This is a genomic window from Bradyrhizobium sp. (genome assembly GCF_016219575.1).
In the GTDB taxonomy this organism is placed as follows: domain Bacteria; phylum Pseudomonadota; class Alphaproteobacteria; order Rhizobiales; family Xanthobacteraceae; genus Bradyrhizobium.
Window position 1 is genome coordinate 1,127,989 of the sequence record NZ_JACRMG010000009.1, and the last position, 112,332, is coordinate 1,240,320.

The 112,332-nt window shown below is 64.4% G+C and carries 106 protein-coding genes and 4 tRNA genes (2 of these 110 cut by a window edge); 30 read left to right on the forward strand and 80 right to left on the reverse strand.

Going from position 1 to position 112,332, the window contains the following annotated elements; genetic code table 11:
- The 20 genes from HZB49_RS10445 to HZB49_RS10540 form a co-directional block, all read right to left on the reverse strand.
- Window positions 1-325, reverse strand: the 5' portion of a protein-coding gene (locus HZB49_RS10445) for a ribonuclease J (protein ID WP_291610799.1). It extends 1,346 nt beyond the left edge of the window; the window shows 325 of its 1,671 coding nt (coding positions 1-325); it begins with the start codon at window positions 323-325; its stop codon lies beyond the left edge, outside the window.
- Entirely contained in the window at window positions 325-1,134 is an 810-nt protein-coding gene (locus HZB49_RS10450) for a biotin--[acetyl-CoA-carboxylase] ligase (RefSeq protein WP_291610801.1), read from the reverse strand. The genes HZB49_RS10445 and HZB49_RS10450 overlap by 1 nt, the downstream gene beginning before the upstream one ends.
- 61 nt (window positions 1,135-1,195) lie before the next feature.
- A complete protein-coding gene (gene nuoN, locus HZB49_RS10455) occupies window positions 1,196-2,632 on the reverse strand; it encodes an NADH-quinone oxidoreductase subunit NuoN (protein WP_291610803.1) in 1,437 nt (478 codons plus the stop codon).
- A 25-nt stretch (window positions 2,633-2,657) separates the two neighbouring features.
- Window positions 2,658-4,166: an NADH-quinone oxidoreductase subunit M gene (locus HZB49_RS10460; RefSeq protein WP_291610805.1), complete on the reverse strand. Its 1,509-nt coding sequence runs from the start codon at window positions 4,164-4,166 to the stop codon at window positions 2,658-2,660.
- Complete coding sequence (gene nuoL / locus HZB49_RS10465; protein ID WP_291610806.1) at window positions 4,166-6,235, reverse strand: NADH-quinone oxidoreductase subunit L; 2,070 nt, start codon at window positions 6,233-6,235, stop codon at window positions 4,166-4,168. Before nuoL ends, HZB49_RS10460 begins: the two co-directional genes overlap by 1 nt.
- Window positions 6,236-6,243: 8 nt before the next feature.
- Window positions 6,244-6,552: an NADH-quinone oxidoreductase subunit NuoK gene (gene nuoK / locus HZB49_RS10470; RefSeq protein ID WP_291610809.1), complete on the reverse strand. Its 309-nt coding sequence runs from the start codon at window positions 6,550-6,552 to the stop codon at window positions 6,244-6,246.
- Window positions 6,549-7,187: an NADH-quinone oxidoreductase subunit J gene (locus HZB49_RS10475; RefSeq protein WP_291610811.1), complete on the reverse strand. Its 639-nt coding sequence runs from the start codon at window positions 7,185-7,187 to the stop codon at window positions 6,549-6,551. The genes nuoK and HZB49_RS10475 overlap by 4 nt, the downstream gene beginning before the upstream one ends.
- 9 nt (window positions 7,188-7,196) lie before the next feature.
- Complete coding sequence (gene nuoI / locus HZB49_RS10480; protein ID WP_291610813.1) at window positions 7,197-7,691, reverse strand: NADH-quinone oxidoreductase subunit NuoI; 495 nt, start codon at window positions 7,689-7,691, stop codon at window positions 7,197-7,199.
- A gap of 7 nt (window positions 7,692-7,698) precedes the next feature.
- On the reverse strand, window positions 7,699-8,769 hold the full coding sequence (nuoH, locus tag HZB49_RS10485) for an NADH-quinone oxidoreductase subunit NuoH (RefSeq protein WP_291610815.1): 1,071 nt from the start codon (window positions 8,767-8,769) through the stop codon (window positions 7,699-7,701).
- 10 nt (window positions 8,770-8,779) lie between these two features.
- A complete protein-coding gene (gene nuoG, locus HZB49_RS10490) occupies window positions 8,780-10,855 on the reverse strand; it encodes an NADH-quinone oxidoreductase subunit NuoG (protein ID WP_291610817.1) in 2,076 nt (691 codons plus the stop codon).
- A gap of 5 nt (window positions 10,856-10,860) precedes the next feature.
- Window positions 10,861-11,349 carry a hypothetical protein gene (locus tag HZB49_RS10495; protein ID WP_291610819.1) on the reverse strand — a complete coding sequence of 163 codons (489 nt, stop codon included), beginning with the start codon at window positions 11,347-11,349 and terminating at the stop codon, window positions 10,861-10,863.
- 7 nt (window positions 11,350-11,356) lie between these two features.
- Window positions 11,357-12,682 (reverse strand): NADH-quinone oxidoreductase subunit NuoF, encoded by a 1,326-nt coding sequence (gene nuoF / locus HZB49_RS10500; protein ID WP_291610821.1) that lies wholly within the window; start codon window positions 12,680-12,682, stop codon window positions 11,357-11,359.
- Window positions 12,683-12,701: 19 nt separating this feature from the next.
- A complete protein-coding gene (locus HZB49_RS10505; RefSeq protein ID WP_291610823.1) occupies window positions 12,702-12,917 on the reverse strand; it encodes a hypothetical protein in 216 nt (71 codons plus the stop codon).
- Window positions 12,914-13,525: an NADH-quinone oxidoreductase subunit NuoE gene (nuoE, locus tag HZB49_RS10510; protein WP_291610825.1), complete on the reverse strand. Its 612-nt coding sequence runs from the start codon at window positions 13,523-13,525 to the stop codon at window positions 12,914-12,916. The genes HZB49_RS10505 and nuoE overlap by 4 nt, the downstream gene beginning before the upstream one ends.
- A gap of 11 nt (window positions 13,526-13,536) precedes the next feature.
- Window positions 13,537-14,484 carry an FkbM family methyltransferase gene (locus tag HZB49_RS10515; RefSeq protein ID WP_291610827.1) on the reverse strand — a complete coding sequence of 316 codons (948 nt, stop codon included), beginning with the start codon at window positions 14,482-14,484 and terminating at the stop codon, window positions 13,537-13,539.
- Window positions 14,484-15,680, reverse strand: a complete 1,197-nt coding sequence (locus HZB49_RS10520; RefSeq protein ID WP_291610829.1) for an NADH-quinone oxidoreductase subunit D — start codon at window positions 15,678-15,680, stop codon at window positions 14,484-14,486. Before HZB49_RS10520 ends, HZB49_RS10515 begins: the two co-directional genes overlap by 1 nt.
- A gap of 2 nt (window positions 15,681-15,682) precedes the next feature.
- Window positions 15,683-16,294, reverse strand: a complete 612-nt coding sequence (locus HZB49_RS10525; protein ID WP_291610830.1) for an NADH-quinone oxidoreductase subunit C — start codon at window positions 16,292-16,294, stop codon at window positions 15,683-15,685.
- A gap of 12 nt (window positions 16,295-16,306) precedes the next feature.
- Window positions 16,307-16,909, reverse strand: coding sequence for an NADH-quinone oxidoreductase subunit B (locus HZB49_RS10530; protein ID WP_291610833.1), 603 nt, complete (start codon window positions 16,907-16,909; stop codon window positions 16,307-16,309).
- Window positions 16,900-17,265 carry an NADH-quinone oxidoreductase subunit A gene (locus HZB49_RS10535; RefSeq protein WP_291610835.1) on the reverse strand — a complete coding sequence of 122 codons (366 nt, stop codon included), beginning with the start codon at window positions 17,263-17,265 and terminating at the stop codon, window positions 16,900-16,902. Before HZB49_RS10535 ends, HZB49_RS10530 begins: the two co-directional genes overlap by 10 nt.
- A gap of 162 nt (window positions 17,266-17,427) precedes the next feature.
- Window positions 17,428-17,943 carry a MarR family transcriptional regulator gene (locus tag HZB49_RS10540; RefSeq protein ID WP_291610837.1) on the reverse strand — a complete coding sequence of 172 codons (516 nt, stop codon included), beginning with the start codon at window positions 17,941-17,943 and terminating at the stop codon, window positions 17,428-17,430.
- A gap of 154 nt (window positions 17,944-18,097) precedes the next feature.
- Between HZB49_RS10540 and HZB49_RS10545 the strand changes: the two genes are divergently transcribed.
- From HZB49_RS10545 to HZB49_RS10560, 4 genes are all read left to right on the forward strand, one after another.
- Window positions 18,098-19,288 carry an aromatic ring-hydroxylating dioxygenase subunit alpha gene (locus tag HZB49_RS10545; protein ID WP_291610839.1) on the forward strand — a complete coding sequence of 397 codons (1,191 nt, stop codon included), beginning with the start codon at window positions 18,098-18,100 and terminating at the stop codon, window positions 19,286-19,288.
- A 47-nt stretch (window positions 19,289-19,335) separates the two neighbouring features.
- Window positions 19,336-20,628 (forward strand): MFS transporter, encoded by a 1,293-nt coding sequence (locus HZB49_RS10550; RefSeq protein ID WP_291610841.1) that lies wholly within the window; start codon window positions 19,336-19,338, stop codon window positions 20,626-20,628.
- A gap of 175 nt (window positions 20,629-20,803) precedes the next feature.
- Window positions 20,804-20,998, forward strand: coding sequence for a hypothetical protein (locus HZB49_RS10555; RefSeq protein ID WP_291610843.1), 195 nt, complete (start codon window positions 20,804-20,806; stop codon window positions 20,996-20,998).
- A gap of 134 nt (window positions 20,999-21,132) precedes the next feature.
- Window positions 21,133-21,903: an outer membrane beta-barrel protein gene (locus tag HZB49_RS10560; RefSeq protein ID WP_291610845.1), complete on the forward strand. Its 771-nt coding sequence runs from the start codon at window positions 21,133-21,135 to the stop codon at window positions 21,901-21,903.
- Between the two features lie 101 nt (window positions 21,904-22,004).
- Here HZB49_RS10560 and HZB49_RS10565 read toward each other — a convergent pair.
- Window positions 22,005-22,081: transfer RNA gene (locus HZB49_RS10565), tRNA-Asp, on the reverse strand.
- A gap of 248 nt (window positions 22,082-22,329) precedes the next feature.
- Between HZB49_RS10565 and HZB49_RS10570 the strand changes: the two genes are divergently transcribed.
- Window positions 22,330-22,629, forward strand: coding sequence for an HU family DNA-binding protein (locus HZB49_RS10570; RefSeq protein WP_291610847.1), 300 nt, complete (start codon window positions 22,330-22,332; stop codon window positions 22,627-22,629).
- A 114-nt stretch (window positions 22,630-22,743) separates the two neighbouring features.
- Window positions 22,744-23,991, forward strand: coding sequence for a peptidase T (gene pepT / locus HZB49_RS10575; RefSeq protein ID WP_291610849.1), 1,248 nt, complete (start codon window positions 22,744-22,746; stop codon window positions 23,989-23,991).
- A 152-nt stretch (window positions 23,992-24,143) separates the two neighbouring features.
- On the opposite strand, the gene HZB49_RS10580 is transcribed toward pepT, so the two are convergent.
- The 3 genes from HZB49_RS10580 to HZB49_RS10590 all read right to left on the reverse strand — a co-directional run bounded on the left by HZB49_RS10580 (window position 24,144) and on the right by HZB49_RS10590 (window position 25,517).
- Complete coding sequence (locus HZB49_RS10580) at window positions 24,144-25,004, reverse strand: methyltransferase domain-containing protein (protein ID WP_291610851.1); 861 nt, start codon at window positions 25,002-25,004, stop codon at window positions 24,144-24,146.
- A 5-nt stretch (window positions 25,005-25,009) separates the two neighbouring features.
- Window positions 25,010-25,291 carry a hypothetical protein gene (locus tag HZB49_RS10585; RefSeq protein ID WP_291610853.1) on the reverse strand — a complete coding sequence of 94 codons (282 nt, stop codon included), beginning with the start codon at window positions 25,289-25,291 and terminating at the stop codon, window positions 25,010-25,012.
- A gap of 149 nt (window positions 25,292-25,440) precedes the next feature.
- A tRNA-Val gene (locus tag HZB49_RS10590) sits at window positions 25,441-25,517 on the reverse strand.
- A gap of 142 nt (window positions 25,518-25,659) precedes the next feature.
- Between HZB49_RS10590 and HZB49_RS10595 the strand changes: the two genes are divergently transcribed.
- Complete coding sequence (locus HZB49_RS10595; protein ID WP_291610855.1) at window positions 25,660-25,920, forward strand: hypothetical protein; 261 nt, start codon at window positions 25,660-25,662, stop codon at window positions 25,918-25,920.
- On the opposite strand, the gene HZB49_RS10600 is transcribed toward HZB49_RS10595, so the two are convergent.
- From HZB49_RS10600 to HZB49_RS10650, 11 genes are all read right to left on the reverse strand, one after another.
- Complete coding sequence (locus tag HZB49_RS10600; protein WP_291610857.1) at window positions 25,884-27,707, reverse strand: caspase family protein; 1,824 nt, start codon at window positions 27,705-27,707, stop codon at window positions 25,884-25,886. The genes HZB49_RS10595 and HZB49_RS10600 overlap by 37 nt on opposite strands.
- A gap of 418 nt (window positions 27,708-28,125) precedes the next feature.
- A complete protein-coding gene (locus tag HZB49_RS10605) occupies window positions 28,126-28,647 on the reverse strand; it encodes a hypothetical protein (RefSeq protein ID WP_291610859.1) in 522 nt (173 codons plus the stop codon).
- A gap of 770 nt (window positions 28,648-29,417) precedes the next feature.
- The gene (gene lon / locus HZB49_RS10610) at window positions 29,418-31,844 is read right to left on the reverse strand and encodes an endopeptidase La (protein ID WP_291610861.1); all 2,427 of its coding nucleotides are present in this window, start codon (window positions 31,842-31,844) and stop codon (window positions 29,418-29,420) included.
- 311 nt (window positions 31,845-32,155) lie between these two features.
- Window positions 32,156-33,430 (reverse strand): ATP-dependent Clp protease ATP-binding subunit ClpX, encoded by a 1,275-nt coding sequence (gene clpX, locus HZB49_RS10615; protein ID WP_291610863.1) that lies wholly within the window; start codon window positions 33,428-33,430, stop codon window positions 32,156-32,158.
- Window positions 33,431-33,768: 338 nt separating this feature from the next.
- Window positions 33,769-34,536 (reverse strand): hypothetical protein, encoded by a 768-nt coding sequence (locus tag HZB49_RS10620; RefSeq protein WP_291610864.1) that lies wholly within the window; start codon window positions 34,534-34,536, stop codon window positions 33,769-33,771.
- Between the two features lie 211 nt (window positions 34,537-34,747).
- Window positions 34,748-35,197: a hypothetical protein gene (locus tag HZB49_RS10625; RefSeq protein WP_291610866.1), complete on the reverse strand. Its 450-nt coding sequence runs from the start codon at window positions 35,195-35,197 to the stop codon at window positions 34,748-34,750.
- A 47-nt stretch (window positions 35,198-35,244) separates the two neighbouring features.
- Entirely contained in the window at window positions 35,245-38,670 is a 3,426-nt protein-coding gene (locus tag HZB49_RS10630; RefSeq protein WP_291610867.1) for a CHAT domain-containing protein, read from the reverse strand.
- Window positions 38,671-38,694: 24 nt separating this feature from the next.
- A complete protein-coding gene (locus HZB49_RS10635; protein WP_291610868.1) occupies window positions 38,695-42,015 on the reverse strand; it encodes a CHAT domain-containing tetratricopeptide repeat protein in 3,321 nt (1,106 codons plus the stop codon).
- A gap of 173 nt (window positions 42,016-42,188) precedes the next feature.
- Window positions 42,189-42,824 (reverse strand): ATP-dependent Clp protease proteolytic subunit, encoded by a 636-nt coding sequence (locus HZB49_RS10640; protein WP_291610870.1) that lies wholly within the window; start codon window positions 42,822-42,824, stop codon window positions 42,189-42,191.
- Window positions 42,825-43,100: 276 nt separating this feature from the next.
- A complete protein-coding gene (tig, locus tag HZB49_RS10645) occupies window positions 43,101-44,462 on the reverse strand; it encodes a trigger factor (RefSeq protein ID WP_291610872.1) in 1,362 nt (453 codons plus the stop codon).
- Between the two features lie 159 nt (window positions 44,463-44,621).
- Window positions 44,622-44,706: transfer RNA gene (locus HZB49_RS10650), tRNA-Leu, on the reverse strand.
- Window positions 44,707-44,858: 152 nt separating this feature from the next.
- Here HZB49_RS10650 and HZB49_RS10655 point away from each other — a divergent pair.
- Together HZB49_RS10655 and HZB49_RS10660 are read left to right on the forward strand one after the other, a co-directional pair.
- Window positions 44,859-46,163 (forward strand): multicopper oxidase domain-containing protein, encoded by a 1,305-nt coding sequence (locus HZB49_RS10655; RefSeq protein ID WP_291610874.1) that lies wholly within the window; start codon window positions 44,859-44,861, stop codon window positions 46,161-46,163.
- A gap of 10 nt (window positions 46,164-46,173) precedes the next feature.
- Entirely contained in the window at window positions 46,174-47,259 is a 1,086-nt protein-coding gene (locus HZB49_RS10660; RefSeq protein WP_291610876.1) for an enolase C-terminal domain-like protein, read from the forward strand.
- Window positions 47,260-47,340: 81 nt separating this feature from the next.
- On the opposite strand, the gene HZB49_RS10665 is transcribed toward HZB49_RS10660, so the two are convergent.
- Window positions 47,341-48,840, reverse strand: a complete 1,500-nt coding sequence (locus tag HZB49_RS10665) for an NAD(P)H-hydrate dehydratase (protein WP_291610877.1) — start codon at window positions 48,838-48,840, stop codon at window positions 47,341-47,343.
- A 379-nt stretch (window positions 48,841-49,219) separates the two neighbouring features.
- On the opposite strand from HZB49_RS10665, the gene HZB49_RS10670 reads away from it, so the two are divergent.
- Window positions 49,220-49,558, forward strand: a complete 339-nt coding sequence (locus HZB49_RS10670; protein WP_011441447.1) for a P-II family nitrogen regulator — start codon at window positions 49,220-49,222, stop codon at window positions 49,556-49,558.
- A 127-nt stretch (window positions 49,559-49,685) separates the two neighbouring features.
- The gene (gene glnA / locus HZB49_RS10675; protein WP_291610880.1) at window positions 49,686-51,095 is read left to right on the forward strand and encodes a type I glutamate--ammonia ligase; all 1,410 of its coding nucleotides are present in this window, start codon (window positions 49,686-49,688) and stop codon (window positions 51,093-51,095) included.
- A gap of 107 nt (window positions 51,096-51,202) precedes the next feature.
- Here the strand turns inward: glnA and HZB49_RS10680 are convergent, their stop codons facing one another.
- The 3 genes from HZB49_RS10680 to HZB49_RS10690 all read right to left on the reverse strand — a co-directional run bounded on the left by HZB49_RS10680 (window position 51,203) and on the right by HZB49_RS10690 (window position 54,866).
- The gene (locus tag HZB49_RS10680; protein WP_291610882.1) at window positions 51,203-53,035 is read right to left on the reverse strand and encodes a PAS domain S-box protein; all 1,833 of its coding nucleotides are present in this window, start codon (window positions 53,033-53,035) and stop codon (window positions 51,203-51,205) included.
- Between the two features lie 206 nt (window positions 53,036-53,241).
- Window positions 53,242-54,012, reverse strand: coding sequence for a gamma-glutamyl-gamma-aminobutyrate hydrolase family protein (locus HZB49_RS10685; RefSeq protein WP_291610883.1), 771 nt, complete (start codon window positions 54,010-54,012; stop codon window positions 53,242-53,244).
- 155 nt (window positions 54,013-54,167) lie between these two features.
- Window positions 54,168-54,866: a hypothetical protein gene (locus HZB49_RS10690; RefSeq protein WP_291610885.1), complete on the reverse strand. Its 699-nt coding sequence runs from the start codon at window positions 54,864-54,866 to the stop codon at window positions 54,168-54,170.
- Between the two features lie 148 nt (window positions 54,867-55,014).
- On the opposite strand from HZB49_RS10690, the gene HZB49_RS10695 reads away from it, so the two are divergent.
- Window positions 55,015-56,139, forward strand: a complete 1,125-nt coding sequence (locus HZB49_RS10695) for an AI-2E family transporter (RefSeq protein ID WP_291610887.1) — start codon at window positions 55,015-55,017, stop codon at window positions 56,137-56,139.
- Window positions 56,140-56,348: 209 nt separating this feature from the next.
- On the opposite strand, the gene HZB49_RS10700 is transcribed toward HZB49_RS10695, so the two are convergent.
- The 6 genes from HZB49_RS10700 to HZB49_RS10725 form a co-directional block, all read right to left on the reverse strand.
- On the reverse strand, window positions 56,349-56,645 hold the full coding sequence (locus HZB49_RS10700) for an antibiotic biosynthesis monooxygenase family protein (protein WP_291610889.1): 297 nt from the start codon (window positions 56,643-56,645) through the stop codon (window positions 56,349-56,351).
- Between the two features lie 159 nt (window positions 56,646-56,804).
- Window positions 56,805-57,041, reverse strand: a complete 237-nt coding sequence (locus tag HZB49_RS10705; protein WP_291610891.1) for a hypothetical protein — start codon at window positions 57,039-57,041, stop codon at window positions 56,805-56,807.
- Window positions 57,042-57,113: 72 nt separating this feature from the next.
- Entirely contained in the window at window positions 57,114-58,331 is a 1,218-nt protein-coding gene (locus HZB49_RS10710) for a GGDEF domain-containing protein (RefSeq protein ID WP_291610893.1), read from the reverse strand.
- 223 nt (window positions 58,332-58,554) lie between these two features.
- The gene (gene rpsI, locus HZB49_RS10715; protein ID WP_291610895.1) at window positions 58,555-59,031 is read right to left on the reverse strand and encodes a 30S ribosomal protein S9; all 477 of its coding nucleotides are present in this window, start codon (window positions 59,029-59,031) and stop codon (window positions 58,555-58,557) included.
- Window positions 59,032-59,033: 2 nt separating this feature from the next.
- Window positions 59,034-59,498 carry a 50S ribosomal protein L13 gene (gene rplM / locus HZB49_RS10720; protein ID WP_291610897.1) on the reverse strand — a complete coding sequence of 155 codons (465 nt, stop codon included), beginning with the start codon at window positions 59,496-59,498 and terminating at the stop codon, window positions 59,034-59,036.
- Window positions 59,499-59,652: 154 nt separating this feature from the next.
- Window positions 59,653-60,084, reverse strand: coding sequence for a PaaI family thioesterase (locus HZB49_RS10725; protein WP_291610899.1), 432 nt, complete (start codon window positions 60,082-60,084; stop codon window positions 59,653-59,655).
- Window positions 60,085-60,166: 82 nt separating this feature from the next.
- Here HZB49_RS10725 and HZB49_RS10730 point away from each other — a divergent pair, with 82 nt between their 5' ends.
- The 4 genes from HZB49_RS10730 (at window position 60,167) to HZB49_RS10745 (ending at window position 63,779) form a co-directional block, all read left to right on the forward strand.
- A complete protein-coding gene (locus HZB49_RS10730) occupies window positions 60,167-60,988 on the forward strand; it encodes an enoyl-CoA hydratase (RefSeq protein ID WP_291610901.1) in 822 nt (273 codons plus the stop codon).
- Between the two features lie 120 nt (window positions 60,989-61,108).
- A complete protein-coding gene (locus HZB49_RS10735) occupies window positions 61,109-61,693 on the forward strand; it encodes a CoA-binding protein (protein WP_291610903.1) in 585 nt (194 codons plus the stop codon).
- A 146-nt stretch (window positions 61,694-61,839) separates the two neighbouring features.
- The gene (locus HZB49_RS10740; protein WP_291610905.1) at window positions 61,840-63,120 is read left to right on the forward strand and encodes an O-acetylhomoserine aminocarboxypropyltransferase; all 1,281 of its coding nucleotides are present in this window, start codon (window positions 61,840-61,842) and stop codon (window positions 63,118-63,120) included.
- 371 nt (window positions 63,121-63,491) lie between these two features.
- Window positions 63,492-63,779, forward strand: a complete 288-nt coding sequence (locus HZB49_RS10745; protein WP_291611181.1) for a hypothetical protein — start codon at window positions 63,492-63,494, stop codon at window positions 63,777-63,779.
- On the opposite strand, the gene HZB49_RS10750 is transcribed toward HZB49_RS10745, so the two are convergent.
- Window positions 63,776-64,858, reverse strand: coding sequence for a COX15/CtaA family protein (locus HZB49_RS10750; RefSeq protein WP_291610907.1), 1,083 nt, complete (start codon window positions 64,856-64,858; stop codon window positions 63,776-63,778). The two genes, HZB49_RS10745 and HZB49_RS10750, sit on opposite strands and share 4 nt — an antisense overlap.
- 91 nt (window positions 64,859-64,949) lie before the next feature.
- Here HZB49_RS10750 and HZB49_RS10755 point away from each other — a divergent pair, with 91 nt between their 5' ends.
- A complete protein-coding gene (locus tag HZB49_RS10755) occupies window positions 64,950-65,156 on the forward strand; it encodes a DUF2842 domain-containing protein (protein ID WP_291610909.1) in 207 nt (68 codons plus the stop codon).
- Here HZB49_RS10755 and HZB49_RS10760 read toward each other — a convergent pair.
- On the reverse strand, window positions 65,128-66,204 hold the full coding sequence (locus HZB49_RS10760; protein ID WP_291610911.1) for a polysaccharide deacetylase family protein: 1,077 nt from the start codon (window positions 66,202-66,204) through the stop codon (window positions 65,128-65,130). The genes HZB49_RS10755 and HZB49_RS10760 overlap by 29 nt on opposite strands.
- A 119-nt stretch (window positions 66,205-66,323) precedes the next feature.
- Between HZB49_RS10760 and HZB49_RS10765 the strand changes: the two genes are divergently transcribed.
- Together HZB49_RS10765 and mgtA are read left to right on the forward strand one after the other, a co-directional pair.
- Window positions 66,324-67,508, forward strand: a complete 1,185-nt coding sequence (locus tag HZB49_RS10765; protein ID WP_291610913.1) for a GNAT family N-acetyltransferase — start codon at window positions 66,324-66,326, stop codon at window positions 67,506-67,508.
- A 92-nt stretch (window positions 67,509-67,600) separates the two neighbouring features.
- Window positions 67,601-70,192, forward strand: a complete 2,592-nt coding sequence (gene mgtA, locus HZB49_RS10770; protein ID WP_291610915.1) for a magnesium-translocating P-type ATPase — start codon at window positions 67,601-67,603, stop codon at window positions 70,190-70,192.
- Between the two features lie 49 nt (window positions 70,193-70,241).
- On the opposite strand, the gene HZB49_RS10775 is transcribed toward mgtA, so the two are convergent.
- The 3 genes from HZB49_RS10775 to HZB49_RS10785 form a co-directional block, all read right to left on the reverse strand.
- On the reverse strand, window positions 70,242-71,411 hold the full coding sequence (locus HZB49_RS10775) for a Gfo/Idh/MocA family oxidoreductase (protein ID WP_291610918.1): 1,170 nt from the start codon (window positions 71,409-71,411) through the stop codon (window positions 70,242-70,244).
- Window positions 71,412-71,468: 57 nt separating this feature from the next.
- The gene (locus tag HZB49_RS10780; protein ID WP_291610920.1) at window positions 71,469-71,783 is read right to left on the reverse strand and encodes a hypothetical protein; all 315 of its coding nucleotides are present in this window, start codon (window positions 71,781-71,783) and stop codon (window positions 71,469-71,471) included.
- A 127-nt stretch (window positions 71,784-71,910) separates the two neighbouring features.
- Window positions 71,911-74,208, reverse strand: a complete 2,298-nt coding sequence (locus tag HZB49_RS10785; protein WP_291610922.1) for an exopolysaccharide transport family protein — start codon at window positions 74,206-74,208, stop codon at window positions 71,911-71,913.
- A 337-nt stretch (window positions 74,209-74,545) separates the two neighbouring features.
- On the opposite strand from HZB49_RS10785, the gene HZB49_RS10790 reads away from it, so the two are divergent.
- From HZB49_RS10790 to HZB49_RS10800, 3 genes are all read left to right on the forward strand, one after another.
- Window positions 74,546-75,682 carry a glycosyltransferase family 4 protein gene (locus HZB49_RS10790; protein WP_291610924.1) on the forward strand — a complete coding sequence of 379 codons (1,137 nt, stop codon included), beginning with the start codon at window positions 74,546-74,548 and terminating at the stop codon, window positions 75,680-75,682.
- Window positions 75,683-75,797: 115 nt separating this feature from the next.
- A complete protein-coding gene (locus HZB49_RS10795) occupies window positions 75,798-77,354 on the forward strand; it encodes an undecaprenyl-phosphate glucose phosphotransferase (protein WP_291610925.1) in 1,557 nt (518 codons plus the stop codon).
- Window positions 77,355-77,495: 141 nt separating this feature from the next.
- Complete coding sequence (locus HZB49_RS10800; protein ID WP_291610927.1) at window positions 77,496-78,755, forward strand: O-antigen ligase family protein; 1,260 nt, start codon at window positions 77,496-77,498, stop codon at window positions 78,753-78,755.
- Window positions 78,756-78,759: 4 nt separating this feature from the next.
- Here the strand turns inward: HZB49_RS10800 and HZB49_RS10805 are convergent, their stop codons facing one another.
- The 3 genes from HZB49_RS10805 to HZB49_RS10815 all read right to left on the reverse strand — a co-directional run bounded on the left by HZB49_RS10805 (window position 78,760) and on the right by HZB49_RS10815 (window position 81,692).
- Window positions 78,760-79,938 (reverse strand): saccharopine dehydrogenase NADP-binding domain-containing protein, encoded by a 1,179-nt coding sequence (locus HZB49_RS10805; RefSeq protein WP_291610929.1) that lies wholly within the window; start codon window positions 79,936-79,938, stop codon window positions 78,760-78,762.
- 110 nt (window positions 79,939-80,048) lie between these two features.
- A complete protein-coding gene (locus HZB49_RS10810) occupies window positions 80,049-80,837 on the reverse strand; it encodes a DUF169 domain-containing protein (RefSeq protein WP_291610931.1) in 789 nt (262 codons plus the stop codon).
- Between the two features lie 57 nt (window positions 80,838-80,894).
- Window positions 80,895-81,692 carry a YdcF family protein gene (locus tag HZB49_RS10815; protein ID WP_291610933.1) on the reverse strand — a complete coding sequence of 266 codons (798 nt, stop codon included), beginning with the start codon at window positions 81,690-81,692 and terminating at the stop codon, window positions 80,895-80,897.
- Window positions 81,693-81,758: 66 nt separating this feature from the next.
- Between HZB49_RS10815 and HZB49_RS10820 the strand changes: the two genes are divergently transcribed.
- Window positions 81,759-82,700 (forward strand): acetamidase/formamidase family protein, encoded by a 942-nt coding sequence (locus HZB49_RS10820; RefSeq protein WP_291610935.1) that lies wholly within the window; start codon window positions 81,759-81,761, stop codon window positions 82,698-82,700.
- A gap of 495 nt (window positions 82,701-83,195) precedes the next feature.
- Here HZB49_RS10820 and HZB49_RS10825 read toward each other — a convergent pair whose 3' ends face one another.
- From HZB49_RS10825 to HZB49_RS10835, 3 genes are all read right to left on the reverse strand, one after another.
- Entirely contained in the window at window positions 83,196-84,509 is a 1,314-nt protein-coding gene (locus tag HZB49_RS10825) for a methyl-accepting chemotaxis protein (RefSeq protein WP_291610937.1), read from the reverse strand.
- The gene (locus HZB49_RS10830) at window positions 84,484-85,005 is read right to left on the reverse strand and encodes a PAS domain-containing protein (RefSeq protein ID WP_291610939.1); all 522 of its coding nucleotides are present in this window, start codon (window positions 85,003-85,005) and stop codon (window positions 84,484-84,486) included. Before HZB49_RS10830 ends, HZB49_RS10825 begins: the two co-directional genes overlap by 26 nt.
- Before the next feature lie 226 nt (window positions 85,006-85,231).
- Entirely contained in the window at window positions 85,232-85,708 is a 477-nt protein-coding gene (locus HZB49_RS10835) for a hypothetical protein (protein WP_291610940.1), read from the reverse strand.
- 95 nt (window positions 85,709-85,803) lie between these two features.
- On the opposite strand from HZB49_RS10835, the gene HZB49_RS10840 reads away from it, so the two are divergent.
- A complete protein-coding gene (locus HZB49_RS10840) occupies window positions 85,804-86,334 on the forward strand; it encodes a Crp/Fnr family transcriptional regulator (RefSeq protein WP_291610942.1) in 531 nt (176 codons plus the stop codon).
- A 216-nt stretch (window positions 86,335-86,550) separates the two neighbouring features.
- On the opposite strand, the gene HZB49_RS10845 is transcribed toward HZB49_RS10840, so the two are convergent.
- The gene (locus HZB49_RS10845) at window positions 86,551-86,901 is read right to left on the reverse strand and encodes a GrlR family regulatory protein (protein WP_291610944.1); all 351 of its coding nucleotides are present in this window, start codon (window positions 86,899-86,901) and stop codon (window positions 86,551-86,553) included.
- A 263-nt stretch (window positions 86,902-87,164) separates the two neighbouring features.
- On the opposite strand from HZB49_RS10845, the gene HZB49_RS10850 reads away from it, so the two are divergent.
- Complete coding sequence (locus HZB49_RS10850) at window positions 87,165-87,362, forward strand: hypothetical protein (RefSeq protein WP_291610945.1); 198 nt, start codon at window positions 87,165-87,167, stop codon at window positions 87,360-87,362.
- Between the two features lie 53 nt (window positions 87,363-87,415).
- Window positions 87,416-87,868, forward strand: coding sequence for a GcrA family cell cycle regulator (locus HZB49_RS10855; RefSeq protein WP_291610947.1), 453 nt, complete (start codon window positions 87,416-87,418; stop codon window positions 87,866-87,868).
- Between the two features lie 164 nt (window positions 87,869-88,032).
- On the opposite strand, the gene HZB49_RS10860 is transcribed toward HZB49_RS10855, so the two are convergent.
- From HZB49_RS10860 to HZB49_RS10925, 14 genes are all read right to left on the reverse strand, one after another.
- Window positions 88,033-88,995, reverse strand: a complete 963-nt coding sequence (locus HZB49_RS10860) for an SDR family NAD(P)-dependent oxidoreductase (RefSeq protein WP_291610949.1) — start codon at window positions 88,993-88,995, stop codon at window positions 88,033-88,035.
- A 30-nt stretch (window positions 88,996-89,025) separates the two neighbouring features.
- A complete protein-coding gene (locus HZB49_RS10865) occupies window positions 89,026-89,931 on the reverse strand; it encodes a dihydrodipicolinate synthase family protein (protein ID WP_291610951.1) in 906 nt (301 codons plus the stop codon).
- A gap of 146 nt (window positions 89,932-90,077) precedes the next feature.
- Complete coding sequence (locus tag HZB49_RS10870; RefSeq protein ID WP_291610953.1) at window positions 90,078-92,048, reverse strand: HAD-IIIC family phosphatase; 1,971 nt, start codon at window positions 92,046-92,048, stop codon at window positions 90,078-90,080.
- Entirely contained in the window at window positions 92,045-92,305 is a 261-nt protein-coding gene (locus tag HZB49_RS10875) for an acyl carrier protein (RefSeq protein WP_291610955.1), read from the reverse strand. Before HZB49_RS10875 ends, HZB49_RS10870 begins: the two co-directional genes overlap by 4 nt.
- Window positions 92,305-93,213: an AAC(3) family N-acetyltransferase gene (locus tag HZB49_RS10880; RefSeq protein WP_291610957.1), complete on the reverse strand. Its 909-nt coding sequence runs from the start codon at window positions 93,211-93,213 to the stop codon at window positions 92,305-92,307. Before HZB49_RS10880 ends, HZB49_RS10875 begins: the two co-directional genes overlap by 1 nt.
- 6 nt (window positions 93,214-93,219) lie before the next feature.
- Window positions 93,220-94,677, reverse strand: a complete 1,458-nt coding sequence (locus HZB49_RS10885) for an SDR family NAD(P)-dependent oxidoreductase (RefSeq protein ID WP_291610959.1) — start codon at window positions 94,675-94,677, stop codon at window positions 93,220-93,222.
- Window positions 94,667-95,917, reverse strand: a complete 1,251-nt coding sequence (locus HZB49_RS10890) for a hypothetical protein (protein ID WP_291610960.1) — start codon at window positions 95,915-95,917, stop codon at window positions 94,667-94,669. The genes HZB49_RS10885 and HZB49_RS10890 overlap by 11 nt, the downstream gene beginning before the upstream one ends.
- A gap of 187 nt (window positions 95,918-96,104) precedes the next feature.
- Window positions 96,105-96,182 (reverse strand) — tRNA-Pro (locus tag HZB49_RS10895).
- A 100-nt stretch (window positions 96,183-96,282) separates the two neighbouring features.
- A complete protein-coding gene (locus HZB49_RS10900; protein ID WP_291610963.1) occupies window positions 96,283-96,843 on the reverse strand; it encodes a MerR family transcriptional regulator in 561 nt (186 codons plus the stop codon).
- A gap of 35 nt (window positions 96,844-96,878) precedes the next feature.
- The gene (locus tag HZB49_RS10905) at window positions 96,879-97,211 is read right to left on the reverse strand and encodes an integration host factor subunit alpha (RefSeq protein ID WP_291611185.1); all 333 of its coding nucleotides are present in this window, start codon (window positions 97,209-97,211) and stop codon (window positions 96,879-96,881) included.
- 133 nt (window positions 97,212-97,344) lie between these two features.
- A complete protein-coding gene (locus HZB49_RS10910; RefSeq protein ID WP_291610965.1) occupies window positions 97,345-98,322 on the reverse strand; it encodes a beta-ketoacyl-ACP synthase III in 978 nt (325 codons plus the stop codon).
- Window positions 98,319-99,380 (reverse strand): phosphate acyltransferase PlsX, encoded by a 1,062-nt coding sequence (plsX, locus tag HZB49_RS10915; protein ID WP_291610967.1) that lies wholly within the window; start codon window positions 99,378-99,380, stop codon window positions 98,319-98,321. Before plsX ends, HZB49_RS10910 begins: the two co-directional genes overlap by 4 nt.
- 292 nt (window positions 99,381-99,672) lie before the next feature.
- Window positions 99,673-100,242 (reverse strand): DUF177 domain-containing protein, encoded by a 570-nt coding sequence (locus HZB49_RS10920; protein ID WP_291610969.1) that lies wholly within the window; start codon window positions 100,240-100,242, stop codon window positions 99,673-99,675.
- Window positions 100,239-100,787 carry a ubiquinol-cytochrome C chaperone family protein gene (locus tag HZB49_RS10925; RefSeq protein WP_291610971.1) on the reverse strand — a complete coding sequence of 183 codons (549 nt, stop codon included), beginning with the start codon at window positions 100,785-100,787 and terminating at the stop codon, window positions 100,239-100,241. The genes HZB49_RS10920 and HZB49_RS10925 overlap by 4 nt, the downstream gene beginning before the upstream one ends.
- A 104-nt stretch (window positions 100,788-100,891) precedes the next feature.
- On the opposite strand from HZB49_RS10925, the gene bamE reads away from it, so the two are divergent.
- Window positions 100,892-101,365, forward strand: coding sequence for an outer membrane protein assembly factor BamE (gene bamE / locus HZB49_RS10930; protein ID WP_291610973.1), 474 nt, complete (start codon window positions 100,892-100,894; stop codon window positions 101,363-101,365).
- 121 nt (window positions 101,366-101,486) lie between these two features.
- Window positions 101,487-102,494 (forward strand): tripartite tricarboxylate transporter substrate binding protein, encoded by a 1,008-nt coding sequence (locus HZB49_RS10935; protein WP_291610975.1) that lies wholly within the window; start codon window positions 101,487-101,489, stop codon window positions 102,492-102,494.
- A gap of 79 nt (window positions 102,495-102,573) precedes the next feature.
- Here HZB49_RS10935 and HZB49_RS10940 read toward each other — a convergent pair whose 3' ends face one another.
- On the reverse strand, window positions 102,574-104,688 hold the full coding sequence (locus HZB49_RS10940; protein ID WP_291610977.1) for a sodium-translocating pyrophosphatase: 2,115 nt from the start codon (window positions 104,686-104,688) through the stop codon (window positions 102,574-102,576).
- A gap of 262 nt (window positions 104,689-104,950) precedes the next feature.
- Window positions 104,951-105,937: a thiamine-phosphate kinase gene (gene thiL, locus HZB49_RS10945; RefSeq protein WP_291610978.1), complete on the reverse strand. Its 987-nt coding sequence runs from the start codon at window positions 105,935-105,937 to the stop codon at window positions 104,951-104,953.
- An 84-nt stretch (window positions 105,938-106,021) separates the two neighbouring features.
- Here thiL and HZB49_RS10950 point away from each other — a divergent pair, with 84 nt between their 5' ends.
- On the forward strand, window positions 106,022-106,387 hold the full coding sequence (locus HZB49_RS10950) for a hypothetical protein (RefSeq protein WP_291610980.1): 366 nt from the start codon (window positions 106,022-106,024) through the stop codon (window positions 106,385-106,387).
- Here the strand turns inward: HZB49_RS10950 and nusB are convergent, their stop codons facing one another.
- The 6 genes from nusB to glyA all read right to left on the reverse strand — a co-directional run bounded on the left by nusB (window position 106,388) and on the right by glyA (window position 111,232).
- On the reverse strand, window positions 106,388-106,885 hold the full coding sequence (nusB, locus tag HZB49_RS10955; protein ID WP_291610982.1) for a transcription antitermination factor NusB: 498 nt from the start codon (window positions 106,883-106,885) through the stop codon (window positions 106,388-106,390). It abuts the gene before it with no gap.
- A 1-nt stretch (window position 106,886) separates the two neighbouring features.
- Window positions 106,887-107,378 (reverse strand): 6,7-dimethyl-8-ribityllumazine synthase, encoded by a 492-nt coding sequence (gene ribH, locus HZB49_RS10960; RefSeq protein ID WP_291610983.1) that lies wholly within the window; start codon window positions 107,376-107,378, stop codon window positions 106,887-106,889.
- Window positions 107,379-107,550: 172 nt separating this feature from the next.
- On the reverse strand, window positions 107,551-108,174 hold the full coding sequence (locus HZB49_RS10965) for a riboflavin synthase (protein ID WP_291610985.1): 624 nt from the start codon (window positions 108,172-108,174) through the stop codon (window positions 107,551-107,553).
- Window positions 108,175-108,286: 112 nt separating this feature from the next.
- Window positions 108,287-109,438 carry a bifunctional diaminohydroxyphosphoribosylaminopyrimidine deaminase/5-amino-6-(5-phosphoribosylamino)uracil reductase RibD gene (ribD, locus tag HZB49_RS10970; protein WP_291610987.1) on the reverse strand — a complete coding sequence of 384 codons (1,152 nt, stop codon included), beginning with the start codon at window positions 109,436-109,438 and terminating at the stop codon, window positions 108,287-108,289.
- Complete coding sequence (gene nrdR / locus HZB49_RS10975) at window positions 109,435-109,917, reverse strand: transcriptional regulator NrdR (protein ID WP_291610990.1); 483 nt, start codon at window positions 109,915-109,917, stop codon at window positions 109,435-109,437. The genes ribD and nrdR overlap by 4 nt, the downstream gene beginning before the upstream one ends.
- A 10-nt stretch (window positions 109,918-109,927) precedes the next feature.
- Entirely contained in the window at window positions 109,928-111,232 is a 1,305-nt protein-coding gene (gene glyA, locus HZB49_RS10980) for a serine hydroxymethyltransferase (RefSeq protein ID WP_291610992.1), read from the reverse strand.
- Between the two features lie 361 nt (window positions 111,233-111,593).
- Here glyA and HZB49_RS10985 point away from each other — a divergent pair, with 361 nt between their 5' ends.
- Window positions 111,594-111,770 carry a hypothetical protein gene (locus HZB49_RS10985; protein WP_291610994.1) on the forward strand — a complete coding sequence of 59 codons (177 nt, stop codon included), beginning with the start codon at window positions 111,594-111,596 and terminating at the stop codon, window positions 111,768-111,770.
- Window positions 111,771-111,774: 4 nt separating this feature from the next.
- On the opposite strand, the gene HZB49_RS10990 is transcribed toward HZB49_RS10985, so the two are convergent.
- A protein-coding gene (locus tag HZB49_RS10990; RefSeq protein ID WP_291610997.1) for a glutathione S-transferase crosses the window boundary here: on the reverse strand, window positions 111,775-112,332 show its 3' portion. It continues 69 nt past the right edge of the window; 558 of the gene's 627 nt are visible here — the last part of the coding sequence; its start codon lies off the right edge, out of view — the gene reads right to left on this strand; its stop codon occupies window positions 111,775-111,777.

A 112,332-nucleotide genomic window follows, 5' to 3' on the forward strand; every position in this document is an offset into this window, starting at 1 on the left:
CCTGGAACAGCGCCGCGCTGAACCGAGTGGCGTAGATCGGACATTTCAGCCTGGGCCAGAGGTCGATGAGCGCGCCGAAATGATCCTCGTGGGCATGCGTCAGCACGATGCCCATCAGGTTCTTGCGTTCCTTCTCCAGGAACGTGATGTCGGGCATGATCAGATCGATGCCCGGCAGGTGTTCCTCGTCGCCGAAGGAGACGCCGAGATCGACCGCGAGCCATGAGCGCTGATGCCGGTTGCCGAGGCCGTAGATCGACAGGTTCATGCCGATCTCGCCGACGCCGCCCAGCGGTGCAAAGGTGAGTTCGTCGGACCGAGCCATCAGGACGCCCTCACGGATGCGGCCGTGCCGAAATAGACCTCTCCCGCGGCGACGGGCAGGCGCCTGCCCTCGGGTGTGCGGACGATCAGGCAGCCCGTCTCATCGATGGTGTCGAAGATGCCCTCGATGGTGGCCGCGCCGGTATTGATCGCAACCTTCTCGCCGAGCCCCACGGCGCGCTCGAGCCAGAGTTTTCGGATGTCGGAAAAGCCGCGGCCCTCGTCCCAGATGCCGCGGAACTCGACCCAGGCGTCCGACAGCGCCCGGAACAGCTCATCGGCGCTGATCTGGATGCCCAGTGCATGCAACGACGTCGCCGGCGTCGGCGTGCCCTCAGGTGCCGCGACGACATTTGTGCCGATCCCGACCACGACCGCCAAGCCCGCGGAAACCGCCTCGGCCTCCAGCAGGATGCCCGTGAGCTTTTGCCGCCCGGCCAGCACGTCATTGGGCCATTTAAGTCCGAACTTGAACGGGTCCATACCACCAGAGCGAAGGGTGGCCTCGACACTTACCGCCCGCACCGCTGCCTCCAGCGACAGCCCAGCCGCGAAACCAAGGGTGGCCGCCACCGCGGGCGTCACGTCCATGACTTCGAGAATGCTGCTGGCGAGATTGCCGCGCGGCGCGATCCAGGCGCGCTGCCGCCGTCCCCGCCCCGCGGTCTGCTCGGTCGTGACGAACCACATCGGTCCCCGCTCGCCGTCGCGGGCGCGGGCCATCGCCTCCGCATTGGTCGAGCCGATCTGATCGAACGCGGCGAGCCTGTAGCCCACGGATGCAGCTCGGGAGCCGAGCGATATGCTCATCTTATTTTTTTGCACATGATCTTCTCCGAAAACCGGTGCCCACTTTTCGGGGTCATGCGCCCTAGAAAAGCGATTTCGCGGCAGCCGTTGCGACACTGACCAGCGGCCCCGGATAGATGAAGAAGAAGATGTTGAAGAGACCCGCGACCGCCACCACCGTGCGCAGCTCCACGCGGACTGGGTCAAGCTTGCCGGCGGGCTCGTCGAAATACATCACCTTGATGATCGAAAGGTAATAGAACGCGCCCACGACGCTGGTCAGCACCCCGACCACGGCGAGCGTGAACAGGCCCGCCTTGATCGCCGCGACGAAAACGTACCATTTGGCGAAGAATCCCGCGAGCGGCGGGATGCCGGCGAGCGAGAACAGCAGCATTGCAAAGAAGAAGGCGAGCAGCGGATTGGTGCGCGACAGGCCGGCAAAATCCTTGATCTCCTCGACCGCCTGGCCGTTGCGCTTCATGGCCAGGATGATGGCGAAGGAGCCGAGCGTCATCGCTACATAGATCGCGATATAGACCAGCACGCCCTGCGCGCCCTCTACCGTGCCGGAGGCAAGACCGACCAGCGCAAAGCCCATATGGCCGATCGAGGAATAAGCCATCAGCCGCTTGATGTTGGTCTGCCCGATCGCGGCAAAGGCGCCCAGCGCCATCGAGGCGATCGAAACGAACACCAGGATCTGCTGCCATTGCGGCACGATTCCCGGAAACGCGGTCAACGTGACGCGCGTGAACACGGCGAGCGCGGCAACCTTGGGCGCGGAGGCAAAAAACGCCGTCACCGGCGTCGGCGCACCCTCATAGACGTCGGGTGTCCACATGTGGAAGGGGACGGCGGAGACCTTGAAGCAGAGGCCGGCGAGCAGGAAGACGAGCCCGAACACGATGCCGGTGCTGCCGGTCTTGACGGCGGCCGCAATGCCGGCAAAGCCGACCGTGCCGGTGAAGCCGTAGATCAGCGAGGCGCCATAGAGCAGCATGCCCGAGGACAGCGCACCCAGCACGAAATACTTCAGGCCCGCTTCGGTGGACTTGGCGTTGTCGCGGTTGCTGGCGGCGACCACGTAGAGCGCGAGGCTCATCAACTCCAGCCCGAGGTAGAGCATGATGAGATCGCCGGCCGAGATCAGCACCATCATGCCGAGCGTAGAGAGCAGCACCAGGATCGCATACTCGAAGATGCGCCCTGACGGAGTGGACAGGAATTCCGCCGACAGGATCAGGGTCGCCGCCGAACCGATCAGGGCCAGAATCTTCAGGAAGCGCGCAAAATCGTCGACGATGAAGCTGCCGCCGAAGGTCGTGAGCTTGCCGGCCGGCAGCATCAGCTCCAGCACGCCGGTGACGACCAGCAGCGCGATCGACAGCCAGGTGATCGCCCGCGTCGTTCCCTCGCCGCGATAGGCGCCGAGCACCAAGAGCAGCATGGCGCCGACGGCCAGCACCAGCTCCGGCAGCACCGGCAGCAACTGATAACCTGCACTCTGGAAATTCATGGCGCTTGTCCTTCGGCTGCCGCGGTCAGTGCAGCAGCGCGGCTGCCTTCACGGCAGTCACTGCAGTGTTGTAGTTGTTGACGAGTTGCTGGACCGAGGCCGCCGACATGTCGAGCACCGGCTTCGGATAGACGCCGAACAGGATGGTCAGCGCCACCAGCGGGAACAGGGTCAGGCCTTCGCGGAAGGTCAGATCCTTGATCGAGGCGAGCGACGGCTTGGTCATCGCACCGAACACCACCTTGCGGTAGAGCCACAGTGCGTAGGCCGCCGACAGGATCACACCGAAGGTGGCGAAGAACGCGGTCGGTATCGAGACCTTGAACGTGCCGAGCAACACCATGAATTCGCCGACGAAACCGGACGTGCCGGGCAGGCCGACATTGGCCATGGTGAAGACCATGAACACGAAGGCATAGAGCGGCATGCGGTTGACGAGGCCGCCATAGGCCGCGATCTCGCGGGTGTGCATGCGGTCGTAGACGATGCCGACGCAGAGGAACAGCGCGCCCGAGACGATGCCGTGCGAGATCATCTGGAACACGCCGCCGGCGACACCCTGCATGGTGCCGGCAAAGATGCCCATGGTGACGAAGCCCATGTGCGCCACCGACGAATACGCTATCAGCTTCTTCACGTCCTCCTGCATCAGCGCCACCAGCGAGGTGTAGACGATGGCAATCACCGAGAGCGTGAAGATCAGCGGCGCGAAGTCGTGCGAGGCCAGCGGGAACATCGGCAGCGAGAAGCGCAGGAAGCCGTAGCCGCCCATCTTCAGGAGGATCGCCGCCAAGATCACCGAGCCCGCGGTCGGCGCCTCGACATGCGCGTCAGGCAGCCAGGTGTGCACCGGCCACATCGGCATCTTCACCGCGAACGAGGCGAAGAAGGCGAGCCACGCCCAGGTCTGCATGCCGCGCGGCACCGCCGTGCGCATCAAGGTCGGGATGTCGGTGGTGCCGGCATTCCAGTACAGCGCCATGATGGCGAGCAGCATCAGCACCGAGCCGAGCAGCGTGTAGAGGAAGAACTTGAAGGAGGCGTAGACCCGGCGCGGGCCGCCCCAGACGCCGATGATCAGGAACATCGGGATCAGGCCGCCCTCGAAGAACAGGTAGAACAGCACGAGGTCGAGCGCCGAGAAGGTGCCGACCATCAGCGTTTCCAGGAACAGGAACGCCATCATGTATTCGCGCACGCGGTTCGTGATCGATTTCCAGCTCGCGATGATGCAGAACGGCATCAAGGCGGTGGTCAGGATGACGAACGGCAGCGAGATGCCGTCCACGCCCATGTGGTAGGTGATGCCGGTGGCAAGCCAGGATGTCTTCTCGACGAACTGGAAGTCGGCGCTGGAGGCATCGAAGCGCCAGACCAGGATCAGCGATACCGCAAAGGTGACCAGCGTGGTCCACAGCGCGATCCAGCGCGCATTGCGCGCAGCCGCCTCGTCCTCGCCGCGGATGAGGTAGATCAGCAGCGCGCCGACGACCGGCAGGAAGGTGACGACGGAAAGGATTGGCCAGGTTGTCATTACTGGCCTCCCAAGCCGAACATGAACCAGGTGATCAGGCCGGCCACGCCAATCAGCATCGCGAAGGCGTAGTGATAGAGATAGCCGGTCTGGATTTTCACGACATTGCGGGTGACGTCGATCACGCGGGCAGAGACGCCGTCGGGACCGAAGCCGTCGATGACGAAGCCGTCGCCCTTCTTCCAGAGCTGGTAGCCGATCCACTTCGCCGGACGGACGAAGATGAGATCGTAGAGCTCGTCAAAGTACCATTTGTTGAGCAGGAACTGGTAGAGCAGCGGCTGCTGGCTGGCGAGTTCGACCGGCAGATACGGCCGGCGGACGTAGAACAGCCACGACACCAGGAAGCCGCCGACCATCATCACCGTCGGCAGGAATGCGATCACCGGCGAGATATGGTGCATCTCTTCGATGATGTGCGGCTTCATCTTCAGCGACTCGCGGAAGAAATCGTCCACGGCATGGCCCGCGAACAGCTCCTTGAACGGAAAGCCGGCCAGGATCGAGCCGACCGCGAGAATGCCGATCGGCACCAGCATCCAGATCGGGGCCTCATGCGCGGCCTCGTAGTGCTCCTGGTCGTGCGGCTCGCCATGGAAGGTCTTGAAGATCAGCCGCCAGGAATAGAACGAGGTCAGGCCGGCTGCGACCACCGTCATCAGGAAAGCATAGAGGGCGAACGGATTGTGCGCGACGTAGGCGGACTCGATGATCGCGTCCTTGGAGAAATAGCCGGCAGTCAGCGGGAATCCGGTCAACGCCAGCGTGCCGACCAGCATGACGAAATAGGTATAGGGGATGCGATCCTTCAGGCCGCCCATGTTGCGGATGTCCTGCTCGTGATGCATCGCGTAGATCACCGAGCCGGAGCCGAGGAACAACAGCGCCTTGAAGAAGGCGTGTGTGAACAGGTGGAACATGCCGACCGAATAGGCCCCTGCTCCCATGGCCACGAACATGTAGCCGAGCTGCGAGCAGGTGGAGTACGCGACAATGCGCTTTATGTCGTTCTGTACGAGGCCGACGGTGGCGGCAAAGAATGCGGTGGTAGCGCCGAAGAACATCACGACGGCCTGCGCGTTCGGCGCAAGCTCGAACAGCGGCGACAACCGCGCCACCATGAACACGCCGGCGGTCACCATGGTCGCGGCATGGATCAGCGCTGAGACCGGCGTCGGGCCCTCCATCGCGTCCGGCAGCCAGGTGTGCAGCAGGAACTGCGCCGACTTGCCCATCGCCCCCATGAACAGGAGCACACAGGTCAGCGTCAGCGCATCGGCTTGCCAGCCCAGGAAGTTGATGGTCTTGCCGGTCAGGCCGGGAGCAGCGTGGAAGATGGTCTCGAAGTCGGTCGAGCCGACCAGCATGTAGATGGCGAAGATGCCGAGCGCGAAGCCGAAATCGCCGACGCGGTTGACCACGAAGGCCTTGATCGCCGCCGCATTGGCCGAGGGCTTCTGATACCAGAAGCCGATCAGGAGATAGCTCGCCAGGCCCACGCCCTCCCAGCCGAAGAACAGCTGCACGAGGTTGTCGGCGGTCACCAGCATCAGCATCGCGAAGGTGAACAGCGACAAGTAAGCGAAGAAGCGCGGCCGGTACGGATCCTCGTCCATGTAGCCGATGGAATAGAGGTGCACGAGCGAGGAAACGGTGTTGACCACGACCAGCATCACCGCGGTCAGGGTGTCGATGCGCAGCGCCCAGGCCACCTGCAGGTCGCCGGAATTGATCCATGGCAGGAGCGCGATGCGGGCGTCATGCTTGAGGAAGCCGACATCGACCAGCGCGAACCAGGACAGGCCCGCGGAAACGAACAAGAGGCCGGTGGTGATCAGTTCGGCCGCACGTGAGCCCTGCGCCGGCGGCTCGGAGACGTGGTGGTCGTCGTGGCCGTGATCGTCATGGCCATGGTCGTCATGGGCGATCGAAGCATGGGCATGGGCGTGGCCATGATCGTGGTGTTCGACGGTATCCCCGCTCGGATTGCGCGCATGCGCGCCGAAGATCGCGATCAACCCCGCGAGGATGGCGCCGAGCAGCGGCAGGAAGACGATTGCCTGATACATGCCCCGCCCTAACCCTTCATCAGATTGACGTCTTCAACCGCGATCGAGCCGCGGTTGCGGAAATAGACCACCAGCACCGCAAGGCCGATGGCAGCTTCCGCAGCGGCGACCGTCAGCACCAGCAGTGCAAACACCTGGCCGACGATGTCGCCGAGGAAGGTCGAGAACGCCACCAGGTTGATGTTGACCGCAAGCAGGATCAGCTCGATCGACATCAGGATGACGATGATGTTCTTGCGGTTGAGGAAGATGCCGAGAATCCCGAGCGTGAACAGGATCGCGGCGACCGAGAGATAATGTCCGAGCCCGATGGTCATTTCACCCACTCCGCGGCGTCCGCGTCCTGCAGGCCCTGACCGGAAGCCACCTTGCGCACGCTCATGGCAAGCTCCGGCGTGCGCGCGTTCTGCACGTTGATGTCCTGCCGCTTGACCGCCGCCTTGTGACGCAGCGTCAGCACGATGGCGCCGATCATGGCGACGAGGAGCACCATGCCGGCCAGCTGGAAGTAATGGATGTACTTGGTGTAGAGCACGAGCCCCAGCGCTTCGGTGTTGCTGACATTGGCCGGGATTGCCGCCGTGATCGCCTTGGTCGTGCCGGGCTGGATCAGCCAGGAGCCGACGACCAGTAGCAGCTCGAACATGAAGATGCCGCCGATGACGAGGCCGACCGGCAGATATTCGATGAAGCCCTCGCGCAGCTGCACGAAATCGACGTCGAGCATCATGATCACGAACAGGAACAGCACCGCGACCGCGCCGACATAGACAACGATCAGCATCATCGCCAGGAATTCTGCGCCCATCAGCACGAACAGGCCGGACGCGTTGACGAAGGCGAGGATCAGGTACAGCACGGAGTGCACGGGATTGCGCGAGACAATCACCATCACCGCCGATGCCACGCAGACGCCGGCGAAGAGATAGAAGAACAGCGCGGGAAGGATCATGCCCTCACCTCACCGGTACGGCGCGTCGAGCTCGATCGCCTTGGCGATCTCGCGTTCCCAGCGGTCGCCATTGGCGAGCAGCCTGGCCTTGTCATAGTAGAGTTCCTCGCGCGTCTCGGTGGCGAATTCGAAGTTCGGTCCCTCGACGATGGCATCCACCGGGCAGGCCTCCTGGCACAGCCCGCAATAGATGCATTTCACCATGTCGATGTCGTAGCGAACGGTGCGCCGGGTGCCGTCGTTGCGGCGCGGACCGGCCTCGATCGTGATGGCCTGCGCCGGGCAGATCGCCTCGCACAGCTTGCAAGCGATGCAGCGCTCCTCGCCGTTGGGGTAGCGGCGCAGCGCGTGCTCGCCGCGGAAACGCGGCGAGATCGGCCCCTTCTCGAAGGGATAATTCAGGGTCGGCTTCGGCTTGAAGAAATAGCGCATGGCGAGAAAGAACGCCGATACGAATTCGGAGAGCAGGAGCGAGCGGGCCGTTGCGTTGATGTTGACACTCATGGCGACCTCACTTCGGCGCGATGCCGGCGAATTGCAGCACACCCGCCACAATCACCACCATTGCCAGCGACAGCGGAAGGAACACCTTCCAGCCGAGCCGCATCAGTTGATCGTAGCGGTAGCGCGGCACGATCGCCTTCGCCATCGCGAACAGGAAGAACATGAAGAACAGCTTGAGCGAGAACCAGATCACGCCGGGGACCCAGGTGAACGGCGGCAGGTTGACCGGCGGGAGCCAGCCGCCGAGGAACAGGATCGTCGCCATCGCGCACATCGTGGTGATGGCGACGTACTCGCCGAGCATGAACAGCAGGTACGGCGTCGAGCCGTATTCGACCATGAAGCCCGCCACCAACTCCGATTCCGCTTCCACGAGGTCGAACGGCGGGCGGTTGGTCTCCGCCAAGGCCGAGACGTAGAACACCACGAACATCGGGAACAGCGGCCAGACATACCAGTTCAGGATGGTGAGCTGCGGCAAGCCGATCAGGCTGGCAAGCCCGCGCGTGTTCTGCGCTTCCACGACGGCGGAGAGATTGAGCGAACCCGCGCAAAGCAGCACGGTGATGATCACGAAGCCGATGGAAACCTCGTAAGACACCATCTGCGCCGCCGAGCGGAGCGCGGCGAGGAACGGATATTTCGAGTTCGACGACCAGCCGGCCATGATGATGCCGTAGATCGACAGCGACGAGATCGCGAAGATGTAGAGGATGCCGACATTGATGTCGGAGATCACCCAGCCCAGATTCATGGGGATCACGGCCCAGGCGGCGAGCGCCAGGACGCAGGACACCAGCGGCGCCAGCAGGAACACGCCCTTGTTGGCGCCGGACGGGATGATCGGCTCCTTGAGCACGAACTTCAAGAGGTCCGCGAAGGACTGCAGCAAGCCCCACGGGCCGACCACGTTGGGGCCGCGGCGGATCTGCACCGCCGCCCAGATCTTGCGGTCGGCGAGCAGGATGTAGGCGATCGCGACCAGCAGCACGACGAGCAGCAGCACACTCTGCGCCACCATGATGATGAGCGGCCAGAGGAAGCCGGTCCAGAAGTCGCTTGCGAAGAATTCAGCCATCATCGCACGCTCACTCCGCTGCCGTCAGCATCTGGCCGGAGGCGAGGCGCGAACATTCCGCCATCACCGCCGATGCCCGCGCGATCGGGTTGGTCATATAGAAATCCTCGATAGCCGGCTTGAACGCCGCCTTGTCGACGCTGCCGCCTTTGCCGGCGAGCGCCTTGACGTCGTCAGCCTTGCCGGGCTCGATCTGGTCGATCCGCATCAAGTGCGGCGCTGCCTTGAAGATCGCCTGACGCAGCTGCGCCAGCGAGTCATAGGGCAGCTTCCTGCCCAGCACGTCCGACAGCGCGCGGACGATCGCCCAGTCCTCGCGCGCCTCGCCCGGCGGGAAGCCGGCGCGGTTGGCCATCTGCGCCCTGCCCTCGGTGTTGACGTAGATGCCGGACTTTTCGGTGTAGGCCGCGCCCGGCAGGATCACGTCGGCGCGATGCGCGCCGCGGTCGCCGTGGGTGCCGATATAGACCACGAATGTACCGTCCGGCACCTTGGTTTCGTCCGCGCCGAGCAGGAACAACACGTCGATGGCGCCGAACGTCGTCATCTGCGCGATCGACAGCCCGCCGCCAGTGGCCGCGAAGCCGATATCGAGCGCGCCGACGCGGGATGCCGTATCCTGCAGCACGCCAAAACCGTTCCAGCCATCCTTGAGCGCCCCGATGTCGAGCGCGAGCTTTGCGGCGAGCGACAGCACGGCGGCGCCGTCGGAACGCACAAGGCCCGCAGCGCCGACCAGCACGATCGGATGCTTCGCGTTCTTCAGCACCTCGGCGAACGAATGCTTGCCCGCGGCGAGATCGTTCAGCGAGTCCGTGCCCGCGCCGATATGGTCGTAGTCATAGGTGAGGTCGGCCTTCGGGCCGATCACGCCGACCTTGAGCTGGCCGGTGCGCCAGCGCTTGCGGATGCGCGCATTGAGCAGCGTGCCTTCACGGCGCGGATTGGAGCCGACGATCAGCAGCGCATCGGCCTGCTCGATGCCCGCAATGGTCGGATTGAAGATGTAGGAGCCGCGGCCGGCCTTGGCGTCGAACGCTTCGCCGCCCTGCACGGCCAGATTGGTCGAGCCGAATTTCGCCAGCAGCTCCTTCAGCGCGAACATTTCTTCCACCGCCGCGAGGTCACCGGCGATGGCGCCGATGCGGTTGCCATGGATGTGTCCGGCCTTGGCCGTGATCGCCGCAAAGGCTTCCTGCCAGGAGGCCGGGCGGAGCTTGCCGTTCTCGCGAATATAGGGCCGGTCGAGGCGCTGCGTGCGCAGGCCGTCGACGACGTGGCGGGTCTTGTCGGAGATCCACTCCTCGTTCACGGCCTCGTTGATGCGCGGCAGGATGCGCATCACCTCGCGGCCGCGGGTGTCGACCCGGATCGCCGAGCCGACGCCGTCCATGACGTCCACCGACTGCGTCTTGCCGAGCTCCCACGGACGCGCCGCGAACGCATAGGGCTTCGAGGTAAGCGCACCGACCGGACAGATGTCCACGAGATTGCCTTGCAGCTCCGAGGTCAGCGCCTGCTCGAGATAGGTGGTGATCTCCATGTCTTCGCCGCGGCCGGTGGCGCCCATTTCCGGGGTACCGCAGACTTCCGCCGAGAAGCGGACGCAGCGCGTGCACTGGATGCAGCGGTTCATCGAGGTCTTGACCAGCGCACCGAGGTATTTGTCCTCGACCGCGCGCTTGTTCTCGGCGAAGCGGCTGGTGTCCACGCCATAGCCCATCGCCTGGTCCTGCAAGTCGCACTCGCCGCCCTGGTCGCAGATCGGGCAGTCCAGCGGATGGTTGATCAGCAGGAACTCCATCACGCCTTCGCGCGCCTTCTTCACCATCGGCGAGCGGGTCGAGATTTCCGGCGGCTCGCCCTTGGGACCGGGACGGCAGTCGCGCACGCCCCAGGCGCAGCTTGCGACGGGCTTCGGGCCGCCCTTCACCTCGACGAGGCACATCCGGCAGTTGCCGGCGATCGACAGCCGCTCGTGGTAGCAGAAGCGCGGGATTTCGGCGCCCGCGGCCTCGCACGCCTGCAACAGCGTGTACTCAGCGGGAACGTCGATCTCTTTGCCGTCGATGATGAGTTTGGTCATCGGCTTTACGTCTTTCGCAGCTTGCAATCGGGCGGCGCAACGGCCGCGGTCTTCATTGCGCTCCTGACCCATTGCTGGGTGTCGGCGCCGTAGGTCGAGAGATAAGCGGGCTCCGCACTGTTCTTCTCGCAGAGGAACGGCAGATGCGGCCGCAGATCGTAGTCGCACGAGGCCTGCCATTCACCGCGGCTGGCGAAGGCGGAAATGGCTTCCTCGCAGGCGTAGAGGAAATAGGTCACGAAGGTCTCGTACTGCACGCGCTCGTCGCGGCTCGCCGTCTTGATCGCGTCGAAATCGGGCTGGGCAAATTTCGGGTTCTTGAACGCGAGATCGGTATAGCCAAGGAATGCCTGCCGCGCGCTGGCGGCGCGGTTGTTGAAACGGATCTCGTTGATCTGGAAAAGGATCGCAACAAAGCCGAGCAGCGCCACGGCCGCCTGCGCCATCTGCGCGAGCGTCCCGTATTTCTGCCAGAAAGTGGCCGGTTGCGACATCTTGGCCCTACTCCGCCGCAACCATGTTGACGGGATCACGCACTCCGATGTCGTCGATATCGGCCTTGTGCGAATACTCTGCGATGCGTTCCTCAATTTCGTGACGGAAATGCGCGATCAGGCCCTGGATCGGCCAGGCCGCGGCGTCGCCGAGCGCGCAGATGGTGTGGCCCTCGACCTGCCTAGTCACTTCGAGCAGCATGTCGATCTCGCGCTTGTGCGCGCGGCCTTCGGCCATGCGGGTGAGCACGCGCCACATCCATCCCGTGCCCTCGCGGCACGGCGTGCACTGGCCGCAGCTCTCGTGCTTGTAGAAATAGGAGATGCGCGCGATCGCCCGGATCAGGTCGGTCGACTTGTCCATCACGATCACGGCCGCGGTGCCGAGGCCGGAGCGCAGCTTGCCGAGACTGTCGAAATCCATCGGCGTGTCGATGATCTGCTCGGCCGGCACCATGCGCACCGACGAGCCGCCGGGGATCACGGCCTTGAGGTTGTCCCAGCCGCCGCGGATGCCGCCGCAGTGCCGCTCGATCAGCTCGCGGAACGGCAGCCCCATCGCCTCCTCGACGTTGCAGGGGCGCTCGACATGGCCGGAGATGCAGAACAGCTTCGTGCCGACATTGTTGGGCCGGCCGATCGAGGCGAACCACGCCGCACCGCGCCGCAGGATGTCGGGCGCAACCGCAATCGACTCGACATTGTTGACGGTGGTCGGGCAGCCATAGAGGCCGACATTGGCCGGGAACGGCGGCTTCAGCCGCGGCTGGCCCTTCTTGCCTTCGAGGCTTTCCAGCAGCGCGGTTTCCTCGCCGCAGATATAGGCGCCGGCGCCGTGGGCGACATAGATGTCGAACGGCCAGCCGTTGACATTGTCCTTGCCGACCAGCCTGGCGTCATAGGCCTGATCGATTGCGGCCTGCAGGCGCTCGCGCTCGCGGATGAACTCGCCGCGAACATAGATGTAGCAGGCATGAGCGCCCATCGCGAAGCTCGCGAGCAGGCAGCCCTCGACCAGGAGATGCGGATCGTGCCGCATGATCTCGCGATCCTTGCAGGTGCCGGGCTCGGACTCGTCGGCATTGACGACGAGGTAGCTCGGGCGCCCGTCGGTCGATTCCTTGGGCATGAACGACCATTTCAGCCCGGTCGGGAAACCGGCGCCGCCGCGGCCGCGCAACCCGGAGGCCTTCATCTCGTTGATGATCCAGTCGCGGCCTTTGTCGATGATCCCCTTGGTGCCGTCCCAGGCGCCGCGGCGCCGCGCGCCCTCGAGCCCCCAGTCGTGGAGGCCGTAGAGATTCTTGAAGATGCGGTCCTTGTCGTCGAGCATGCCTACAGCTTTCCGAACATCAACGGTTGACCTGGGAGTAAGCGAGCCCCGCGGCGCATCCGCCGAAGGTCAAGGCCCACAACAGGCTCGATTCCAGCGTGGCGCTGAGAGCGTAGCGCTGCAGCAGGAAGATGAATGCCGCGGCCACCACGGCATGCAGGCCGATGTAGCGCCAGTTCTTCATCGCAGCGACCTCCCCAGTCCTTGCAATCGCGATTGCGCGCGCCCGCTTCATGTCACTTCCTTCAGCGTGGTCGGTCCGCCCACCGGCGCCGAGAGCTGACGGTCGATCTGCGGCCCGGGCTTTGGCGGATTGCCCGACGCAAAGCCGTCCAGCACCTTGCCGAAGCTTTCCTTCGTCAGGTCCTCGTAGGTATCCTTCCAGATCAACACCATCGGCGCATTCACGCAGGCGCCCAGGCATTCCACTTCCTCCCAGCTGAAATTGCCGTCCTTGGAGAGGTGGAAGGGCTCATGATGGATACGATGCTGGCAGACCTCGATGATCTCGCCCGCGCCGCGCAGCCGGCACGGGGTGGTGCCGCAAACCTGCACATGCGCCTTCTTGCCCACGGGTGCCAGCTGGAACATCGTGTAGAAGGTCGCCACCTCGAGCACGCGGATATAGGGCATCTCCAGGAGGTCGGCGACTGCGCGGATCGCAGCTTCCGACACCCAACCCTCGTGCTGTTCCTGGACGCGCCAGAGAATGGCGATCACGGCCGAGGCCTGCCGGCCCGGCGGATACTTCGCGATCTGTTGCTTCGCCCAGGCGAGATTCTCGTCCGTAAACGCAAAGCTCGCGGGTTGCAGTTCCTTCGGGGCAAGACGGCGGACGGACATTGTTCAGTCTTTCATTGCAAGCGTGCATTCAGCGCGTGGATGCGGTCCTGCCAGAACGCACTTGCGGTGCCGAACACGTTGTAGCCGACGTGGGAAGAAACCTTGATGCGGTCGAGAATCGACAGCTCGGTCACGGTCTCCATGCGATTGCTGCTGGGATCATAGACGATCAGCTTGAGAGGAGTTTGCTCCAGAATAAATCGCGAGACGGTATGTTTGGGGTCGTTGCCGTGCTCCTCCGCGAGAAGCACGCTGTCCTCCTTCAGGAGCCGGGTGCCGCCCTTGATCGCCTCGATCTCGACGCCCTCGACGTCGAGCTTGATCAGGAACTTGCCGCCGGAAGCAACCTTGCCGTCGTCGAGGAGATTGTCGAGCGCGATGACGGGCACCTCCTCGCCCTCCTCCTGGCCGCCCGCGATGCTCAGCGCCTCGTGCTTGGTGCCGGAGAGACGCGCCGTGCCGCGCGCGGCGCCGATCGCGCACTTCATCGCGTCGAAGCGGTTGTTGTTGATCCCGGCATTGTTGGCAAGCTTGGCGAAATTCGCCGAGGACGGCTCGATCGCGATCGCCCGGTGCGAGCCGTACGGCTTGCTCGAGACCAGCACCGACCAGTAGCCGTAATTGGCACCGCAATCGAGCAGCGTGTAATCGACGTCGGCGGACGCGCGGAACAGCAGGTCGAGTTCGTCCTCGTAGGAAAAGGTGCGGTTGAGCAGCTTGCTCCAGTAGCCGTCGCCATAGGGAAAGGCGAAGGTGGCATCCTCGTTCAACCTGATCGCGATGTCGCGCTCGGGAAGCGTCCTGCGCAGCAGATTGGCGCAGCTGTTGTAGCCGCGATGCGAGAAGTTCGACGAAATCTTGGATCCCAGCGTGAGCGCCACCGCCGCAAGGCGCTCCCACGCGTTCGCGCCTTCCAGCACGCCCGAAGCCCGATCAAACTGGATGGGCGGGATCGCCATCACCGATCGACCTCTCCGAACACGATATCGAGCGAGCCGAGGATGGCGGAGACGTCGGCTAGCAGATGGCCCCTGCAGATGTGGTCCATCGCCTGCAGATGCGCGAAGCCCGGTGCGCGGATCTTGCACTTGTAGGGCTTGTTGGTGCCGTCGGAGACCAGATAGACGCCGAACTCTCCCTTCGGCGCCTCCACCGCGGCATAGACCTCGCCGGCCGGCACGTGGACGCCTTCGGTATAGAGCTTGAAGTGATGGATCAGCGCTTCCATCGAGCGCTTCATATCGCCGCGGCGGGGCGGCGCGATCTTGTTGTCCTCGACGACGACCGGCCCCTGCCCTTCGGGCTCGCGGAGTTTCCGGATGCACTGCCTCATGATGCGCACGGACTGGCGCATCTCTTCCATGCGGATGCAGTAGCGATCGTAGCAATCGCCGTTCTTGCCGATCGGGATGTCGAAATCCATCTCGTCGTAGCATTCGTAGGGCTGCGCCTTGCGCAGGTCCCACGCCGCGCCCGAGCCGCGCACCATGACGCCCGAAAAGCCCCACTCCCAGGCTTCCTTCAGCGTGACGACGCCGATGTCGACGTTGCGCTGCTTGAAAATGCGGTTTCCCGTCAGCAGCGTCTCGAGGTCGGCAACCACCTGCAGGAACGGTTCGCACCATGCCTCGATGTCGTCGATCAGTTTCGGCGGCAGATCCTGATGCACGCCGCCGACGCGGAAGAACGCCGCATGCATGCGCGAGCCGGAGGCGCGCTCGTAGAACACCATCAGCTTCTCGCGCTCTTCGAAACCCCACAGCGGCGGGGTCAGCGCGCCGACGTCCATCGCCTGCGTCGTGACGTTAAGCAGATGCGACAGGATGCGCCCGATCTCGGAATAGAGCACGCGGATCAACTGGCCGCGGCGCGGCACCTTGATGCCAAGCAGCTTTTCCGCCGCAAGGCAGAAAGCGTGCTCCTGGTTCATCGGCGCGACGTAGTCGAGCCGGTCGAAATAGGGGATCGCCTGCAGATAGGTCTTCTGCTCGATCAGCTTTTCAGTGCCGCGATGAAGCAGGCCGATATGGGGGTCGACGCGGGCAACGACTTCGCCATCGAGCTCCAGCACGAGACGCAAAACGCCATGGGCTGCAGGATGTTGAGGCCCAAAGTTGATGGTGAAGTTACGCAGATTCTGAGGCTGTTCATTCATGGTCAGGCCTTCGGCTCCGCCTTCTCGTCGCCGGGCAGCGGATAGTCGGCACCTTCCCAGGGCGAGAGGAAATCGAACTTGCGGAATTCCTGGTTGAGCCGCACCGGCTCGTACAGCACCCGCTTTTCCTGGTCGTCGTAACGCACCTCGACAAAGCCGGTGAGCGGAAAGTCCTTGCGCAGCGGATGGCCGTCGAAACCGTAATCGGTCAGCAGGCGGCGCATGTCGGGATGGCCGGTGAAGATCACGCCGTAGAGGTCGTAGGTCTCGCGCTCGAACCAGTCGGCGCCCGGAAAGACGTCGATGATCGACGGCACCTGCGTGGTCTCGTCGGCTTCCGCACGCAGGCGAATACGCGCGTTCAGCGTCGGCGACAGCAGATGGTAGACGACGTCGAAGCGCTTCCCGCGGCCGGGATAGTCCACCGCGGTGACGTCGGTGATGTTGACGAAGCGGCAGGCCGGATCGTCGCGCAGATATTTCACGACCTCGACGATCTTCTCCGCTTTCACGTCGATGGTGAGCTGGCCGAACGCCATCGAATGGCCGGTGGCGGCGCCGCCGAGCGCGCTAACAATCGTCTGCCCAAGGGCGTCGAGCTTGCCGTCGTCCATGATCAAAAAACCTTAGCGTTCGATGGTGCCGATGCGCCGGATCTTCTTCTGCAGCAGCAGCACGCCGTAGAGCAGCGCTTCCGCGGTGGGCGGACAGCCGGGCACGTAGACGTCGACGGGCACGATGCGGTCGCAGCCGCGCACCACCGAGTAGGAGTAGTGATAGTAGCCGCCGCCATTGGCGCAGGAGCCCATCGAGATGACGTAGCGCGGCTCCGGCATCTGGTCGTAGACCTTGCGCAGCGCAGGGGCCATCTTGTTGGTCAGCGTGCCCGCGACGATCATCACGTCGGACTGCCGGGGCGAGGCGCGCGGGGCGAAGCCGAAGCGCTCGACGTCATAGCGCGGCATCGACACCTGCATCATCTCGACCGCGCAGCAGGCCAGACCGAAGGTCATCCACATCAGCGAGCCCGTGCGCGCCCAGGTGATCAGATCGTCGGCGGCGGCGACGAAGAAGCCCTTGTCGGAGAGTTCGTGATTGACCTCGAGAAAAAACGGATCGCTCGCACCGACCGGCTTGCCGGTGGCGGGATCGAGAATGCCCTTCGGCGCCGGCGCAATCGCCGGAGAGGAGGTTACCAGAGAGGACTCGGCGGTCGGGCTCAATCCCATTCGAGCGCGCCTTTCTTCCATTCATAGGCAAAGCCGACGGTGAGGACGGCGAGGAATACGAACATCGACCAGAAGCCGGTCGCACCCAGCTTTCCGAACGCCACCGCCCACGGGAACAGGAAGGCCACTTCGAGGTCGAAGATGATGAAGAGGATCGCCACCAGATAGAAGCGGACGTCGAACTTCATGCGCGCGTCGTCAAAAGCGTTGAATCCGCATTCATAGGCGGAGAGCTTTTCCGGGTCGGGCTGCTGATAGGCGACCAGGAACGGGGCGATCAGAAGCGCCAGCCCGATCAGGCTCGCGACCCCGATGAATACGACAAGGGGTAGATAATTCTGCAGGATGCCGGTCATCGGCCACGCCTTTTCCCGCGGCCTCGCGCCTTGGCCACAGATTCGTTGATTGGAATTGTTCTTGAGGCTTAGCGCAGCGCAACAGGGCGCGCAAGGCAAGCAATTTTGACGCTTTTTCCCGCCTCGCCGCGGTCAACCCGGCCCCCAAAAGCTGCGTCCGTGTCAGCCGAGGTCACGCTCGTCGGCGAGCATGCGGACGGCCTTCTCGGTCAGCCGATCGATATGGTCGAGCAGCATCGCCACCTCGGCTTCACTGAGTTCCGCAAGGAGCCGCCGGTTGCGCTCCTGCCCACCGGCCACGATGGCGTCATGGGCGGCGAGACCGGCCTTGGTCAGCGATATCAGCACCTCCCTGTTATCCCGAGGATTGACCGCCTTGGCGACGAGCTTGCGAGACACCAGGTCGGCGAGCGCACGACTGATCTGCCCCTTGTCGAGGCCGACCGCCTCGGCAAGCCGGACCACGCTCATCGGCGGGTGTCGGCCCAGATTGGCGACAAGGCCATATTCCACCGAGGAAAGTCCGGCCGTGCGCTTGTAGCGCAACATCGCCCCGCGCTTGAGCAGGTTGGCGAGCACCATCAGCCGCGACGACATCATCGCGGTGATCGGGGCGAGTTCCCCACCCTGCTCCGCCCCACCCTTCGGCAGATCGGTCTGTTTCGGCTTCCGGCCCATGGCAAAGCTCTGCCAACAAAGCCTGCTTCTGCCAAGCCTCCAGGTTCTGCCGAGCCTCAAGGAGGAGATCGTTGACTTTGTCATCAATATGACATTTAGTGCCGAAAGCAAAGCAACGACTGCGGCAGAAAAGACCGCGGCGGGGAGGAACGCCATGACTATCACCCAGCGTGATCGCGACCTCGGCACGGCCTACGCCCTGCGCGAGCCCTCGACCCGGACCGAGCTGACATCGGTCGGCCGCGGTACCCCGATGGGTGAGTTGATGCGGCGCTACTGGCACCCCGTTGGGCTCGTGGGTGACGCCACCGATATCCCCAGAAAAGTGCGGGTGCTCGGCGAGGATCTGATCCTTTTCCGCGATGGCAAGGGCAATCCCGGCCTCCTGCACGCGCGCTGCTGCCACCGCGGCACCACGCTGTATTACGGCAAGGTCGAGGACGACGGTATCCGCTGCTGCTACCACGGCTGGAAATTCGACATCGAAGGCAACTGCCTCGAGCAGCCCTGCGAGCCCGACGGCGGCCTGTTCAAGGACAAGGTCCGCCAGCCCTGGTACCCCGTCGAGGAGCGCTACGGGTTGATCTTCGCCTATATGGGCCCGGCCGATAAGAAGCCTGTGCTGCCGCGCTACGACTGCCTGGAGACGATGGACGAGGACGAGTTCGTCGAGGCGGACGACTCGTCGATCGGCGGCGGCGGACCCGCGATCATCCCCTGCAACTGGCTGCAGCATTTCGAGAACGTGGTCGATCCCTACCACGTGCCGGTGCTGCACGGCTCGTTCAGCGGACCGCAGTTCACCAACATAATGGCCTCGATGCCCGAGGTGAGATTCGAGATGTCGCCGCGCGGCGTCACCGTGCGCTCGATCCGCAATCAGGACAACGGAACGGTCTTCTATCGCGTCACCGAGGCGGCCCTCCCCACGCTCCGCGTCGTGCCCAATCCGCGGGTGGCGCAATTCGCCCGTGTCGAATCCATCGGCTGGACCCTGCCGATCGACGATACCTCGTTCCGCATCTATGTCGCCGGCCGCGTGCGCAATGCCGGCGACATCTCCCGCATGCGCTCGAAGTTCAACGGAAAATTCTGGTGGGACATGACCGAAGTCGAACACCAGCAATTTCCCGGCGACTACGAGGCGCAGGTCGGCCAGGGCATGGTGACCATCCATTCGGAAGAGCATTTTAGTCAGAGTGACCGCGGCATCGTGATGATCCGCCGCATGCTGAAGGACCAGCTGGAAGCGCTGGCCGCGGGGCGCGACCCCATCGGCGTGTCGTTCGATCCGAACGTGCCGCCGGTCGAATTCGAGGCGGGGAATTTCATACGCGAGGCGTAACGGCGCCCGCAAAAGCCAGAAAACAAGAATCGTTTGGGGGAAGAACCATGGTCGATGTCGCGCCGCAGGCTGTCACCCGATCCGACGCTGCCGCAAAACCCTCGCCCACGCGCTATTACGTGCTTGGGCTACTCACGATCGTCTACGCCCTCAACTTTCTCGACCGCACCATTTTCAACGTTCTGATCGAGCCGATCAAAAAGGAGTTCGCGCTGAGCGACACCATGATGGGCCTGCTCGCGGGCTTCGGCTTCGTGCTGTTCTACTCGATCTGCGGCATTCCGATCGCGCGCATCGCCGACCGCATCAACCGCCTCAACATCGTCGCGATCGCCTTTGCGTTCTGGAGCGCGATGACGTGCTTCTGCGGCATGGCACAGAACGTCACCATGATGACGCTGGCCAGGATCGGCGTCGGCATCGGCGAGTCCGCAGGCACGCCCGCCTCGCAGTCGATGATCGCCGATCTCTTCAACAAGAACGAACGCCCGCGTGCGCTCGGCATCTACGCCATCGGCACCTATCTCGGCGTCTTCCTCGGCTATTTCATCGGCGGCTACGTCAACCAGCACTATGGCTGGCGAACGGCCTTCTTCGCGGCAGGCCTGCCCGGCATCGCGCTCGCCGCGGTGTTGTGGCTGACGGTGTCGGAGCCGAGGCGCGGCGCGCAGGCCGAGACCTTCACGCCGGAAACGCTTGGTCCCACGCTGCGCTTTCTCGTCACGTCGCGCACCTTTCTCATCGTGCTGATCGGCTTTTGGCTGACCACCTTCACCAACTACGCGACGGCGGTGTGGATCCCGCCCTTCCTCGCCCGCGTGCATCATCTGAGCAGCGCGGAGATCGGCACCTATGCCGGCACCTTCAAGGGTTTGTGCGGCATGGCCGGCACCTTGATCGGCGGCCTCGTGGTTGCGCAGATCAGCCAACGCGATGACCGCTGGAAATTGTGGGCGCCGGCGACCATGTCGGGCCTTGCCGGTCCGGTGTTCGCGGTCTGCTTCATGACGAACAGCTTCGCCGCGATGGTCGCGGCACTGGCGCTGGGCTCGTTCCTGGTCGGCTTCCATCTCGGGCCGATCTTTGCGATCGCCCAGACGGTGGCACGTCCCAGCATGCGGGCGCTGGCGTCCGCCATCATCCTGCTTTCTGCGACCTGCTTCGGCCAGGGCGTCGGCCCGCTGGTGGTGGGCGCGCTGAACGATGTCCTGAAGGCCGACTTCGGCGCCCAGGCGGTGCGCTATTCGCTGCTGTCGACGGCAGTGACGACCATGCTGGGGGCGCTACTTTTCGTGGTCGCGGCGCGCTGGATCCGGAGCGACATCAAGCGGGCGGATTGAGCCGGTAACGGTATCCAGACGCCGGCAAGCGGCCGACCCCTAGCGAAAACCCGGCGAAACGGCCCGAAAAACCGGCCGGATGAAACCATTTTGCCGGAATCGCGAAACGATCCTGAAACAGAGGGGGAGTACGTGTTTGAGCCATAGAGGCGGCACAGTCCGTCGGGAGGCTTAGATGAACCACTCCATTCATTCAGCGGACAAGGCGACCCACCTGAAGATTGTGGTCGTCGCGCTCGTGGCCGGTATTGCGGTGGCCGCGCTCGGTATTTCCGCCCGTACCAATGCTGATTATTCCCAGACCGCTCACGTCGTGAAGGCCGGCAAGCCGGTGGTCGTCACCAGCTCGGACATTTCCAAGGTCCAGTAAGACCAACGCCTTCTCACGCAACGAAAACGGCCGCCTTCGGGCGGCTTTTTTGTTGGCGGCTGAAGCGTTTCAGCCACAGCGGAACCTCGCGCCCGACGGTATGCTGCTGCAAATTTTGATCCGAGGGCCGGTTGATGAGGAAGATAGTTCTTGGACTCAGCGCGGCGGTGTTGGGTGCAACGTCCGCTTCGGCAGCCGATTTGGCCGCGAGGCCCTACACCAAGGTGCCGGCGCCTGTGATCTCCGTCTACAACTGGACCGGCTTCTATGTCGGTATCAATGGCGGTGGCGGCTCCTCCCGCAAGTGCTGGGATTTGGTGGAATTTTTCGGCGCGGCCGTTAATCCGATCCAGGCAGAAGGCTGTCACAACGCAACCGGCGGCACTGCCGGCGGACAGGTCGGCTATCGCTGGCAGGCGACCAACTGGGTATTCGGCGTGGAAGCGCAGGGTAACTGGGCGAACTTCAGGGGCAGCAACGCCAATACCTCGGCGTTTGGCGGCGGCGTCACCGATGTCAGCAAGATCGATGCGTTCGGCCTGTTTACCGGCCAGATCGGTTATGCCGTGAATTCCGTCCTGTTTTATGTGAAAGGCGGCGCGGCCGTCGTCCGCGACAAGTATGACATTCAGGTCACTGCGACCGGCGTGTCGACTTTTGCCGGCTCCGAAACCCGGTGGGGTGGCGCGGTCGGCGCAGGCGTCGAATTTGGCTTCGCACCAAACTGGTCGGTTGCCCTCGAATACGATCATCTGTTCATGGGGCGAAGCGATGTTCGGTTGAACTCAACCCCGGCGTTTGCCCCGATTGCAGCGACCAGCACGCATCGCATTGGCCAAGATGTCGATATCGGAACGGTTCGGGTGAACTACCGGTTCGGCGGGCCGGTCGTGGCGAAGTACTGACCGCATCCGGTTCCGACCAAAGCGACTTCAAAGCCCCGTATAATCGGGGCTTTTTCGTTGCCGGTGCCTTGATGAATGTCGATGCCGGGCTCTGATCGGAATGGCGCGAGAGACGGGACTCGAACCCGCGGCCTCCGCCGTGACAGGGCGGCGCTCTAACCAACTGAGCTACTCCCGCGAATTGCCGAATTCAGCTCGATCCGCGCAGGATCGAGGGCATAAAGGCGTCCCCCCGCTTAGTCAAGGCAAGTTGCAAACCCCTGCACCGGAAGGGTGATCTGGGCGGCGGGCGCGGCACAAAGTCCGGCCTTTTCAGGCCGAAACAGCATGGTCAGCCCTGCCCCGAATCAAATAAGGCCTGATTTGGCTCGATCGCCGCAAGCCTGTTCCGGCCGGCGCTACAGGCCGTCCCGAGGGAACGCCGACATGGCGAAAAAAGCAGCTAGCCCAACCACCGTCACGCTGAAGCACCTGGCAGCGGAGATTGCCGACGGCCAGGACATGTCGAAGAAGCAGGCCGAGGCCATTCTCACCGACCTGGTCAGCCGGATCACACGGCATCTCAAGAAGGGCGAGCGCGTCCGCATCGTCGGCCTCGGCATCCTGCGCGTGCGCCGGCGCGCCGCCCGCATGGGCCGCAACCCCGCCACCGGCGAACCCGTTCCCATCAAGGCGAGCAAGAAGGTCGCGTTCCGCCCCTCCAAGGAACTGCAGGAAGCCATCTGACCGGCTCGCTGCAATCATCAAGACAGCGTCATTCCGGCTCGCGATTGCGGCCCCCGGAATGGCGCTGTCTTGCTATACAGGCCCGCCCTCACTCCCACGCGCCAAGCGGATTTCATGGCCCTCGATTTCAAGCACAACGTCACCGAACGTTTCCTGCGCTATGTCGTGATCGACACCCAGTCGGATCCGGCATCCGCCACCTGCCCTTCGACCGAGAAGCAGAAAAACCTCGGCCGCCTGCTTGCCGCCGAGCTGAAGGCCATGGGGCTCGCCGACGCCCATCTCGACGAGCACGGTTATGTCTATGCGACCATTCCGGCGAACACGTCGAAGAAGGTCCCGGTGATCTGCTTCTGCTCGCACATGGACACCTCCCCCGACTGCAGCGGCGCCAACGTCAAGCCGCAGATGGTGAAGAACTACCGCGGCGGCGACATCGTGCTGCCGGCGGATCCGACGCAGGTGATCCGCGTCGCCGAGCATCCGGAATTGGCCAACCAGATCGGCCATGACATCGTCACCACCGACGGCACGACGCTGCTCGGCGCCGACAACAAGGCCGGCATTGCCGAGATCATGGATGCGGCCGAGTTCCTGATCCGGAACCCCGGCATCCGGCACGGCACGATCAAGATCCTGTTCACGCCGGACGAGGAGATCGGCCGCGGCGTCGACAAGGCCGATCTGAAGAAGCTCGGCGCCGACTTCGCCTATACGATGGACGGCGAGACCGCCGGCACCATCGAGGACGAGACCTTTTCCGCCGACGGCGCCAGGATCACCATCCAGGGCGTCAGCGCCCATCCCGGCTTCGCCAAGGGCCGGATGGAGCATGCGATCAAGATTGCCTCCGCCATCGTCGACCGCCTGCCGAAGGACACCTGCTCGCCGGAAACCACCGAAGGCCGCGAAGGCTTTCTGCATCCGACCGGCATCGACGGCGCGCTGGAGAGCGCAACTATCGATCTCATCGTGCGCGACTTCACCGAGCAGGGCCTGAAGCAGAAGGAAGCGCTGCTTCAATCCATCGTCCAGGACGTGATGAAGGACTATCCGCGCTCCACGTACCGGATCGAGGTCAAGCCGCAATACCGCAACATGAAGGGGGTGATCGACCGTCACCCCGAGATCGTCGACTACGCGATCGAGGCGATCCGCCGCGCCGGGCTGACGCCGGTGAAATCCTCGATCCGCGGCGGCACCGACGGCTCGCGGCTGTCGGCCCTGGGCCTGCCCTGCCCCAACATCTTCGCCGGCGAGCACGCCTTCCACTCGCGCCTGGAATGGGTGAGCCGGCAGGACATGGAGAAGGCGGCAGAGACCATCGTGCATCTGGCGATGATCTGGGAAGAGCGGGCATAAGGGGCCAAACGCAAAATCGCGAAAACAACCCCATGCAAAGTAGAATGGGGCCTAAAGCGCGATGATATTGGGACGAAACGTCATCGCGCTCTAGGTTATTGTTTGCGCATGATCTTTTCGGAAAACCGCTTCACACTTTTCCGGATCATGCGCTAGGAAGCGCGCGCAGTGACGATCCAGATCGCGCCCGGGAGCAGCACCGCGTCCCCCTTGGCGAAGGGCGCGAGCGCATCGCGGATCGACTGGATGGCGGCGGCAACCACCTCGGGCGGGTGCCCCTCCAGGGCACGGCTGGCCGGCCCGATCTCGAGCGCGCCCTGCACGGCGGCTTCCAGCCCCCGGCCGGCGGCGATGTCGAAGGTGAGCGGACAGGCTTCCATCGCAATGTCGGTGAAGCCGGCCTCGCCAAGGATTCGCTTCACCCGCGCTTCATCGGCGAATGCGAACGGTCCGGGATCTTCCGGTCCGAGCTGCGGCATCTTCGGCACGTGCCTGTAGACCGCCATCAGCGGCGCCATCATCCAGCCATTCTCGCGCGGCTCGCGCCAGCACGCGAAGGCGAGCCTTCCATTCGGCCGCAGCGCCGTGCGCAGGTTCCGGAACGACAGCACGGGATCGGCGAAGAACATCACGCCGAAGCGCGACACCGCCTGATCGAAGCTCTGGGGATCGAAGGGATAGACGGTAGCGTCGGCCAGCACGTAATCGGCCGGCGCCTCCCTGGGCGTCAGCTGGCGCGCGCGCTCCAGCATCGGCACGGAAATATCGATGCCGAGCACATGGCCGGACGGCCCGACCTGTCGGGCCAGCTCGATGGCGATGGCGCCGGTGCCGCAGCCGATGTCGAGGATGCGCTGGCCGGCCTGCGCGCCGATGCGCGCGATCAGCCGCTCCGTGACCGGCGCGAGCAGCACGTCCTGCACGGACTGGCGCTCGGTCCAGTGCCGGCCGGCAACCCCGTTCCAGAATGCGATCTGATCGGCGTTGCGGTCATGGCCTTCAGGCAAGCTCATCGCGCTCAATTCGAACTCGTCCCCGTCCTGGTCTTCTTGGCGGCCGGCGCCTTGGCTTCCGGCTTCGCCGAATTGTCGCTGCGCACATTGCCCCAGGGATCGACGTCTTTTTGCGCCGGAATGTTGCCGAGCGAACGCTTGTATCTGTCCTCGGCTTCCCTTTCCTGGCGTTTTTCTTCCAGCGTCTTGTCCTTGGGCACTTCGCCGTATTTGGGAATGGGTTTTTCCTGCGCGAATGCCGGACCGGCCAGGAAGACGGCGATCACTGCAGCGGCGACAACTCTCATGCGCATGCTCCCGATCATTTTCGTCGCGCTCGGCTCAGAAAATCCAAACGCTACGGTAACGGTCCGTCTTCGTCGCTACGCGACTTCGGCGCGACAGCCCTCGCCCTGCGATCTCCGGCTCGCCGAGCCGTAGCCCGAAGGGCAAAGGCTGGTGGGCGGCTACGGATTCGAACCGCAGACCCTCTCGGTGTAAACGAGATGCTCTAACCAGCTGAGCTAGCCGCCCTCGCCTTCCTGTTTAGCGCTGCCGTGCGGGCCAGCGCAAGCGCGGCAAACAACGCAAGAACGGCACCCCGAGGGACGCCGTTTTCGTCATATTTGCGTCGCTTTGCCGCCGCCGGGCATCAGCCACGGGTCCTCTCGTAGGCGTGCAGACTGCACCGGGCAGCTACCAGAAGCGGCGCGTCGATACCTGCCTGCGCCGCCCGGTCGGCGAGGTCGCCGATGGTGTGTTCGCCTTCGGTGGGGCGGCCGAGCACGGCGTCTCGCCGGGCACCAGCGGGGTGCCCATCGCCGCCTACCAGTTCACGCTGAACACGCAGTCGAGCGCTGGCGAAAAGATGACATTCGTGACGATGCAGTCCGGGATCGGTCAGTCGCAGACTTCCCGGTTCATGGGAGGGACGTAGCCGGCGTTGCCGCCGTACTTGCCGTCGTAAACCAGGCGACATCCTTTTTGGACCGGTCTGCAACCTCCTTGGCCGCAGACATACTGCGTAGCCGCTTGCGGTTTGGGCGGAGCCGCATTCGGCCGCTCCGCTTGCTGCCGGGCAGCGTTCGGCTCCTCGCGCTTCGCCGTGGGTTTCTTCACCTCTATCTTCTCGCAGGTGTTGTCATCGCCGACCTCGTAGCCTCTGCGGCAGGTGATCTTTGAGCAGCGGTCGCCGTCGGCCTTGAAGCCATGATCGCAGATCAGCGGGCAGATGCGCCCCGCCTTGCCCTTCACGGCGTCCAGCGCGTCAATGCTCGCTATCTTGACGTCCAGCTTCATACCTGAGTGCTTGATGAAGAGGTCGAGGGCCTTCTGCGACGCCGCGTTCCAGTTACCATCCACCGTGCCGGTGCTGCAGCCGACCCGGCGCAGTTCGATCTGTAGCGCGCGCGGGAGATCGACAGCAGGCTTATCCTGCGGGTCTGCCGGTGCCACGGCCGCGACCTGCTTCTTCTCTTCTGCAGGCTTCCCGGCTGCCAACCGCGCCAGATCGAGGGCGGCCTGCGCCTCCTCGGCCTGCCTGGCTTTGTCCGCCAGAATTCGTGCCTTCTCCTGTTCGGCGACTCTCGCCTTCTCGGCAGCAGCAGCCTTTTCCTGTTCGACCTGCTTCGCCTTCTCCGCCGCGATGCGGGCCTCTTCGGCCGCCTTCGCAGCAGCGGCGGCCTTGGCCTGCTCCGCTTGCCTTGCGCCTTCGGCCGCCAGGCGTGCCTTCTCCTGTTCGGCGAGACGAGCTTTCTCTACGGCTGCGACCCTTGTCTCTTCGGCCGCGATCCGTGCCAACTGTCCCTTCGCTAGGCTCGCGTAGAAGCCCTCGGGATACTGCGCGAGGAACGCGGTCCAAACGTCCCTCGTGCCGATCTGGAGCGCCAGCTCGTAGTCGCGCCGAACTGATGACTGAGGATCAGCTTGCGGCCCCGTGGCAGCGGGCTTCGCCGCAACCAGCGGAACGTCATCGCCGCCCAGAGAGCCGTAAACGTAGGGCTCCTGCTTGTTTCCGGTGTTCTTCAGGACGTCGTCGCGGACGTAGCCGAAGGCTCGACGCAGGTCGAGACCTGGTTTGACGACATGGTTCACCAGCGCCTTCGTGAACGGGCTGTTCTTGCCGTCGCCATCAGATGCAGTCGAGCCCGCCTTCGAGGCAAACGCAATCAGGGTGTTCGGGCTGGTCGGCTCGACCTTGGCCAGGCCTCGACCGATGGCGCGAGCGGCAAGCGTACGCTTCATCGACCTTGTGAAGGGGCTGTCCCGGCACGCATCGAGGATCACCAGCCGCAGCTTCTTGGCGGGCTCGACCGACACCAGGACGCGCTCTAACGACATCGCCTCGTCGTAGATGTCGATGTCTCGCTCCAGGACGGCGTCGACCGGAACAAGGTAGTTCACGCCGTCGACCTCGATGCCATGACCTGCATAGTAGATGACAGCAACGTCGGCATCGCGGGACTTGTCTACGAAGTCGCGCAGAGCCCGTCGCATGTCAGCGATCTTGAGGTCGCGGCGGAGACTGACATCGTCGAAGCCCGCCGTCTTCAGGGTCTCGGCCACCAGGGCCGCGTCATTGGCGGGGTTGGGAAGCCGGGCCACCTTGTCATAAGAGGAATTGCCGATGATCAGGGCAACCCGCTTCTCTGCGAGCGCCGGACTTCCCATGAAGCACCAGATCGCCAGCAGCAGCCCCAACCCGATGTTGCGAAGCACGCCCATTGCAGTCCCAAGATCGCACCCAGAGCAGGGTCATTTCAAGCGCCGGCGGCGGTCTTTTCTGTGAGGTTGGTCACGTCCCATGGCGCAGTTTCGCGACTGCACCATAGGCGGTGATTGGGATGACGATGACCGGAAGCGTGCGCTGCCGGCAGGCGATCCTGCAGGCAAGATCGGGTGACGAGCCCATGATCGCAGCGACGTCCGCTTTAGGTCGACGAGCCGACGTCGGTGATGCCAGAGATCAGGTCAGCTAAGGGCCACAAGGCGACATGAAATGATTGCGACGACAGGCTGGGACGTTGAGGTCCTCGACGCCTAGAACCCCTCCGCCTGCGACGCGCTCGTTTCGATATGGAATCGTGGGCGCCCGGAATCGGTCGCGGCCGGGGGCAATGGGTCCTTCCACAGAGCTGTCCTGTTATTGCAATGGATTGCCCGCCGTTACCCTGCACGACACGCTCGATGCTTGCAGCGAGGTGAGCTGACGGACTTCCCCGTTGACTCGCCGATAGATGGCCTTGCCTCCCTCGCTCCCAAACCTTACCGATCCTTCGCAAGTCGAGAAGGCCGGGTCAAAACGGATGGTCATCTGCCCCGCGCCGGATGCATAAGCAACGTGAGCGACAAGCTCGTTCCCGCGGAATGACATCCCCCGCGCCTCGCCTGCTTTATTGGTCGCTGCATCCGGAGCGTTTTCGGAAACGGTGGTGCCGCCTGGCTGTCCCGAGACGGTGCCGCGTTCGAAAAGCCGTCCGGTACTGCTGACATAGATCGTACGACTAACCTTCGAACTTCCGCTGCGAGGGCCTCGCGGAGTTTCCATCGTCGCTGTCACGCTGTACTGGATCTCAATTCCCTTGCCGTAGAGCTGACGAGGGGCTGCGCTTGCGCCTGTCATACTCAAAAGAACTACCATGATTACGGCAATGAATACTGGCAAGGGCTTCCTCCTGCTGACACACGACCACGATAGCATTCACGGTCGCAAGCTCAACTTTCTTGTTCCCTCGGCGCCAATGCGAAGGGCCTTGGGCAATGTCAGCTTCGGGTCTTGGCCGTGTAAAAACAGTCCGACGGGAGGCCGGCTCTGAGAGCCAGGAGCCACCCCTTGTGCCGCTGTCAATGTCCCCGGCGACTGCAACGCCAGAGCAGCCCTGTGACTGCAGCCTTCGGAACGGCGCGTTTGCAAAGCAAGTCAAGTTGGTTTGACGTGGTCTCGTCCCGCCGGCATGCTGACGGCCGACCGTAGCGGAGACATAGCCCCGTCAGGGGGTGTGCGAATGTCCGCTCAGGGTCAACAGCGGTCCTCCTCGGCCCGGAAGTGCGACTTCCGCACTACGCCCGAAACCGGACACCAGGAAGGTCACGGCATGCTGAAAGCGTAGGGCCACACCCGGACGATGCCCGCATGCTGCACCCTCAACGCAATCGGCCTGGTGCTGCCCTCAGTCAGCGGCACCAACGCGCCATCGGCACCGTGACGACTCCTCGATGGCGTTGGCGAGGATGCGCTCGCCTTCGCCGCTCGCTTCGCCTGCCACAGCGGCGGGTCAAAGCACGTGATCGCGCTTTGGATTGTTGCTTGAGCATGATCTTTCGGAAAACCGCTTCACACTTTGCGCTAACGAGGCACTTCGGGTCCGGATCATGCTCAAATAGAAACGGCGCCCGAGGGGCGCCGCTTCCGTCAGATTTGCATCGCCTTGCCGCTCAGTGCGCGGTCAGGCCGCCGGAGGCTTCGTCGCCGCCGTCGGGCTTGACGGCGACCTTGGTGTCCTCTTCCCAGACGATCGGCGCGGGCACGCGGACCAGCGCCTTGGCAACCACCTCGTCGAGGCGCGCGACCGGGATGATCTCGAGGCCGCCCTTGATCGCATCGGAAATCTCCGTGAGATCCTTGGCATTGTCCTCGGGGATCAGCACCGTCTTGATGCCGCCGCGGGCAGCCGCCAGCAGCTTCTCCTTGAGGCCGCCGATCGGCAGCACGCGGCCGCGCAGCGTGATCTCGCCGGTCATCGCGACATCGTGGCGGACCGGAATGCCGGTCATGACCGAGATGATCGCGGTGGCCATGGCGACGCCGGCCGACGGGCCGTCCTTCGGGGTCGCCCCCTCGGGCACGTGGACGTGGATGTCGCGCCGGTCGAACATCGGCGGCTCGATGCCATAGGTGATCGCCCGGGAGCGGACAAAGGATGCCGCCGCCGAGATCGATTCCTTCATGACGTCGCGCAGGTTGCCGGTGACCGTCATCTTGCCCTTGCCGGGCATCATGACGCCTTCGATCGTCAGCAGCTCGCCGCCGACATCGGTCCAGGCCAGGCCCGTGACGATGCCGACCTGGTCGTCGGTTTCGATCTCGCCATAGCGGTACTTCGGCACGCCGAGGAACTCTTCCAGAGTCTTCCCGGTCACCTTCACCGACTTCTTCTTGGAGATCATCAGCTCCTTCACCGCCTTGCGGGCGAGTGTGGAGAGCTCACGCTCCAGGTTACGCACGCCCGCCTCGCGGGTGTAGCGGCGGATCATCAGCAGCAGCGCGTCGTCGTCGATCGAGAACTCCTTCGAGTCCAGACCGTGCTTGGAGACGGCGTTCGGGATCAGGTGCTTGCGCGCGATCTCGACCTTCTCGTTCTCGGTGTAGCCGGCGATGCGGATGATCTCCATGCGGTCCATCAGCGGGCCCGGAATATTCAGCGTATTCGCGGTCGTGATGAACATGACGTTGGAGAGATCATAGTCGACCTCGAGATAGTGGTCGTTGAAGGTCGAGTTCTGCTCGGGGTCCAGCACCTCGAGCAGCGCCGAGGACGGATCGCCGCGGAAATCGGCGCCCATCTTGTCGATCTCGTCCAGCAGGAACAGCGGGTTCGAGGTCTTGGCCTTGCGCATCGACTGGATGACCTTGCCGGGCATCGAGCCGATATAGGTGCGGCGGTGACCGCGGATCTCGGCCTCGTCGCGCACGCCGCCGAGCGAGACGCGCACGAACTCGCGCCCCGTCGCCTTCGCGATCGACTTGCCGAGCGAGGTTTTGCCGACGCCGGGAGGCCCGACCAGGCACAGGATCGGTCCGGTCAGCTTGTTGGCGCGCGTCTGCACCGCGAGATACTCGACGATGCGGTCCTTGACCTTCTCGAGCCCATAGTGATCGGCGTCCAGAACGGACTGCGCCTGCTCCAGATCCTTCTTGACCTTGGACTTCTTGTTCCACGGGATCGACAGCAGCCAGTCGAGATAGTTGCGCACCACGGTCGCTTCCGCGGACATCGGCGACATCTGGCGCAGCTTCTTCAGCTCATGCTGTGCCTTCTCGCGCGCTTCCTTCGACAGCTTGGTCTTGGCGATCTTCTCCTCGAGATCGGCGAGCTCGTCCCGGCCCTCGTCGTCGCCGAGTTCCTTCTGGATCGCCTTCATCTGCTCATTGAGGTAATACTCGCGCTGGGTCTTCTCCATCTGGCGCTTGACGCGCGAGCGGATGCGCTTCTCGACCTGCAGCACCGAGATCTCGCTCTCCATCAGCCCGAGCACCTTCTCGAGGCGCTGGGTGACCGACAGCGTCTCCAGGATACCCTGGCGATCGGCGATCTTCACTGCGAGGTGCGAGGCGACGGTGTCGCCCAGCTTGCCGAAATCGGTGATCGACTGCACCACGCCGACGACTTCGGCGGAGATCTTCTTGTTGAGCTTCACATAGCTCTCGAAATCGGACACCACCGAGCGGGCCAGCGCTTCCGCCTCGACGGACTCGGCGTCGGTGTCGGCGAGCGCGACCGCAGTCGCCTCGTAGTATTCGGAGCGGTCGGTGTATTTCTCGACGCGGGCGCGCGCGAGCCCTTCGACCAGCACCTTCACGGTACCATCGGGAAGCTTCAGCAGCTGCAACACGCTGGCAAGCGTTCCGGTCTCGTAAATCGCATCAGGCGCCGGATCGTCGTCGGACGCATTCTTCTGCGTCGCGAGCATCACCAGCGCATCGTTCTTCATCACCTCTTCGAGCGCGCGGATCGATTTTTCGCGGCCGACGAAGAGCGGGACGATGTTGTGCGGGAAAACGACGATGTCGCGCAGCGGCAGCACGGGATAGGCGTGCGTTTCGCCGGGGACGATAGTTGGCCGGGGTTTGGAGGTCGTCATGGCCTTACTTCCTTTTGTTGTGCCCCCTTGCACGCAGTCCGCCGTCAGCGCAACCGCCACAAGGTGCCGGATTGCCGGTGCATTTGATCCCTAGAGAACCTCATGTCCGGGTCGTAGTAGATGACGAATCTCAAGGTATGAGCTTCGCCACCGTTAACATTAGGTGGCTATCGGGTACGGGGGTGTCAAGTCACTGAAAAAAGCCCGCAAATCGGGCCTAACGCGCAGCAACGCTTACGCTGTTACCGGCTGCGGGAAGCGCCCGCAGCACCCGGTTTTGAGGCTGGAAGAGGCTTTCAGCGGCGCCGCGATCAGGCGCTCTGCGAGCTTTCCACCGCGCGGTCGGAACGGTCCGCGTAGATGTAGAGCGGACGCGCGGTTCCCTCGACCACTTCGCGCGAGATGACGACTTCCTCGACGCCTTCCAGGCCCGGGAGGTCGAACATGGTCTCGAGCAAGATGCTCTCCAGGATCGAACGCAGGCCCCGCGCGCCGGTCTTGCGCTCGATCGCCTTGCGGGCGACCGCGCCAAGCGCCTCGTCGGCGAAGGTCAGGTCGATGTTCTCCATCTCGAACAGCCGCTGGTACTGCTTGACCAGCGCGTTCTTGGGATCGGTGAGGATCTTCTTCAGCGAGGCCTCGTCGAGGTCTTCCAGCGTAGCGACGACGGGCAGACGGCCGACGAATTCCGGGATCAGGCCGTACTTGAGCAGATCCTCCGGCTCGACATGGCGGAAGATTTCGCCGGTGCGACGGTCTTCCGGCGCCAGCACCTGCGCCGCAAAGCCGATCGAGGTCGAACGGCCGCGCGCGGAGATGATCTTCTCCAGGCCCGAGAACGCGCCGCCGCAGATGAACAGGATGTTCGTGGTGTCCACCTGCAGGAATTCCTGCTGCGGATGCTTGCGGCCGCCCTGCGGGGGCACCGAAGCCACCGTGCCTTCCATGATCTTCAGAAGGGCCTGCTGCACACCCTCGCCCGACACGTCGCGGGTGATCGAGGGGTTGTCGGACTTGCGGCTGATCTTGTCGATTTCGTCGATATAGACGATGCCGCGCTGCGCGCGCTCGACATTGTAGTCGGCGGCCTGCAACAGCTTCAAAATGATGTTCTCGACGTCCTCGCCGACATAGCCGGCTTCGGTCAGCGTCGTCGCATCCGCCATCGTGAAGGGCACGTCGAGGATGCGCGCCAGCGTCTGCGCCAGCAGCGTCTTGCCCGAACCGGTCGGACCGATCAGCAGGATGTTGGACTTCGCCAGCTCCACGTCGTTGTGCTTGGTCTGGTGGTTGAGCCGCTTGTAGTGGTTGTGAACGGCGACCGAGAGCACCTTCTTGGCATGGCCCTGGCCGATCACGTAATCGTCCAGCACCTTGCAGATTTCCTTCGGGGTCGGAATTCCGTCGCGCGACTTGACCAGCGAGGACTTGTTCTCCTCGCGGATGATGTCCATGCAGAGTTCGACGCATTCGTCGCAGATGAAGACCGTGGGACCTGCAATCAGTTTGCGGACTTCGTGCTGGCTCTTGCCGCAGAACGAGCAATACAGCGTGTTCTTCGAGTCGCTCGTGCCGACCTTACTCATTCCTGTCTCCGTCCGCCGTTCGAACACTTGCTCGATCGGCCCGTTCCGGCACATGCCGGGCTTCTGGGCTTAGATAGAGCAAATCCCGTACCAAAAAAGGCCTCACGCAGTACATCCCGTGCGAATCACGGTTTATTCGATTCTCCTGCGATCATAACTGATCCCATACAGCCAACCATGCTGACACCCGACTATCAAGAATTCGCTAACCGAGCCCGTTCCGGACACCGTGACAATACCGTGATTTGCACCCGGTTTTCGGGCGGTTTTGTCGAAATCGGATAAGCGTTGCGCGTTTACCACGAAAATGGGACCGAAACCGGAACTTTCCGCACATTTCAGGGACCAAGCATCCCCTTCAGGCCGGTATAGATCGATCCCGCAGCGGTCGCGACGACGCCGGCAAGCGGACCGACGGTCTGCATCAGGTCCTGGATGCGGCGCGCCCGTCTGCGCATGGTGTCTTCGCCGACATGCTGTCCCAACATGCGTGCCGCACGGTACGCCGCAGCGGACGGTTTTCCGCCTGACGCAATGGTGTTCGGCAGCAGCCACAGCACCAGAATCACGAGAATGTTGCCGGTGAGGAAGCTGAGCGCGATGCTCAACCCGTATTCCACGGTTTCCCGCCACTCGCGAAAGTTCGCCGGCAAGATCGGCGTTCCATCCACATAGGACACGACCGACAACATGCCCAACACGCTCAGCGCCGCCGTCAGCGCGCCGAGCCCGAATGCGCCGCGAAATCCGATTCTGCTGAGCGCATAAGCCGCCATGCCGAACGGCAGCGGGATGAGGAACGATGCGATCCGCAGATAGAGCAACGGCCAGTCGAACTTCATCACCACAAGGTAGTGCGCGGCAATCAGCAGCAAAGCCGGCAGCACTACGTAGATGCCGCCGTTGAGGAACAGGAACCGCACCGGGCGGTCGAACATCGCCAGCGACGTGTTGACCTGGTCGAGCCGCCGCTGCAGCCGGTCGAGCTCGGCGACGACGTCCTGGATTTCATGGATGACGGGAATGACGACCCGCAGATCGCGGCTGCAATGCTTGCAGACGGTGGCTTCGTCCTTGATGGTCTCGGCGCAGAACGGGCATTCCATCGCGGCTACGCCGGACGGGAGCGGGACAGCCGCCCGCCTTTTGTTGCAAGCCGTGCCTGTGCACGTTCCAGTTCGACCCGAAGCTTATCGCGCTTCTGCAGGAGCTCCGCCCGCTCGGCGAGTAGCGCCTCCGGCACCGCCGTATCGCGGCCGCAGTTCGCGCAGACCGGGGCCTGTTCGTCCTTTTCCGAGAGGCAGAACGGACATTGCATCAGGGCGCGATCTTGAGCATGAAGCTGGTGGTCGACACCCGCCCCTCCGAATCCTTGACGTCGACCCGCACCAGGTGATCCCCGGGCGGCAGTTGCGCATCCGGCATGTCGATGCCTGTCGGCTGCACGAACGGCTTCACGCGCGGCGTGAGATCGACGTTGGGCTGCTTCAGATAGATGACCTTCACACCGTCGACGTCGATGTTCGAGCCGCCCAGCGGCTGAAATTTGACCTGGAAGCGTATCGGCGACTTGGCCGCAGCGTCCTCCGTCACCGTGATCTTCGGGCCGCGGGTGATGCCGCGGTTTGAAGTCGCCACCGCGCCCTTCATGACGGGCAGCGCCGCCTCCTCTGCCGTGATCAGCGCCGCTGCCTGTGCCGACACCGGCAGGGCGACGGCGGTTGAAAGGAGTGCGCTCTGGAGAAATCTCGCCGATTTGCTAAACATCGAAATGCTCTCTGATCATTGCAATTATGGTTCGATTCCGTTGGAGGTCAACGACGTCCTCCGTCGCCGATGATCGTGTAGGGCGCCCAGAACAGCGGATGGGCGTAGGCGAACTCGGTTTTGCCGGATGCGTCCGTGTAGCCCGGACCTTCCTGCATCGCCATCATGGCCTGACGCAGCGCCTCGCCGCGGGCGACATTCTTGTCGGCAGACTGGCGCCTGAACAGGTCGGTGACGAGTTCGCGGGCCGACTGCGAATGCACCGACCAGTTGGTGACCAGAAGCGCCCGCGTGCCCGCATAGAAGAAGGCGCGGCCAAGTCCGGACGCCGCCTCTGCCCCCGCTCCCGATCCGGCGCCGGTGTTGCAGGCCGACAGAACCACCCAATCCGCATCGAGCTTCAGCGCCAGGATTTCCTCCATGGTCAGGAGGCCATCGCCCTCCGCGCCCGACACCGCCGGCGCCGACAGCGCCAGCGCCGGCTGGGTCAACCCGTTGAGCTCGCCCGGCACCAGGCCATGGGTGGCGAATGCCAGCACCTTGAAGCCCGAGAGATCGGTGGTTTTGACATTCCGCTCATTGGCGTCCTTGCCGAGGTGGAGCACCTTGCTGGGATCGGCCTGCAGCGCCAGCGCGATCGACTTCAATTCATCCGCGGTATCCGGCAGTCGCGGCAGCAGCGCCAGCTCGGCGCTGTCCACGCCGTCCAGCTTCGGCGAGTTGCGCCGCAGGAGCGGAACGCCGCGAGTCGTGGCAGCCAGCTGCGGACTGGCGGAGGCGTCCGCTACCTTCAGCTGCTTGATCGCCTCGTCCTGCTGCTCCGGCGAGAAGTAGGGATCACCGAAGGCGATCAGCTCGCTGCGCTCCGGCTTGCCGGGCGGCAGGCCCCGCAGGGTGCGCAGCGCCGCCGAGGACGGCACCATCGTCACCGCATGGCTGCGCGCCAGCCATGGCACCTTGCGGTAGCTGGCGAACAAGACGTCCTCATTGGTCTCGAGTTGCGCGGGCGCCGTCGGCAATAGCGACAGCGGCAACAGGCCGAGCCCGCCATTGGTCACCACGATCAGGCTCTTCGACTGCTTCCAGCCGGACTCGACCGGCTTCAGTAGCAGCGAATAGAGCTCGTGCCCGAGTTCCACATCGAACGCCGGAATGTCGGCGATCATCGCCGCATTCGGCTCCAGCGCCTCACGCAACTTGCGCACCTTGCTCTCGATATCGCCGGAGGAGGCGTCGATCGCCGCAAATGCCACCTGCCCGTCCTTCGGCACCGCCCAGACAAAGCTGCCGGAGCGGCCGAAATAGAACGACAGCATGGCTTCGCCGGAAGTGAGCGCCTCCCTGATTTGCTCCACCGTCGGCGGCTTCGGATCGATCAGCTCGGCATAGCTCGGGAAGCGCTTGGCGATGTCCTCGCGCACCTTCACGCGGTCGACGCGCAGCTTGTCGATCGAGGCCTTGGTCGCGCCGACCACGCTCTCGTCGCGCGTGTTCGAGGCGAGCGCATTGTTCAGCGCGCCGAGCTGGGCGTTGATCTGCTTGCCAAGATCCTGCTCCTTGCGCACGAGCTCCGCCAGCGCCGGGTCCTTCGCCACGCTGCGGGCGCTGGAAGCCGACAGCGCCTTCTGCACCGACCGGCCGCGGATCGCATCGGCCAGCGCAAACGCTTCGAGTGAAGCGTGCGCGTCGCCGGATTTGGCGAGCAGGCCGATATAGGCCTCCACGATCGCCTGCAGCCGCTGGCTGCGCGCCGCGCTCACCGTTTCGTCGTCATCGTCGGCGTTCTCGCGCTGCGCCGCCATCAGGATCGGGATCGCCGCCTTGAACTCCCGGATCGCTTCTGAATCCTTGCCTGCGAAGGCGTAACCAATTGCCAGCGTGCCGCGGGCGGCCGCTGTATCAAAGTGCCGCTCGCCGACGCGGCTGAGTTCGCGCTTCAACAGATCTTGCGCGGCTGAAAGTCCGGCCCCGATCTGGCCCGACGCGTAGAGGGCCGCGATCCGCGATCCGTTCAATTCCAGCACCTGTTTGCGTCCGGGCTCCCAATTGGCAATCGCCTTGTCCAGTTCCGCGTAAATTCGCGCCGCATCCGCCTGCTTGCCCTGAAAACTCAACACGCCGCCGAGCTGCGACAGGATCTGCGCACTGTACTGGCTGTCGTCACCGATCCCGACAGTACGTTGGATGTCGAGCGCCGAGCGGATCAACGTTTCTGCATCGCGATAGCGGCCCTGCTCGATCAAGATGCCGGCAAGGCCCATGACAAACTGGGGCGTCAGCGGATTGTACTTGCCCTGCGCCTTCAGGCGCGTCAGCAGCACGGCCCGCGCATCCACTTCGGCCTCGGCAAGCCGCCCCTGCTTGGCCTTCATCCGAGCGACATTCAGCAGCTGTCGATCCGCGATCAAACGGAGCTGCGATTCGGGCGCGTTGTAGTCGAGCTTCTTCAGGTCCGGGATCGCCGCGACGCGATAATCGGCCGACCTCTTGTAGGTAGCTTCCGCCTCACGATACTGGCCGCGCGCTTCGAGGATGATCGCACGTCCACTCTCGAAGTGCCCCTCCCAGCTTCGCCCTCTTTGTGCATAGGCTTGACGCTTGCCTGGGTGACCACTTGTCCGTACCTCGACGAGGTAGGCCTGCATTCGCCGCAGATACCCCTCGGCCTGCTGGATATCTCCGCTCAGGATCAGCGCCTGCATGACGTTCTCGCTGGCCGTGAATATCCAGCCACCCTGCCCCTGCAGGTTCTGCGTCTCGCGAATCATCTGCTGGAGAATCGCGATCGCTTCCTTGAGATTCCCGGTCGTCTGGTGCTGAACGGCGATAAATTGCCTGATCGTGTTGAACTGTTGGGCCTCGACGCCCTTGCGCGCCACGCTCAGGGCTTTCTCGCCATCGGCCATTGCGTCGGCACGTCCCAGCAGCCTGCGCGCCTGACCTCGGTCGTAGTAGAACTCGGCAAGGTCGGCGACCGACAATCCGGCTTCCGGTTCGGCGTCGGCTTCCTCCTTGAGTCTTGCGAGCGTCGCCGGATCCGGTTTCTCGTTGTCGAGAATCGCCGCAATGTCGGCGATCGATCGCGGCGGCGGCACGAAGCCTGCCGGCAGCGCGTTGCTGAGGTTGACCGCTTCCTTCTTGGCCTTGCCGTCATCGATCGAGACCGCCACATTGGCGCGGCCATGGGCCTTGTTCATTGCCGCCATCACGCAAGCCCTGACGGTGGGCGAAGCCTTTGCGCGACAGGCCTCGAGCGCCGGCCCGTCGCCTTTTTGTCCTCCCATGCACGCCTGCACGATCGGCCGGCCGACCGTGTTGCGGCAATTTTCCCGGGCCTCATCCACCGTCAGCGCAAGGGCGGCATTCGGCGCGGAGAGCGATGCAAACACCAGAAGGCCGGCTGCGGGTCCGAGGCCGGCCACCAGGCGCGACTTCAACGCCGAAGTTGCGGAAGCTTGACGTGTTGTGCTCATGATACCCCCCCTGCTCTTGCACGCCTATCGCCTCCCGCCGTCGCCGATAATCGTGTACGGCGCCCAGAACAGCGGATGGGCGTAGGTGAACTCGGTATTGCCCGACGCGTCAACAAAACCCTTGCCGTCCATCAGCGCTACCATCGCCTGGCGCAGCGCCTCACCCCGCGTCAGCCTGGGATCGTCGGCCTGCCGCTTGAACAGGTCGGTGATCAAATCCTTCGCGGACTGCGAATGCACCGACCAGTTGGTGACCAGCAGCGCACGCGTTCCCGCGTAGAAGAAGGCGCGGCCGAGGCCTGATGCGGCCTCCGCGCCCGCGCCGGCTCCGGCGCCGGTGTTGCACGCCGAGAGCACGACCCAATCGGCATCGAGCTTGAGCGACAGGATTTCCTCCATCGTCAGGAGCCCGTCGCCCTCGCCTCCGGACACCGATGGCGCCGACAGCGCCAGCGCCGGCTGGGTCAGACCGTCGAGTTCGCCGGGCACCAGGCCGTGGGTGGCGAAGGCAACGATCTTGAAGCCGGACAGGTCGGCCGACTTCACCGCCTTCTCGTTGGCGTCCTTGCCGAGGTTGAGCACCTTGGTCGGATCGGCCTGCAGCGCCAGCGCAATCGAACGCAGCTCGTCCGCGGTGTCGGGCAGCCGCGGCAGCATGCCGATATCGGCCTTGTCGGCATCGTCGAGCTGCGGGCTGTTGCGCCGCTTCAACGGCTTGCCGCGCATGGCGGCGGAGGTATCCGCGACCTGCACCGGCTTTTCCGGCTTGCCTGCCTCCTCGGCCTGATCCTTGTTGAACCAGGGATCGCCGAACGCGATCAGTTCCTGCCGCGTCGTCTTGCCTGCCGGCAGCTTGCGCAGGGTTTGCAGCGCGGAGACCGAAGGCACCACGGTGACCGCGTGCGTGCGGGCCAGCCACGGCACGTTGCGGTAGCTCGAGAACAGCGGATCGTCGTCCTTCTTGATCTCCGCCGGCGCCGTCGGCAGCAGCGACAGCGGCAGCAGGCCGAGCGCACCATTGGTCACGACGATCAGGTTCTTCGCCGGCTTCCAGTCGGCCTCGGTTCCCTTGAGCAGCGATCCGTAGAGTTCGGAAGCCAACCCTACATCGAACGGCGGGATGTCCGAGATCATCGCCGCCTTCGGCTCCAGCGCCTCGCGCAGCTTGGTGACCTTGGAATTGAGATCGCCGAGCGTGATCCCGAGGCGGGAGAACTTGACGGGGCCATCTCTTCTCGTAACCCACACAAAGCTGTCGAAGCGGCCGAAATAGAACGACAGCATCGCCTCGTCGTCTGCGAGTTGCTTCTGCAGGTCGGCGACCGCCGGCGGCGGCGGGTTCACGAGGTTGCCGTATTGCGGGAACTTTTGCGCGATGTTCTTGAGCGCCTGCGCGCGGGCATTCTGCAGCGAATTGATCTCTGCCTGGATCGCCTTGACGGCCTTCTCGTCGCGCTCTTCCGGCGGCAACGACAACATATTGTTCAGCGCGGCCACCGCGGCGCCGATCTTCTTTTCGCCGTCCTGCGAGGCGCGGATCAGATTGGCGAGTTCCGGATTGTCGGTCGCCGAGCGCGCCGATGAAGCCTGCAGCGCCCGCTGCACCGCCTGCCCGCGCAGCAGGTCGGCAAAGCCGAAGGTCTCCTCCGCCACGTTCGGACCCGCCAGCGCCGGATTGACCGCAAGTACGCGCAGATACCCTTCGAGAACGAACCGCGTTCGCCCCTCGCGCGCCGCCGCGGTGGCGCCGCTGTCATCGTCACCGCCCCCTGTCGGGGTCAGCAGAACGGGCAATGACTCCTTGAAGGCCTGCAGCGCTTCCGCGGGTTTGGACGCCCGCGCCAGGGCAATCGCATAAAAGCCGCGCGCCACCGCCGTAATGTGGCTCTTGTCGCCCGACCGGCTGCGTTCGCGCTCATACGTGCGCTGCGCGATCTCGAGCGCGTTGGCGGCGTCGCCCTGGGTCAACAAGACCGAGACCCGCGACAGACCGCTCGTGATCGCCTCGCGCCGCTTCGGCTCCCACTTGGCGGTCCAGACGTCGATCTGGTCGTAGAGCTTGCTGGCCTCGTCATAGCGCCGTTGCAGACTGATGATCTGCGCAAGGTAGGATTGGGCGCTGACCATGACACCGGATTCGGCGGGATAGCCGAGCCCCGTGTAGATGTCGATCACCTGGCGCTGCAACTGTTCGGCGTCCTGGTAGCGGCCCTGCTCCTGCACGACAAAGACCAGGACGCTGAGAACGCCGGCGGTATCGACGTGGTACTTGCCGGACTTGCCGAGACGGTTCAGCAGTGCGCGGCGAACGTCGGCTTCGCCCTCGCCGACACGGCCCTGCCTCACCTTGACCCGGCCCTCCAGCGCAAGCGCCCAATCGGCCGCTCGCTCGATTTCGCCTTCCGGCGGCTTGCTCTCCCATTGGGCGAGATATTTCAGCGACTCGAGATAGGACGCTGCGGCCTTCCGGTAGTTCGCTTCGGCCTCGGCGTATTGGCCGCGCGCTTCCGCCACGCGCGCGTCGCCGTCGTGGACATAGGCCTGCCAGTTCGCGCCGTAGATCGGGAAGTTCGGCCGGCGTCTGTCCTCCGCGAGCATGGTGCGATTGCGCGCGGCATAGCCCTCCGCAGCGTTGATGTCGCCGTTGCGGATCGCACCGGAGAGGAAGCCGAAATTCAGACCGTACAACCTGCCCTTGCCCTTGGTGGAGAAGGCCGCCACTTGGCTCGTGACGATCTCGTTGGCGCGCTTGTGCTGGCCGGCGTCGCGGAGCCGGCGCATGAGGAACTGCTCGTAGCGGCTGAGGACGGCGTGATAGTCGGCCCCCTTGCCGTTGCTGACGGCGAGTTCCGCATCGGCCAGCGCTTCTTCGTTGCGGCCGAGCTGCGCCCTCGCCTGCCCGCGCTTGTAATGGAAATCGGCGAGTTGAAGCCCCTTCAGATTGTCAGGCACGGCCGCATCCGCGGTCGCCCGCAATTGCTCCGTGCGCGCGGCATCGGGCTTCTGCTGATCGAGGATGGCCGTAATGTCGGAGACCGTGCGCGGCGGCGCGACCAGGCTCACCGGTGCGACCTTGGCGATATCGGCTGCGGTAGGCGCCTCCTCAGGCTTTGCAGCCGCCTTCGGCAACGATTTCTCCATCGCCGCCTGGACGCAGGCCTGCACCTTTGGCTTGGCCTTCTCGAAGCAGGCTTCGCGGCTGCCGCCGCCGCGCATGCACGCCACCACGATGGGCCTGCCGACGCTCTCGCGACAGCCTTCGATCACCTGCTTGGGATTGGCGGCCGAGGCAGGAGCCACGGCAAGCAGGAAAACAGCTACTGCGGCAATTCGTCCAGCATCCATAATGACCCCCGCGATGAAATGATCGCGCACTTCAAAGCGGGTAATTGAGGACAAAGAATCCAGCGCGGTCAAGCAGCGCGCTGGATCACATCTTGATCACATCACACAGGATGGAACCGCAGGTTCCACGTCAGGCTCGCTGACGCTTCGCCAAAGGGCAACCATGCGTTGTGTTACGCCGCTTTTGCTGAAGCGGGGTCTTCAGGGCGCTTGTCGATCACCTTGTCGACGAGACCGAACGCCTTGGCGTCATCGGCGGTGAGGAACTTGTCGCGCTCCAGCGCATCCTCGATCGCCTTGTAGGTCTGGCCGGTGTGCTTCACGTAGATCTCGTTGAGACGCTTCTTGAGATTCAGGATCTCCTGGGCGTGCAGCATGATGTCGGTGGCCTGGCCCTGGAAGCCGCCGGAGGGCTGGTGCACCATGATGCGGGAGTTCGGCAGCGAGAAGCGCATGTCCTTTTCACCGGCCGCGAGCAAGAGCGAGCCCATCGAGGCCGCCTGCCCCGTGCACAGCGTCGACACCGGCGGGCGGATGAACTGCATGGTGTCGTAGATCGCAAGGCCCGACGTCACCACGCCGCCCGGCGAGTTGATGTACATCGAGATTTCCTTCTTCGGGTTGTCGGCCTCCAGGAACAGCAGCTGGGCGACGACCAGCGTCGACATGCCGTCCTCGACCGGACCGGTCACGAAGATGATGCGCTCCTTCAGGAGGCGCGAGAAAATGTCGTAGGCGCGTTCACCGCGATTGGTCTGCTCGACCACCATCGGCACGAGGTTCATGTAGGTTTCAACGGGATCGCGCATGAGTCACCTTGAGTGATGCCAGAGAAGGACTGTTCGAAGAGATATGGCCGAAATTCCGGCCGGCAAGGCCGGGCCGCCGGCCGGATACGCGTACCAGTTCAAGCTGATTCGGAACCGAAGGCCTAGCGACGGATGCCGCCGCCGGGCCGGTTTCGCCGTTCATCCTTAACTGCCAGAGCTTCGGTTCTGATCGAATCAGAACCGAAGCCCTAGATTCTTGATTTGACGCGCTTTCTTCACGCGAACCGGTATCCACTTCGCTTGAAAACGCTGCAATCAGGCGGCAGTCTTCTCGTCTTCCTCTTCCTTGAAGAGCTCCTCGCGGCTGAGCTTCTTCTCGGTCACATTGGCGAGCTCGAGCAGGAAGTCGACAACCTTGTCCTCATAGATCGGTGCACGAAGCTGGGCGAGCGCATTGGCATTGTTGCGATAATAGTCCCAGACTTCCTTTTCGCGGCCCGGCATCGAGCGGGCGCGCTCGATCACGGCGCGGCTGACCTCGTCTTCGGTGACGGTGATCTTGTTCTTCTCGCCGATCTCCGAGAGCACGAGCCCGAGGCGGACGCGGCGGTCGGCAATCTTCTGGTACTCTTCCTTAGCCGCCTCTTCGGTGGTGTTCTCGTCGGCAAAGCTCTTGCCGCTCGATTCCATCTCGGCCTTGATCGAATTCCACATCAGATTGAATTCCTCGGCGACCAGCGACGGCGGCGCCTCGAATCTGTGGCTCTCGTCGAGGCGGTCGAGCAGCGCGCGCTTGACGCGCTGGCGGATCGCGCCGGCGAATTCGGCCTTCAGGCGGTCGCGGGCGGCTTCCTTCAGCTTGTCGAGCGATTCGAGGCCAAGCGACTTGGCGAATTCGTCGTCGATCACGGTCTCGCCCGGCGCTTCGATCGCCGTCGCCGTAGTCTCGAACTCGGCCGGCTGGCCGGCGAGCTTTTCGCTCGCATAGTTCTTGGGGAAGGACACCTTGATCGTGCGGGTCTCGCCGACGCCGATGCCGATCATCTGGTCCTCGAAGCCCGGGATGAACTGACCCGAACCGATCACGAGCTGGATGCCCTCGCCGGTGCCGCCGTCGAAGGCGACGCCGTCGATGGTGCCCTTGAAATTGATGGTGACGCGGTCGCCGCTCTCGGCCTTGGCGCCCTCGGCCCTCGCCGCAAAGGGACGGCTCTGATCGGCGATGCGCTTGATCGCGTCATCGACGTCGCCATCCAGCACGTCGACCACGGGCTTTTCGACAGTGAAGCTCTTGAAGTCGGCGAGCACGATCGGCGGCACCACCTCGATCGCAACCGTGTAGGTCAGATCGCTCTTGCCCGACAGGAGCTCTTCGACTTCCTTTGCTTCGGTCGGCATCGTCACCTTGGGCTCGGAAGCCAGGCGGAAGCCACGCTCGTTGAAAATCTTGTTGTTGGCGTCGCGGATGGTCTCGTCGATGGTCTCGGCCATGACCGAGCGGCCATAGATCTTCTTCAGATGCGCCACCGGCACCTTGCCCGGACGGAAGCCGTTGAGGCGGACCTTGTCCTTGAGATCGACGAGGCGCGCGTCCGCCTTGGCGTCGAGATCGGTCGCGGGAACGCTGACCTTGAATTCGTGCTTCAGTCCCTCGGAAAGGGTTTCAGTGACCTGCATCGTCGTCTTCTTCCGCGTTCGTCCGGCTCTTGCGAGCCGAGATTGTCAAAATGTTCGGCGCCCGGCCGTCTTGGCCTGCGCCAGTGGTTTGGCGAACCAATATCCCCGTTCGGGAAAAGAGGTCCGCCGGAAATCGTCGGGCAAACGCCTGAAAGCGCTTGGTGCGGGCGGAGGGACTCGAACCCCCACAACTTTCGTCACTGGAACCTAAATCCAGCGCGTCTACCAGTTCCGCCACGCCCGCTGATAACATCAGTGGTCCGGCCGCGATGCCGCGGGCGGCGGCTTATAGCATGCAGCCGCAGCTTCGCAGCAAAAAAATGGCCCGTCCCGGCCGCATTGGGCCAATGCGCCGCAACTGGACATTCCAGCTCAAAAATGGTCCGGATCGGGCTCATGGCAAGGCAGATTTCGCGGATGGACCGGCGCGAGCTGATGGCGGGGATCGGGGCGACCTCGCTCGGCCTGCTGCTGCCCGGCGGAAGCGTCGCGCAGGGAAGCCCAGCCGTCGCCATCAGGGCTCGCCAGGGAAGCCTGAACCTCCGTTCCGGAGGTCCGGAAACGCCGGTCTGGTTGCTCGACGCCCCGGAGCTGCGCTTTCGCCGCGGCGACAATCTGCAGCTGGAGTTCGCCAATGACCTGACGGTCCCTGCGGGTCTCGATTGGCGCGGGATCGACGGGGTTCCGGCCATCGAGCCGCTCATCGGCCGCCGGCTGCTGGCAGCGGCAGGCTGGGAAAAAGTCCGGATTCCATTGCGTCACGCCGGGACCTTCCTGTGCGACATGAGCCTGCTGGAGGTTAAGGATGCGCTGCCGGCGCGAGGCAAGCCCGTGGTGGTCGCCGAAAGCGAGCCCGTCAGCGTCGATCGCGACGAGGTGCTCCTGGTCGAGGAATGGCGGTTACGGGCAGACGGGAGGGCGGCCGTGCCGGGCACGGACGCAACCGAAACCATGGTCTCCTACACACTTAACGGGAAGCCCTCACCGGACTTTTCAGCCCGGTCCAATGAGCGCCTCCGACTTCGCTTCATCAACGGCAGCCGGCGCAGCGTCATCGCGCTGAAACTGGAATCGGTCGACGTCACGGTCATGGCGATCGACAGCCAGCCGGCCGAGCCATTCCTGGCCCGCAACGGCGCGCTGGTACTGGCTCCGGGCAGCCGGGTCGACGCCTTTGTCGACGTGACCGCCCCGCCGGGCTCGAACCTCAAGATCCTGCTTCATGAAGGCAAGCAGGCCCGGACAATCGGTTTCATCATCGTCTCGCGCGACCCGCCCGCGCGTGCGGCACCGCTGCCGCCTCCTCCTCCGTTGCCGTCCAACGGGCTGCCGGCGCGGCTTGATCTCAAGAATGCGCTCCGCGCCGATCTCGCGTTGAACGGGCCTGAGTGGATTGCAACCGCAAGCATTGCCATCTCGCTACAGCCGGCCTTCCGCGCCAAGGCCGGGCGCACCGTCGTGCTCGCCCTGACCAACCGCACCGAGGTCGCCACCGTCTTTCGTCTGCACGGCCACCATTTCCGCCTGCTCGACCGGCTTGACGACGGCTGGAAGCCGTTCTGGCTCGATACGCTGGCGATCGAGCCCGGTCAGACCCAGCGCATCGCCTTTTCCGCCGAACATGCCGGGCACTGGCTGATCGAATCCGTCGCGACCGATTGGGCGGCACCGCGCTTCGTGCGATGGTACGCGGTTGAGTAAGGAAACCAACATGAGCAAATCGACTCCCGCGATCCGCAGCGTCAGGGCACGAGCCGTGGTGGTGCCGCTCAAGCGTCCCGTGAAGAATGCGTTCGGCATATTCACCACCGGGCCGCTGGTGCTGATCGACGTCGAGACCGATCAGGGCGTCACCGGCCGCGCCTACATTTTTGCGTACGCCAACGTCACGCTGAAGCCGCTGGTGCATCTGGTCGAGGAGATCGGCCGCGAACTCGTCGGCAAGCCGATCGTGCCGTTCGAGCTGATGGCGGCGATGGACGCCAAATTCCGCCTGCTCGGCTGGCAGGGCCTGGTCGGCATGGCCGTGTGCGGCCTCGACATGGCCTATTGGGATGCGCTCGGCCAGTGCGCCGGCAAGACGGTGGCCGAACTGCTCGGCGGATCGCCGAAGCCGATTCCTGCCTATGACAGCTATGGCGCCGTCGATCCCGTCAAGGACGAGAAGGACCTGCGCCGCTCGCTCGACCAGGGTTTTCGCGGCATCAAGATCAAGGGCGGCGACGGCGATGCCGACAACGACGAGCGCGTGGTCAGCGGCGTGCGCACCCTGCTCGGCCCCGACATCGCGCTGATGATCGACTTCAACCAGTCGCTCGATCCGGCCGAGGCCACGCGCCGCATCGAGCGGCTCGCGCCGTATGACCTGCACTGGATCGAGGAGCCGGTGGCGCAGGAGAACCTGCTCGGGCATGCCAAGGTGCGCGCGACCTCGCCGACGCCGATCCAGGCCGGCGAGAACTGGTGGTTCCCGCGCGGCTTCGCCGAGGCGATCTCGGCCGGCGCAAGCGACCTCATCATGCCGGACCTGATGAAGTGCGGCGGCATCACCGGCTGGATGCGCATCGCGGGGCAAGCCGAAGCCGCATCGATTCCGCAATCGAGCCATCTCTTTGCGGAGGCGAGCGCCCATGTGCTGGCGGTAACGCCAACCGCGCACTGGCTGGAGTTTTTGGATTTTGCGGGCTCGATCCTCGCAAGGCCTGCCGAGATCGTCGACGGCACGCTCACCGCAAGCGGCCCCGGCCTCGGCCTCGAGTGGAACGAGGCGGCCGTGAAGAAGTATGTGATCGCGTAGGATGGGTGGAGCGAAGCGATACCCATCATCTCTCCGCGCCGGAGTTGATGGGTATCGCTTCGCTCAACCCATCCTACGGATCTAATACTCGATGCCGAACTGGTCATAGAGCCGGCGGAACACCGCCGGCATCACCTCCGGCAGATCCTCCGCGATCAGGCCGGGACCCGCCTCGCGCGCGGCCTCGCCATGCATCCATACGCCGATGCTGGCGGCCTCGAAGGCCGGCACGCCCTGTGCCAGCAGGCCTGCGATGATGCCGGCCAGCACGTCGCCGGCGCCGGCGGTGGCCAGCCACGGCGGCGCGTTGGCGGCAATGGTGGCGCGGCCGCCGGGCGCGGCCACCACCGTGTCGGCGCCCTTGAGCAGCACGACGGCGCCGGCGCGCTGCGCGGCGTCGCGCGCGCGTTCGAGCTTGGAACGGCCGGGATTCTTGTTGCTGATGTCGGAAAACAGCCGCGGAAACTCGCCTTCATGCGGGGTCAGCACGACATGGGTATCGGCCGATGTCCGTATGGACTCGAACAGGCGATCCGGCGCCTCGGCAAAACTCGTCAGCGCATCGGCATCCAGCACCAGATGCTTTTGCGCCGACAGCGCCGTGTGCACGAAGTCGCGGGTGCGCTCGCCGATCCCGGCACCCGGCCCGATCACGCAGGCATTGAAACGCCGGTCGTGAAGGAATTCCGCGAACTCCATCGGCGTGTCCACGGGGCGCACCATCACGGCCGTCAACACTGCCGCGTTCACCGCCAGCGCCTCGCGCGGCGAGGCCACCGTCACCAGTCCCGCGCCCGCACGCAACGCGCCGCGCGCTGCAAGGCGCGCTGCGCCGGTGGACGCCATCTCGCCCGACACGACCACCGCATGGCCGCGGGCATATTTGTGCCCGTCCATCCGCGGCACCGGAAACGACGCCTGCCAGGTGTCGGGGGCATTCTCCGATGTTTGCGGCTTGATCTCGTCCAGCACCGACCTCGCGATGCCGATATCGGCGACGTGAACGCGCCCGCAATGCATGCGACCCGGCAGCAGCAGATGCGCCGGCTTCCTGCGGAAGAAGGTCACGGTCTCGGTGGCACGGACGGCGGCGCCCATCACCAGACCCGTGGTCCCGTTGATGCCGCTCGGCAGGTCGACCGCCAGCACCGGCGCGCCATTGGCGTTGATGGCCTCGATCATCTCCTGCGGCTCGCCCTTGATGGGACGGTTGAGCCCGGCACCGAACAAGGCATCGATGATCAGCGCCGGCTTGCCGAGCGCCTGCGGATTGAACGGCAGCACCGGGTACTTCCAGCCGCGCGCAGCGGAGGCCGCATCGCCCTGCAGGCTGTCCCGTTCGCACAGCAGCACCACGGAAACCTCGCGCCCGCGGGCGGCGAGCTCGGCCGCCGCCACGAAGCCGTCCCCGCCATTGTTGCCGCGGCCCGCAACCACGACGATCGGGCCTTCCTCGGCAAGGTCCATCGCGGCTTCCGCCACCGCCTGACCGGCGCTCAGCATCAACGCGAAGCCCGGTTTTCCCGCGGCGATCGTCAGATGGTCGGCGCGCTCCATTTCGGAGGTGGTGAGAACTTCCATGCCAAATCCTGATCCAAACGCCTTTTACTGAGGCACATCCATTCCGGACTTGAACGCATCGGCCCGAAGTCTGCATACGAATTGATCGCTTTGCCTATTTCATAGGCTGACGTATCATGGGCACGTTACTGCGGACTCCACCCGGCTGCCCGTTAAAAGTCTGATAACATTCCCAAATCGGAGCGGTTAACAACTTGGCATAGACCCTGCTTTTGAGGAAGCCGGCTGAGGATGGCGGGTAATCGCGAGTATTTTCCGGCAGTTCGCCGGGGCCGGGATATCAAGGATCGTACCAAGCATTGAATGAGCTGCGCGCCAGCACAACCCTGGAGAATGCGCAGCAGTCTGGAATTCCAGGAAGCGCCGGGAGGCAAAGTCAGTGAAGAAGATCGAGGCCATCATCAAGCCGTTCAAGCTCGACGAGGTGAAGGAGGCGCTACAGGAAGTCGGACTGCAGGGCATCACCGTGACCGAGGCCAAGGGTTTTGGACGGCAGAAGGGCCATGCTGAACTATATCGCGGCGCGGAATACATCGTGGACTTCCTGCCCAAGGTCAAAATCGAGATCGTGATCGGTGACGACCTGGTCGAGAAGGCCATCGACGCCATCCGGCGCGCTGCCCAGACCGGCCGCATCGGCGACGGCAAGATCTTCGTTTCCAACATCGAGGAAGCGATCCGCATCCGAACCGGCGAATCCGGGCTGGACGCTATCTGAGCCGGGTGCTATCCGGAATTTCGCGGCAAAAACAAGAAAAACAGGCTGCCCCACGCGGCCTGATCTCGTTCGCGACCCACTCGCCTTTCACTCCAGGAAACCGACCCGTCAGAGATAAGGGGAATTCATGAAGACCGCCAAAGACGTCCTGAAATCGATCAAGGACAACGACGTTAAGTACGTCGACCTGCGCTTCACCGATCCGCGCGGCAAGTGGCAGCACGTGACCTTCGACGTCGGCATGATCGAAGAGGACACGTTCGCCGAAGGCCAGATGTTCGACGGCTCCTCGATTGCCGGCTGGAAGGCGATCAACGAATCCGACATGTGCCTGATGCCCGATCCCGTCACCGCGACGATCGATCCGTTCTTCGCCGAGACCACCATGGTCATCACCTGCGACGTGCTGGAGCCGACCACCGGCGAGCCCTACAACCGCGATCCCCGCGGCATGGCCAAGAAGGCCGAGGCGATGGTGAAGTCGATGGGCGTCGGCGACACCGTGTTCTTCGGACCCGAGGCCGAGTTCTTCGTGTTCGACGACGTGCGCTTCTCTTCCGATCCCTACAACACCGGCTTCAAGCTCGACTCCTCGGAACTGCCGATCAACTCCGGCACCGAATATGAGGGCGGCAACCTCGGTCACCGCATCCGCACCAAGGGCGGCTACTTCCCGGTTCCGCCGCAGGACTCGGTGCAGGACATGCGCTCGGAAATGCTCGGCGCCATGGCCAAGATGGGCGTCAAGGTCGAGAAGCATCACCACGAAGTCGCTTCCGCCCAGCACGAGCTCGGCATGAAGTTCGACACGCTGACGCTGATGGCCGACCAGATGCAGATCTACAAGTACTGCATCCACCAGGTCGCCCACATCTACGGCAAGACCGCCACCTTCATGCCGAAGCCAGTCTACGGCGACAACGGCTCGGGCATGCACTGCCACCAGTCGATCTGGAAGGACGGCAAGCCGGTGTTCGCCGGCAACAAGTACGCCGACCTGTCGGAGACCTGCCTGAACTACATCGGCGGCATCATCAAGCACGCCAAGGCGATCAACGCCTTCACCAACCCCTCGACCAACTCCTACAAGCGTCTGGTCCCCGGCTATGAAGCCCCGGTGCTGCTCGCCTATTCCGCGCGCAACCGCTCGGCCTCCTGCCGCATCCCCTACACCTCCAACCCGAAGGCCAAGCGCGTCGAGGTTCGCTTCCCCGACCCGATGGCCAATCCGTATCTCGGCTTCGCCGCGATGCTGATGGCGGGCCTCGACGGCATCAAGAACAAGATCGATCCGGGTCCGGCGATGGACAAGGACCTCTACGACCTGCCGAAGGAAGAGCTGAAGTCGATCCCGACGGTTTGCGGCTCGCTCCGCGAGGCGCTGGAAAATCTCGACAAGGACCGCGCGTTCCTCAAGAACGGCGGCGTGTTCGACGACGATTTCATCGACAGCTATATCGAGCTGAAGATGACCGAAGTCGCCCGTTTCGAGATGACCCCGCACCCGATCGAATTCGACATGTACTACTCGCTGTGAGTTTCGCGGGCACGCGCCCGCCAACGTCACGGCTCGCGAAAAGCGAAAGGCGCCCCAACCGGGCGCCTTTTGTTTGCGCTACTTGTTCCCGTTGCGGCTCCGTAGAGCTATTGCGGATTCCGGCGCAGGAAACGTTCGAGTTCAGGCTCCACTGAATAGGGCAACGGGATCGGGTCGCCCGCGGAATCCACCGCCGGATCGAGGCAGCGCCGCAGCATCCGCGCCAGTTCGGACTTGCGATAGGGCTTTGTCAGCATCGGGATGCCCTGCCCGCTGCGGCCCTGGGCGTGAATCGCGCCATAGGCATATCCCGACGTGAAGAGCACCCGCAGCGCCGGCCGCTCCGCCATCATCCGCTCGGCAAGCTGCCGCCCGTTCATGCTTCCGGTCATCACGATGTCGGTGAAGAGCAGGTCGAAGTGCGTGCCGCGGCAGGCGATGGCCAGGGCTTCCGCCGCGTCGGCTGCGACGATCGCCTTGTAGCCGAGGCTTTCCAGCTGGATGGTCACGAACTGCCGTACGTCGTGGTCGTCCTCGACACAGAGGATGGTTTCGTGCCCGCCGATCACGGGCCGCCCGTCGCCATCCGCGAACGGGAGCGCGCTCTCATCCGCCTTCGGCAGGTAGATCCGGAACGTCGCGCCCTGTCCCTGCTCGCCGCCGATTTCGATGCTGCCGCCGGACTGCTTGAGGAAGCCGAACACCATGCTCAGGCCGAGGCCGGTTCCCTTTCCCACCTCCTTGGTCGAGAAGAAGGGATCGAAAATCCTGTCGCGGATGTTCGGCGGAATGCCCGGCCCGGTATCGCTGACCTCGATGACGACATAGTCGCCCGCATGCTCGACACCGATCGCCATCGCCTCGCGAACGCCGAACACGACGTTGCGGGTCACGAGCGTCAGCGTGCCGCTGCCTTCCATCGCATCGCGGGCGTTGATGGCAAGGTCGACCAGCGCCGAACTCAATTGCGCGCGATCGACCAGAGCCGGCCAGGCGTCATCGGCCAGATCAGTCACGATCGCGATGGGCTTGCCGAAGGTGAGCGACAGCAGTTGGACCACTTCTTCGATGAGATCGTTCACTTCGATCTCGGTCGGCTGCAGCGGCTGCTTCCTGGAGAAAGCGAGCAGGCTCGACGTCAGTCTCGCACCGCGGTCGGCCGCGTCGCTGATCAGCTTGGTGATGGCCGCCAGATGCTGGTTGCCCTTGACGCCGTCGGCCAGGATTTCGATGGTCCCGGTAATCACCGTGAGCATGTTGTTGAACTCGTGCGCGATGCCGCCGGTGAGCTGGCCGACCGCCTCCATCTTATGCGCCTGGATCAGCTGCTCCTCGGCCAGCCGTCTCTGGCTGATGTCCCTCATGAAGTTGTTGAGGACATAGCTGTCGCCGCGGCGAAGCGCGGTGGCCGAGACTTCGACCGGGAATTCGCGGCCGTCCCGGTGCATCGCGCTCGCCTCGAACCGGGTGCCGGCAGACTTGCCCAGTTCTTCGCTCAGCCTTCTTGTTCGCCGCTGCCGATGCGCCTCGCGCAACTGCTCCGGCAAGAGCAGTTCCACCACATCGACGCCGATCGCCTCGGTCCGGGTCCAGCCGGTCAAGGCTTCGGCTTGCGGTCCCCACTCGAGTATGACGCCGTCCAGGTCGGTTTGGAAAAAGGCGTCGAGCGCGGTCCTGATGATGGCCTGCGCGTTCTGTTCGCTTTCCACCAGCGCGCGGTGCGCAGCTTGCTGTCGCGCGGCTTCCGCTGCGAGCAGCCGCGACAGCGATCGCTCGATCCAACGCGCAAGAAGGAGGGCCAGCAGCAAACCGGTGGCGCCGGCGGCCAGCAGGGTCTGGATTTCAATGCTGCGGAAATAGCTGGCAAGAAGGCCGACGGCAGCCACCGTCGCCACAACGAGCAACGCCATCGCGAGCGCCAGGCGGCCCCATAATGTCATGATCCCAAACGCTCCTGCGGCGTGGAGATGCGGTGCTGTCAGGCAATTACTGATGGATATCCGGCTTCAGGCAGGCGGTCGTCAATTTTCGACCCCGCAAGATTACGGCCTCTCCCCAGAAACAAGACTGGAAATCACTCGAAAACAACTCTTGCGGCACGCCAATAAACAAAATCCCTCAAGGCCCGATCTGACACGCCTCCCCGTCAGATCGCCCGCCTGTATTCGACGAGCGCCTGGCCGAATGCCTCGAACAGCGCGCGATTGATCGGATTCTTCTGCGGATCGTATTCGGCGTGCCATTGCACGCCAAGCGCAAAACTCGGGGCATCGGCGATGCGGATCGCCTCGATGGTGCCGTCCTCGGCGACGCCCTCGATCACCACGCGTCTGCCGGGCTCGAGGATGCCCTGCCCGTGGAGCGAATTCACGCGGATGGTCTCGCATCCCAGAATCCTGGCGAATGCCCCGCCCGGCGTCAGGCGCACTTCATGGCGGTCGGCGAAGATCACCTTGGGATCGGGGTGGATGTCGCCGTTCTCCAGCCGCGGCATGCGGTGGTTCATGCGTCCGGGCAGTTCGCGGATCTCCGGATGCAGCGAGCCGCCGAAGGCGACGTTCATCTCCTGCAGGCCGCGGCAGATGCCGAACAGCGGCACGCCGCGGACGACGCAGGCTTCCGCCACCGCAAGCGCGACGTCGTCGCGGTGGACATCGTAGGGCTCGTGCTTCTCGCAGGGGTCGACGTTGAAACGTGTAGGATGGACATTGGCACGGGCGCCGGTCAGCACCACGCCGTCGACGAGATCGAGCAGGGCGCCGACATCGGTGATCTCGGGGATGGAGGGAAACATCAGCGGGATCGCGCCGGACACTTCGGAGACCGCGCGCAGGTTGCGCTCGCCGACCGCCTGGACCGGGAAGCGATTTTCGATTCGATGCGAATTGCCGATGATGCCGACGACGGGCCGTCTCATAATATGATCGTCTCGCGCAGGAATTCTTTTTTCATTGGGCCACGATTCCGGACGGATCATGCCTTCCGTCCCCCGTCGGATCAATATGTGTTGCCTGCAAGGAGCGCGCCATACCCCTGCAATAAGCAGAGCCCCAGAGCCGGGTTCAGGCCGCCCTATTTGCGGGTAAACGCCAGCCCGGCGTCGATGCCCCCCGGCAGGCCCGCGGCTTTCAGCGCCGTTGCGGCGGCGGCCGACGCGCCCTCCCCGTTGAGCCATGGCAGCCTGCCCGCAATCCCGCGGGTCACGGGCTCGCCGAGCACGCCGCCGAAATCGACCGGCCAGAAACCGTTCGGCACCGCCTCCGCCGTGATGCCCTTCAGCCGATAGCCTTTGCCCAGTGCCGCCTCGGCATCATCGGGCGAAACAACCTTTGCGCTGCCGGGATCGGCAGTATTGGCGAACGTCACCAGCACCGGGACCAGCGCGCCCCTGACCGGCACGACGCCGGTCTGCCTGCTCATGTCGTTGAAATTGACCCGCTTGCCGGTCGCCGCCGGATAGGCGCGCAGCGCGACATAATTGATCCCGTCGGGGTCGAGCGTCTTGTCGAGATGGGCGAGCAGCGCGACGAGGTTCTTGCTGCCGCCGAGATCGACGAACACCGCATCGCCGGAGGCCCGCGTCGTGCCGCCGGGGGAATAACCGCGATAGGGCGTGACGGCGAGAACGCCGGAAGCCGATTTGACGCCTTCGGGCGTCTCGACCTCGACCGTCATGCGGTACTTGTGGCCGGGCCGGTTGATCCTGATCTGGTCGCCGATGACGAGCGCGGCGAGCAGTCCGAGCGGGCCCATCCATTTGATGAATTTCATTCCGTGCCGCCCTCTTGCGCGATTCGGCTCGCCCGTTTCGCTTGGCACAACCCGGTTGGCAGCGTCAAACCGGCGCGATGGCGGCTTGATCCCGGCCGCGTTTTGTCGAATGAGTGTCCCGCCCAGCGGAAAGCAGGAAGGGATCGTCATGCCAGTTTCGACCGAGGAGCGCCTTCAGACCCGCAACGACCTGGCATGGTCGATCTCGGTCGGCGGCATCGGCATCGTCCTGTTCGTCGCGCTTCTGGTTTTCGCCTGGCACTTCGCGGCGACCCTGTTCCTGATCTTCGCGGGCATGCTGCTCGGCGTGGCGCTCAACGCCATGACCGGGCTGCTCGGCCGCGTGGTGCCGCTGCCGCAGCCGGTCCGGCTCGCCATCGTTTGCCTCGCGCTGGCGGCCATGCTGTCGGGCATCGTCTTTCTCGGCGGCACCACCATCGCCCAGCAGGCCACCGTGCTGAGCAACACCATCAAGTCGCAGCTCACCAACGTCAAAGCCTTCCTCGAGAGCTATGGCGTCGATACCAGCTTCTTCGACCTCGGCTCCTTCGCCGCAACACCGCACGCGACCGATGCCGCCGCGCCATCCCCCTCGGCGCCGCATCTGCCCAGCGCCAGCACCATTGCCTCGAGCGGTGGTGCGATCCTGGGTCAAACCTTCAAGGTGGTGCTCGGCGCCGTCGGCGCCGTCGGCAATTTCTTCATCGTGCTGTTTCTCGGGCTGGCCTTTGCGGCGCAGCCCAGCGTCTATCGCAACGGCCTGCTGTTCATGGCCCCCGCAAGACACCGCGCCCGCGCCACCGTCATCATCGACCGCATCGGCTATACGCTGGAGCGCTGGCTGATCGCGCAGATCATCACCATGGCCGCGGTGTTTCTGGTCACCTGGATCGGCCTCGCCGTCATCGGCATTCCCTCATCATTCATCCTGGGCATCCAGGCGGGCCTGCTCGCCTTCATCCCGACCATCGGCGCCATCCTCGGCGGACTGATCGTGGTGCTGGCGAGTCTCGCCTCGGGCTGGGTCGCAGGGCTGAGCGCCTTCGTCCTCTTCCTCGGCGTGCACGCGCTGGAAAGCTACATCCTCACGCCGATCATCCAGCGCCAGGCGCTCGACATCCCGCCGGCCACGCTGTTCGCGTTCCAGATCCTGCTCGGCGTTGTCTTCGGCATCTGGGGACTGGCGCTGGCGCTGCCGCTGATGGCGATCGCCAAGGTGATGATCAGTCACTTCAAGGCCGAGCGTGCCACGGTGGAGCCAATAACGGCGTGACCGCTGTCTTCACCTCTCCCCGCCTGCGGGGAGAGGCATAGGCCGCCTTTGGCGGCCGTCCTGAAGAACGCCGAAGCGCAGCTTCGGCCAAGTTGCATCGCGAGATGCAATCCGGGTGAGGGGGTACAGGTCTATCAATTCGCACCCAACCCGCGGAAGCACCCCTCACCCCTGCCCTCTCCCCGCAAGTGCGGGGCGAGGGAGAAGAATCAGCTCGTCAGCACCGTATTGGTGTGCTCGACGTCGGGCGGGGCGGCAAAATACTGGCCGACCAGCCCGCGCCATTCCGCAAAATTCTCCGAGCCACGGAAGTCGACGGTGTGGTTCTCCAGCGTCTCCCATTTCACCATCAGCCGGTAACGCTGCGGCTTTTCGATCGAGCGGTGCAGCTCGAAGCCGTGAAAGCCCCTGGAGCGGCCGAACGCGGCGCGGGCCTTGGCGACCGCGGCCTCAAAGTCCTTCTCGGTGCCGGGCTTGACGTCGATCTGTGCGATTTCGGTGATCATGGGAGCCTTTCCTCGCGCCTGATCCGGAAAAGTGTGAAGCGGTTCCGAAAAGATCATGCGCAAATGAGAAACTGGAGAACGAAGGCTCCGTCTCTACCCTGCCCGCTGCAAAAGAAAAAGGCGCCTCGCGGCGCCCCGGCAATCCCGTCCCGCCGTTGCTCAGCCGAGCAACAGCACCGTAGCGGCCACCGCCAGCACGCAGCCGATGAACATCACGGCCGGCCAGTGATGCCGCTGCCGGCCATAGAGGCCCTGCGCGCGCCGCTCCATGATCAGCGCGTTCTCATATTCGTCCGATGAGGAGAACATGCAGGCAAAGCCACCGCGCGCCGAAGCCGCTGCAGCTTCGAGGGCCATCAGCGCGGCCTGCGGGTTTCGTCGACGGTATGAGTCCATGGGCGGTATGATAGGGATCGAATGGTAAACGGGAGGTTACCTCCTCCTCTTCTGTGATTCTCCGGGTTTGGTCTATGCGGTCGCCGGCTTGGTCCGCTCGGCGCCCGCCGTGCCGGCGCTCTTGCGCCGCCAGTTTTCCAGCGACAGCGGTAGTTCCTCGGCCGCTTCCACCTTGTTGCGGCCCGTGCGCTTGGCCTGGTAGAGCGCGGTGTCGGCCGCCGCCAGCAGCACCTCGAGCTCGGTGCCGGCCGGCCCGCCCGCCACGCCGATGCTGACGGTGGTGTCGACCGCGCCCTCGTCGCAGACGATGTTCGAATTCTCGAACGCCTGGCGCATCCTCTCGGCGACGATCACGCCTTCCTCCAGCGAGCAGGGCAGCAGCGCCGCGAACTCCTCGCCGCCGATCCGCCCCGACAGGTCGGAAAGGCGCAGATTGCTCGCCACCACCACGGCAAACAGCTTCAGGATCTCGTCGCCGGCCGGATGGCCGAAGCGGTCGTTGATCGACTTGAAATGGTCGATGTCGAAGATCATGACGGTCACCGGGCGGCCCGCAATGGCCTCGCGCTCGATCACGCGCGCGGAAGCCTCGGCAAAGCCGCGGCGGTTGAACAGCCCGGTCAGGGGGTCGGTCGATGCCGCGTTCTTGTGCGCGGCCACCGTGCGGTCCGACACCAGCATGAAGATCACGAACACGGTGCCGATCGCGTAGAGCACCAGCTCGATCGAGAACACCGTCACCCAGATGCTGTTGGAGAAGTTCACGTCATACGGGCGCAGATACACGCCCAGTAAAATCGGCAGCATCAGCACGCAGCCGTGCAGTACCGGAATTGCGATCGTCGGCCAGCGCCGCTGCATGTCGCGGCGGCGCTCGCTCCACAGTTCGGAGGCGGTCAAGGCCGCGTAGATCGCAACGATCGCAGCCCCCATGCTGAGCCGGATCGAGGCGTCGCGCGGCGCCAGCGTCATCATGGTGGCGATCCAGACCAGCGGACCCAGCACGAGACCGGGCCACAGCATCGTGCGGCCGTGAAACACGCGCGAGGCGTTCCAGACCATGCCGCAGGCGAAGAAGCCGATCGAGGTCAATGCCAGCGAGGCGATCGGACCGAGCGTCGCGCCGAAAATCGTCCAGATGGCGACCGCGGCCGAGCCCAGCAGATAGGCGGCGCCCCACCATTTCAGCGCGGCGATGCTCTCCTGCCTGCCGAACAGTACGAGCATGCCGCCGAGCATGGCCGCCAGCATGGTCGCGACGAGATAAAGCGTTGAGGTATCGAATGACATGTGGTCACCGCGATTGTGATGCACGGCGCGCCGGGCAATCTTTCCGGCAGAACGCCACCTGCCAGACTAGGGGGCCCGCCTTGGCAATCCGTTGTCACTCACCGAAAAGTTTTCGCGAAAAACTGGCTTAATTAAGCTGTAACTGGAACGCAGAAAGGGGCGCCTCCCGGCGCCCCTTTCGTCCTTTCGGATGCTGCAGACGCTGCAAATTTTAGCGAAACGATTAGCGCTTCGAGAACTGGAACGAACGGCGGGCCTTGGCCTTGCCGTACTTCTTGCGCTCGACCACACGGGAGTCGCGGGTGAGGAAGCCGCCCTTCTTGAGCACGCCGCGCAGCTCCGGCTCGAAATTGGTCAGCGCCTTGGAGATGCCGTGACGGACCGCACCGGCCTGGCCGGACAGGCCGCCGCCGGTGACGGTGCAGATCACGTCATACTGGCCGGCGCGGGCGGCCGCGACCAGCGGCTGCTGGATCATCATGCGCAGCACCGGACGGGCGAAGTAGATTTCGACGTCGCGGGTGTTGACGACGACCTTGCCGCTGCCGGGCTTGACCCAGACGCGGGCAACCGCGTCCTTGCGCTTGCCAGTGGCATAGGCGCGGCCCTGCTTGTCGACCTTCTTGACGTATTTCGGCGCTTCGGGAGCCGCCGGCTTCAGCTGCGAGAGCTGATCGAGAGACTGCATGGTGTCGGACATTGTTATGCGGCCCTCATGTTCTTGCGGTTCAGCGAGGCGATATCGACCTTCACGGGGTTCTGGGCTTCATGCGGATGCTCGGCGCCGGCATAGACGCGCAGATTGCCCATCTGGACGCGGCCGAGCGGACCGCGCGGGATCATGCGCTCGATCGCCTTCTCCACCACGCGCTCGGGGAAACGGCCCTCGAGGATCTGCTTGGCGGAACGTTCCTTGATGCCGCCGATGAATCCGGTGTGCTTGTAGTACACCTTCTGGTCGCGCTTGCGGCCGGTGAGGACGACATGCGCGGCGTTGATGATGATGACGTTGTCGCCGCAGTCGACATGCGGCGTGTAGGTCGGGAGATGCTTGCCGCGCAGGCGCATGGCAACGAGGGTGGCGAGACGGCCGACGACCAGACCCTTGGCGTCGATCACGACCCACTTCTTCTGCACCTCGGCGGGCTTGGCCGAAAAGGTTTTCATGTGAGGATTCCGTGAAAATGGAAATCGGCGCCACCGGCGCCGAACTGGGCGGGTTTCTAGAGAAGCCGCGCTCCGGCGTCAATGCCCATTGGCACAATTAAATACTGCAAAAACAATGCCTTACAAATATGGTGCAATAATACCGTACAAAACCCTATGTGTTTGGAATGGAATAGGTCGCCGTCACGTGCGCAATCGGGTCGGGGGAATCCGCCGACATCAGCGTCACCTCGCCGACGGCAAGCCGCTTGCCGAGCTTGAGCAACCTGCCCTCCGCCAGCACATCCTGTCCCGGCATCCCCTTGCGCAGGAAATTGATGTTGAGATTGGTGGTCACGGCAAGTCCCACCGGGCCGATCGCCGAGAGCAGCACCACATACATCGCGCAATCCGCCAGCGCCATCAGCGTCGGCCCCGACACCGTGCCGCCCGGCCGCAGCATGCGCTCGCCAAAGCGTTCGCGCACCAGGCAGGTTTCGCCGTCGGCGCGCTCGATCTTGATGCTGGTGCCGGCGCCAAAGGCCTGGGGAAACTCCCGCCGCAGGAACTCCTCGAGCTCCGCCACGCTCATTTTCGCAACTGCCATGCGTTCCCTGCCGCGCTCCCTGCCCTCGCTTAAGCCGGTCTCTTACATTAAGTTGACGCCTGCTCAAGCCGGAAGAATTTCGATGCCCCAAACCGCCCGCGCCAGCCCGCCCGAGCCGCCGATCCTGCTCCGCGAGAACGTCGGCAGCATTGCCGTGCTCACGCTCAACCGGCCTGCGGCGCGCAACAGCCTGTCGGAAGGCCTGATCGCCGCGCTGCATGCTGCGCTGATCGAGGTCCGCGACGACAACAGCGTGCGCGCCGTCGTGATCGCGGCCAACGGGCCCGCCTTCTCCGCCGGCCACGACATGAAGGAACTGACCGCGCGCCGCAGCGATCCCGACCGCGGCCGCGCCTATTTCGCCGAGATCATGAACGCCTGCAGCGCGATGATGCAGGCGGTCGTGCTATTGCCGAAGCCCGTGGTCGCCGCCGTGCAGGGCATCGCCACCGCCGCCGGCTGCCAGCTGGTCGCAAGCTGCGATCTTGCGGTGGCCTCGGAAGCTGCAAGCTTCGCCACGCCCGGCGTCGACATCGGCCTGTTCTGCTCGACGCCTATGGTGGCGCTGTCGCGCAACGTGCCGCGCAAGCAGGCGATGGAGATGCTGCTCACCGGCGAGCCGGTGCCGGCCGAAGAGGCGCGCGCCATCGGCCTCGTCAACCGCGTGGTGCCCGCGGGCACCGAACGCGAGGCCGCCATTGCACTTGCGCAGAAGGTCGCGCTGAAATCCGCCTACACCGTCAAGCTCGGCAAGGAAGCCTTCTACCGCCAGGCCGAGATGAGCCTGGCGGACGCCTACCGCTACGCCGCCGCGGTGATGACCGAGAACATGATGGCCCGCGACGCCGAGGAAGGCATCGGCGCCTTCATCGAGAAGCGCGAGCCGAAATGGCAGGACAGATAATTTAGCCCCTCATCCTGAGGAGCCGCGAAGCGGCGTCTCGAAGGATGCAGGCCCATCTGCGGCCTCATGGTTCGAGACGCGCTTCGCGCTCCTCACCATGAGGGTCGAGAAAGATGCCAGATGAACCACGACAAATACGACGACGACTACATCCGCAGCATCCTCAACACCGTCAAGTCCATCGCGATGGTCGGCGCCTCGCCGGTCAATGTGCGGCCGAGCTATTTTGCATTCAAATATCTGGCGCAGCGCGGCTACGACATGATCCCGGTCAATCCCGGCCAGGTCGGCAAGGCGCTGATGGGAAAACCCTTCGTCGCCTCGCTCGCCGATATCGGCCGGCCCGTCGACATGATCGACATCTTTCGCAATTCCAGCCACATCATGCCGGTTGTTGAAGAGGCGCTCAAACTTCCGACGCTGCCGAAAGTGATCTGGATGCAACTCGGCGCGCGCGACGATGCGGCCGCGGCGAAGGCAGAGGCTGCGGGAATCAAGGTCGTGATGAACCGCTGCCCCAAGATCGAATATGGACGGCTTTCGTCGGAGATCGCCTGGATGGGCGTCAACTCGCGCACGCTGAGTTCCAAGCGCGCGCCGATTCCGACCCAGGGCATGCGGCTGTCGCTGAACCGGGTCAGCGTCGGCGGCGGATCGACCTCGGCCTCCGACCGCGCCGCCAGGGACAAGACTGAACTCACCTGACGCGATTGTGGAACACAATCGTTCCGGCCACGCGGCAAAGCGAAGCACGCATATTCCAAACACTGATTGCCCTCGCCGGGGTGCCTTGACGGCAGGCGCATCCGCCATCAGCATGCCGCGCAATTTTCACCAACGCAGGAAATATGATGACCGATCGTCAGCCGGGATTTTCAACGCTCGCCGTGCATGCGGGCGCGCAGCCCGATCCCACCACCGGCGCGCGCGCAACGCCGATCTACCAGACCACGTCCTTTGTGTTCAACGACGCCGACCATGCCGCCTCGCTGTTCGGGCTGCAGTCGTTCGGCAACATCTATACCCGCATCGGCAACCCCACCAATGCGGTGCTGGAGGAGCGCGTCGCGGCACTCGAGGGCGGCACCGCGGCGCTCGCAGTCGCTTCCGGCCACGCCGCGCAGGTGGTGACGCTGCAGCAGCTGTTGATGCCCGGCGACGAATTCATCGCCGCGCGAAAACTCTATGGCGGCTCGATTAACCAGTTCACCCATTCCTTCAAGAGCTTTGGCTGGAACGTGGTGTGGGCCGACACCGACGATATCTCGAGCTTCGAGCAGGCGGTGACGCCGCGCACGAAAGCGATCTTCATTGAATCCATCGCCAATCCCGGCGGCGCCATCACCGACATCGAGGCGATTGCGGCGGTGGCGCGCAAGGCCGGCGTGCCCCTGATCGTCGACAATACGCTGGCGACGCCCTATCTGATCCGGCCGATCGACCACGGCGCCGACATTGTCGTGCACTCCCTGACCAAGTTCCTCGGCGGCCACGGCAACTCGATCGGCGGCATCATCGTCGATGCCGGCACCTTCGACTGGTCGAAGGGTGGCAAGTACCCGATGCTGAGCGAGCCGCGCCCGGAATATCACGGCATCAAGATCCAGGAGACTTTTGGCAATTTCGCCTTCGCGATCGCCTGCCGCGTGCTCGGCCTGCGCGACCTCGGCCCCGCGCTGTCGCCGTTCAACGCCTTCCTGATCCTCACCGGGATCGAAACGTTGCCGCTGCGCATGCAGAAGCATTGCGACAACGCGAAAGCCATCGCCGAATTCCTGTCAAGGCATCCGGCGGTCGCCTCGGTCAGCTATGCCGGCCTTTCGAGCGACAAGTACAGCCGGCTCGCGCGCAAATATGCGCCGAAGGGCGCGGGCGCCGTGTTCACCTTCAGCCTCAAGGGCGGCTATGAAGCCGGCGTCAGCCTGGTGTCGAACCTGAAGCTGTTCTCGCATCTGGCCAATGTCGGCGACACCCGCTCGCTGGTGATCCATCCGGCCTCCACCACCCACAGCCAGCTCGACGACGCAGCCAAGGTGCGCGCCGGCGCCGGCCCCGACATCGTGCGGCTGTCGATCGGCATCGAGGACAAGGAAGATTTGATCGCCGACCTGGAGCAGGCGCTGGGATCGTAACGCTCGCACTATCCACATCGTCATGGCCGGGCTAGTCCCGGCCATCCACGACTTGCTTGCAAGTGGCTCCGAGGACGTGGATGCCCGGGTCAAGCCCGGGCATGACGGCGTGTGGGACTCGTAAACGCCCGTTAACCCTTCTGCGGCCGAAAGCTGGCATCCTGCGCTTCGCAAGGATTCGGAGCCCCAACATGCTGCGCTGGACGATGCTCTTGCTGGCTGGCGTCTTCGTCGCCGCAACCGCGGCGCAAGCGGACGAGAATGCCGGACCGGCCAAGCCCGAAAATGCAGTGCCCGTCAAATCCCAAGGTGTCGTGCCTGCCAAGCCCAAGAGCCGCGCCTATGGCGCCGCGCGCCAGTTGCCGCCCGGCCTGCCGCGCGCCAACTACAGGTATCGCACCACGGTCGCGCCCGCGACGACGTACCGCGATCCCGTCGTCTACGAGACTGACGCGGACCTGCTGATCACGCCGGCCTATGGCCCCAACGGATATACACGGAACCTGCCGGGCACGCCGATCCTGCCGGGCTCCTCGACCATCCCCGGCTATTACGGCCGCGTGTTCTCTTACGATTATCAGGGCCCGTATTACGGCGGCCCGTATGAGGGCTATTTCTGGCGGCTGCCCTACGCCTGCGGCGTCTACGGCTACTGCTAGCCGGCCTGCGGCGCGAGTTTCTCCGACAATGCCGTGACGCGCCGCGGCGACAGCCGCTCGACATTGACCACCGCGATCGTCAGCACCACGATCGCCACCGCCTGATGCGCCAGCGCGAGATCGATCGGCACCTGGTAAAGCAGCGTCAGGATTCCCAGCACCGCCTGCACCAGCACGGATGCGGCCAGCCACCATGCGCCGCTGACGACGGCGCCCGCCGCACGCGCCCGCACCGTGTCGATCGCATGCCACAGCGCCACCGCGAGCAGCAGATAGGCCGTCATGCGGTGCTCGAACTGCACCGTCAGCACATTGTCGAACAGGTTGCGCCACCACGGTTGCTCGAAGAACAGCCGCCCGGCCGAGGGGATGAACGCACCGTCGATCTCCGGCCAGGTGTTGTAGGCGCGCCCGGCGCGCAGGCCCGCTACCAGCGCGCCGAAATAGATCTGCAGGAAGGTCAGTCCGAGCAGCAGCTGGCCGGCGAGCTTCAGCCGCGGCACGGCTGCGACCGGCGGCCGCGCCTTCATCCGCTGCACCGTCCACACGATCGCGGCAAAGATCACCAGCGCCAGGATGAGATGTGCGGCCAGCCGATATTGCGACACTTCCGTCCGCTGTGTCAGGCCGGACGCCACCATCCACCAGCCGACGCCGCCCTGCAGCGCGCCGAGGGCGAAGATCAGCCACAGCCGCCGCTTCAGCTCGGCGCCCAGTGCGCCGCGCCAGAGGAAATACAGGAACGGCAGCAGATAGGCAGCGCCGATGAAACGTCCGAGCAGGCGATGCGCCCACTCCCACCAGAAAATGGTCTTGAACTCGGCCAGCGTCATGCCGGCGTTGAGCTCGCGATATTGCGGGATTTTCTTGTAGCCCTCGAAGGCCTCATGCCACTGCGCCTCCGTCAGCGGCGGCAGCGTGCCGGTGACCGGCTTCCACTCCACGATCGACAGGCCGGATTCCGTGAGCCGCGTCGCGCCGCCCACCAGCACCATCAGCGCGATCAGCGCGGCCACGCCGATCAACCACCAGCGCACGGCGGTGTTCGGGGAGGCAGGGGTCGCGGAAATGCCTTGCATGAAGCGCGCTTGTTTGGTTCGGTGCGCCCCTTATAGTCCGCCCCCTCCCGGGCGCAAGCTGAGCTAGATCAAACCCGTTGCACATTTTCCCATGACCATCCGCACCCGCAAGTTCCTCGGCGCCATCGTGCTGATCCTGTTGGCAGCGATATGGTCGCTGCTCGGCATGGCGCTGGCGCAGATGCCGGTGATCGCCAATTCCGGCTGGCTGCAGGCGGTCTATTACGTCGTGGTCGGGATCGGCTGGGTGCTGCCGGCGATGCCGGTCGTCAGCTGGATGCTGCGGCCTGACGCCTGAGCGGATTGTTCCGCGTCGGCTGGACCGGCGCAAAGGTGAAGCCCGAGAGCAGCACGCGCATCATCCGGATCGAACCCTCGCGGCCGTCCCAGGCAACGCGCGGCAGTGCATAGAGATTGGTGCGGCCGAGCGGCTCCACCACGCCGCCGATAGTCGAGGCGGCACTGGCAAAACCTGCCTCCTCCGCCATGACGACATGCTGCCGCCGCCACGCGCCGCGATCGCCGAACGGATAGGCGAAATGCCTGACGTCGCGGTGGAACGCCGCCTGCGTCACCGCCTTGCCCATCGCGATCTCGCGATGGGCGTCGGCATCGCGCAGGCTCGACAGCGCCGGATAGTTCACCGTCGCGCTGCCGATGGTGGCGTTGGGATCGGCGGCGACCTTCGCCAAATCATCCCAGTTCATCCAGGCATTGCGTGACAGCGCCTCGATATCGGTCGAATAGCGGGTGCAGAGGTCCTTGATGGCAAAGGTCCGGTCGGCCGGCGACATCGCGCGCAGCCATTCCGAGAGATAATCGAACAGCTCGTATTTGGCCTGCGTCTTGTAGATCATGAAATGCCGCTCCTTGCGGTCCATGACCAGCGAGATGCGCGTTTCGCGGGCGATCATGTCCTCCAGCGCCAGCCACCACGCCTCGCCCAGCCCGTCCGGAAAGGCCGTCGGCAGGTACAGCGCAAACGGCACGTCGTGCTTCCTGAGGATCGGGTGAGCGTGGGTGGCGAAATCCTTGTAGCCGCCGTCGAAGGTCAGCGCGACGAAGCGCGATCGCGTCGGCAGCGATACCGCGCGATGGCACACCTCGTCCATCGAGACGATGTCGTAATTCCAGCGCTTCAGGGCGCGGATGGTGCGGTCGAGGAACCGCGGCGTGATCTCGTGCGGCTTGTGCGGCTGGAACAACCCCATATGAGACGGGCGGACATGCTGGAACCGCAGCACCACCCCGGCCCCGCCGGCGTAGCGCTGTTTCAGCCTCGCATAGAAGCTGAAATAGGCGAGCTCCATCTGTGCGCGCCTTATGAACCAGTTTTCCGACGTCACGCTAAAATCCCGGAACACGCCCCCTGAGCCGTGGGCATTGTTATTACTCTTTGTTGACATTTCCCTGCGAAGGTCGCCCCAAGCCGAAAATTGTAAACAATTTCTGACAGGTGTCGCTGATGACCATGGCTGCCGCAATCGATGGCCGGACGGCGCCAGGCAGCTGGTCGAGGGCGAGCCGCATTGCGGCGGTCGACATCGTCTGCGACCTCGGCAAGGCGGAAACCGTCTGGCGCGAGCTCGAGCGCCGCCATATCTCGCACACCCCTTATCAGCGCTTCGATCTCCTCGCCGCCTGGCAGCGTCAGGTCGGCGAACGCGAAGGCGCATCGACCTTCATCGTCATTGCCCTCGACGCCGAGCGGCGGCCGCTGGCGTTGCTGCCGCTGGCCTGCTTCCGCAAGTATGGGGTCAATGTCGCAGGTTTCATGGGCGGCAAGCACTCGACCTTCAACATGGCGCTGTGGGATCGCGATTTCGCCGCGGCGGCCGGCGAAGCCGACATGGCCGCACTCGTCGCAGGCGTCGCGGAACATTCCAGCGCCGACGTGCTCGCGCTGTACCAGCAGCCGCTCACCTGGCGCGACGTGCAAAACCCGCTGGCGCTGCTGCCGCACCAGCCCTCCGCCAACGACTGCCCGCTGCTGGTCATGGAGCCCGGCGCCGAGCCCGCAGCGCGGATATCGAGCTCGTTCCGCCGGCGCCTCAAGGGCAAGGAGCGCAAGCTCCAGCCTTCGCCCATCCGCTATTACGTCGCATCGGAGGATGCCGACATCACGCGCCTGCTCGACTGGTTCTTCCGGATCAAGCCGCTGCGGATGGCGGAACAGAAGCTGCCGAATGTCTTTGCCGACCCCGGCATCGAGGATTTCGTCCGCACTGCCTGCCTCGCCCGGCTCGCCGGCGGCGGCCGCGCCATCGACATCCATGCGCTGGAATGCGACGAGGAAGTAATCGCGATCTTTGCCGGCGTCGCCGACGGAAATCGCTTCTCCATGATGTTCAACACCTACACCATGTCGGGCAACGCGAAATACAGCCCCGGCCTGATCCTGATGCGCGACATCATCGATCACTACGCCGCGCTCGGCTATCGCGCGCTCGACCTCGGCATCGGTTCAGACGACTACAAGCGCCTGTTCTGCAAGAGCGACGAACCGATCTTCGACAGCTTCATCCCGCTCACCGCGCGCGGCCGCATGGCCGCTTCCGCCATGCGCGGCTTCCACCGCGCCAAGCGGATGGTGAAGCACAATCCGGCGCTGTTTGAGATGGCGCAAAAGCTGCGCGGCGCGCTGCGGTAGCATCAATAACGGCCATCATTGCGGGGCTGCAGCCGGTCGCAGTCACCTTTTCTCGCGGCATGGGTTATAGCTGGCCGAGAGGAGCGATAATCATGATCGGCATGCCTGGCGCCACTTTTTGGCAGACCCCGCTGGCCGAACTCACGCGGCAGCTCGGCGCCGATATCCATGGATTGAGCTCGGATGAGGCGACGGCACGCCTGCGGCGCTGTGGCGCCAACAGGCTGGAAGCCCAGGATCGCTTCTCACTGCTGCGCAAGATCTTGAGCCGGTTCCGCAATCCACTGGTGTTGATATTGCTCGCTGCGGCCACGATCTCCGCATTTACCGGCAACATTGCCAGCCTGGTGATCATCTCGACCCTGGTGCTGTTCAGTGTTCTGCTCGACAGCGTACAGGAGCACCGGGCCGAACAGGCGGCCGATCGACTCAAAATCTCGGTGGCGCTGAAAGAGCAGGCGCTACGCGACGGCCGCGAGGTCACCGTTCGCGCCGATCAACTCGTCCCCGGCGACGTTGTCTTGCTTGCCGCCGGAGATCTGGTGCCGGCCGACGGCAGGATCATCGAGGCTCGGGATTTCTTCGTCAACGAAGGTCTGTTGACCGGCGAGTCCTATCCGGTGGAAAAGCGCGCCGCGCCCGATGGTATCGCCGATGTCAATGTCGCGCAGGCCGCCAATGCCGTCTTCATGGGAACCTCGGTCGTCAGCGGTTCGGCCAGGCTGCTGGTTTGCGCAACCGGAGACAGGACGCAACTGGGCGAGATCAGCGCTGCGCTCCGTCACACACCGCCCCCAGCGGCGCTGGAGAAGGGCGTCTACGAATTCGGCATTCTGATCGTGCGGCTGACCATATTGCTCGTTCTGTTCGTTCTGTTGGTGAACACGTTATCCCACCGCCCGCTGCTGGAGAGCTTCCTCTTCGCCATTGCGCTCGCGGTCGGCCTGACGCCGGAATTATTGCCGATGATCACGTCGGTTACGCTTGCACGCGGTGCACTGCGCATGGCGAGTCAAAAGGTGATCGTGAAGCGACTCGCCGCGATCCACGACCTCGGCAGCATGGACGTGCTGTGCACCGACAAGACCGGCACGCTCACCGAGGCGAAGATTGCGCTGATCCGGCACATAACCCTGGCGGGGACCGACAGCGCACGCGTGCTCGAACTCGCCTGGCTCAACAGTCATTTCGAGAGCGGCCTGCGCAGTCCGCTCGACACCGCCATTCTGGAGCACGAACCGCATGCCGCCTCCGAATGGACAAAGATCGATGAAGTCCCTTTCGATTTCGAACGCCGCCGTGTTTCGGTGCTGATTGAGCGCGCGGGGCGCAGGATTCTCGTCGTCAAGGGCGCGCCCGAAGACGTCCTGAAACTATCAAGCCGCTATGAGCTTGCCGGCGAAAACGATACCCGGCCGCTTGACCCGGCAGCGATGGCACGCGCCATTGCGCAATTCGAGGCGCTTGGCGAAGAGGGCTTTCGCGTGCTTGGCATTGCCTGGCGCGAGGAACCTGCCACGCAGAGCCATGTGGGCGTACTCGATGAAAAGGATTTTGTGTTTGCCGGCTACGCAGCATTCCTGGATCCGCCCAAGGCCGGCGCGGGCGCTGCGATCGCTGCATTGAAGCGGAGCGGCATCGATATCAAGATTCTCACCGGCGACAATGAGCGCGTGACCCGGTACGTCTGCGGCCAACTTGGAATTCCGGTCGAAGGATTGCTTACGGGGACCGAGCTTTCCACGCTCAACGAAGACGCGTTGAGCGCGCGCATCGAGGCGAGCAACCTGTTTTGCCGGGTCACGCCCTCGCAAAAGAACCGGATCATTCTGGCGCTGAAACGCCGCGGTCACGTGGTGGGGTATCTCGGCGACGGCATCAATGACGCCCCCTCGCTTCATACTGCCGACGTCGGCATGTCAGTGGATGGCGCGGTCGACGTCGCCAAGGACGCGGCGGACATGATTCTCCTCGACCACGACCTGTCGGTGGTCGAACGCGGCGTGCGCGAAGGCCGGCGCACCTTCGGCAATATTATGAAGTATGTCATGATGGGCACCAGTTCGAATTTTGGAAACATGTTCTCGATGGCGGGCGCCTCCCTGATGCTGCCGTTCCTGCCGATGCTGCCGATTCAAGTGCTGCTCAACAACTTCCTCTATGACCTGTCCGAGGTTCCCATCCCGATGGACCAGGTGGATGAGGAGTTACTGGCTCAGCCCCGACATTGGGACATCGAGTTCATCCGCAATTTCATGCTTGTGCTCGGTTCCGTGAGTTCGGTTTTCGACTTCTTGACGTTCGGCCTGTTGTTGTGGGTCTTCAATGCGACCGAAACGCTGTTCCAGACCGGCTGGTTCATGGAGTCCCTGGCGACCCAGGTGCTCGTCATTTTCGTGATCCGCACCAGCGGCAATCCGTTTCGCAGCCGGCCCAGTCTTGCTCTCGCGGCAACCTCGCTCACCATTGTGGCCGTTGGAATCGGGTTGCCCTATACCGCGATTGGCCGGTGGTTCGGCTTCGTGCCGCTGCCATCGGCGTTCCTGGCGGCGCTTTGCGCAATGGTCGTTTGCTATCTGGTGCTCGCCGAAGGCGTGAAGCGCTGGTTCTATCGCCACTACCCGCCGCGTGGGGTGACGCGTTCGCCTATCCTTCGATCGCAAGTCCCGCTGACCGGAGCCTGAACCGATCGCGATTTCGATTCGTTCATGTCGTCGCCATTCGATCCGCTCCTCACAGCACGACCCGTCGCCCCTCCTCCGCGGCCCAATAGCCGGCGTAGTTGACCTTGATGGTCTCGAAGGCCAGCGCGAGATCGGAAAGCGGCTGCCTTCCGCCCGCGACGCACTCCATGAAGTCCTGGATTTCCTGCACATAGCCGCGCGTCCATTCCTCCTCGAGGCAGATGAACTGCCAGCCGGTCTTGCGATCGACCTTCTCGGTGATGTAGACGCCGGCGAGCTTTTCCTCCGATGTCTGATAGCTCATCATGTGCGTGTTCGGCGTGATGTTGGCGAACAGCGCGCCGCCGCTGGTGTAGATCTCCATGAGATTACGTACGCCGCCGGCGATCATGTCGCCGGAAAAGATCGTTGCCTTGGTGCCGTCGGAAAAGGTGACGGTAAGCGTGCCCCAATCCTCGACGTCGACCGGATTGGACTTGACGACGCCGCGCTCGTTGGCCGGAAGGCAAGCGGCCACATTGCCGACGTCGCAGGTGACGCTTGCAACGGCGACCTGCTCGCTGCGCGCCCTCGCCTCGACCTGCTTCAGATAAAGCACCGCCGACAACGGATGGCATCCCATCCGGATCAGCGAGCCGCCGCCGGTCATCGCCCATTGCGCGGCGTGCGCCGCGTGCGAGCCGGAGTGGCTCTCCTCCCCCTTCATGAACAGGATCTTGTCCTTGGTCGCCTTCAGGATCTCCGCGGCCTTGGTCACGGCCGGCGCATAGATCCAGTCCTCGGCATACATGAAGAGCTTTCCGCTCTTCGCGATGGCGGCGCGGGTCTGCTCCATCTCTTCCAGGACGCGCTCATACATCAACGCCTTCGACACGAACTTTCCGATCGGCGCCTTGTCGCCGTCGCGTCCAAAGTAGCCCGCGAACGGCTTTTCGCAGATCACATGCTTGCCCGCCTGCATCGCCTCCACAATCATGGCCGCGTGCAGATTGGGCGGCGTGCAGATGTCGATGACATCGAGCTCGCGGTCGGCGATCAGGTCGCGAAAGCTGCGGCAGGTCGTGGGAATACGGTGCCGGCGGGCGAAGTCGGTGACATGGTCGCCCCGCGCCGCGACCGCCCTGACCTCGACGTCCACGCCGTAGACGCGCCGGTAGGCATGCATGTGCAGCTCCGCCACGAAGCCGCAGCCCGCCAATCCGACCCTGATTTTCGCCATGATGGACGCCTCCCGATGCCGACAATCAAGCGCCGGGGCGATTTCCCGAGGCTGCTTTCAATCGGCGCGATCATCCCCGGACTTCCGCTTGACCACCAGCGAGCGAACGACGAAATGACCGACCAGAGCGCCGATCAGGCCTATCACGGCGCCGAGGAAGTGCCGCTTGATGGCTGGCAGCCATACAATGGCATTCGATACCTCCGCGGCATTCAGCGACATCAGGTCATACCTGATGATGATCGGATTGAGCGTCCCGGCGATCATCCCGATCAACAGTGCCCACCGTCGATTTGAACACATCACTCCGATCGCGACGGGCACAAGCGCCAGGAAGTAGGAAACATTTACAAACGTGCGCGTTGCTTCCATCAAGGGGCTCCGGATCGGTCGACAATCTCATTGACCGTAACAGGTCTTGCGCAAGTGCGCACGTCACCGGGCCCAGCCGTGGACGAGCCTCGGCAGGCCGATCGCCGGAAATCAAGAGCTATTTCGTTCAGGCCGCCACCACCCGCGGACCCGCCGCCAACTTCTCGGGCTGGCAGGCCTTGCTCAGCATCGTCACCGCGGAGAATCCGGCGGCCGTCAGTTCGGCGGCCATCTGGGCACGGGCGTCCTTCTCCATGGCGGCATCGGGCACCACCACCGCACGGGCAAGCGCGGTGAGCAGTTCCGCCGGGAGGTCGGAGGCGGTGCCGGCATCCAGCAGCACGCGATCATAGACCCGCATCAGTGCATCGATCGCGAGCAACAGCCGCGGTGATTGCAGCAGCGCGCGGTCGAAACCAGGGCGGCCGGCGCCGACCAGATGCACGCGCGAGAACCTGTCCTTCGTGATCACCTGCGTAAACGAGGCTTCGCCCTGCATCAATTCGGCAAGGCCGGGCGCATTGGCGTCGACGGATGCGTCCGCAAGGATGGACGAGGATGCCGCGAGATCCACCAGCGCCACCTTCAGATTCCCCGCCATCAGGCGCGCCAGCGTCAGCGCGGTCAGTGTAATGTCCTCGCCTGCAGCCGTGCCGAGAACCGTTATCTTGCGCGCTACGTCGCCGGGCGCGCAAAGCTCGGCTGCAAGATGCTCGATCTCGTTGAGCGGCGGTACTTCCGCCGATGGTGCGATGCTGGCTTCGTCGGAATTGGGCTCGGCGGCGACGGCGACGGCGGCGGGTTCCGGTTCCGGCATGCGCGCAGCGGCCGGTCCTGCAACCTGCTCCTCGACAGCGGCTTGTGCCGGGACCGGCGCTGCTGCCGGCATTTCGGCAAAGACCGGTTCAGTCGCCGGGGCGAGAACCGGCGTCGCGGCTATGGCGCGCGGCGCGGTCATGCGCAGCAATTCGCCGGTCACGATCAGGCCGCTGGTCAGCAGCAGCGTCGCCAGTGTCGCAATCAGCACGATCGGCAGCTTCTTCGGATAGGCCGGGATGTTCGACACGGTGGCACGGGAAATGATGCGGCCATCGGAAGGGCCGGAGTCGATGTTTTCGCGCGCGGTAGCCTCGCGATACTTCGCCAGATAAGACTCGAGCAGATCGCGCTGCGCCTTGGCCTCGCGCTCCAGCGCGCGCAGCTGCACGTCCTGGCTGTTGGTCGAGGTCGCCAGCTTCTTCATCTGGTCGAGGCTGGCGCTCAGGCTGTCGACCCGGCCGCCGGCGATGCGGGCGTCGTTCTCGAGCGAGCGCGACACCTTGCTCGCCTCGTCGCGCAGCTGGCGGTCGAGATCGGCAAGCTGCGCCTTCAGCTCCTTGATGCGGGGATGGCCGTCGAGCAGCGTGGAGGACTGCTCGGCAAGTTGCCCGCGCAGCGTCGCGCGCTGCTCGGACAGCCGCCGGATCAGCTCGGAATTCAGCACCTCGGAAGCCTCGATCGGCTTGCCGCCCTGCAGCATCTCGCGGATCAGCTTCGCCTTGTTTTCGGCGTCCGACTTCAGCGCGCGGGCGTTGTTCAATTGCGTATTGATCTCGCCCATCTGCTGGTTCGACAGCGTCGTGTTGTTGGTGCCGATGAACAGGCTCGACCTGGAACGGAAATCCTCCGCGCGCGATTCGGCCTCGGAGACCTTGGTGCGAAGACTGTCGATCTCGCCGAGCAGCCACTGGCCGGCCGATTTCGCCTGCTGCTGCCGCGCCGCCTGCTGCAGCACCAGATAACCGTCTGCGATGGAATTGGCGACTTTCGCGGCGAGCTCCGGATCGCGCGACTGGAATTCGATAACGATGACGCGCGACTTGTCGACGGCGTAGGCCGTCAGCCGCTCGTAATAGGCGTCGAGCACCCGCTCTTCCGGCGTCATCGCAAAGGGATCGCGGCCGATGCCGACCATCGCCAGCAGCGATTTCAGCGGCGAGACGCCGGTCAGGACCGGATCGAACTCCGGACGCTCGGCGAGCCTGTTCCTGGCGATCACCTCGCGTGCGAGCTCGCGCGACAGCACGAGCTGCACCTGGCTGGTCACCGCCTCCGCGTCGAGCGCCGAGCGCTCCTCGGTGCGATCGGCATTCGGACGCAGGAACACGTTTTCGCGCCCGTCAATGAGGATGCGGGCTTCGGACTTGTAGCGCGGCGTGACGAGATTGACGGCGACGACGGACATCACCAGCGCCAGCGCGGTCGGGACGATGATCCAGCCGCGCCTGCGCGCGAGCGCTTGTCCAAGCGCCCGCAGATCGAGATCTCCGCTGTCGGCAATCGCGGCGGCGGGCTTGTAGGCGACGGCGGGCGCAGGCACGGCTTTGGGCACTGCCCTCTGCACAACAGCCTTCGCCTTGTCGGCACCCCAGAACGCCAAACGCATCGCACTCTCCCGCGGACGCCACGACTCTACTGCAACGTGACCGATTACACTCCATTAAGGTTGAGGCTGGGTTAATCTTCCCGCCCGCGACCGCCACCACACGGGGTTTTCGAAGGCCGCCGGTCATGCTTTCTTAACCATGAAAGCCCTTAATCGGCCGCAATAGTTTCGTCAGGATTCTCGAAATGCGAGGCGCTCGCGCCGCCATTGTGTGCCCGTTGCCTGCGCTCGCACCATCGGGCTGCACGGGAAGAACCGCGCTGGTCGCAGCGCCGTCGTCAACCAGCCAGGACACGAGCCGCGGCAACTTGCCCAGTTGGGAGCGCTGGTTCTGACCATGCCTGTGATCGATGGCCAGCCGCTTCGTATCCTGCACGCGGTGCGCGCGCCGATTGGCGGCATTTTCCGTCACATCCTCGACCTCGCCAATGGCCAGGCCGACCGCGGCCACCAGGTCGGCATCATCGCCGACAGCCTGACCGGCGGCGAACGCGCCGAGCAGGCGCTCGCCGAGATCGCACCACGCTTGAAGCTCGGCGTGCATCGCCTTGCAATCAGGCGCGAACCCGTGCCGCTGGATCTGCTGGTCTGGGCTCATTTCGCGCGCCTGATCCGGCGCCTGAAGCCTAATGTGCTGCATGGCCATGGTGCCAAGGCCGGCGCCTTCATCCGCCTGCGCGGCGCCTCCACAGACACCATCCGCGTCTACACCCCGCATGGCGGTTCATTGCACTACCCGCTCTCGACGTTGAAGGGCCAGATCTACAGCCGCCTCGAGCGCGCGCTGATGAACAACACCGACCTGTTCCTGTTCGAGAGCGCGTTCGCGCGCGACACCTATCAACGCACCATCGGCGTGCCCCGGGGGCTCGTGCGCACCGTCTTCAACGGCGTCACCGCAGGCGAATTCGATCCTGTCGTCAAGGCGGACGATGCGACCGACGTCTGCTATGTCGGCGAGTTCCGCCACATCAAGGGCGCCGATCTCCTGATCGACGCGGTCGCGCGGCTGCGCGCCGACGGCAGGACCGTGACGCTGACGCTCGGCGGCGAAGGCGAGGAGATGGATCATCTGAAAGCGCAGGTTTCCCGGCTAAACCTCGGCGAGGCCGTGCGTTTCATCGGCCACGTCAAGGCGCGCGACGGCTTCTCCAAGGGCTCGCTGCTGGTCGTGCCCTCCCGCGGCGATTCCATGCCCTATGTGGTGATCGAGGCGGCCGCTGCGGGCATGCCGATGGTGGCGGCCAATGTCGGCGGCATCCCCGAGATCTTCGGCCCCGATCATGCCGACGCCCTGTTCGCCCCGAACATCGTCGGCGCCATGGCCGACGCCATCGAGGGCGCGCTCGACGACATGGAGGCGGCGCAGGCCCGCGCCAGATCGCTGCGCGAGCGCATCTTCCAGCACTTCTCCCAGAAGGCCATGGTCGAGGGCGTGCTGGCGGGATACCGCGACGCGTTTGCCAATCGTTAACCGTTATTTACCAACGTAACTGTTTCTTCGAATTTGTCCCGTAAGTCCAAGCAGTGGGCAATTCCGCTGCGGCACACGCATGCTTACGTGTTGCCCAAGAACGGATGTGGACAACGTGGAACCGATTAACGCTCGCTCGATGCTGGACGCCGCGGCCAGTGCGGCGATGGCCGCAAGCTCAACCGCCGACCGTCCGCCGGTCGAGCGACGCCGTCGCCTGACGCCGGCGGCCCTCGTCGTCACCAACCAGAAGGTACCGTCAGCCTATTCGCCGATCGTGATTGCTGGCGCCGTGCGGATCGCCGATTTTGCGCTGATCGGCCTGATCGGCTTGTCGGTCTATTTCGCATATGTCGCGCCGCGCAGCGGCTTCCAATGGGAATATCCCGCGGCGATCTTCGGCATGACGCTGGCCACCGTAATCAGCTTCCAGGCCGCTGACCTCTATGACATCGACATGTTCCGCGGGCAACTGCGGCAGATGACGCGGATGATCTCCGCCTGGGCCTTCGTGTTCCTGCTGTTCATCGGCGCATCGTTCTTTGCCAAGCTCGGCGGCGAAGTATCGCGCCTGTGGCTTGGCGGCTTTTTCCTGGTCGGCCTCATCGGGCTGATCGCCGAGCGCCTGTTCCTGCGCGCGCTGGTGCGCGGCTGGGCCCGCGACGGCCGGCTCGACCGCCGCACCGTGATCGTCGGGTCCGATCAGAACGGCGAGCAGCTCGTCGAGGCGCTGAAGAGGCAGGACGATTCCGATATCCACGTGCTCGGCGTGTTCGACGACCGCAATGACACGAGGGCGCTCGAGGCCTGCGCCGGCAGCCCGAAGCTCGGCAAGGTCGACGACATCGTCGAATTCGCCCGCCGCACCCGCGTCGATCTCGTGCTGTTCGCGCTGCCGATCTCGGCCGAGACGCGCATCCTGGAGATGCTGAAGAAGCTGTGGGTGCTGCCGGTCGACATCCGCCTCTCCGCCCACACCAACAAGCTGCGCTTCCGTCCCCGCGCCTATTCCTATCTCGGCGACGTGCCGACGCTGGACGTGTTCGAGGCGCCGATCACCGACTGGGACCTCGTGATGAAATGGCTGTTCGACCGCATCGTCGGCAGCATCTGCCTGTTGCTGGCGCTGCCGGTGATGGCGCTGGTGGCGCTCGCCATCAAGCTCGACAGCCCCGGCCCGGTGCTGTTCCGCCAGAAGCGATTCGGCTTCAACAACGAGCGCATCGACGTCTTCAAGTTCCGCTCGCTCTATCACCATCAGGCTGACCCCAACGCCTCCAAGGTCGTGACCAAGAACGATCCGCGCGTCACCCGCGTCGGCCGCTTCATCCGCAAGACCTCGCTCGACGAGCTGCCGCAGCTGTTCAACGTGGTGTTCAAGGGCAACCTTTCGCTGGTCGGCCCGCGTCCACATGCGGTGCAGGGCAAGCTGCAGAGCCGGCTGTTCGACGAGGCCGTCGACGGCTATTTCGCCCGCCACCGCGTCAAGCCCGGCATCACCGGCTGGGCGCAGATCAACGGCTGGCGCGGCGAGATCGACAATGAAGAGAAGATCCAGAAGCGCGTCGAGTTCGACCTCTATTACATCGAGAACTGGTCGGTGCTGTTCGACCTGTACATCCTCTTGAAGACGCCTCTCGCCCTGCTGACCAAGAACGAGAACGCGTATTAGTCGTCATGCCCCGCGAAGGCGGGGCATCCAGTACGCCGCGGCGTTGAGGCCAAGCCTCGCTGGCTCGGAATACTGGACCGCCCGGTCAAACCGGGCGATGACGGAAGTAGTTGTGTTTTGTGAGCGTTGCGTGAGTATCCGATGGCCTATGCGGCATCCGCCGGCAATACCTTAGCGCCCGTTGCGGCGCCCGGCCTGCTCGCCTTGCAGCGGGCGCTGGTATGGCTGGTCGGCGCTTCCGGCGCGATCGTGTTCATCGAGCCGAGCCCCTACGAGATCGCAACCCTGCTTGCCACCGTCGTCTTCTTCGCCACCGGCGTACGGATGCGGCTGGTGTTCATGCCGCCGTTGCTGCTGCTGTTCCTGCTCAATGTCGGCTACACCATCTCGGCGGTCGCGGTGATGGACCGGCCGAACGTCGCCAACTGGGTGGCGACATCCTGGTACATGGCGGTCACCGTGGTGTTCTTCGCCATGGTGGTGTCGGAGGACACGCAGGCGCGCCTCGACATGCTCCGCCGCGGCCTGATCGTCGGCGCCATGATCGCGGCGCTCGCCGGCATCGCAGGCTATTTCAACCTCGTTCCCGGCGGCCGCGACCTCCTCACGCTCTATGACCGCGCCCGCGGCACCTTCAAGGACCCGAACGTGCTCGGCGCGTTCCTGATCCTGCCCGCCCTTTTCGTGCTGCAGAGCGTGGTCTCCGACCGGCTCGGAAAATCGCTCCGCAGCAGCATCGCCTTTGTGATCATGTCGCTCGCCATCCTGCTGGCGTTCTCGCGCGCCGCCTGGGGCGGGCTTGCGATGACGGCCGCCTTCATGCTGGCCCTGATGGTGCTGACCAGCAACTCGCAGCGGCAGCGCTCGCGCATCATCGTGATGGCCCTGGTTGCCGTGATCCTCGCGGCCATGCTGGTCGCCGTGCTGCTGTCATTCGATTCCATCGCGCAGATGTTCAAGCAGCGTGCCAGCTTCGACCAAGGCTATGATTCCGGCCGCTTTGGCCGGTTCGGCCGCCACATCCTCGGCGCCGAGATGGCGCTCGACCTGCCGTTCGGCATCGGCCCGCTGCAGTTCAACCGCTACTTTCCGGAAGACACCCACAACTCCTACCTGAACGCCTTCATGTCCGGCGGCTGGCTCGCCGGCATCTGCTATCCCGCGCTGATCTTCACCACCGTAATCGTCGGCTTCCGCTACGTTTTCGTGCGCGTGCCCTGGCAGAAGACATACCACGCCATCTTCGCCGCTTTCCTCGGCACGGTCGGCGAAAGCTTCATCATCGACACCGACCACTGGCGGCATTTCTGGATGATGCTGGGCTGCATGTGGGGCATGTTCGCCGCAGCCCAGCGCTACACCACGCCCGCCGAGCGACCCGTCGCCGGGCCGGCGGCGTAAGCACCTACTTCTCCGCCCGGAACGTTATCCCCGCGTGCTGTTCCAGCCGCTTGATCAGCTTGTGGCCCATCGCAGCACCGGGCGTCCAGATTCCCGGCGCCGTGTCGGCCGCGTCGCGCAGCAGGCAGATCGCGCATTCCGAGATCATCTTCGAGGTCGAGCCATAGCCGGGATCGCGGTCGCCCTTGACCACCGCACGCGCCTGTCGGCCGTCGGGCGCAAGCGCGACAAACAGCAGATCGTAATGGCCGCTCTCGCGCTCCTCCTTCGACGGGCCTTCGCCCGGCTTGGGCACATCGGTTCCCGACAGCTTGTTGTTGGCCGCCATCACCTTCCTGGCAATCGCTTCGCCCTGCTCGCCGGGGCCGGTGACCACCATCTCGTCGTAGACGAAATCCTTGCCGTAGGGGAAACCGAGCAGCAGGTTGGAGCGGTGGACGTTGCGCGTGTTGATGTTGGCCATCACGAACGGCGCGGTCCAGGTCTTGAGGTCTTCATCATAGAGCGGCCGGTTGCCCAGCGGCTGCTTCGGTCCGTCAAATCCCGGCGTCAGCACGAACGGATCGCGCAACATGGTGACCAGGCTGAGGTCCTTCGCCGCCGCCTCGAAAATGGCGCGCATGCTCGCCGCCGTGCCGCCTGAAAAGGTACCCTTCATCTCGCGCACCCGGCCCTTGACTCGCGGCACGGCCGCGCCGAATGCCTTCTTCGCCTCCTCCTGCGCACAGAACACGCCGAGCTCGAACGGCAGCGAATCGTAGCCGCAGGAGAACACGATGCGCGCGCCGCTCTTTTTCGCGGCCGCCTCGTGCTGCTCGATCTTCTGCCGCATCCAGACCGGCTCGCCGCAGAGATCGAAATAGTCGACGCCGGCCGCGACGCACGCCGCCAGCAGTTCGTTGCCATAGAGCATGTACGGTCCGACGGTGGTGATGACGGATTTGGTTTGCTCCACCATCGCCTTCAACGAGGCGGGATCGCCGGCATCGGCCACGATCAGCGGCGTATCCCTGGGCGCGCCGATCTCATCTCGCACGGCAGCGAGCTTGTCCTTGCTGCGCCCGGCCATTGCCCATTTCAGGTCGGCGTCGCCCTTGTAATGCGCGGCGAGATATTCGGCGACCAGCCGCCCGGTGAACCCGGTGGCGCCGTAAACTACGATGTCGAATTTTGGCGAAGACATTCTTTCTTCCTCTGAAACTCACCTGCCGTCATTCCGGGGCGATGCGAAGCGTCGAACCCGGAATCTCGAGATTCCGGGTCTGCGCTTCGCGCATCCCGGAATGACAGCAATTACTTCTTCCCCGCGTAACTCACACCCATCCCGGCGCGCACGTCGGCCTGGATGCCGTATGGCGCAATGGGATAGCGCAGGCCGTTTTTCGCGAGCTGCTTCATCCCCGCAATCGCCTTGGCCAGATAGGCCGGCGGCAGCGCCATTAGCATCTCTTCGTCGGGCACGCCACCATAGCGGCGCTCGGCGAAACAGGGCAGCGACAGGCTCGGTTCGCGGGTTTTCAGCGCCCGCCCCCAGGAGTCCGCGCACGCGGTCTCGCCGACCACGCCCCATTCGAACTTCTTGTAGCCGGTATATTGCAGCCCGTTGATCAGGATGATCATCTGGCCCGGCGTCGCGTAGACGAGGCAAATGTCGGGCGGATTGAGCCTTCCGCTGGTGAGCGGGCTCACGGCCAGCGCCTTGTACTGGCCGAACGGCACCACGTCGAGCGCTTCCTGCCGCTTGCGCGCATCTTCCGCCGTGCCGTGCCAGACGCCGACATAGCTCTCGCCCGCGAGCCATTTCTCGTCCTGCGGCGCGAGCCCAATCACCGCGCGGCACTGCGCGCCGACGAGGTCGTCGCCGGTGATGCCGACGGTCCAGCCGAGCCGCGAGGCCATGCTGACGATCTGGTCGGTGGTATGGATGGCGCTGGGCCGGCGGATTTTCGGGATTGCAGCCATCTCCTCCACCGTCGCGAACAGCTTCATGCCGATGACCGTCGTCTTCAACCGCAGCAGGCTGTTGAGATCGGCTACCAGGCCTTCGAGGTCGAACTGTTCGGGCGGCGATTGTTGTTGCATGGTATTTTCTCCCGGATGATCGTTTGCGCCGAGTCTAGCCCGATTGGTGCGGCAGCGCTATTGCGGTCCCGGCAGCAGCGCGTCGGTGCGGTCTGCGATGCGATAGGCGATCAGGCCCAGCCACTCGCGCACGCCGATGTCGACGAGCTGCAGCCCGTCGTTGGCGGTGACGTAGTATTTGAAGAGATCTTCCCTGGTGCCGACGCGCCAGTCCACTGGATAGGCCTCGACCGGAAATCCCGCCTTGCGAAACACCCCCATCGAGCGCGGCATGTGATAGGCCGATGTCACCAGCAGCCAGCGCTCGCCAGGTTTCGGCTTGGCGATCGCCTTCGATAATTCGGCGTTTTCCCCGGTGTTGCGCGACTGCCGTTCCATCGTCAGGCGCGATTTCGCAATCCCGAGTCCCTGAAACAACGCGGTGGCGTAGTCGGCCTCCTTGGCGTCGTTGTGCAGCAAGTTCGGGCTGCCGCCGCTATAGACCAGCCGCGCATTGGGATAGCGATGCGCCAGCGTCGCAGCAGCGATGATGCGGTCGGCTGCCCCCGAGATCACGGGCACGCCATGCGCGGCCGACAGATCCGCATCGAGCGGCCCGCCGAGCACGATGATCCCGTCAGGCTCGCCGCGCGAGGAGTCCCACTTCGGAAAGCGGCTCTCCAACGGATAGAGCACGAAATTGGCAAGCGGCGAGAAGGCGCAGATCGCCAGCCCCACCAGCGCAGCCGCCATCAACCTCCGCCCCAGCCGGGCAAACCGCGTCAGCAGCAGAACTGCGCCTGCAAGCCCCAGTCCGATCAGGAAATTGCTCGGCAACAACAAGTAGCCGACGGTCTTGGATGCAGCGAAAAACAAGAACACCCCTGGGAAAAGTCTGCTACAGCGTCATACGCTGACCCGGCCACAATAAAAAGACCGCTCATGACCCATCATCAGCTGCATTCCAGCCCGGAAACCTGCCACTGGGGTTTCTTCGAAGCCAGGCTGAAGCCGGTCCTGACCATCAAGAGCGGTGACGAGGTCACGGTCGACACCGTCAGCGGCGGCCCGGACGTGTTGCCGGACAAAAGCAAATTCCACATCCCGCCCGAGCTGTTCGATATCCACGCGAGATCCGAGCGCATGGTGCCCGGCCATATCCTGACCGGGCCGATCGCGGTCGAGGGCGCCATGCCCGGCGACGTGCTGGAAGTCGACATCCTCGACGTCCAGCTCCGGCAGGACTGGGGCTACAATCTGATCCGCCCGCTCGCCGGCACCCTGCCCGACGATTTCCACGAGACGCGCATCCTCAATATTCCCCTCGATCGCGCGCGCATGGTCGGCCGCCTCCCTTGGGGGCTCGACCTGCCGCTAAAGCCGTTCTTCGGCGTGATGGGCACCTCGCCGCCGCCGGCCTGGGGCCGCATCACCTCGCTGATCCCGCGCGCCATGGGCGGCAATCTCGACAACAAGGAGCTGGGCGCCGGCGCGAAACTCTATCTGCCGGTGTTCGTGCCGGGTGCGCTGTTCTCCTGCGGCGACGGCCACGGCGTGCAGGGCGACGGCGAGGTCTGCGTCACCGCGATCGAGACCGCGCTGCAGGGCCACTTCCGCCTCACGCTGCGCAAGGACATTTCGCTCGCCTCTCCCCGCGCCGAGACCGCCGATCACTACATGACCATGGCTTTCGATCCCGATCTCGACCAGTGCGTTGTGCGCGCGCTGCGCGACATGATCGTGCTGCTCGGCGAGAAGCGCAATCTGTCGCGCGAGGACGCCTACACACTGTGCAGCCTCGCCGCCGATCTGCGCGTAACGCAGACGGTGAATGGCTCCAAGGGCATCCACTGCATGATCGCGAAAACGGTCGTGCACGGATAAGAGCGCGACTTCGTAGGATGGGTAGAGCGAAGCGAAACCCATCAGCACTCTCCACCGAGCACGAAGGCGATGGGTTTCGCTTCGCTCTACCCATCCTACAGCACTACGGCACCGTGATTCGTTGCCACAAGCGTTAACGCGCGTTGCCTACGCGCCACACCGCGATCGGATTTGATCGCAGCGCATCAACAATGCGCGAGCAAATCGTGAATTGCGACAAGCCCGGCCTCCGCTGCATCAAGCAGCACACTCACCATATTCGTCGACGAACGTGGCGAAGCAATGCGGACTCAGGGTCCGCAGGCGTGAGTTCACACGACGATTGAGCGGAGACGGTCCTGCCGACTGGGGCGGCTTGCCGGACCCGGAGATTCTTGCCGAATGGGGTGGCGATGGTGTTGCAGTGGTTGAATAGCCCGGTGATCTGGACGCTGATCGTGCTGATCATGTCCAGCCTCGGAATTTATCGCGAACTGTTCTGACTTACCCGGCGGCCTATGCGGCAGCATTGAGCCGCTGCAGGAAACTCGTGACCTGCTGGCGCAGCATCGCAACCTGGCCATGGACGCTTTCGGACGCGCCATTGACGCGCATGGCCGCCTCGCCGGTATCGGCGGCGGCCGCACTGATGCCGCCGACGTTGAACGAAACCTCCGAGGTACTTGCGGACGCCTGCTGCATGTTGCGTGCGATCTCTTGGGTCGCCGCCCCCTGCTGCTCGATCGCGGCAGCGATCGCGGAAGCGATACCATTGACCTCATCGATGGTCCGCGCGATCACCTCGACCGCTGCAACCGATGCGGTCGTGCTATGTTGCATCTCGCTGACCTTGGCGCTGATCTCCTCCGTCGCCTTTGCGGTCTGCGTGGCAAGGCTCTTGACCTCGGAGGCGACCACTGCGAATCCGCGTCCGGCTTCGCCGGCGCGCGCCGCCTCGATGGTGGCGTTCAGGGCCAGCAGATTGGTCTGCCCCGCGATCTCGCTGATCAGCTTGACCACGTCGCCGATCTGCATCGCAGCCTCGGCGAGGACACGGATCTCGCTGCCGGCGCGGTGAGCCTCGCTGACGGCGCGGCCGGTATTGTCGGTGGAACGGGCAACCTGGCTGCTGATCTCCGCGATCGACGACGCCAGTTGCTCTGCTGCGCTGGCCACGGTCTGCACATTGTTGGACGCCTGGCCGGATGCAGTCATCACGCTGGCCGTCCGATGGCCGGTCTTCTCGACGGCAGCCGCCATCGTGCCGGCATCGGCTTCGAGATTCGCCGCCGCATCCACCAGTTTGCCGGCGATCCCGTCGAGCTGCGCGCCGAACTCCTTCGACAGATTGCCGACCTCGTTCACCCGCCGGCCCAGGCTGTCGGTTCCGGCGTTGATGACGCCGGCCGAATGACGGAACGAGCCCGGCAGGCCGCGCACCATGATCTTCCGGAAATACTTGCCGTGGCTCGCATAGTCCATCGACGCAGACGCCTCGCGCACGAAGGCATCCGTGATGTCGAGCATGTCGTTGATCGACTTCTGCATCAGACCAATCCGGCCCGGCAGTCGTTCGCTGAGGACGCGCGCCTCGAGATCGCCCCGGGCGGCACCGCTGCAGACCCTCGAGGCTTCGCTGACCGCCGCGAGCACACGCTTCAGGCTCCACGCGCAATAGGCCAGCAGGACGACGATGGCGCCCAGCAGGGCCCCGGCCGGCATACGGGGGACCGGATCGGCAACGGCCAGTCCGGCGAGCGCGACGATGGCGAGAAGGCCTGCAAGACCGCTCGCCGCCTGTATCCTAGAGAGCGAGCACGAATTCGTCATAACCAACGCCTTGTTTCTTCAGCAGAGCGACCATCATGTCGAAGCTCGCGCGCATGCCATCCCTGGCATTGGCGTGCCGGGCTTCCTCTGCGCTGAGCGCCTTGTAGATCGGGCTGATGCGCTCGATCGGAACGCGTTCCGGCTTGCGGCGGTTGGAATGGTAGCCGACGATGTTGCCATTCTCGTCGAGGGTGGGCGTCACATGGGCGAAGACCCAGTAGTGGCTGCCGTCCTTCGCCAGGTTGACGACGTAGGCGAAGATCTCCTGCTTCGACTCCAGCGTGTCCCACAACAGCTTGAACACGCATCGCGGCATGTCGGGATGCCTGACCAGGCTGTGCGGGGCGCCCAGCAATTCCCTGTAGGGATACTTTGCCATGCGGACGAAGACGTCGTTGGCGTAGGTGATGCGACCCTTCAGGTCGGTCTTCGATACGATCAGCTCCTCGTCGCCGAGCACGTTCTCGATACCGGTCGCCCGCACGGTTCGTGTCATCGCTGCCCCTGGAGCAAGCGGCGCGCCGTTGCGCCGTCTTCCCGACGCTAGGAGAACAGTATTAACCGAACATGAGCATCGCGGAGCGGCAGACCTCCGGACGATTACGTAGGACATCGCGCAGCAGCTGGGATTCATTCGCAATCGGTATTCAGCTGCCGGCTTGGCGCTACAGGAAATCTTTCCTCATGCGGAGGACCCGTCTCCGACCGCATCCTGTGCTGCTTCATTTCAGCCGATAGCCCGCGTGACACCCCACGCATTGAGCGGTTATTTCGGCAAGCCCCGCAAACACGGGCTTCAGATCGCCGGTGACGCCCGCCTCCTGCGTCGTGATCGCAAACCGGCTTGCGGCACGATGCATCGCCGTGCCGGCCTCCTGCATTCCCTGCGGCATGTATTTGGCGACTTCGGCAGACCCGTGCAGTCCCAGCGACGACATCCCAAGCCGCGTTTCCGCAAGCTTGGCGGCGACGTCAGTGTGGCCCAAGGCCAGATGGGATTGTATCTCCTGCAACGTCTGGAGATGATCGCGCATATTTGCCAGCGTGTGCTCGATCAGCGGCTTCGGAAACTTTACAAACTGCCGCGTGTCCGGAGCGACGGGGGCCGACGCATCATGTCCGTGTCGATGCTGAGCCACGGCGAGCGTCGCGCTGCCGCAAGCCAGGCCGGCGGCAATGATGATCGCAAGAAGCCGCATCGATCCTCCCAAGAATCCCGAACGGCCGCCTCGCAAGCCGCCGGCGAACAGTCAGTCCTTGCCACATGGCCGGCTCCCACGACATGATAGCAATCATGTCGCATGCCATCGAACCTTTCCTGAAAGGGCTCGTTGCCCGGCGGCGGGACTTCGACCGTGGCCAGGCGGTGTTCCATCGCGGGGATGCCGTGAAGGAAGTGCACTTCGTGCTCGCTGGATCGGTGCATCTGGTGCGGCATCAAGACGACGGCTCCACCCTGATCCTTCAGAGGGCGGGCCCGGGGTCGATCCTGGCCGAAGCCTCCTTGTATTCCGAAACCTATCATTGCGATGCCGTTGCATCCGGCCCCGCCGAGACGAGGGCGTATGCGAAAACAGGCTTCAGGAAACTGCTCGCGAACAATGCCGGCTTCAGCGATGTCTGGGCGATTTACCTGGCGCAGGAACTGCAACGCGCGCGGCTACGCTCGGAAATTCTCTCATTGAAGACGGTTGCCGCAAGGCTCGATGCATGGATCGCGTGGAATGGCGGCGCCTCTCCCGCGAAGGGCGAATGGAAACTGGTCGCCAACGAAATCGCGGTAAGCCCCGAGGCCCTCTATCGAGAACTCGCCAGGCGTCGTTAGTGGATGCCACGTTAACCCGTGCGAAAACCTGCCGCGCTGCCGCACACCCTCATCGCTGTTTGACGGGCCGAATCCACAAACCCGGTTGCCCTCACCCGCGAAGGCGGGTGATCCAGCATTCCAGAGACGCCGGAGGTCAGATCGATAAGCCGCCGCGTACTGGAAGCCCCGCATGCGCGGGGCATGACATGTGGAGCGTGAACGCGCACCCGCCCCTCACAACGCCTCGCGAAACTTCAGCCTGGTCTGAAACTGCACGCTGGTCTTTCCGACCAGCGCGGTGCCGCTGACGACCGCGTCGTCGTCGGAATAGATGCCGCTGAAGCCACAGGTGACCTCCCGGCCGCCGAACAGCGGCAGCACACCCACGGGCTTCGCATGCTGGAACGTCGTCAACTCGCCGCGCCATTTGCCATCGGCGGCGGTGTAGGAGCCCGTGTAGTAGAAATGCGCGTCGCCGCCGGCGATCTTGCCGTCGAGCAGCACGATGACGCCGGTGGCGTGCCCTCGCCCGCCGTCGGTCATTTCAGTCTCGACCGTGTAGAGACCGTTTCTCACGCCACCCATGGCAACGCGCCCTGCCCCCACGAAAACGGATCATCGTCGCAGCCGACAAGCTCGCACAATCCGGAAAAAAAGCGCAGCAGCCCGGCGTCTTGCCGACCGCGGTGCAGCTGGGCGCCCGGGACCCCGCTGCCATGGCGCCGAATTCTGTAGCGATTCCCGCAAAATACCGGAGAAACCCAACAAGCTGTTGACGAACGGCAACATCTCTTAATAGAGTCTAAATAGATACTTTTCAGTACAGCGTTCACGGATTAGCGTGCGTCATGGCTACGGAAAAAGCCGAAACCGACCGCATTCCCGTTACGTTGGCGCTCTCGACCATCACTTATCTAGAAAAGCTGGTGAGACAGGGCACCCACGGCACAAGCGTTCCCGGCGTTGCAAGGACCCTGATCGAGGAAGGCATCAGGCTCGCCATCAAGGACGGGCTGCTGTCGATCCGCGACAACGGGAAGTCGTGACCGTCGGGAGGAGGATGGGAGGCGGCGGCACACCAAGAATTGGGACCGCCAGCATGTTTGCCACTGCACCGACCTGGACCACCGAACGCCTAGAACTCCTGAAAACCCATTTTGCCGCCGGCCTCTCCTGCCGGCAGATCGCGGCCGAGATCGGGGTCAGCCGCAATGCCGTGATCGGAAAGCTCTCCCGCCTCGGGCTGTCGCGCGAAAGAAGCGGCGACGAGGCGCGGCCGAAAAAGCCGCGGGAGCGCCGCGGGCGTTCGGTGCCACGGCTGCAATACGAGATGCTGCGGCAAGTCTATGACGAAGCCGCCTTCACCGAGGCACCCGTCGTCAGCGAGCGCCGCTGCTCGCTGTTGGAGCTCAGCAAGGAGCGCTGCCGCTGGCCGGTCAACGCCGAGGCCGAAGAATTTTCGTTTTGCGGCAACACGCCGCTCGCGGGCATGCCCTATTGCCAGGGCCACACCCGCCTCGCCTATCGTTCGCTGGCGCGGAGGGCCGGTTAGCGCGTGATCCCGGCCCGGCGTGCCGCATCAAAGCGGGCGCCGGGTCGGGTCATGTGCCAAAGGGCCAGAGCGTTTTCAAGCGAAGTGGATACCGGTTCGCGTAAAGAAAACGCGTCAAATCAAGAATCCAGAGCTTCGGTTCTGATTCAATCAGAACCGAAGCTCTAGCCGATGCGCCAGCCGACTTCCTTGACGAAGTTCTGGTAAAATTCCGGCTCGTAGGCGCGTTCCGGCGATTGACGCACCCGCTCGTCGAGCTTGTGGGCGTCGTCGCCGACCAGGATGCGCCACCTGCCCGCCTTGACCCCGTCGAGAATGATCCGGGCCGCCGCTGCCGCCGAGGTCGGCGCCTCCTCGCGAAACGTCCGCGCACGATCGTCGGCGAATTTCTGGATGTCGGCATCCGTCATGGCCGAGGTGTCGACGTTCATGCCCTGCAGCCGCTGACGCGTCGCCAGAATATCGTTCGGTGAAAGCTCCGCGCTGCCGGTCTGGATCACCCGCGAATTGGCGACGATGGAAGTGCCGATATGGCCGGGCATCACCACCGAGCACTTGATGTGCGGGGCGTTGAGGCGGAGGTCATTGATCAAGGCCTCGGTAAAGCCCTTCACGGCGAACTTGGCGGCCGAATAGGCGGTGTGCGACACGCCCATGCCGACGGAAGCCCAGAAACCATTGACGCTGGAGGTGTTGACGATGTGCCCCTCGTCGGCGTTGACCAAGAGCGGCAGGAAGGTGCGCACGCCGAGATAGACGCCGCCCCAGCAGATGTTGAAGGTGCGTTCCCACTGCTCGCGCGTGTTGGTGAACAGGCTGCCCCCGCCGCCGATGCCGGCATTGTTAAACAGGAGATGGATCCTGTCGGTCTGCTGCTGCTCGACCAGTTCGTCGCGGAATCGCTTGAGGTGATCCTCGATCGAAACGTCGGCGACATGGGTGGTGACGCGCAGGCCCTGCGGCAGCTTTTCCGCCTCGCACAGCCGCTTGGTCTCGGCCATCGCCTCCGGCGAGACGTCGCACATCGCGACATTGCAGCCTTCCGCAACCAGCTGGCGCGCGAGCTCGCGCCCCATCCCCGTGCCGCCACCGGTAATGACGGCAATCCTTCCGGCAAAATCCTTCATGGAGTCTCGTTGACCTTTCTCGTTGGCAACCTATTCCGCGGCCTCGACCTGCGCGCCGAGCGCCCCCAGCCCCGCCAGCGCCTTGCCGATGGCGGCCTGCTGGGCGGGCGAGGCTTCCGGCATCGGCGCCCGCGGATATGTTTTCGGCAGGCCCTGCAACGTCTGCGCATAGCGCGTGCAGGCCGGCAGATTGTCGGCGATGACGGCGTTCCACACCGTGAGCAGCTTCTTGTGCAGCTCGAGCGCCGTGGCGTGATCGCCCGCCTTCACCGCATCCCACAGCTCCACCGAGGCATGCGGCGCGGCGGTAAGGATAGCGGCGATCGAACCGTGGGCGCCCAGCGTGTAGGAGGGATACATCAGCGCGTCCACCGCACTGTAGATCAGCTTGTCCGGCGCCATCATCATGAGGTCGGCAAACAGTTTGAGGTCGCCGGCGCTCTGCTTGACGCCGACCACCAGCGGCACCTCGGTCATGATGCGGGTCAGCAGCGCGGGCGACAGATACGACCAAGGCACCACGTTGTAGATGATGATGGGCATGCCGGTTTCATCGGCCATGCGGCGGAAGTGATCGACCATCGCCTGCTCGTCCGGCTTGAACAGATAGTGCACCGGCGTCACCTGCAACGCGGCAACATCCATGTCGCGCACCAGCTTGCCGCGGCGGATCGCGTCGCGGGTGGAGTCGACGATGATGCCGGCGATCACGGGCGCGCGGCCTTTCGCCGCCTCGACGGTCGCCGCAATCAGGTCGCGATATTCCTCATGGTCGAGCGTGTGCCCCTCGCCGGTCGAGCCGCCGGCCGCCATGCCATGGCAGCCGGCGCCGATCAGCCAGCCCACTTGCGGCGCCACGAGTTTGAGGTCGATCTCGCCGCTGCTGGTGAACGGCGTTGTCATCGGCGGTATCACGCCAGTCGGACGAATCTTCATGGCCGGCCCTCGCTGTTTCCATCCCGTTGACCCGGTTCGCTGATCGACCGGTTGGACGAAAGACTAGCGAATGTCGGCTGGGCAATCCACATGCCGCGAGCGCATGGCACCGCGCGCTGGTTGCGGGATGTGGAACATCGCGCCGATCAGGCTGCGGAAGCGGAGCCTGCGGGCGCGGTTGCCTCAATCTTCATCGGCAACTCCTTATCGGAATATTGGCCGACGTCGAGCCGCCAGACAGTCTCGCCGTTCGGCTCTGCACCGAGACGTGCAAAGCCGAGCTTCTCGAAATGATCCTTCACGAGGCCGTTGCGGGCGGTCGGGATGTAGCGGCCGACCAGCTCGCCGGCGCCGGCCGCGCGGGCCTGTTGAACCAGATGCTGCAGGATCGCCTCCTCGACCCTGCGACCGAGTACGCGGCAGGACATGATCCAGGTGTCAACCTCCCAGCGCTTGCCGTGCTTCAGACAAATCACCGCCGAGATCATGCCATTGTCGCCGAACATGTCGGCCAGCCGTGCCTGCACGGTGACGGCATCGGGGTTGGCCTGCAGTGTGGCGACCTCGGCTTCGCTGTAGCGCCGCGTGGTCAGGTTGAACTGGTTGGACTTGGAGATCAGCTGCGCAATCCGCTTCCGCCCCGGCTGGTCGAACGGCGCGATCGCGAGCGTCATGTCGAGCGAGCGCAGGTAGTCGTCGTGATTGCCGATCCGCTCGAGCTGGGCGGCGCGCCTGGCGTTCGCCTTGTACATCCCGGCGCGCTGCCGGTCCTCGCGCGAAAAGCCGGTCTGCTCGAAATAGCCGGCCGCCTGGAACACCGGAATCCATTCGCTTGCGTCGTCGGGCAATTCGGGCACCGCCACGGCCGGCAGGGCGTCGCGGACGCGCTTGCGCTCGGCAGGATTGTCGTCGAGGAACACGAAGCTCTCGAGCCCGAGATCGATCATAGCGGCGATCGCCTTGATGTTGGCAGCCTTGTCGTCCCAGTTGACGCGGAAGGCGACGATGTCGTCTTCCTTCAGGATCATCTCGGGATGGTTGCGGAAGGCATCGAGCGCGATGGCCTCGTCGTTCTTGGAGGAGACGCACAGCAAAATGCCCCGCTCCTTGTAAGCGAGCGCCATCCGCTGCAGCGCGGAGTAGCTCTCGCCGAGCGGCGAACCGGTGCCGAGCGCCAGGCCCTCGATGCCGTCGTCACCGACGATGCCGCCCCACAGCGTGTTGTCGAGGTCGAGCACGAGCACGCGGCGCGAGCGGCCCATTTGGGCTGCGATGATACGCATGACGTGGTCGGCATAGAGCGGTGCCATCGCCACCGCGAATGGATATTTCGCGGCGTACCAGTAGCGCCCTGCCGACCAGGCACCCTGCCCAACAGATGCGGCAATGCTGTCGATGTCAAGCAACAAGTGGCCGGCCTGCCGCGCTTGCGATGCGAGGCGGCGATTGAATTCGCTTGCGAGATGGCGCGGGCTGCCGGCGAGGCCGAGGTCCATGTTGATCTGCGACGCATCGGGATCGCCGGCCAGCGTCTGCAGGATCACCGGCTTTCCGGTTGCGGCAACCGCAACCTCCGCAATCCGCATCACCTGCGCCAGCGCAGCGTCGACCGTCCGCACCGCGGCTTCCTCGTCGCCGAGCGATGCCGCAAGACGGAGCATGCGATTGTCGGACGCGATCAGCACGAAGTCCGGCGGATTATTTGTCAGCTCATCCCGATGGCGCGCAAGCCACGGCTCGGGTTCCTCATACTCGGCGATCGTGAGCTGCAACAGGAAACCGAAGCGGATCGCGGTGCCGATCAGGCTGTCCGCGAGATGGTTGGCCGTGCTTGCCGACAGGATCAGCAGGTGAACCGGCACGAACCCCTGCTTGCGCGCGTCGGCGGTGAGCGAAGGCGGCGCCGACTTGACGATGTTCCTGATCTTGCGGCCAAGCAGCCGCAGCTCGGCCTCGTCCCATCCGGCTTGTGCGAGCGCGCGCAGCGCGCCCAGTGCTTCCAGGGGATCGGCAGGAAGCGCCGCGATGCCGTCGCGCATCTTGCCTGCGGGGCGCGGCAGCCAGGGCAGTGCCTGCACCGGCAATTTCGCAGCAGGCCTGGCTGTCGCTTCCGTCACTGCAGATGTTCCCGGATCGCATCCACGAACTGGCGCACCGAGCTGATCTGCTCGATTTCGGACAGATTGAACTGGAAGTCGAACTCGCTCTCGACGCCGCTGACGAGACGGATATGCGCAAGACTGTCCCACGCCTTCAGGTCGGCCTGGCGCGTGTCCATGCCGATGACGAGATCGTCATCGTCGAGCTCGGCGCGGAATATCTCCTGCAGCCTGTCGAGAATTGATGCCTGCGTGTTGCCGGAAGCGCCGTCCATCAGATCGCGGGCCTCGAAATTGGAACGAACAGCTCCTTCCTCGGAACCGGCTCAATGTACATCGTGATCCCCTTCCGGCCGAGCGCGACCGCATGTTCGATGAAGGGTTTAGCATCGGCGGCCATCATCTTCAAATTGGAGAGTTTCGTGTCCGTGCAGATGTCGGGCCCGAAATGCCGCCGCAGCCGGTGCGGTCGTATATCTCCGCCGCGCTTGAGGAATTCGTGTTCGCCGGTCTCGCCGCTGGCGCGCTTCCAGCGGTAGCGGATCGTGCCGTTGAACACCCCGTGAAAGAAAGGAATCTCGTCATACAGCAGGCATTCCACCGCATGCAGCGGCGTCATGAAATTGAAGGTGGCGCCGAGCCCGAGCATGCGGGCATCCACATCCATCAGCCGGCAGAACGGCGAATCCTTGCCCCAGGTCAAGACGGTGCGGTGGTGATCCCGGACCAGGAAATCCGCGTTGGGGCCGATGGCGCAAACCGAGGACGTGAGATGGATGCTTCGCTGCACGCCCGGCACGCGGCGAAACACTTCGCACAACAGCCCGGTGTAGACCGGCGCGCGGTCGACCATAAACACCTTGCTCGCGTCATGATCGATCGGAAAGGCCGGCATCGCCAGCGTTCCCTCCGGGCCGATCAGATCGCGCAGGAGATCGATCACTTCGCTCGGCTTCATCGGAACGTTGAAGAATTCGTTCCAGGAGGACTGGACCCACAGCGTGCGGCCGCGGGTCACGCCGAGATCGATCAGGCGCTGGCGCAGCTCGGCCACCTCGACCGGGCGGCGATAGATCTTCTTGTCCAGCCACAGCCGCCGGGTGCGGACAAAGTCGCGCACATTGCCTTGCCCCAGCGCCTTCTGGGCAATGCGTTTGACGATGCTGCGAAGCGCGCTGGGCATGACCGGCTATCCCCGCGCGCCCTGCGTCGCCGGACGAGCGGCTTGCTGAACCTCGTGCACGATGGGCAAGAGCACGTCCAGCGCATCATGCGCGCTGGCAACGCCCACCGTCGCGGTCTGATCGGTCGCGATGCGCGGCAGGCGCCGCGAGATCGCGCGCACGCCGGGCATGAACGCGTTCAGCTGCTGCACGAGAGTCTCTCCCGCCGCCTTGGCCATGGCGTATTCGGCAATGCCGGCGGTTGCCGCGTCGAGCGCCGTGGTGGATGGATAGAACATGGCGACGCCGCCGGAATTCGCCTGTACGAGCGCGGAGCAGAGATCGAAGAATCCATCGACATAATAATCGAGGAAGACCCTCAGCTTCTCCGGCTCGAACAGCGCCGACTTGCGCTGGAAGATCTTTGCCGTGGCGAAATAGAAGCAGCTATCAACCGCACCGGCGCCGCCGAGCTGTGCGGCAGCCGGCCGGAGCGCATCATAGCAAATGACGTCGCATGTTGCGCCGGCCTGGCGGATTTCGCCGGCGACCCTTTCCGCCTCCTGCCTGCCCTCGCGGAAGGTGATGACGGGATGACCACCGCCTGCCGCGACGATCTTGGCGGCGACCTCGCCGAGCCCTCGCGAGCCGCCGATGATGAGGGCGCGCTGTCCGGCAAACGGCTTTCCTGCGACGCGCATCGCGACCTTATCCATGTCCGCCTGCGCGGGCGGCTGCGGGCGCGCGAAGGCGTCAAGCCGGCCGGTCAGGCCGCTGCCGGCAACATCGATCTGCAGCGAACGGAAGCGTGCATCGGTCTTGTGGACGGCAAAACCGAGCGCATGTGTGCCATCGCTCGCGGCATCGCGGGTCACGTCGAGCCCGGCAAACAGCGAATGCAGACCCGGGCAGGCCATCCCGACGACCTGCGATGTCGCCATCAACGCGCCGACGGCCGCCGGACCTATGGCGCTGGAGAGACCCGGAAACAAGCGGCGGATTTCATCCTCGCTTGCAGCGGGTGCGACTGCGCCGCGTTGATCCGCCATTTGCGCGAATGGCGGATCGAGCGGCTCCGAAATAACGCGCGGCGCAGGCAGCGCGCTACCCACGGACGATCCGGAGATCTTGCCGGGCCGAGACGACAACTTGATCGCGGCGATGACGGCGCCTGCGGCGATGACATCCAGATCGACCGAGGACTCGGTCCGGCTGCCGATCCGCACCTCGGCGGTCTCGTCGAGAAACAACGGCTGGTGGAAGCGAACGCGGATGCTCCTGACATCGAAGCTTCCGGCGCGCAGCCAGGCCTCCAGCGCCCACAGTACGGTATGGATGCCGTGCACGACCGGCGCACCCATCTGGGTGCGGCGGGCGAAGCGGGCATCAAGATGCAGCGGATTGGAGTCGCCCGACGCCCGCGCGAATTGGCGCTGGTCGTCCAGCGTGAAGGCGCGGCTGGCGATGGCGGCACTAGAGGTCATCGATGGCCCGCTTAGCACAGCCGACCACGGCGGTGGCTATCTTCCCGGCATCAAAGTTACCCGAAAGGCCGAACAGAGGCTGGAATCCCGTCACCTCATAGCCGCCCTCGCCGATCTGGCCGGGCGTGGGGAGATAGCCGTAGAGCGCGCCGAGATAACCCGCATAGAGCCGCAGCCGCGCCTCACTGGCCGGCAGCGCGGAATCCAGGATGGCTTCCCATTCCACCGTAACCTCCGCGGACAGCGCGACGAGCTCGAACGCCTGGCCGAGCCGGAGCGCCTGAACGGTAAGCGGCTTGTCCGGGGCACTGCCGCGAAAGAACTCCGCCAGCGGAATCTGTGCGGCGCCGGTCGAGAGGGTTGCGGGTATATCCGCCGACTCGGCCGGCTGCCCGGCAATCGCAGCAACGCCGGCGGCAAGGCCCTCGCTCCAGCGCACCCAGTCGCCGGCAACACGCGGGGGAAAGGCCGGCCCCGAGACCACCTTGCGAGCGAACCGGCGCAGCCGGCCGGCGAGACTTTCCTGCGTGCCCGTCCCGGCTATCCTCGGACCGATGTCGCCGCAAAATCCTTGCACGAACACACAAGGGATTTCACCGAACCGCCGGCGCAGCGCGCGCCGGACCGCGCCCGGAAAGTCGGCGCTGATGACATTGAGGGGAATGACTGCGGTCGCATGGCAGGTGTAGTGCCAGACGGCGGTGATCACCCTGTCATCGTCGACGCGGCGAAGCAGCAGCACCGTCGCCATCTCGTCAGTCGGCCCTTGCGGATCCGGCGCCATCACGGTGCTGGTGAGTTTGAAACCGTAGGTACGACCGACGGTAGGAAGCGGCCAGTAGCGGCGGCGGTTGACGGAATGGCTGAGGCGGCCGCGCTTGATCTCCACCCTGCTCTCGGCGGGCTGGTCCTGCAGCATCCGCCCGACGAGATTCTCGGAGGCCGCCACGAGATCGGCCACGAATTGCCCGTCGGGCACGCCGAGCGGCGCGCAGGCGCGATCGGTGGCCGGCGCAAAATGCGTATGCGATGCAAGCAGCATGATCTCGGCCGGTGCAAATCCATGCGGCGCGAGCCGGGCATGAATCGCCTGCTGCAGTTCGGTCCCGACGATCATCAGATCGAAGCTGAAGATCAGGCAGCGCCGCCCGCCCGCCTCCAGCAGCACCGCCGAAACCTCGATGGGGTCGAGGACGGTAGAGACCGCCTCCCGGCGCGCCGCGTAACCGGCCAGCCGCACCGGCCGGTCGCGCGGGGTAACGTCGCATGATGCGGCTCGTGCAAACATGGATCAGGTGCTCCCGCCCAACCGCTGCGCCTTACGAAATGGAGCCCTGGACGGAGTGGCACTGTGGGAAATGGTGCCTCAAAAATGCTTCCCTTGATGCACCGGTCGGAAGCGGCAAGGCCATAACCCGTTGATTTGATGGTCGGAGCGAGAGGATTTGAACCTCCGACCCCTAGTCTCCCAGACTAGTGCGCTAACCGGGCTGCGCCACGCTCCGATGCCGTTCCCTTAGCGTTCATCGCTGCCCGGCGCAAGGAGTCCAATAAGGAGCCCGATACGGCCCCGCGGGCCTACCCTTGCGGCTGTTCCGCCCCAGGTCAGCCTTCCCTGAGCGCCGAATCGAGCAATTGCCGGGCGGCGAGCAAATCCTGCAGCACGCCTTCCAGGCGGGCGCGATCGACCGCACGGGCGGCAGCGGCCGCCGGTTCCGGCAGGTTCTTCGCGATGCCGTCCTCGTCGAGCTCGAGGAAGCGGAAATCGATGCCGTCGTCGGCGCCCTCGTAATCCTCGTCGTCGCCCTCGAAGGAGGAGGCCGGCGCCTCGGCATCCTCCTCGGCCATGGTCTGCTCGAGCGTCTTCTCCACCGCGCCGAAGGAGGCCGCGACCGAGGAATCCGCAAGCCCCTGCACCGCCTTGACGCCATGCTCCTTGAGGATGCGCTGCACACCGCGGATGGTATAGCCCTCGCCGTACAGCAGACGGCGGATGCCCTTGAGCAGATCGACATCGTCGGGGCGATAATAGCGGCGACCGCCGCTTCGCTTCATCGGCTTGATCTGCGCGAACCGGGTCTCCCAGAAACGCAGCACGTGCTGGGGAATGTCGAGTTCGTCCGCGACTTCACTAATGGTTCGGAACGCATCCGGCGCCTTGTCCAAATGCCCGCTCCTTTCCGCTCATCTCTTATTGAGCGCTAATCGCCCTTGCCGTCGCCATTGGTGGGCGCATGCCCGTTGATACGCTGCTTCAGAATCGCCGACGGCTTGAACACCATCACACGACGCGGCGAGATCGGTACTTCGGTGCCGGTCTTCGGATTGCGTCCGATACGCTGACCCTTCTTGCGCACCATGAAGGAACCGAACGACGAAAGCTTCACCGTCTCGCCCTTCTCCAGGCAATCGGTGATCTCTTTCAAAACCAGTTCGACGAACGCCGACGACTCCGTGCGCGACAGGCCCACCTTCTGATAGACCGCCTCGCACAGATCGACGCGTGTAACTGTCTTGCCTGTTCCCGTGGTCATCGCCTGCCCCGCACTCTCGGCGAACAAATTTGTTCCCAGAAATTAGGAGGTTAGCAAACCACGGTCAACAGCGAGCATCATGCAAGAGCATGAAAAGACGCTTATAATTCGCGTTGAATTCTTTATGCCACACTTACCAGCGGACCAGCGCCGAGCCCCAGGTGAAGCCGCCACCCATGGCTTCCAGCATCAACAGGTCGCCTTTCTTGACGCGGCCGTCCCTCACCGCAACGCACAGCGCCAGCGGGATCGACGCTGCCGACGTGTTCCCGTGCATGTCCACGGTCAGCACCACCTTCTGCGGCGCAATATGCAGCTTGTGCGCGGAAGCATCGATGATTCGCTTGTTGGCCTGGTGCGGAATGAACCAGTCGATGTCCTCCGCGCTGGTTCCCGTGGCCTTGAAGGCGTCGATGATCACGTCTGTGATCATGCCGACCGCATGCTTGAAGACCTCGCGGCCTTCCATGCGCAGATGGCCAACGGTCCTGGTCGAGCCAGGCCCACCATCGACATAAAGCTTCGATTTGTGCCGGCCGTCGGAGCGAAGATGCGTGGTCAGGATGCCGCGGTCGGAGGTCGTGCCGGGCTGTTCCTGCGCCTCCAGCACCACCGCACCGGCGCCGTCGCCGAACAGCACGCAGGTGGTGCGGTCCTCCCAGTCGAGGATACGCGAAAAGGTCTCGGCGCCGATCACCAGGGCACGCTTGCAGGCGCCGCTGCGCAGGAAATTGTCGGCGGTCGCGAGCGCAAAGATGAAGCCGGAGCAGACCGCCTGCAGGTCGAAGGCCGCGCCATGGTGAATGTTCAGTCCGTTCTGGATCGCCACGGCCGTAGCCGGAAAGGTGTTGTCCGGCGTCGAGGTCGCCACCACGATCAGGTCTATCGATTGGGCATCGACGCCGGCATCGGCCAGCGCCGCGCGCGCGGCATTGAGGCCGAGATGCGAGGTGAATTCGTCATCGGCCGCAACGTGGCGCTGCCGGATGCCGGTGCGCTGCACGATCCAGTCGTCGGAAGTGTCAATTCGTGCCGCCAGTTCGGCATTGGTCAGCACCTTCTGCGGCAGATAGGAACCGCAGCCGAGCACGACCGAACGTATCGCAGTCACGAAACAGCCTCCTGTGCGGTCTGCGCCTGGGCCAGCGCGCCGCCGTCACGATTAAGCATGCGGTTGATCTTGGTGAGGAGATCGTAGTGGACCGTCTCATAGCCAACATCGACGGCATAGGCAAAGCCTTCGGCGCTGACTCCGCCATGGCTCTTCACCACCACCCCCTTGAGACCCAGCAGCACCCCGCCATTGGACTTGTTGGGATCGAGCTTGTCCCGCAGTTCCTTGAAGGCGCTGCGGGCAAGGAGATAGCCGATCCGGGTAAGCCAGGTCCGCGACAGCGCCACGCGCAGCAACTCGCTCATCTGGCGCGCGGTTCCCTCGGCCGCCTTGAGCGCGATATTGCCGGAAAACCCCTCGGATACGATCACGTCGGCTGCCCCCTTGCCGATGCCGTCGCCCTCGACGAAACCGACATATTCGAGCTGCGGCAGGTTCAGCGTGCGAAGCAGTTCCGCGGCCTCGCGGATCTCCTCGTGGCCCTTGATCTCCTCGACCCCGATATTGAGCAGCCCCACCGTCGGCCGCTCCTTTTCGAACAGCACGCTCGCCATCGCGGAGCCCATCACGGCGAGCGCAACCAGATGGTGGGCGTCGCCCCCGATGGTGGCGCCGAGATCGAGCACGATGGAGTCGCCGCGCGCGGTCGGCCAGACCGCGGCGATCGCGGGGCGGTCGATGCCCGGCAGCGTACGCAGGCAGAAGCGAGCCATCGCCATCAGCGCGCCGGTGTTGCCGGCGGAGACCGCGACGTCTGCCTCGCCTTTCCTGACCGCGTCGATCGCGAGCCACATCGATGAGGTCTTGCGGCCGCGGCGCAAGGCCTGGCTCGGCTTGTCGTCCATGCCGACCGCCACGTCGGTGTGGATGACGCGGGAGACCTTCTTTAGCGCGGGATGTTTTTCGAGCTCGGGATCGATACTTGCGCGGTCGCCGAACAGGAGAAATTCCGTGCCGGGATGCCGGGTCAGTGAAATCGCGGCGCCGGGAATGACGACCGAAGCGCCGACATCGCCACCCATGGCGTCAAGCGCAATTCGAACCTTCTGAGGCATGAACGTCCCGGAAACCTGATCTCTGGTGGTGCTGAAGTTCGGCCGCACAGAGGAAGCCGTCGGCGGATAGTGGCGCGACCAAGCGCTGCGTCCCGGCCGGGGCGCGACAATAGCGTTTCCCGGCTCCGACACAACCTCTTGACCGCCGCCTTCGCAAATAGGCCGCGCCGGCGCGGAGATTCGCATAGATAGAGAATTATCCTTTATAAATCAATCTATTAGATAGATTTGTTGAACAGATGGCAGAGACCGTTGCCGTGGAAAGCGAGCGCGCCACGGGAGATGCTGCCGTCTACTTGCCTTTCGGCTTCCGCTTCGCCTTCGGCTTGGCCTTGAGTGCCTTCAGCGCGGCGAAGGGATGGTCCTCCGGGTCAGGCGGCGCGACCTCGAGATCGAACACGGCATCCGCCTTGCGCGGATAGGGATCGATACCGAGGAACAGCGCGTCGGTGGCAAGCCGGCCGAGATCGATCGCGCCGCCCTCGATCGGCTCGGGCGGATCGATATCGTCGTGGGCCGCCGCTTCGTCGGCGAGATCGGCAAGCGCTGGAACTTGCTCCGGCGGCGCAAACATCAGATCGATCGACTCCTCGACGTCGGTCTCGATCGGATCGAGTGTCACCACGCAGGTCTGCCCGATCCGTGCGCGAACATTTCCGGCCACGTGGAAGCGCCCGCCGCTCTTCGGCGTAACGTCGAAGGATGCGTGCGCGAAAACCACCTCGCGCAAGCCGCCGATCTCGGCGATCGCCTTGCGCTGGGCTTCGTCCGCGTCGAGTTCGCGATGCAACCCACGCTCGGGAACCTGCGCGAGGGTAACCGGTGAGCGCCAGGGATCGGGCCTGTCCTGCCGGTTGCTCACTGCGGCCTCGCCTGTTCGGGGAGCGGAAACTGCCAGCCGCCATTGAGCAGCGCGGCGTCATCCAGTTGGGCCAGCATTGCCATCGCGGTTCCGGCGTAGGCCGCAAGCTCGCTGGCCTTTTCCAGATTCGCACCGTTGAGGACGTTCTTGCAGATCGCCCCGGCGAGCGCCTCGCTTCCCTCGGTCAGGGCCATGTCATAGGCGGCGGTGCGGCCATAGAAGGCCTCGCCGAAGGCCTGCATCCGCTTCGGGACAGCAAGGTCGCCGACCCCCATTTCGCGCAGATTGTCGTCCATATCGTTGCAGAAATGGTCAAACAGGGCCTGTGACAGGACCGTTCCGGACCCAACCGATTTCAGGCGGCGCAGGACCAGCCACAAGTGCAGCAGAACCAGGTCGAAACGACCGTTAACCGTATCGGGCACGCCCAAGTCCCGGTAAAATAAGGGTTCTCGCGCTTGCGTCACGATCATGCCATAGATGGCCTCGATGGTGCCGGGCGGGGCAAGCCGGGGTTTCCTGAACTGATTGAACGGCCAGAGCATTGTGGGTTCCGCGCGCGGGACCAGGCCCGCTCTTGTTGCAATCTCCAGCCCAGCCCGGTACGTCAACGCCTCGCTGGAGGCAAGGGGACGGGACTATTCCGATAATGACCGTATTTGCCCAATCAGGCTCTCGTGCGCATCGCTCGCGCAGCAAGGCGCGCTGGCGAGTCGTGGCCGCGGCCGCGCTGGTGGCCGCCATGCTCGCAGGCTGCACCAGCGAGCAGTTCCAGAAGGGCTACATCCTGCCTCCGGGCGCGCTGGAGCAGATTCCGATCGGCGCCAGCCAGGACCAGGTGCTGATCGTGATGGGCACGCCGTCGACCGTCGCCACGCTTGACGGCGAGGTGTTCTATTACATCTCGCAGCGGAGCGAGCGGAAGGTCGCCTTCATGAACCAGCAGGTCGTCGACCAGCGGGTGATCGCGATCTATTTCGACAAGAAGCGGCAGGTCAGACGTCTGGCCAATTATGGCCTGCAGGACGGCAAGATCTTCGACTTCATCAGCCGCACCACGCCGACCTCGGGTCAGGAACTCAGCTACCTGACGCCGCTGTTCAAGCTGCTCAGCTTCAACTAGCCGTCGGACTTTCCTGTACCGCAAGCCACGCATGAGGCTGCGCGCAATCGTGCGCTTGTCCTGCCGCGCCGCACTCCCTACCCTTCGGGCGCAAATCAACAATCCCGCAGGGAGGAATATTGTGAAGACCCGATTGCTGTCCCGCCGCAACGTGCTTACCGGCGCCGCCGCGCTGACCACTGCGGCGATCGTACCGCGTTCGAGCCTGGGTGCCGGCGACTGGCGTCCGACGGAAACCGTCAAGCTGATCGTGCCGGCGGCGGCTGGCGGCGCGACCGACGTGATGGGACGGCTGCTGGCCGCGCATTTGCAGTCGGCCTGGGGCCAGTCGGCAATCGTGGAAAACCGCTCCGGCGCCGGCGGCACCATCGGCGCTGCGGAAGTGGTTCGGGCCAAGCCGGACGGCCACGTCATCATGGTCGGCAATCCCGGCCCCAACGCGATCGCCTACCGCATCTACAAGAACCTCAGCTACAAGCCCGACCAGTTGCAGCCGGTCTCCAACATGATCCGGATCCCGAACATCGTGTCGGCGCATCCTTCGACCGGACTGAAGTCGATTCCGGAGCTGATCGCCTTCCTCAAGGCCAATCCGGACAAGCTCACCTGGGGCTCTTCCGGCACCGGACAAAGCCCGCATCTCACCGGCGCCTGGTTCCTGCAGCTCACGGGATTGAAGATGACGCACGTGCCCTTCCGTGGCGCCGGTCCGGCGCTGCAGGCGGGACTTGCCGGCGACATCCAGGTGCTGTTTGACAACCTCTATCCGTCGCTGCCGCAGGTCGAGGCCGGCAAGCTCAACGGCCTCTGCGTCACCACGCCGGAGCGCAGCCACCTCGCACCGAACCTGCCGACCATGCGCGAGGCCGCGCCTGAACTGGCGAATTTCGACGTCTCCTCCTGGTTCGGCATCTTCCTGCCGAAGGCGACGCCCCGGCCCGTCGTCGACGAGCTCAACAAGCAGATCAAGGCGATGCTGGAACGCGAGGACGTCAAGAAGAACGTCGCCACCATGGGCGCCCGCACCGACTGGACCACGCCCGAGCAATACAGCACCTTCATCGATGCCGAGATCAAGAAGTTCGCCGGGATCATCGAGAAGGAAGGCCTGGAGATGGACGTCAAATAACGCCTCCTCCATCCATCAGGAAAGCAAAACCCCGCGGCTCGCACCGCGGGGTTTTCGTTTTCTTCGTAGTGATACTTGCCTAGTGCGCGAGGATCGCGAGCAGCAGCAGCGCCACGATGTTGGTGATCTTGATCATCGGGTTCACCGCGGGACCCGCCGTATCCTTGTAGGGATCGCCGACGGTGTCGCCGGTCACGGCCGACTTGTGGGCATCACTGCCCTTGCCGCCGTAATGGCCGTCCTCGATGTACTTCTTGGCATTGTCCCAGGCGCCGCCGCCCGAGGTCATCGAGATCGCGACGAACAGGCCGGTGACGATCACGCCGAGCAGCATGGCGCCGACGGCCGAGAACGCCGCCGACTTGCCGGCCGCACCACCGCCCGCAATGACGTAGATCAGGAAGTAGACGACGATCGGCGACAGCACCGGAAGCAGCGAGGGGATGATCATTTCCTTGATCGCAGCCTTGGTCAGGAGGTCGACGGCCTTGCCGTAGTCCGGCTTGTCCGTGCCCTGCATGATGCCCGGCTTCTCGCGGAACTGACGGCGCACTTCCTCGACGATCGCGCCGGCAGCGCGGCCGACCGCGGTCATGCCCATCGCGCCGAACAGATACGGCAGCAGGCCGCCGAACAGCAGGCCAACCACGACGTAGGGGTTGTTCAGCGAGAAGTCCGGGGCGACACCCACAAAGTAGGCGTTCTTGCTGGCGATGAAGAACTTGAGGTCTTCATTGTAGGCCGCGAACAGCACCAGCGCGCCGAGACCGGCCGAGCCGATCGCGTAACCCTTGGTGACCGCCTTGGTGGTGTTGCCGACCGCGTCGAGCGCGTCGGTCGACTTGCGGACTTCCTTGGGCAGGCCCGCCATTTCGGCGATGCCGCCGGCGTTGTCCGTGACCGGACCGAAGGCGTCGAGTGCGACGATCATGCCGGCAAGCGCCAGCATGGTGGCGGTCGCGATCGCGATGCCGAACAGGCCGGCAAGGCTGTAGGTGACGAGGATGCCGGCGATGATCACGATCGCGGGGCCCGCGGTTGCTTCCATCGAGATGGCGAGACCCTGGATCACGTTGGTGCCGTGACCGGTGACGGAGGCCGCCGCGATCGACTTCACCGGGCGATAATCGGTGCCGGTGTAGTATTCGGTGATCCAGATGATCAGCGCGGTGACGACGAGGCCGACCACGCCGCATTCGAACAGCGCAAGACCGGTGTACTTCACGCCGGCCAGCGGACCGAAGCCGATCAGGTAGTAGATCACGCCAGCCACGCCCGCGAGCGACAGGATGCCGGTCGCAATCAGGCCCTTGTACAGCGCGCCCATGATCGACTGGTTGGCGCCGAGCTTGACGAAGAAGGTGCCGATGATGGAGGTGATGATGCAGACGCCGCCGATGGCGAGCGGGAGCGTCATCATGTTCAACAGCAACGGCGAGGTCGCGAAGAAGATCGCGGCGAGAACCATGGTGGCGACCGCAGTCACCGCATAGGTCTCGAACAGGTCGGCCGCCATGCCGGCGCAGTCGCCGACATTGTCGCCGACGTTGTCGGCGATGGTGGCGGGATTGCGCGGATCGTCCTCGGGGATACCGGCCTCGACCTTGCCGACGAGGTCGCCGCCGACGTCAGCACCCTTGGTGAAGATGCCGCCGCCGAGACGGGCGAAGATCGAGATCAAGGAAGCACCGAAGCCGAGCGCGACCAGTGCGTCGACCACGACACGGTCGTTGGGCTTGAGGCCCATGACCTGCGTCAGATAGGCAAAATAGATGGTGACACCGAGCAGCGCCAAACCAGCCACCAGCATGCCGGTGATGGCACCGGCCTTGAAGGCGAGCTCGAGGCCGCCGGCAAGCGACGTCGTCGCCGCCTGCGCGGTACGGACGTTGGCGCGAACCGAGACGTTCATGCCGATGAAACCGGCTGCACCCGACAGGATCGCGCCGATCAGGAAGCCGATCGCGACCAGCATGCCGAGGAACCAGGCGAGCAGTGCGAAGATCACGACGCCGACGATGCCGATCGTGGTGTACTGGCGGCGCAGATAGGCCTGCGCGCCCTCACGCACGGCGGCGGCGATTTCCTGCATGCGCGGATTGCCGGCGTCGGCTTTGAGGACCGACATGGTCGCCCAGATGGCGTAAACGATGGAAAGCACTCCGCAGAGCACAATCACCCATAATGCTGTCATTGAAGTTGCCTCAGATTTTGAAGTAGCCCCACGCTGGCGCCGCGGATGCGGCCCTGCGTCTAAAAAGGAGGCCAGCCCTGCCCAAAAGGGCGGCCTCAAATCGGCGGGACCATGCCAAAAAGGGTCCCCCGGCGCAACGCCGCGGACGACCAAAACTGGTGATTTTGGCAGGTATTTCACGCTCGGAAACCGGCTTTTGGGTCGATTCCGGCGCATCCTCCGGAAACCCGGGCTGCAGATATTCGGACCGCTCTGGCGTGACCTAGAAATGGCTCCAGGAACGGCTCTTCAACGCCAGTTCCCTGCCCTGTCCGTCGAGAAATGAGGGAACAGCGCTCCCGGCGATGACGGCGCCGATCGGGGTCACGTTCACGCCCGCCTTCCGCGCGTCCTGCGCGAACGCTTCGAAGTCGGCCTCAGGCACGGTGCAGACGATCTCGTAATCGTCGCCTCCGGTGATCAGCATGTCGATCCCCACGGTGCGGTTGGCGACGAGTGAGGCTGCGGGGCGCGACAACGGGATGCCAGGCGCATGGATCGCCGCGGACACGCCGGACGCCGCGCAGAGTTTTGTCAGATCGCCGGCAAGTCCATCCGACACATCCATGGCCGCGCTGGCGTAGTTGCGGATCGCCACCGCGAGCGCGTCGCGCGGCTGCGGCACGCGGTAGCGGCCGATGAGCATCTGCCGAGCCGCTTCATCGCCCGCCAGCGCCGCCGCCACCGCCCCGCCCTTGAGGACGTCGAGGCCGAGCGCGGCATCGCCGATCGTTCCCGATACGACCACACGGTCGCCGCGCTGCGCGCCGCTGCGATGAACCATCTTGCCGGCCGGCACCCGCCCGAACGCGGTGATCGAGATGCTCAACGGCCCGGGCGTGGAGACGGTGTCGCCGCCGAGCAGCGGGCAGGCATAGGATTTGGCGTCCTCGCCAAGCGCCGCCGCAAACGGCTTGAGCCAGGCGTCCTCGGCCGTGCGCAACGCAAGTGTCAGCACGAAGCCGGCAGGCTGCGCGCCCTTGGCGGCGAGATCGGACAGGTTCACCCGCAGCGCCTTGCGCGCGACCGTCTCAGGGGGATCGGAGGGCAGGAAGTGCACGCCCTCGACGATGGCATCGGTCGTTACGACAATATCGGCGCCCTGCGCTTTCAGCACCGCCGCATCGTCGTCGAGGCCGAACGCGCCGGGGTCGGTCGCGATCGGCTTGAAATAGCGCGCAATCAGCGCGTCCTCGCCGGATGCGATCATTGCAAGCACTCCCCAAGCGATGCCTTGACGGACCGCGTTTGCCGGCCAATAGACAGGCGTGACGGCGAAACCAAGGTGATCGGCATGCGCAGTCTCATCGTCCGCGACGGCCTCGGCTGGGGGTTCCTGCTCTGGCTTGCAGGATATTTCCTGGGGTTCTGCTTCTACCCATTCGTCCCTCCGGCCCATATCGGCTGGTACGTGACGCCGTTCGGCATCGCGCTGACCTGCCTCGTGCTGTGGAAGCGGGTCCGCGTCGCCGCGGTCGGCGAGGCCATCCTGATCGGCGTCATCTGGACCGTCATCGCGATCATCTGCGATTACTTCTTCCTCGTGAAGGTTTTGAATCCGCCGGACGGATATTACAAGCTGGACGTCTACCTGTACTACCTGCTCACCCTCATTCTCCCGATCGCGGCTGCCATGCTACGGCGCGCCCGGCAGAATTGATCAGCGTCCCGCGAACTCGTCGGCGCGGAACTGGCGCGCGATCTGGTCGAGCACGGCGTTGACCATGCCGGTCTCGTCCTTTTCGACGAAGGCATGGGCGACGTCGACATATTCGGACACCACGACGCGGCCGGGCACGTCCCTGCGATGCTCCAGCTCGTAGGAGCCGGCGCGCAGCACCGCCCGCAGGATCGCGTCGATCCGCTTCAGCGGCCAGCCCTTCTGCAAGGCATCGTCGATCAGCGGATCGAGCTTGGCCTGGTCCCGGACGACGCCGGAGACCACGTCGCGGAAGAAGGCCGCCTCCGCCGGCAGGTATTTTTCGCCCTCGACCTCGTTGCCGATCCAGTGGCTCTCGAACTCGGCAAGGACGTCGTTGATCCCGGTGCCGCCGATGTCCATCTGGTAGAGCGCCTGTACGGCCGCCAGCCGCGCGGCGCCGCGCCGGTTGGCTTTCTTCTCCGGGGTCTTTGCAGGCTTGTTCTTGCCTTCGGCCATGTCAGCCCTTCGCCAGGCGTCGCTTGATGCGCAGCACCGCCAGCGCCGCGCGCGCGGCATCGCCGCCCTTGTTGAGCTCGCTGACGCGCGCCCGCGCCCAAGCCTGCTCCTCGGTATTGACGGTGATGATGCCGTTGCCGAGCGGCAATTGCCGCGCCACCGCCATATCCATCAGGGCGCGCGAGGATTCCATCGAGACGATCTCGAAATGGATGGTGTCGCCGCGGATGACGCAGCCGAGCGCAATCGCCGCATCATACGGCTTGCCGTTCTTCTCGGCGGCGTCGAGCGCGATCGCGATAACAGCGGGAATTTCCAGCGAACCGGTCACCGTGAGGATGTCGTGCGACACGCCGGCCCGCTTCAGTTCCGCAATCGCGCCTTCCAGCATCGCGTCCTGGATGTCGTCGTAGAACCGCGCCTCGACGATCAGTGCCCGAGCGCCCGCAATGTCGGTCTGGTCCTTCAGGGGTGCGCGCCGCGCGTCTGCCATTCTGGTCTTCCGTTTCGATCGGTGCCGTCATCCTGAGGAGCGGCCGCTTGGCCGCGTCTCGAAGGATGAGGAGATTTCCGGGCCTCCCGGTTCGAGACGGCGCAAGCGCCTCCTCACCATGAGGGTTTGGCGGGCGTTGTAGGCGCGAGAGGCCGCGCTGCCAAGGCCCGAGCTATTTCATTTCCGACAGCCGCCCCGCATAGCGGGCCATCAAATCGACCTCGATATTGACCTCGCTTCCGGCACGCCAGCCGTTCAGCGTGGTCACGCTCAACGTATGTGGAATGATCAGCACGGAGAAGACGACGTCGTCGACCGTATTCACCGTCAGGGAGACGCCGTCCAGCGTCACCGATCCCTTGATGGCGATGAAGCGCGCCAGCTCCCGCGTGGTACGCAAGGTGATGCGGGCCATGTCGGGGAGATCGTCACGCTTCTCGATGGTGGCGATGCCATCGGCATGTCCCGCCACGATATGGCCGCCGAGTTCGTCGCCGATCTTCAGCGCGCGCTCGAGATTGAGTTTCGTGCCCGCGGTCCAATGCTTCGCCGTCGTCATCGACAGCGTTTCGGCGGCGGCATCGACATCGAACCAGGTATTCCGAGCAGAGTCCTTGCCGCCCTCGGTGCCGGAAGCCACCACCGTGAGGCAGACGCCGTTGCAGGCAATCGAAGCGCCGTCGGCAATGGTCTTCTGGTCATAGCGGCAGGCGATGCGCAGGCGGTGCAACTGGCCCTGCGCCACCGGCTTCAGGCTGGTGATCTCGCCGACATCGGTGACAATACCCGTGAACACAACAATTCCTTCCGGTTTGTCATGGCCGGGCTCGTCCCGGCCATCCACGTCTTCCTTCACATTGCGGCCAAGACGTGGATGCCCGGGTCAAGCCCGGGCATGACGAGTTGGGCTATGCGCGCTCGTAAATCGTAAGAGTGTCGTTCCCCAAAGCCTCGCTAGCACGGACTTTGAAGCCCGGCGACTGCGTGATAGCGGAAAGCGGCATTGCGTCCAGCGCAGCGACGCCGTCTGCTCCCACTGTGGCCGGGCCGCGCAACAGCCAGACTTCATCGGCAAGGCCCTCCGCGACAAAGGACGACGCCACGCGCGAGCCGCCCTCCACCATCAGCCGCGAGATGCCCTTCTCCGAAAGCGCGCGCAGAACGGCGCTCAAGTCGAGCCCCGGCTTCGCCAGATCGGTGGGCACGCGGATCACCTGCGCCCCCGCCGCACCGAGCTTCATCGCCGCGGCCGCTTCCGCCGTTTCCGATGTCACCACCCAGAGTGGCGTCGTGCGCGCCGAATGCACGAGACGGCTGTCGCCGGGGATGCGCAAGGCACGGTCCAGCACCACCCGCACCGGCGAGCGCGCTTCCATGCCCGGCAGCCGGCAGGTGAGCAGCGGATCGTCGGAAAGCACCGTGCCGATCCCGACCAGGATGGCATCGCTACGGGCGCGCAACAGATGCACCTGCGTCTTGGCGGCATCGCCGGTGACGGCGAGTGGTTTGCGGCCGGCGGCGCCGATCCTGTCGTCGGCGGATACCGCAAGCTTCAGGATCACATGCGGGCGCCTGTCGCGGATGCGGCGGAAATGCCCGGCATGGTCGTGCGCGGCTTCCGCAGCACATTGCCCGACATCGACGGCAACTCCCGCGGCGCGCAATTTCGCGTGCCCCTGCCCCGCCACTTCCGGATTGGGATCCTCGATCGCCGACACCACACGGGAAATGCCCGAGGCGATCACGGCATCCACGCAAGGCGGCGACTTGCCGAAATGCGAGCAGGGTTCGAGCGCCACATAGAGCGTCGCGCCGCGTGCCGCCCCGCCGGCGCGCCGCAGCGCCTCGGGCTCGGCATGCGGCCGGCCGCCCGGTTGCGTCCAGCCACGCCCGACAATGACGCCATCTTTCACGACGACGGCGCCCACGGCCGGATTGGGCCAGGTGCGCCCCTGCCCGCGCCGGCCGAGCGCCAGCGCCAGGCGCATGTAACGCTGGTCCGCCGCCCTGGAATCCCGGATCTTCTGCGCGTACTGGTCTTCCAGGATACGGAAGATCATTTGCGTATCGTGGCGAGCCGGTTGTCCTCGTCGCCGGTGAGTTCGCCGAGCAGGTTCTCGAAATCCTTCGCCTCGCGGAAATTGCGGTAGACCGAGGCGAAGCGGACATAGGCGACGTCGTCGAGCTCGCGAAGATGCTCCATCACGATCTCGCCGATCGCCTCCGAGGAAACCTCCGACTCGCCGCCGCTTTCCAGCTCGCGCACGATGGTGGAGACCATCTTCTCCAGCCGCTCCGGCTCGACCGGGCGCTTGCGCAGCGAAATCTGCAGCGAGCGCACCAGCTTGTCGCGGTCGAACGGCACCCGCCTGCCGTTGCGCTTGATCACCGTGAGCTCGCGCAGCTGCACCCGCTCGAAGGTGGTGAAGCGGAAATTGCAGGCCATGCAGACGCGCCGCCGGCGGATCACGGCCGAATCTTCCGTCGGCCGGGAGTCCTTCACCTGCGTATCGAGACTGTTGCAGCTCGGGCAGCGCATCGAGAGAGCCTTACTGGTAGATCGGGAAGCGGTCGGTCAGGGCGCGCACGCGGTCCTTCATCGCAGCCTCCACCAGCGGCGCCTTGCCGTCAGGTGACTGCGCCAGCGCGTTGAGCACTTCCGCGATCATGCCGCCGACCTGCTGGAACTCGGCGATGCCGAACCCGCGCGTGGTCGCCGCCGGCGTGCCCAGGCGCAGGCCCGAGGTGACGAACGGCGTTTCCGGATCATAGGGAATGCCATTCTTGTTGCAGGTGATGGCGGCGCGCACCAGCGCCTTCTCCGACACGTTGCCCTTCAGCCCCTTGGGCCGCAGGTCCACAAGCATCAGGTGATTGTCGGTACCGCCGGAGACGATGTCGAGGCCATGGGAGCGCAGCGATTCTGCAAGTGCCTTCGCGTTCTCGACGACGTTCTTCGCGTAGATCTTGAAGTCTGGACGCAGCGCCTCGGCAAACGCCACCGCCTTGGCGGCAATGACATGCATCAGCGGCCCGCCCTGCAGGCCCGGGAAGATCGCCGAATTGAGCTTCTTCGTCAGCGACTCATCGTTCCACAGGATCAGGCCGCCGCGCGGGCCGCGCAGCGACTTGTGGGTCGTGGTGGTCGTGACATGCGCGTGCGGCACCGGGGAAGCATGCACGCCACCGGCAACGAGACCGGCGAAATGCGCCATGTCGACCATGAGATAGGCGCCGATCGAATCGGCGATCTCGCGGAAACGCCTGAAGTCCCACGGACGCGAATAGGCCGAGCCTCCGGCGATGATCAGCTTCGGACGAATCTCCTCCGCCTGCTTCGCCACCGCATCCATGTCGATGATCTGGTCCTCGCGCCGCACCGTGTAGTGCGAGGCCTTGAACCATTTGCCGGACATGTTGACGGGCGAGCCATGGGTGAGATGGCCGCCGGCGGCGAGGTCGAGACCCATGAAGGTGTCGCCGGGCTGCAGCAGCGCCAGGAACACCGCCTGGTTCATCTGGCTGCCGGAGTTGGGTTGAACGTTGGCAAAGCCGGCGCCGAACAGCTTCTTCGCCCGCTCGATCGCCAGCGTCTCGGCGACGTCGACCCACTCGCAACCGCCATAGTAACGCGCGCCCGGATAGCCTTCGGCGTATTTGTTGGTCATCACCGAGCCCTGCGCTTCCAGCACGGCGCGGCTGACGATGTTTTCCGAGGCGATCAGCTCGATCTCATGACGTTGCCGGCCGAGCTCGCCCTTGATGGCGGCGGCGATCTCCGGATCGGCGTCGCGGAGGGTGGCGGTGAAGAAGGTGTCGGGTGCGGAGGCAATCCTGGCGCGGGAAGAGCTCATCGGCGAAATATCTCCACCGCCGCAGCCAGTTAGACACTGCGGGCGGTTCTGGTTTGGCGGTCGAAAGAAGCGTCTGCGCCATACCATATCGGGCCGGGATGGCCAAGCGATTGCGGTAAGCGCCTGATACTTGTGCAACATATGGTGGGGATTGGAGGGTCGGGAACCGACCTGAAGGCCAATACCGCGCTGCACCTACCGTAGTCGCCCGGCCCCGGTCCCGGGCCCGGACGGGGTAAAATGCAGCGATTCGCTTCCCGGCTGCAGCCGGTCCCGCTGTCACCCGATCGTGAAGCGGCCATCCGTTCCGCTCGCAAGACTAAAGCTTAGGTGACAGAAAGAGCGCTAGAGGAGCTAGCCAATGTCAGAAGCGGCGGTATTCCGGCAGAAGGCCGAGATGTTCGAGCAACGCGCGCAAAGCGCGACCGATCCCATTTCCCGGCAGCATTACCGCGAAATGGCCGCCCATTATCGCAAGCTTTTGGTCGAGCACCTCGACGAGCGTTCATACGAGTTGACCGACTGGCAGCGGCCGTAGCCGCCTAACCCGCAAGCCGATACGCCCCGCCAATCTCCACCGAGCGCTTGAACGCCGGCCGTGCGTGCATCCGCGCCAGCCAGGCCGCAAAGTTCGGATACGCCGCCAGCATGCCGAACGACCCCGCGACTTCCGCAACGAAACTCATCTGGATATCGGCGCCGCTCAACGACGGGCCGACGAAGAATTCGCGGCTGCCCAGCGCCCCCTCGATATAGCCGAGATGGTTGGCGATCTCGCTCTCGATGCGCGGATGCAGCGGCGCGCCCGCCTCCTTCAGCCGCGACACGTAGAGGTTCAGCATCAGCGGCAGCATCGCCGAACCCTCGGAATAGTGCAGCCACTCGTTATAGGCCTCATACTCGGCACTTCCCGGCGCCGGCATCATCGCGCCCTTGCCGTAGCGGCGGATAACGTAATCGACAATGGCCCCTGACTCCGCGATACGAATGTCGCCATCGACGATGACGGGCGACTTGCCGAGCGGATGCACCGCCTTCAACTCCGGCGGCGCCAGCCGCGTCTGGGCATCGCGCTGATAGCGCTTCATCTCATAGGGCGT

Bases quoted from the DNA above. Each gene is read 5' to 3' on its own strand.
- HZB49_RS10450 (WP_291610801.1), bottom strand. From the start codon at position 1,134: ATGAGCATATCGCTCGGCTCCCGAGCTGCATCCGTGGGCTACAGGCTC.
- nuoN (WP_291610803.1), bottom strand. From the start codon at position 2,632: ATGAATTTCCAGAGTGCAGGTTATCAGTTGCTGCCGGTGCTGCCGGAG.
- HZB49_RS10460 (WP_291610805.1), bottom strand. From the start codon at position 4,166: ATGACAACCTGGCCAATCCTTTCCGTCGTCACCTTCCTGCCGGTCGTC.
- nuoL (WP_291610806.1), bottom strand. From the start codon at position 6,235: ATGTATCAGGCAATCGTCTTCCTGCCGCTGCTCGGCGCCATCCTCGCG.
- nuoK (WP_291610809.1), bottom strand. From the start codon at position 6,552: ATGACCATCGGGCTCGGACATTATCTCTCGGTCGCCGCGATCCTGTTC.
- HZB49_RS10475 (WP_291610811.1), bottom strand. From the start codon at position 7,187: ATGATCCTTCCCGCGCTGTTCTTCTATCTCTTCGCCGGCGTCTGCGTG.
- nuoI (WP_291610813.1), bottom strand. From the start codon at position 7,691: ATGAGTGTCAACATCAACGCAACGGCCCGCTCGCTCCTGCTCTCCGAA.
- nuoH (WP_291610815.1), bottom strand. From the start codon at position 8,769: ATGGCTGAATTCTTCGCAAGCGACTTCTGGACCGGCTTCCTCTGGCCG.
- nuoG (WP_291610817.1), bottom strand. From the start codon at position 10,855: ATGACCAAACTCATCATCGACGGCAAAGAGATCGACGTTCCCGCTGAG.
- HZB49_RS10495 (WP_291610819.1), bottom strand. From the start codon at position 11,349: ATGTCGCAACCGGCCACTTTCTGGCAGAAATACGGGACGCTCGCGCAG.
- nuoF (WP_291610821.1), bottom strand. From the start codon at position 12,682: ATGCTCGACGACAAGGACCGCATCTTCAAGAATCTCTACGGCCTCCAC.
- HZB49_RS10505 (WP_291610823.1), bottom strand. From the start codon at position 12,917: ATGAAGCGGGCGCGCGCAATCGCGATTGCAAGGACTGGGGAGGTCGCT.
- nuoE (WP_291610825.1), bottom strand. From the start codon at position 13,525: ATGTCCGTCCGCCGTCTTGCCCCGAAGGAACTGCAACCCGCGAGCTTT.
- HZB49_RS10515 (WP_291610827.1), bottom strand. From the start codon at position 14,484: ATGGCGATCCCGCCCATCCAGTTTGATCGGGCTTCGGGCGTGCTGGAA.
- HZB49_RS10520 (WP_291610829.1), bottom strand. From the start codon at position 15,680: ATGAATGAACAGCCTCAGAATCTGCGTAACTTCACCATCAACTTTGGG.
- HZB49_RS10525 (WP_291610830.1), bottom strand. From the start codon at position 16,294: ATGGACGACGGCAAGCTCGACGCCCTTGGGCAGACGATTGTTAGCGCG.
- HZB49_RS10530 (WP_291610833.1), bottom strand. From the start codon at position 16,909: ATGGGATTGAGCCCGACCGCCGAGTCCTCTCTGGTAACCTCCTCTCCG.
- HZB49_RS10535 (WP_291610835.1), bottom strand. From the start codon at position 17,265: ATGACCGGCATCCTGCAGAATTATCTACCCCTTGTCGTATTCATCGGG.
- HZB49_RS10540 (WP_291610837.1), bottom strand. From the start codon at position 17,943: ATGGGCCGGAAGCCGAAACAGACCGATCTGCCGAAGGGTGGGGCGGAG.
- HZB49_RS10545 (WP_291610839.1), top strand. From the start codon at position 18,098: ATGACTATCACCCAGCGTGATCGCGACCTCGGCACGGCCTACGCCCTG.
- HZB49_RS10550 (WP_291610841.1), top strand. From the start codon at position 19,336: ATGGTCGATGTCGCGCCGCAGGCTGTCACCCGATCCGACGCTGCCGCA.
- HZB49_RS10555 (WP_291610843.1), top strand. From the start codon at position 20,804: ATGAACCACTCCATTCATTCAGCGGACAAGGCGACCCACCTGAAGATT.
- HZB49_RS10560 (WP_291610845.1), top strand. From the start codon at position 21,133: ATGAGGAAGATAGTTCTTGGACTCAGCGCGGCGGTGTTGGGTGCAACG.
- HZB49_RS10570 (WP_291610847.1), top strand. From the start codon at position 22,330: ATGGCGAAAAAAGCAGCTAGCCCAACCACCGTCACGCTGAAGCACCTG.
- pepT (WP_291610849.1), top strand. From the start codon at position 22,744: ATGGCCCTCGATTTCAAGCACAACGTCACCGAACGTTTCCTGCGCTAT.
- HZB49_RS10580 (WP_291610851.1), bottom strand. From the start codon at position 25,004: ATGAGCTTGCCTGAAGGCCATGACCGCAACGCCGATCAGATCGCATTC.
- HZB49_RS10585 (WP_291610853.1), bottom strand. From the start codon at position 25,291: ATGAGAGTTGTCGCCGCTGCAGTGATCGCCGTCTTCCTGGCCGGTCCG.
- HZB49_RS10600 (WP_291610857.1), bottom strand. From the start codon at position 27,707: ATGGGCGTGCTTCGCAACATCGGGTTGGGGCTGCTGCTGGCGATCTGG.
- lon (WP_291610861.1), bottom strand. From the start codon at position 31,844: ATGACGACCTCCAAACCCCGGCCAACTATCGTCCCCGGCGAAACGCAC.
- clpX (WP_291610863.1), bottom strand. From the start codon at position 33,430: ATGAGTAAGGTCGGCACGAGCGACTCGAAGAACACGCTGTATTGCTCG.
- HZB49_RS10620 (WP_291610864.1), bottom strand. From the start codon at position 34,536: ATGGAATGCCCGTTCTGCGCCGAGACCATCAAGGACGAAGCCACCGTC.
- HZB49_RS10625 (WP_291610866.1), bottom strand. From the start codon at position 35,197: ATGTTTAGCAAATCGGCGAGATTTCTCCAGAGCGCACTCCTTTCAACC.
- HZB49_RS10630 (WP_291610867.1), bottom strand. From the start codon at position 38,670: ATGAGCACAACACGTCAAGCTTCCGCAACTTCGGCGTTGAAGTCGCGC.
- HZB49_RS10635 (WP_291610868.1), bottom strand. From the start codon at position 42,015: ATGGATGCTGGACGAATTGCCGCAGTAGCTGTTTTCCTGCTTGCCGTG.
- HZB49_RS10640 (WP_291610870.1), bottom strand. From the start codon at position 42,824: ATGCGCGATCCCGTTGAAACCTACATGAACCTCGTGCCGATGGTGGTC.
- tig (WP_291610872.1), bottom strand. From the start codon at position 44,462: ATGCAGGTCACTGAAACCCTTTCCGAGGGACTGAAGCACGAATTCAAG.
- HZB49_RS10655 (WP_291610874.1), top strand. From the start codon at position 44,859: ATGGCAAGGCAGATTTCGCGGATGGACCGGCGCGAGCTGATGGCGGGG.
- HZB49_RS10660 (WP_291610876.1), top strand. From the start codon at position 46,174: ATGAGCAAATCGACTCCCGCGATCCGCAGCGTCAGGGCACGAGCCGTG.
- HZB49_RS10665 (WP_291610877.1), bottom strand. From the start codon at position 48,840: ATGGAAGTTCTCACCACCTCCGAAATGGAGCGCGCCGACCATCTGACG.
- glnA (WP_291610880.1), top strand. From the start codon at position 49,686: ATGAAGACCGCCAAAGACGTCCTGAAATCGATCAAGGACAACGACGTT.
- HZB49_RS10680 (WP_291610882.1), bottom strand. From the start codon at position 53,035: ATGACATTATGGGGCCGCCTGGCGCTCGCGATGGCGTTGCTCGTTGTG.
- HZB49_RS10685 (WP_291610883.1), bottom strand. From the start codon at position 54,012: ATGAGACGGCCCGTCGTCGGCATCATCGGCAATTCGCATCGAATCGAA.
- HZB49_RS10690 (WP_291610885.1), bottom strand. From the start codon at position 54,866: ATGAAATTCATCAAATGGATGGGCCCGCTCGGACTGCTCGCCGCGCTC.
- HZB49_RS10695 (WP_291610887.1), top strand. From the start codon at position 55,015: ATGCCAGTTTCGACCGAGGAGCGCCTTCAGACCCGCAACGACCTGGCA.
- HZB49_RS10700 (WP_291610889.1), bottom strand. From the start codon at position 56,645: ATGATCACCGAAATCGCACAGATCGACGTCAAGCCCGGCACCGAGAAG.
- HZB49_RS10705 (WP_291610891.1), bottom strand. From the start codon at position 57,041: ATGGACTCATACCGTCGACGAAACCCGCAGGCCGCGCTGATGGCCCTC.
- HZB49_RS10710 (WP_291610893.1), bottom strand. From the start codon at position 58,331: ATGTCATTCGATACCTCAACGCTTTATCTCGTCGCGACCATGCTGGCG.
- rpsI (WP_291610895.1), bottom strand. From the start codon at position 59,031: ATGTCCGACACCATGCAGTCTCTCGATCAGCTCTCGCAGCTGAAGCCG.
- rplM (WP_291610897.1), bottom strand. From the start codon at position 59,498: ATGAAAACCTTTTCGGCCAAGCCCGCCGAGGTGCAGAAGAAGTGGGTC.
- HZB49_RS10725 (WP_291610899.1), bottom strand. From the start codon at position 60,084: ATGGCAGTTGCGAAAATGAGCGTGGCGGAGCTCGAGGAGTTCCTGCGG.
- HZB49_RS10730 (WP_291610901.1), top strand. From the start codon at position 60,167: ATGCCCCAAACCGCCCGCGCCAGCCCGCCCGAGCCGCCGATCCTGCTC.
- HZB49_RS10735 (WP_291610903.1), top strand. From the start codon at position 61,109: ATGAACCACGACAAATACGACGACGACTACATCCGCAGCATCCTCAAC.
- HZB49_RS10740 (WP_291610905.1), top strand. From the start codon at position 61,840: ATGACCGATCGTCAGCCGGGATTTTCAACGCTCGCCGTGCATGCGGGC.
- HZB49_RS10750 (WP_291610907.1), bottom strand. From the start codon at position 64,858: ATGCAAGGCATTTCCGCGACCCCTGCCTCCCCGAACACCGCCGTGCGC.
- HZB49_RS10755 (WP_291610909.1), top strand. From the start codon at position 64,950: ATGACCATCCGCACCCGCAAGTTCCTCGGCGCCATCGTGCTGATCCTG.
- HZB49_RS10765 (WP_291610913.1), top strand. From the start codon at position 66,324: ATGACCATGGCTGCCGCAATCGATGGCCGGACGGCGCCAGGCAGCTGG.
- mgtA (WP_291610915.1), top strand. From the start codon at position 67,601: ATGATCGGCATGCCTGGCGCCACTTTTTGGCAGACCCCGCTGGCCGAA.
- HZB49_RS10775 (WP_291610918.1), bottom strand. From the start codon at position 71,411: ATGGCGAAAATCAGGGTCGGATTGGCGGGCTGCGGCTTCGTGGCGGAG.
- HZB49_RS10780 (WP_291610920.1), bottom strand. From the start codon at position 71,783: ATGGAAGCAACGCGCACGTTTGTAAATGTTTCCTACTTCCTGGCGCTT.
- HZB49_RS10785 (WP_291610922.1), bottom strand. From the start codon at position 74,208: ATGCGTTTGGCGTTCTGGGGTGCCGACAAGGCGAAGGCTGTTGTGCAG.
- HZB49_RS10790 (WP_291610924.1), top strand. From the start codon at position 74,546: ATGCCTGTGATCGATGGCCAGCCGCTTCGTATCCTGCACGCGGTGCGC.
- HZB49_RS10800 (WP_291610927.1), top strand. From the start codon at position 77,496: ATGGCCTATGCGGCATCCGCCGGCAATACCTTAGCGCCCGTTGCGGCG.
- HZB49_RS10805 (WP_291610929.1), bottom strand. From the start codon at position 79,938: ATGTCTTCGCCAAAATTCGACATCGTAGTTTACGGCGCCACCGGGTTC.
- HZB49_RS10810 (WP_291610931.1), bottom strand. From the start codon at position 80,837: ATGCAACAACAATCGCCGCCCGAACAGTTCGACCTCGAAGGCCTGGTA.
- HZB49_RS10820 (WP_291610935.1), top strand. From the start codon at position 81,759: ATGACCCATCATCAGCTGCATTCCAGCCCGGAAACCTGCCACTGGGGT.
- HZB49_RS10825 (WP_291610937.1), bottom strand. From the start codon at position 84,509: ATGACGAATTCGTGCTCGCTCTCTAGGATACAGGCGGCGAGCGGTCTT.
- HZB49_RS10830 (WP_291610939.1), bottom strand. From the start codon at position 85,005: ATGACACGAACCGTGCGGGCGACCGGTATCGAGAACGTGCTCGGCGAC.
- HZB49_RS10835 (WP_291610940.1), bottom strand. From the start codon at position 85,708: ATGCGGCTTCTTGCGATCATCATTGCCGCCGGCCTGGCTTGCGGCAGC.
- HZB49_RS10840 (WP_291610942.1), top strand. From the start codon at position 85,804: ATGTCGCATGCCATCGAACCTTTCCTGAAAGGGCTCGTTGCCCGGCGG.
- HZB49_RS10845 (WP_291610944.1), bottom strand. From the start codon at position 86,901: ATGGGTGGCGTGAGAAACGGTCTCTACACGGTCGAGACTGAAATGACC.
- HZB49_RS10850 (WP_291610945.1), top strand. From the start codon at position 87,165: ATGGCTACGGAAAAAGCCGAAACCGACCGCATTCCCGTTACGTTGGCG.
- HZB49_RS10855 (WP_291610947.1), top strand. From the start codon at position 87,416: ATGTTTGCCACTGCACCGACCTGGACCACCGAACGCCTAGAACTCCTG.
- HZB49_RS10860 (WP_291610949.1), bottom strand. From the start codon at position 88,995: ATGAAGGATTTTGCCGGAAGGATTGCCGTCATTACCGGTGGCGGCACG.
- HZB49_RS10865 (WP_291610951.1), bottom strand. From the start codon at position 89,931: ATGAAGATTCGTCCGACTGGCGTGATACCGCCGATGACAACGCCGTTC.
- HZB49_RS10875 (WP_291610955.1), bottom strand. From the start codon at position 92,305: ATGGACGGCGCTTCCGGCAACACGCAGGCATCAATTCTCGACAGGCTG.
- HZB49_RS10880 (WP_291610957.1), bottom strand. From the start codon at position 93,213: ATGCCCAGCGCGCTTCGCAGCATCGTCAAACGCATTGCCCAGAAGGCG.
- HZB49_RS10885 (WP_291610959.1), bottom strand. From the start codon at position 94,677: ATGACCTCTAGTGCCGCCATCGCCAGCCGCGCCTTCACGCTGGACGAC.
- HZB49_RS10905 (WP_291611185.1), bottom strand. From the start codon at position 97,211: ATGACCACGGGAACAGGCAAGACAGTTACACGCGTCGATCTGTGCGAG.
- plsX (WP_291610967.1), bottom strand. From the start codon at position 99,380: ATGCCTCAGAAGGTTCGAATTGCGCTTGACGCCATGGGTGGCGATGTC.
- HZB49_RS10925 (WP_291610971.1), bottom strand. From the start codon at position 100,787: ATGCTCTGGCCGTTCAATCAGTTCAGGAAACCCCGGCTTGCCCCGCCC.
- bamE (WP_291610973.1), top strand. From the start codon at position 100,892: ATGACCGTATTTGCCCAATCAGGCTCTCGTGCGCATCGCTCGCGCAGC.
- HZB49_RS10940 (WP_291610977.1), bottom strand. From the start codon at position 104,688: ATGACAGCATTATGGGTGATTGTGCTCTGCGGAGTGCTTTCCATCGTT.
- thiL (WP_291610978.1), bottom strand. From the start codon at position 105,937: ATGATCGCATCCGGCGAGGACGCGCTGATTGCGCGCTATTTCAAGCCG.
- HZB49_RS10950 (WP_291610980.1), top strand. From the start codon at position 106,022: ATGCGCAGTCTCATCGTCCGCGACGGCCTCGGCTGGGGGTTCCTGCTC.
- nusB (WP_291610982.1), bottom strand. From the start codon at position 106,885: ATGGCCGAAGGCAAGAACAAGCCTGCAAAGACCCCGGAGAAGAAAGCC.
- ribH (WP_291610983.1), bottom strand. From the start codon at position 107,378: ATGGCAGACGCGCGGCGCGCACCCCTGAAGGACCAGACCGACATTGCG.
- ribD (WP_291610987.1), bottom strand. From the start codon at position 109,438: ATGATCTTCCGTATCCTGGAAGACCAGTACGCGCAGAAGATCCGGGAT.
- nrdR (WP_291610990.1), bottom strand. From the start codon at position 109,917: ATGCGCTGCCCGAGCTGCAACAGTCTCGATACGCAGGTGAAGGACTCC.
- glyA (WP_291610992.1), bottom strand. From the start codon at position 111,232: ATGAGCTCTTCCCGCGCCAGGATTGCCTCCGCACCCGACACCTTCTTC.
- HZB49_RS10985 (WP_291610994.1), top strand. From the start codon at position 111,594: ATGTCAGAAGCGGCGGTATTCCGGCAGAAGGCCGAGATGTTCGAGCAA.